Consider the following 96514-nt stretch of genomic DNA (forward strand, 5'->3'; position numbering starts at 1 on the left):
GCATAAGAAAAAAGAATTAAAGCGTTTCATAGAATACCTCCAAACAAAGATGATTTTAAATTTTATAATAATCAATTACAGGAGAACAGAGCGTTATGTGAAAATATTATTTTCACATAACGCTCTGTTCACTTATAAAAAAATAAATAAAATAAACATATAATCAGAAAAATAAGGAGGTGGCAAAAATGGAAGCTAAGAAAGAGAAAAAGACCTTGCTTTCAAATAGCATAAAAGCAAAACTAAACAAAGTTCGCATGATTAATATTTGCTATTATGAAGGTTGCGGTGCAGATGATGGATGGCCAGAATAAGGCAGAACTATAAGCCGCCTGTTTTGAGTAGTATGACAAAACAGGTGGCTTATTTTTGTTAGTAAAAGTGTAAAGAAGAGGAAAAAATGATGCATCATTGTTTTAAAGGAACAACAGATACTGTGTTATATCTTGGAGATTATAAACAGGCATATATAATTTCAGATGATGAATATAAGAAATTATTACAAGATAAGGAAAAAGAAGCAGAAATAGTATCTAAATATAAAGAACTTGCCGCAAGTGAAGCAGTAGAAGACTTAGCTACCGGCAATCAGCTCCGAAAGAAAAAATATGAATTGTATTTGTGTGTATCAAATTGCTGTAATGCTGCATGTACATATTGCTTTGCTAATAAAGGAGATTATGGAAAAAAGCAAGGAATAATGAAAAAAGAAATTGTAAGGGATGCAATAGATTTTTTTATGAAGCAAGTTCCCAAGGAGGATGCTGCTATCATAACTTTTTTTGGTGGTGAACCGCTTTTAGCTTATAATATTATTTTATATGCATGTGAGTATATAGAAGAAAAATATTCAAATAGAAAAGTAGAATATCATATAACAACGAATGCAACGCTATTAGATAAAGAAAAAATATGTTTTTTTTCACAAAAAAGATTTAAAGTAACCTTAAGTATAGACGGGGGAAAACATATACAAAATATTCAACGTCCTTTGAGAAATGGTCAAGATTCGTATGTGGAGGCGACAAAATATATATCTGAGTTAAAACGTTTAAAAGTAGAATTTGTCATACGAGGGACATATGCTACTTACGATTATCCACTAAGAAAGTGTTATGATGATTTGCTTAGTTTTAAGGCTAAAGAAATAAATATAATCCCAGATACTATAAATATTAAAGACAATGAACAAGAAATGCTTATTAAAGAAATGGATGATTTAAAAAAATATGTTTTGGAATATATAAAGATAAATAGTGATTTTCCTTTTGGGACGCTAAGACGTCGAATGAGAGAATTATTTGTTGATTCAACAGGAATTTCAACGAATTGCGGAGGTGGAAAAACAACATTTGCAATAGATATAAATGGAGATGTTTTTCCGTGTCATAGGTTTAGCGGAGAAGAATCATTTAAAATTGGAAATATAGCATATGAGAAGGATTTTAAAATAGAAAAAACTGTTTCCGAACGCAATCCTCAATACGAATATTATAAATGTAATGGATGTTGGAATAAGAATAGCTGTTTTAGGGGATGCTTTTATGAAAAATATCTCCATGTACAAAAAAGCAGTAATTATGAAAAAAGATCCGCCTTTTGTGAGTATTCAAAAAAGCTTACAGAAATCGCAATAGAAATATGTGGAGCACTTGATGAAGAGAGCTTGTTAAAAATTCTGCTTTAAAAGGAGACGGGGCTATGAAATTTTATAGCTTTATATGGAAAAGAATTTCTCGTAAAACAAAAGTTTTATTTGTATTTGCTTTTTTTAGTACATTATTGTTTAACATCATCACGATGGTAATACCATTGATTCAACGGCGATTGATAAGAAATATAGAGATGCAAAAAACGGGTATAACTGACACATTTATGTATGCAACTGTTTGTTTCATTGGTGTGCTACTGATGTTGATGGAATCTGTCATTATGCATCTTATAGAATTGCAAATACAAAGAGCTTTACAAGAGGAAATGTTTGAAAACTCATTAAAAATAAGAAATTCAATATGTGAAGCAAAAGGTTCAGGAGCACTACTAGTAAGCATTTTTGGCGATTCAGAGCAATTAGCGACTATTGTTCATAATAATATTTTTGAACTGATTATTAAATTGGTATCAATGATTGTAATAATTATTATTACTATGAGATGGACAATAGTATTTGCAACGATAGTAATTAGTACATATATTATTGCTATTTTTTTGCAGATAGGAGTGAATAAGTTATTTGCAAAGAACTTCAAGCTCGGAAGAGAAAAAGTATATGAATGTAATCCTGTAGTGCTGGAGTGCATTGAAAATAGAGAAAGTATATTAGGATATTCAAACTTTGAAGGTATTAAAGAAAAAATATATAGTTCATTTAATAAAAGAGATTACTATTTTTGTAAAGCAAGTATATATAATTCGTTTTCACAGGCAGTTATTACCAGTAGCAAAACTATAGCTATTGCAATTTATTTTGTGTGCTCACTTCAATTAATCAAGGTAGGACGATTGGATTTTGCAACATTCACGGCTTTATTTTCGTATTTTTCCATTATTTTTACGCCGTTAAGTATGATAAATGATTATATTTCAAATAAAGAAAAATTTGAAATGCTTATAAAGAAAATCGCCCCTTGTATAAAAACGACTTATTATAATAGTATTCCTGAAGAAGAAGAATTAGTATTGGATCATTGTAGCTATTCGCATGATGGAAAAGTTATGCAGTTAGATGATATATCGCTTTCTATAGATAAAAAGCTAGCTATAGTAGGACTTTCAGGAGAGGGAAAAACAACTATTATAAAGACCTTATTAGGAGAATTAGTTCCAACAGAGGGAAAATGCTTTTTAGGAAAAAGGGATATTTCAGAGATTTCTAAAAATTTGATTTATTCATCAATAAGATATTATCCGCAAAATCCAGAACTATATAACGAAAATCTTGAGTACAATATTACACTGGGAAAAGAGCCAGTATTAAAGAAGGATTACACAAAAAAGGAAGAACAAGCCTATAAAGAAATAAAACAATTGTTTATTAGATTAAAAGGGAATACTCGTTTATCTGATGAGGATATTGCTTTAATCGAAGAGTTATTTATGACTAACAAATGTTATTTCACGGATTATTCTTTTTTAAAAGATTTGAATGTTGATGAAAAAACAATCGAATATTTAGCAAAATTGCATACTGCCAAAAAGTTTTACATAGTGGAAAAATATGAAAATTTATTATCAGAGTTAAATATATATAAGTTAAATGGAAGAAAACTTGGACAAAGAGGAAATGAAATATCTGGTGGAGAAAAAAATAGAATTACATTGGCGCGCTTTTTACTACCAGAACAAGGTACTATTTTTATAATGGATGAACCATTTACTAGTCTTGATGCATTGTCAGAAAGTCTTTGTATAGATGTGTTGAATAAATATAGTAGGAACCTAAAGGGGGTTATTATTTCTCACAAAATTGATATGGTATCTAAATGTACCGATGAAATATGTGTTCTTAAGGAAGGAAAAATAGTTGATAAAGGTAGTCATGATCATTTGTTAGCGTCATGTGAACTATTTCGTGATTTATGGGAAGAATATAAAAAAACAGCGGTATGAATAGAGAGAGATACAGGCAAAGAACACTATGAAAAACTTGCTGAAGAACAAGAATTATAGACTTTTAGCAGAAGCAACAACAATATCCTCAATTGGTGATAGCTTATATTCTTTAGCTATCACCTTATCTATTTATCACATTACTGGTTCCATATTTGGAATAGCTCTTATGTGGCTTATCAGAGCTATTATCAGAATTCCATGCCAGGCAATCGCAGGATATATAGTAGATAAATACAACAGAAAAAATGTAAGCATCCTAGTATATCTAATAAGTGCAGTTCTTATGTTAGCTTTCTTTTTTATGGAAGGAAAGACGATAATTGCAGCGTATGTAGTAATCTTTTTACTGCAGGGTATTAGTGACGTAGACAACATGGCGCAGTATGGAATCATGCAGATAGTTGTTAATAGAGAGGAATTGGAACAAGCGAATAGCATCTTTTCTGTATTAGGAACCATAGTAATGCTCATTGGTCCTGGCGTTGGTGGCTTTATATATTTGAATGCTGGAAGAGAAATACTATATCTGCTTGATGCAATTACGTTTATAATAGCGGCGATAATCATTGCCCAGATAAATTTCCAAGAAGTAGAAAGAAAAGTAAGAGAGTTTACTTTATTTAGCTACGCTAAAAAGGGAATATGTGAGATTAAAAAAATGCCAGTAATAAAGAGCATTATCATTACAACTTCTTTTTGTGGAATATTGGGAAGAGTATTTGAGATCAATAAAGTATTCGTAGTTAATGACAAATTGAGTGTTGGAGATATAGGATTAGTTTATCTGTCTTATGCAATGACGATTGGAAGTATTCTTGCGCCATTAGTTGTTAAGCTTGTAAAGAAAAATAATGCTAGTGATAGTCTGAAATATACAGTGTTTAGTATGGCTCTTATATTAAGCTTTGCAATTTGGGGCTTTGCACCTAATATATTTGTGAGTTTGCTGGCATGCGCAATGATAGGATTTTTTGAGACCATAACAGCGATTATGAAAAATGTAATATTCCAAAAAGATGTAGATAGATCTGTGTTTGGTTTTGTTATGGCATTTAACAGAATTATCATGGTGCTGAGTGCTATAATTGGTATAGTATTAACACCTGTTCTTACAGAGAAGATAGGTGTTGGAATGACTTTGGCAATAGTATGTTTTTTAGCACTGATCAGTTTGGGGACATTTATTCTAAAGTCGAATCAGGAAGAAATAGTTGGGAATAGTCAGTTATGAGATAACAAGTTGGAGGAGTCTTTAGAGCAGTCAGCAGACTTCGTAGATAGAACTGTTCAAAAGATTTTAACCCAAAAGTATTTATGATATACTCTTCATGATACAAACAAATGGAGAGCATGAATGGGATTTAATTCATTTACATTTATACTGGTGTTCCTGCCAATATTACTTCTTGGCTGGTATGCACTAAATAGATTTGAAAAACATACAGTGGCAGACATATTTCTAATATTGATGTCACTGTATTTCTATTACTCTTTTGGCGCCATGTTCCTTGTGATCTTGCTGGTAAGCATTGCCGTGAACTATAGTCTTAGTATGTTACTTGAACATTGGCATCAGCCAAAGCTTATCAAGATAGTTGGCGTTCTCTTTAACCTAGCGCTACTTTTCTATTTTAAGTATCTTGGATTTTTCATTGATAACGTAAACGCCTTAACTGGTGCAGCTCTTACAGCAAAAGAGATACTGATGCCCATAGGAATCAGCTTTTTTACCTTTGGTCAGATCTCTTTTATTGTAGACAGGGCAAATGGCGAGGCTCCTCACTATCCATTCCTTAAATACGTTATGTACACAGTGTATTTCCCTAAGCTCATTCAGGGACCTATCGCATTTCACAAGGAAATGATCGATCAGTTTAATGACGCTTCTCTTCGCAAATATGATTCAGACAGGTTTGCCAAGGGTCTCATGTCCTTTATAATCGGTCTTTCCAAGAAGGTGATCCTTGCTGATACTTTAGCGGGAGCAGTTAACTATGGCTTCAAGTACACTTACTATCTCGATACATTAACTGTTATCGTGGTGATGCTTGCCTATACATTCCAGATCTACCTTGATTTCTCAGGTTACTGCGACATGGCAAACGGCGTCAGTATGATGCTTGGCTACGAGCTTCCTGTGAACTTTAACTCACCATACAAGGCTTCTTCAGCAAAAGAGCTGTGGCAGAGATGGCACATGACTCTTTCCCGTTTCTTTATAAAGTACGTTTACATTCCTCTTGGAGGCAGCAGAAAAGGGAAGCTTAGAACAGTGATCAACGTTCTCATTGTCTTTGTACTTAGCGGACTTTGGCACGGCGCAGGCTGGACCTATATTTGCTGGGGCCTTATGCAGGGACTTTTAGTAGTATGGGATGATATCGGAATCGTAGCAGTTAGAAGCGATGATGATGGCAAGAAAAAGAAATACCTTCTAAGAGAAAAGCCACTTATCACCATTCCAAGAGCCCTTGGAAATGCGCTTACATTCTTTATGTTTGTGGTATCCCTTGTATTCTTTAGATCTCAGGACCTTGCCTATGCAATGGGCATGTTTAGAAGGCTCTTTTTCTGGACCTATCCAGGGTTCCTCTATAGAACAGCGGCAAACCTCGAGATTGCAGAAAACTACGTATTTAGACAGCTCTTTTCACAGCTTGGAATGCAGTTTGATAACCAAATTTACCTAATTACCATCATCATTTATATAGCTATTTCAGCCTTTGTAATGACTAGGAAAAACACGCAGGAAATAGTTAAAAAAGCTGAGTTTAACAAAAAGACAGTGCTGGGACTTGCAGTATTATTCGTATGGTCCTTCATTTCTTTATCCAATGTCAGCACCTTTATCTACTTCCAGTTCTGAGAATAACGAATGAAAAAAGAAAACATGACATCAAAAAACTTCATAAAAAGGCTGCTTATAACAGTCCTTGCCCTTGTGGTATTTGTGGGCGGCGTGGTCTTTGTCTTTGACCCATTTTATCACTATCATGGGCCTTGTCTTGGCCTTAAGGCAATCCTCAATGACAAGGAATATCAGTGCATTGGAACCCTTAGGCACTTTGATTACGATACGCTCCTTGTTGGTTCTTCTGTTATGGAAAACAATGACAACGCTTGGTATGACGAGGCCTACGGAGTTAAGTCAATAAAGGCTATCCGCTCCTACGGCGCTACAGCGGACCTCTGTTATCTAATGGACGAAGCCTACAAGAATCATGACATCAAGTACGTCTTTTACAATATTGATCCATCGGCGCTAAACGCAGATGCAGTCACAACCTATGAATCTACGGGATGCCCTATGTATCTCTACGACCACAACCCGCTAAATGACGTGCAATACCTGTTTAATAAGGACGTTTTGCTTGAGAAGATCCCTTATCAGATAGCAAACTCCTACCTTGGAGATTATAACGAGGGTCTTTCCTATAACTGGGCTAAGTGGAAGAGCTTTAGTAGCGAAATGGCTCTTGGCCTTTACTACAGACCGATCGATGTAGTGGATATGATGGATGAGCACGTTTATGACGATGTTCTTGCGGATAACATAGCTCTTTTAACCAAAGAGGTTGAGGCCCATCCGGAGACACAGTTTATGTTCTTCTATCCAGCATACTCTATGCTGTGGTGGGACGGAGTATACAGAACTGGTCAGCGAGATGCCTATATCTACTGTGAAAAAGAGATGACAAAGGCTCTTTTACAGTATGATAACGTAAGGATTTTCTGCTTCCAGAACGAGCCAGATGTTACAACAAACCTTGAAAACTACATGGATGCAATTCATTTTAGTCCCGAGATCAATAGGCTCATGCTAGATCAGATGATAGCTGGCGAGTACGAGATGACTCTTGATAACTACGAAGAGATTCTTGATGGGGTAAAAGAGTTTTCGGATTCAGTTGTTAATGAGCTTATAATTCCTTATGAAGAGCAGGATAAGTTAACATACGAGATAAGATAAACTTGCATTGTGTGATATAATAAAGTGGCTAAAAATTCAGATATTTGAGTAAATAGGAGATTATTATGATTTACAAAACAAAGGGTACATGCTCAACTCAGATTGATATAGAAGTTGAGGGTGGAATAATAAAGGCAGTTAGCTTTACAAATGGATGTAATGGTAACCTTCAGGGTGTATCAAGACTTGTAGAAGGTATGAAGTGCGAGGACGCTATTGCTAAGCTTCGTGGTATCAAGTGCGGTGCCAAGAATACATCTTGCCCAGATCAGCTTTCATACGCTATTGAAGAGGCTATGAAGCAGGCACAGTAATAATATTGGAAGAAGGACAAAAAAGTGAGCGAGAATGCTACTAAGAAAATAGTATTAACAGGTGGAGGAAGTGCAGGTCACGTAACTCCTAATATAGCGCTTATTCCAGCACTTAAGAAAGCTGGATACGAGATCTACTACATCGGTTCATACACAGGAATCGAGAAAAAGCTTATTGAGGATTACAACATTCCATATTTTGGAATTGCTACTGGTAAGCTTCGTAGATATTTTGATCCAAAGAATTTCTCAGATCCATTTAGAGTATTAAAGGGATTTACTGAGGCAGTGAAGCTTCTTAAGAAGATCAAGCCTGATATCGTATTTTCTAAGGGCGGATTTGTAAGTGTTCCTGTTGTTAGAGCTGCAGGAGCTCTTAAGATTCCTTATATCGTACATGAGTCAGATATGACACCAGGTCTTGCCAACAAGCTTAGCATGAGCGGTGCTAGGAAGATCTGCTGTAACTTCCCAGAGACAATGCGTCTTTTACCAGCAGAGAAAGCTATTCTCACAGGTACACCTATTAGAGAAGAGCTTGGAATGGGTTCAGCTGAGGCAGGCAAGAAGCTCTGCGGCTTTACAGATGACAAGCCAGTTCTCATGGTAATTGGCGGAAGCCTTGGTGCACAGTCAGTTAATGAGACTGTTAGATATGCGCTTCCAAGACTCCTTCCAAATTTCAACATTGTTCACATCTGTGGCAAAGAGAAGATGGATAACTTAAAGCTCACAGTACCAGGCTACAAGCAGTTTGAGTACGTTAAGACTGAGCTCAAGGACATCTTTGCTATGGCAGATATCGTAGTTTCAAGAGCAGGAGCTAACTCAATCTGTGAGCTCCTTGCACTTAAAAAGCCAAATATCCTGATTCCTCTTTCTACTAAGTCAAGTAGAGGAGATCAGATGCTCAATGCCAGATCCTTTGAGCAGCAGGGATTTTCACTTGTTATCGACAATGATGATCTTGATGAGGATATCTTAGTAGAGACTATCGAAGATCTCTTCGAGAGACGCGAGATATTCATTGATAACATGAGTAAGAGTAATCTTCACAGTGCAACTAATACAATAGTTAAGCTTATTGAAGAAGAGATTCAGAAATAATTATTGATATAAAAAATAAGATCTGCCTTTAGATATCTAAGGGCAGATCTTTTAGTTTATAAATTATTCTGGATAAACAAGGTGTTTATCTGTGATGTTGTAAAGAGTGTTGTCTAAGTATCTCTTTGCAAGGAATTTAGCCATTCCAAGGTTCATATCAAGGTAGTTGCCGCAGTCTCTTGCGCTTGCTCCAGGAACCTCTCCCTCAAAGTCACGCATGAACTCGAACATTCTAGTGATAAGTGGAACGATTGTCTTTGAATCAAGGTCTCCAGCAAGAACTACATAAAATCCAGTTCTGCATCCCATTGGTCCAAAGTAGATTGTCTTGTCCTTGTACTCTGCATCATTTCTTAAAAATGTTGCTCCAAGGTGCTCCATTGTGTGAACTTCTGCTGTGTTCATAACAGGCTCTTTGTTTGGAGCTGTCATTCTAAGGTCGAAAGTTGTGATAGTCTCCTGTCCAACCTTATCTTTTCTTGATACGTAGATACCTGGCTCGAGATCCAGGTGATTAACTGTAAAGCTAGCAATTTTTTCCATTTTTATCCTTAGTCCTTTTGTGCTTCGTTGAATACTTCGTAGGAATCCTTCAAGTATTCTCTGATACTTTCGTAATCGCGGTTAGCGATTGCTGTATATAATGTGTCTACAAGGAAAAGGTGAGCAAATCTTGAACTTGTTACGCCGCTCTTTTTGTCTATCTCTGGAGATGTGGCAAACAAGATATAATCGCAGCTTGTAGTAAGTGGGTTATTACCCAGCTTGGTGATCGCAACTGTAGTTGCGCCTTTGCTCTTAGCAAGGTTATAAAGCTGCATTACTTCCCTATCCTTTGGATTATCACAGAAGAAGATAGCTACGTCATAAGGCTTGATCTGAGACAAGCTCATGAGATTCATGTGATAGTCCTGATTAAATATAACATTATAATGAATTCTTAGCAATTTACAATAAAGATCATATGCTGCAATGCCTGCAGCTCCGATTCCGAAGATCTGAATCTGCTTGGCAGATACGATCTTGGTGACAACATCCTTGAAGGTTCCGGCATCAAACAATCTATAAGTGGTTTGAATTGCCTGAACGCTGGTAGCACAGATGTTATCAGCAATTGACTGAAGTGATGTATATTCGTTTACATCCTTGAAGGCAACCTTGGGGCTACTGTCGTTCTGCCTTAAGGAATTGTTTGCTTCTGTATAATAGGCGCTCTTAAGGTCTTTTAACCCATCATAACCAATGGCCTGGGCAAATCTTGTCCAAGCTGCCTGAGTAGTGCCTGATTTAGCCGCAAGTTCTTTGATTGGGTACTGGAAAAGATCGTCCGTGTTCTCTAAGACATAATCTGCTACAAGGCGCTCAGATGCTGGAAGTGTATTGTAACAGCTTTTGATTCTTTCGCTAACAATATTCATAGACAAAACCTCCATATATATAAGTATAACTTACTTTATGTACCGGATAGAAATTAATTTTCATTTCTTTTGAAAAATTAATTCTAAAACTTTTATAAAGGTACTGTTTATCCCATTCGGATGTGCTATGTTTATTAGTAGGTAGGCATGAATATTTTTTTCACTTGAAAGGAGATGTGGAATTATGAAATGGGTATGTCAGGTTTGTGGATATGTACATGAGGGAGATCAGCCACCAGAGGCTTGTCCAGTATGTAAGGCTCCAGCTTCTAAGTTCCAGAAGCAGGAAGGCGAGAAGGTATGGGCATGTGAGCATGTTCTTGGTGTAGCTAGTGAAGCTCCTGAAGAGATAAAGAATGGTCTTCGTGAGATGTTCAACGGCGAGTGTTCAGAAGTTGGAATGTATCTTGCAATGTCCAGAGTAGCAATCAGAGAGGGCTATCCTGAGATTGGTGCTTTCTATGAGAAGGCTGCTTGGGAAGAGGCTGAGCATGCAGCTCATTTCGCAGAGATGCTTGGTGAAGTACTTACAAACTCAACCAAGAAGAATCTTGAGCTTCGTGCTGATGCTGAGTACGGCGCAACACAGGGTAGAGCTGATCTTGCCAAGAAGGCAAAAGAGCTTAATCTTGATGCTATTCATGACGCAGTTCATGAGATTGGTCGTGACGAGGCTAGACATGGCAAGGCATTTGAAGGTCTCTTAAAGAGATATTTTGGCTGATATTTTTATCACTAGAAAGGCGGCATATTGCCGCCTTTTTTATATTAATTTTATATTAGAAAATAGGACGATATTATATTATAGTATTAGAGGAATTTTATTTTATAGGAGATTTAAATATATGAAGATTGGAATAATTGGAGCGATGGAAGTAGAGGTCGAGACTCTAAAAGAGAAGATGGAGATCACAAATACCATCAAGAAGGCTTCTATGGAGTTTTTTGAGGGAACACTTGGCGGAGTTGACGTAGTTGTAGTTCGCAGTGGTATCTGTAAGGTTAATGCTGGTATCTGCGTTCAGATCCTTGTAGATGTATTTGGCGTGACTCACGTTATCAACACGGGAGCAGCAGGTTCTCTTGATGCTCAGATCAATATTGGAGACATTGTCCTTTCTACAGATGTTTGCTATCACGATGTTGATGCTACAATTTTCGGATATAAAAAGGGAGAAATTCCTCAGCTTGGAGTAGCAGCTTTTACAGCCGATGAGACTCTTCGTAACAAGGCAAAAGAAGCTATCAAGAAGGCAGCGCCTGATCTTGGAATCTTCGAAGGAAGAGTATGTAGCGGAGATCAGTTCATTAGTAGCAATGAAGTAAAGGATGCCATCAAGGCAGAATTTAACGGAAAGTGCACAGAAATGGAAGGCGCAGCAATTGCACAGGCAGCCTACCTTAACAATATTCCATTCCTTATCATCAGAGCTATCTCTGACAAGGCTGATGGAAGTGATATCGTTGATTATCCTGTTTTTGAGGCAAAAGCAGCTAAGGATTGCGCAGCAGCAACACTTGAACTGTTAAAGAGCTTATGAATACCAAAGGACTTAGTAGAAGAGATCTAAAGATCTTAGCCATCATAGCAATGGTCGTTGACCACACAGCGTGGGGATTTGTTGATTTCATGTCGCCGCTTGGTCAGATTATGCACATTTTTGGAAGGTTAACTATTCCGATCATGTGCTTTTTCGTTGCAGAGGGCTATCGTCATACAAGTGACTTAAAGAGTTATATTAACAGGATGGCATCTTTTGCTGTTGTTTCAATCTTTCCTTTTTATATTTTTTTTCATGAAGAGTATGACTTTAGGCAAAACATAATCTTTGACCTTTTGCTTGCTCTTTTAGCTCTTTCTATTGCAGATAACAAGGTACTTCCAAAGGGTACTAAGGCAGTACTTATCGCTGGTTTAATGGGTATATCTCTGGCAATTGGCGGATGGGTACTAATGCCTATCATCTATGTGCTCGTGTTCTACTACGGTAAAGATTTCAAGACTAAGGCTAAATGGTTCATTATATTTACCTTGATAATGGAAGCATCCCTTGTGGTGATGATACTTCTAAATCAGAAATATCATTTTTCAAAGTACGACTGGAATGTGCCGGAAAGACTTTATTTATTGGGTTTTGTTTTTGGCCTTATTCCACTATATTTTTATAATGGAAAGCTTGGTGAAGTAAAAAATACCTTCAATAGATATTTCTTTTACACATTTTATCCCGCACATTTCCTTGTTTTGTCAGCAATAAAATATCTGGTGAATGATCCAAATTATCAGATGATCTATATCACGGCTCATGTAATAGCCCTTGTAATTGCTATTATCATGCTGGGATATGTAATAAGCCTTAATCCATCTAGGGCGCAAAATGCGGTTACCTGCTTTATGATCTTTGCGATCATGTACATCTTCGGATTTTTGCAGGAGATCACTACAAGCGAAGTAGCTGGTGTTTATACAGCTACCAAATTGCAGTTTTTTGCTGAATGTATGCTCTTTATCGCTCTGACATACAGTATGCAGGAGCTGTGCCATACCCGAATCTCGGGACTTATCTATTCCGTAGAAGCGGTAGCCTCTTTCTTTGTAATGTATAGCCTGTTTACATATGAAGATAACGGCCTTATGTACAAGGCTATCACGATCAATTACGATGCAGGGAGCTTTCCTAGAATGCAGGTTGTAGGATATGGAATTGCATTCAAGATCTTTGTGGTATATAGTTTTGCAGTTTGTCTTATGTGCGTAATAATAGGTGTTAAGAGCGCAAGGCATGCCAATAGTCTTCACAAAAAGAGACTTAGATTTCTTTTGTACGCCATGATCGTTATGTGGCTCCCATATCTGATAAAGGTGTTAAATCTTACAAATGGCTATGAGATTCCGGTTCTTGGAATTCCATTTGCTGCTATATTTGTATCAATATCTCTTGGCAAGTACAGTTATCTCGACTCAATTAGTCTTGATTTTGGTAATGCTCTTAATAAGGGAAAAGAGGGAGTTGTCGTAGTAGATACTTCTCACAGGATCCTTTACCACAACAAGTGGGTGAACACCATATTTGGAGAGTTCTACAAGTATGATGATGCCTACTCTGTTCCTGGGTTAAAAGACATATTCGTGGAAAAGAAAAAGTCTATCGAGATAGGTGGTCATACCTATGAAACACGTATCGAACCACTTATTGAGCAGTCCCATGTCACAGGTCAGATCTTATGGGTGCTTGATCTTACTGAGCATTACAACTATCTGAATAAGGTAGAAGAAACTGCCAGCAAGGATTCACTTACAGGAGTTTACAACAGAGGATGGTTTGAAGAAAACATTAAACGAATCCTTTCTGAAAAGAAACATGGTGCATTTATCATGCTTGATCTTGATAATTTCAAGAACGTAAATGATAAATATGGTCACAAGACAGGAGATGCAGCCCTTGTTGCTCTTGCTTCAGTTATGTTGGCTGCAGAAAAGAGCACTATGAAATACAGCATATATTCTGGCCGTATAGGCGGCGATGAGTTCTGCATGTTCATAGAAGGCAATGCAGACAAAAAATGGCTTCAGGATTTTGCCAAGAAACAGATCAGCTCTTATGATGAGGAACTTGCTAAGATAGGCTGCGAAGGCGTAACATCCATATCCCTTGGAATCGTGCAGTTAACAGATGAAAGCTACAAGGATAAGGATATAACCTATGAAGAGCTCTATACAAGCGCAGACAAAGCGCTGTATATGGCAAAAGAGCATGGTAAAAAGACTTATGAATTTAAGGATATTTGATCATATAAAGTATCAATAAAAAGAGGCGTGAAAGAATGATTCTTTCACGCCTTAATTTTTTATGTTCTGAAAATTAGATGTTTAAAAGCTTGCTGTACTCTGCAAGAGCTCCGTCTGTCTCATGAGCAAGTACCTTCTTGGCAAGAACCTTACCAAGCTGAACACCTTCCTGGTCAAAGCTGTTGATATTCCAAACAAATCCCTGGAACATAACCTTATTCTCAAAGTGAGCAAGGAGAGCACCAAGTGACTTAGGATTAAGCTCTTCACCAATGATGATGCTGGAAGGACGTCCGCCCTTGAAATCCTTATTGAGGTTCTCATCTTTTTTACCACAAGCAAATGCAACGATCTGAGCTGCTACGTTAGCGCAGAGCTTCTGCTGGCTTGTGCTGCCCTGAATGTTAACGTCATTCTGGAGCTGGCTGTTCTTGAATCCAATGAACTGAAGAGGAATAATATCTGTTCCCTGGTGAAGGAGCTGATAGAATGAATGCTGTCCATTTGTACCAGGCTCACCAAAGATGATAGGACCAGTTACATAGTTGATTGGCTCGCCGAAACGGTTAACGCTCTTACCATTTGACTCCATGTCAAGCTGCTGTAAGTGAGCTGGGAAACGGCTAAGTCCCTGTGAGTAAGGAAGTACAGCTGTGCTGCCATAACCTAAGATATTTCTCTCATAAATACCAATCATAGCATCAAGCATTGCTGGGTTCTCAAGCATATTTGGATTAGCTGCGAGCTTGTCCTCTTCAGCAGCACCATCAAGGAACTGAGCAAATACGTCAGGACCAAATGCGAGTGAAAGAACTGCTCCGCCAACACCTGATGTTGATGAATAACGTCCACCAATGTAGTCATCCATGAAGAATGCTTCAAGGTAGTTGTCACTCTTTGCAAGAGGTGATGTCTCAGAAGTAACAGCGATCATGTGCTTGGATGAATCAAGACCAGCCTTCTTGAGTGCATCTATTACGAAAGACTCATTTGTTAAAGTCTCAAGTGTTGTTCCTGATTTTGAAACAAGGATAAAGATTGAATGAGCAACATCGATAGAATTAAGAACTGCTGAAGCATCATCTGGATCTACATTGCTGATGAACTTTGCTTCCATCTTGAAGTTGCCAGTTCTGTGAGCCCAGTTCTCAAGAGCAAGGTACATAGCTCTTGGACCAAGGTCTGAACCACCGATACCGATCTGAACAACAGTTGTGAACTTCTCGCCCTTAGCATTTGCAATCTCACCTGAGTGAACCTTGTTTGCAAATTCAGCGATTCTCTTCTGTTCATTTAAGTAAAAGTCTCTTTTATTTACGCCATCAGCCATAACGTTGTCACCAAGCTGGCCTCTGGTAAGCTGGTGAAGAACCATTCTCTTCTCACCAGTATTGATAACTTCTCCATTGTAAAGAGCTGCATATTTGTCAGAAAGCTGAGCCTCATCAGCAAGAGCCTTGAGAGCTGTAAGAACGTTATCATCAACTTCCTTTGCAGCGTAATTGTAAGAAAGACCAGCAGCCATTTTTACTGAGTAGTTCTGTACTCTCTTGGCGCCGCCTTCACCTGTCATAGCAGATACGAGATCTACATGCTTAACATTTTTAAGATCGTCGTAAGCCTTAAGTGTGTCAAGATTTTTCCAATCAACCATTATATAATCCTCCTATCAGGTAACAAGGAAAACGTATTCCTTTACCAAGTTAAAGTTTAGCAAAGAACTAGGTTCATATCAAGAAGTAGACTATAAAATATTGATAATGTTTTGTGAAAGGTATAATATTTTAGATAAAACTATTAAACCTAGCGGAGGGCAGTATGGGAGCGTATTTGTTTGCACATTTTAAAGAAAAAACAACACCAGATGGAGAACAGTTATATTTTGGTGTTTCTAAGGATGGTTTTAACTGGGAGAAAGTAAATAATGGAGACCCTATTCTTGAAAGTCACCTTGGAGAGCAGGGCGTAAGAGATTTCACCATCACAAGAAAAAAGGATGGCACATTTGTAATCCTTGCTACAGACCTTGCTATAGCACGTAACTTCAAAGATAAATACGAAAATAACTGGAACAAGGTAAATAGAGAAGGTAGTAAATATCTTTCAAAATGGGAGTCAAAGGACCTTGTAAACTGGTCTGAGCAGGAGATGATCAAAGTAGTTGATGACAACTACGGCTGCGCTTGGGCTCCTGACATTATTTATGATGAGGAAGCTGGAGATTACATGGTTCACTGGTCTTCTAGATTCCCTAAGGATTCAGATAATTTCATGGCTATCTATTATGCCAAGACCAAGGATTTCAAGACATACACAGAGCCAAAGCTGCTTTGCAATAAATGCGATACTGGTATCATTGATTCAAACATCGTTTATGAGAATGGCTACTACTACAGATTCTTAAAGAGTGATTTTAATCCAGAGCACATCATCCTTGAGAGAGGAACATCTCTTACAGGTAAGTATGAGAGAATGCCTGCATTTGATGAAGAGATGGACAAATTAGAGCAGGGACAGTATGAGGCTCCAACTTGCTACAAGCTTCCAGATGGCAGCTGGTGTGTAATGCTTGATTTCTACGGATGTGAAAAGGAAAAGCAGGGCTATGTGCCTTTTGTTGCTAAGGATATCTCTACAGGCCGCTTTGTGCGTTCAGACAAGGAATTTAGCTTCCCTTATGGATTTAAGCACGGAACAGTCATGGAAATCACTGACGAAGAGTACGATAGGATCAAAAAGCACTATCCAAATCGTTAAAAAATTTAGAAAGTAGTCGTTTATCTTTGCTATATATATTTTTTAGAATTTAGAATTATGGTATACTAAAAAGTGTATAGGGGGATTTATGCGTTTTCGTACTAAACTCTTAATAACCTCACTTGCAATAGTGATTATACCGATGATTCTAGCACTTGGTGCTTATCTCGCTGTTGGACGATATTTGGTGCATGAACAGAATATCGATAATGGCAGGGTTGTGGATTACGGAATGGTAGCCGATCCGGGTGGAACTTTTTCAGAGATGACTGATCAATTGGTAAAAGAGATTCTAGTAACTATGCTGGTTGATCCTTTCGTTTTGGAAAACGAAGCTTATCTAAGTGAGATAGACCAAAAGATAGCATCAAAGTATGCATATATTATCGTAAAGAAAGGCTACTCGATCTATTATGTAGCTGATCAGGAAAAAGCCCAGGAAGTTATATACGAGCTACCGGGTTTCGGAACAGATATCAAAGGTATATATTTTACATCGTCCAAACATCTTGTAAGGCAGATGGATTTTTACTTCTCAGATGGTGATCAAGGAAGTCTTTATATCATATCTGGTATTAGGACAGGACTGACAACATCGCTGGTGATATATATGGCAGTGGCCATAATTTTGATCCTTCTGGTTACCAGTATACTTTTAACAACCTGGATTGGACGAAGTTTCTTTAGACCTATAGATGAGCTGAACATAGCCATGCAGCATATCAAAGACGGAAACTTTGATTATATGCTTCCTACAGACGTCAAGGAAAAAGGCGAGATAGGAGCCATGTACCGCAACTATGAGGATATGAGACTGAGGCTAAAAGAGTCAGCAGATGAAAAGATAGACAGAGAGAAGCAAAATAAAGAGCTTATCAGTAATATCTCTCACGACCTGAAAACTCCTATTACTGCTATAAAAGGCTATTCACAAGGTCTTTTGGAAGGAGTTGCAGATAGCCCTGAAAAGCAGATGAAGTACATTAAGATCATTAATAATAAGGCTAACGATATGAACAACCTTATAAATGAGCTTACCTTGTACTCCAGTATTGATAACAACCGCATCCCTTACAATTTCGTTAAGATCAACGTCGCAGAATACTTTGGCGACTGCATCGAAGAGATAGGAGCGGATCTAGAGAGCAAATCAGTCAAGCTTAATTATTCTAATCTAACTACGCCGGATACGCAGATCGTTGCTGATCCAGAACAGATTAAACGAGTTATAAATAATGTTGTAAGTAACAGCGTTAAATATCTTGATAGAGACGATGGCAGCGGCCAGATCGACATCAGGATTTTGGATGAAGTAGATTCCATAAGGATCGAACTTGAAGATAATGGTAAGGGAATCGCCCAAAAAGATATTCCAAACATATTCGACAGGTTCTACCGCACAGATGCTTCGAGAAACTCCAAGCAGGGTGGAAGCGGAATCGGATTATCCATTGTTAAAAAGATCATTGAAGATCATGGCGGTTATATCTGGGCTACCAGCCATGAAGGAGAAGGAACATGCATGCACTTTGTGTTGAGAAAGTATATCGAATTCTCATCTGGTGCTGAAACCGTTACTGTTGACAACGAAACACTATAACACAAAGAAAGGCGAAAAGTGTATGAGCAGAATACTTATTGTTGAGGATGAAGAGGCTATTGCTGACCTTGAGAAGGACTATCTTGAACTGAGTGACTTTGAGGTCTCAATAGAAAACACAGGTGATGCAGGTCTTCAGACAGCGCTTGCAGAGGATTTTGACCTTATCATCTTGGATCTCATGCTTCCAGGAATGGACGGATTTGAGGTTTGTAAGCACATCAGAGAAAAGAAAGATGTGCCAATTCTCATGGTTTCAGCTAAGAAGGATGACATCGACAAGATAAGAGGTCTTGGACTTGGAGCAGATGATTATATTACCAAGCCATTTAGCCCATCTGAGCTTGTTGCCCGTGTTAAGGCACACATGGCAAGATACTCAAGACTTGTTGGATCAGGACATGAATCTAATGATTTCGTAGAGATCAGAGGACTCAAGATCGACAAGACTGCTAGAAGGGTATACGTAGACGGAGATGAAAAGAGCTTCACAACAAAGGAATTCGATCTTCTTACATTCCTTGCTGAGAATCCTAATCACGTATTTACAAAGGAAGAGCTCTTCCGCAAGATCTGGAACATGGATTCAATCGGCGATATCGCTACAGTAACAGTACATATCAAAAAGATCCGTGAAAAGATCGAATATGATACATCAAACCCACAGTACATTGAGACAATCTGGGGTGTTGGCTACAGATTTAAGGTTTGATTATTTAGCATTTTAAATTTATTATTATCGGCAGGAGGCATTATGGCTGGCTTTTGTCAGGCGTAATTATTCCTGCCGTAATTTTTTCTGATGTAGATTTGTAGGAGTATTGATTTGAAGCGTTTGGAGTACATTTTTGAAGACAAGGATATAATAGTTTGCCATAAGCCTGCAGGGATGGCCACAGAAGGTGCAAGAGCAGGGCAGATGGACCTTGTCAGCAGTGTGAGAAACTATCTTGCAAGAAAAGATGGGGCAAAAAGCCCAAAACCTCCCTATGTAGGGACTGTTTACAGACTAGATCAGCCTGTAGATGGCGTTGTAGTAGTATGTAAGACCAAGAGGGCAGCTTCAGATCTTGCGGGCCAGATAAAAGAGCATAAAACAGATAAGTATTACTACGCTGTTTGCTACGGCGATATTCCTGAGGATAAAGGGCATTTAACAGACTATCTGATCAGGAATTTAGATACCGGTCTTGCTGAAGTGACTGAGAATACCGCTGATGCCAAGAAGGCAGAGCTCGACTACGAAGTTGTATGGCGTAAAAAAGGATGCACTCTTCTTAGAATCAAGCTTTTAACAGGGCGATTCCACCAGATAAGAGTTCAGATGTCTCATATGGGCTTTCCTATAGTTGGAGATCAAAAGTACGGAAATGCAGAATCTATGGGATTAGCCAAGGAGCTTGGAATATCAAGTGTATGCCTTTGCTGCTACAAATTTGGCTTTAAACATCCGGCAACCCAAAAGAAAGTTTCTTATGAAGTTGAACCGGAATTCTTAAAATCTTTTGATAAATAATTGGAACTGACAATAAGATGAAAAACAAAAGTGCGAAAATACAGGAAATAGTTAAGATTTTATATCTGATCATCATGTGCAGCGTCCTTCCGCTCTATATGAAGCAAGGATATTACATGCTGGGCGAAGCAAAGGGGGTGTTATATCTTGGCATTTCTGCCTTCTTTTTTGCACTTCTTTTTATATTGAAGATCCTTGAAGAACCCAAAAAGCTTTTTAATGAGTCTAGAAATGCCATGCTCATAGGGGCTTTTATCTTTTCAAATGTTATTACCTTATTTTTTTCTTGTGATAAAAGAACTGCTTTTCTAGGGCAGGAAGGCTGGAGATGCGGCTTTTTAACAGTCTTTTTGATGATCTCATTTTGCGTATTGTTCATGCAGGGCTTAAAGCTTAATGCTCTGATCTTATCTCTCATATTGATCGTTCCATTTTCTACGTTTGTACTAGGCATATTAAATAGATTTGGAATCGATCCATTTTATGTATATGGCGCTAACCCTAGCTTTTTGGGGACGTTAGGTAATATCAACTGGTACGTGGGCTTTTTAGCTATCTTTGTACCACTTGGAATAGGCCTTTCTTACGGAAAAAAGCTCTTTTCTATAGCCGGGATATTAACTAATTTGTACGTAGTTACGGGGCTTGTAGCTCTTTTCATGCAGGGGTCAGATAGTGCAGCCCTTGTGCTCATGGGAACCTATGGAATAATGCTCTATATATCCCTTAGTAAAAGAAAAAGCTTTCAAAGAGTTATGGCACAGGCAGCAGTACTGGGCTTTTCAATGGAACTAACAAAGATACTGATGGAAGTATTTGGAAGAAGCTATAACTACGAAGAGGGAATTATCCTTAAGATATGCGACATGCACATTGGCCTTATTGTAATGGCGGCAGCGTTTTTTATTTACAGAGTATCAAGGCTTTTTGAAGAGATAAGCGTCTCTTTTATAGGAAAGATCTGCAGAAGAGTGCTGATAGTACTGGGAATAGCTGCAGTAGTTTCTTCTATAATAATGGTCATAATGTCAGATGGTTATTTTGGAAATGGAAGAGGTATCATCTGGCAGATATCCGTAGATATATTTAGGGGACTTACTCCTTGGCAAAAGCTCTTTGGCGTAGGGCAGGACTGCTTTTATGTCTATGCCTACAATCATCCAATGTGGACGGATTCGCTTCTTAATGTATTAAACGGTAACAGACTTACCAATGCACACTGCGAGTTTCTTACTATTTTGATAGAAAGAGGCATGATAGGTCTTTTAACCTATGTGGTGCTGATAATAACTGCTCTTCACGGTCTTATCAAAACTTTTGATACTAGCGAGGCATCAAAAAAGGAGCACGCAGCGATGATCTGCGCACTCCCTATAACTTCTTACTTATTCAATTGTAGTGTGTCTTTTTCGACTGTTACATCTACGCCTTACTTATTTATCCTGCTTGGCATAGCTCTTTTTGTCAGTCGAGCACAGGAACAGGAATAGAATCATCCAGCTCATGGAAAAATGTTCTGGTTTCTATGATCCCATAAAGAGCTTCATTGTATTCAAAGAGGAAATGCTCATTGATATTCTCTTTGCCATACATATTAACTCTTCCGCGATAAGCGTTAAGTACTGATACATAGCGCTTATCCTGGTCAAACATCTTGAGGATCTCATCTTTTCTTCTGCGAGGATGCTTGGAAGCGAACTTCCTGATATCCAGCTGAAGGTCAACCGGCAGCTCCTTTTCTCTTTCGAGAACTGCGTTTAGGATTTCGTTATAAGTCTTATCATCGATCTTCTCAAAATGATTAACAAATTCGAGACAACATGCATTATCTGGTAAATGCAGGCGTACTCTGTCTTCCCCATAAACCTCTTCGATCTCAGCAACTACCTTTGGTATCAGGGGCTTTCCGTTGTAATCAAGAATTATAACTTTATCACCCTTTTTGTACATAGACACCTCCCCAAATCATTGAGAATCAACTATAGATGCAATATGGTGGTACATACATATATTATAACATATAATCCTTGACGATTTTTTATTTTTTGACCGATTGTACAGGTAAATTTACAACAAAACTAATGGTGTCATTTCCCTCTTTGACGGCTTCAATTGAGCCTTTGTGAGAAGTGGCAATTGCTCTTGCAACTGAGAGTCCAATTCCGTAGCCACCAGTTTCGCGAGCTCTTGAAGAATCAGCCCTGTAGAACCTGTCAAAGAGTCTATCCAGATTACCAGATGGAATGTTGTCGCAGGTATTAGAAACCCTTAGTGTTATAGCCTTTTCTTTGGTCAGGCTGACAGTAATATCGCCATTATCAGAGGAATACTTCATGGCGTTGTCCAAAAGAAGTGATGTAAGCTGGGTTAAGGTGTTATTGTCTCCTAAGATATGGATGTCATCTTCAATGTTCACTCTATAGTTCTTGTTGTTTGAGGCAGCAACTGGTTCGAAGGAATTTGAAACATCTTTTACTATCTGGCTAAGGTCAACATCATTTAACACGATGTTTGGCTTTTCTTCATCCATTCTAGAAAGCGTCAGAAGGTTTTTTACAAGTTCAGTCATTCTCTTAACCTGATTTCTGATACTTTCTGACCATTCGCTTTTGCCAGATTCTATCTCTAAAACGTCTATGTTAGCAGAGATCACGGCAAGAGGAGTCTTGAGCTCGTGCCCTGCGTCGGTGATAAATCTCTTTTGCTTCTCAAGTGACTCTACAACAGGGGCAACAGCCTTTCCTGAGAAAAGAAATACTAGTATGAACATGGCAAGAAGTGCAAAAGCGCCAACTAAAACAGATTGTAAGAGCAGCGTAAGAGCATTTAAAACGTCTGAACTGATATTTAAAAACAGAACAATGTAGGTACCATCAGGATTTTGAACTACGCGGTATCTATATGTGTGGTAAAAGCCTCGTTGACTTGACTTGGATAGAGCGTTAGTAGCGTATTCCTTGGCAATGTCTTCTGTGACAGTGGCTGTGTGCTGGATATTGACTTCGTTAACTGTTTTGTCAGAAGAGAATTTAACCCAGAAATATCTAGCCTGATAAGGGACTTCGGCGTCTCTGTTATTATTTAGCATTTCAAATTGGAAATGAATGCTTGGGTCTTTGGGCCTTTCAGATGGGTCCATGTTTCCAGGCATAGGACCATTTGGATCATCCATCATTCCAGGAAAATAGCCATCATTGTCTGCAAGCATGAACAAAAGATTGTCTGCTTGCCTGATGGTCCTACTGATATTGATCGCATTGATCACGCCTATCATTACAAGGAGAATAGCTAGGAGTGACAGCATTGCCGTTATGACAAATTTTTTTCTAAGCTTATTAACCATATAAAGCCTCGTGTGTTAAACAACTTATCAATTGGTTTCAGTAATAGAATATCCAACGCCTCTTGAAGCCTTGATCTCACAGGTTGCATCCAGGGAAGAGAGTTTCTTACGAAGGTTTGAGATGTATACCCACACAATGTTAACGTCGGCTTCACCGTCAGGCCAGATCCTGTCCATAAATGTATCAACAGAGATGATTCTTCCTGGAGAAGTCATGAGTAGTTCCATCATCTGGAATTCTCTGCTGGCAAGATGGATCTTGTCGTGATCTGGAGTGCTGAGGTCATAACCGGAGCGGTCAAGAGTCAGATTACCGCAGCTTAGATTGGTTGGTGAAAAGTCAGCTTTTCTGCGGAGCATTGCCCTAACTCTTGCAAGGAGTTCTCCCATATCAAAGGGCTTTGGAAGATAGTCATCTGCTCCAAGATCAAGGCCTTTTATCCTGTCATCAATCTCGGTCTTGGCAGTCAGGAAAAGAACTGGTGTAGAAAGGCCTTTATCTCTGAGCTTTTTGAGGACCTCCATTCCATCAAGTCCTGGCATCATGATATCGAGGATAATGCCGTCGTAATCTCCTGTCAGAGCATAGTCCAGTGCATCTGTGCCGTTATAAACAGCATCTACTGTGTAATTATTGTGTTTTAGGATTGCAACAAGAGCGTTTGAAAGCTCTTTTTCATCATCAGCTAAAAGTAGTCGCATATGTTCTCTCCTATATTAGATAACAGCTACCTTAATTTTAACATAATGAAAGATTACAAAAGAAGAAATATGTGTACAAAATATGAACATAAAACCTGCGTTTAGTCATTTTGAGTACATATTTATCTTGTAGAATGTTTTTATAAACTTTCGGGGGAGCAATTAATGAAGAAAAAGAGCGACTCTTATTACCTGATCTTTTATTCCGTAATCGCTGTATGTATAGTATTTAATCTGGTCGCATGGAATAGTGCGGCTTTTTCTGACTTCTATGCAGCTAAAATTTTCCCAGTAATTTCAAGCACTTATGGAAGACTCACAAGTCTTGTTCCATTTTCTATTGGCGAAGTGATGCTTGTGTTAATAGTGTTGTTTGTGGTTTTCTCAGTTCTTTTCATTATTACTCACACATGTTTCATGATATATGGCAAAAGAGCTAATGCACTTGGATTGAGATATTTTAAGGCTGAGAAGACTTTTAATAAGATTTCTAACGCTCTTTATAGAGTATCTCCAGCTCTCATGGCAATTATCTGCACAGTAATGTCTCTTAACTGCTTTGCCCTTTATCATACATCCAAGATTGGGCTTTATGGTGAGAATACTGGATCTGAGTGTGACATTGCTCAGCTGGCTGAACTTAGAGATTTTGTGGTTAAAAAATGCAACGAGCTTTCTACAAAGGTTCCTCACGACGAGAAGGGCAATGTTATTTATGAAGGTGATATGAGGCAGACTGCTATCGAAGCCATGAAGAGACTTGAAGACCGCTATCCAAGGCTTGGCGGATATTATGTTACTCCAAAGGCTCTGTACTTTTCAGATTTTATGAGCCAGCAGTACATGCAGGGATATTACTTCCCATTTTCCATGGAAGCAAATTATAACGATACAATGTCTATCATGAACAAGCCATTTACTATGTGCCATGAGCTTGCTCATACTCACGGATATATTTATGAAGACGAAGCTAATTTCTTTGGCTTCCTTGCCTGCATCAATTCTGATGATGTAGTGTTTCAGTACAGCGGATATCTTGGAGTTCTTAACTACATTAATAATGACTACTACAGAGCTGTCAGCAAGGAAGAGTACAACTCACACGTCAAGATCTCAGCTAGAGTCAAGTATGACAACAAGTTCATGACTGATGAGGCATGGGTAAAAGTAGAAGAAAAAGCAGTGGTCAAAACAGAAACAGTTAAGAAAGCAGCTGAAACATTCATAGATACAAATCTTAAAGTAAATGGTGTTAGCTCAGGCAAATGTAGCTATACACATGTTGTCGCACTTATTATGGATTATTACTACAATTTCCCAGAAGGTGTGTGATACAATAGCCTTTAAAGGGAGATATTAATATGAAAAAGAAAATAACCGTATTTACACTAGTTCTTTCAATGATGCTTGCTCTGTGCGCTTGTAAGCCTTCAGATGAGAAACTAAGCGAGGCTGAGACTGCAAGAAGTCTTTTATTAGAAGCAAAAGAAAGCGCAGAAGCAACATATCTTGATATAACAGATTCTTCCAAGAAGAGTACGTTAGAAGACCTGTCCAAGGAAGTAGCTGAGATCGAAGCTTTGGATTTTACCAGAATGAGTGACAAGAAGATCGATGGCGTCCTTCCAAAGATCACTGAATTAACAGAAGAATATCAGAGCCTTAATTCTGAATTTGATGAAACTCTCGCCGTTGAGACCAAGAAAAAGGCTGAGAAAGATAAGTACAGCAACGTTGGAGCTTACCTTGTCAACAAAACAGGCATGAACCTGACTGAAGTTGTGCTTCATGATCTGTCTGAAGATACCTATACAGACAATCTTCTTGGGGACGGAGTAGTCCTTGAAGCAGGCTATACTTTAATGGGAGTTGTTCTTGATATCAACAAGAGCAGCACAGAATGGGAGTTTATTGTTAAAAATGACAACAACACATCCTATACTCTTGCATGTGATAGCTTAGCTGGTGCCGACGAAGCAGGTATTTCAATCACCTTGAAATACAGTGATAGCGACAAGACAGGCTCTGCAAGCCTTGGTAGTTATACCGTGTTAAAAGAGCCAGAAACAGCGGAAAATGGCGATGATGCAACAAATACCTCAAGCGAAGCATCAAATTGAGGAAAAAGTGGCATTCTTTGTTAGTTATGCACAAAATATTAAGGAAATCTTAAGATTTTATTCTCACATATGTCGGTGACATTCTGAAATTCACAGTATATAATCTTTCTTTGTACTGAAGCAATTGCTAGATAGCATTTCGCCAATGGCAAATGCAAAAATACATTATTAGTACAGAAGAGGAGAATATATATTATGAAGAAGAATATCGTTACATTACTTTCAGTTTTAACACTTTCAGCAGCAGTTCTTGCTGGTTGCGGTGAGGCAGCAGCAGAGGAGACAGCTGTAGAAGAGACATCAGTAGAGGCATCTGTAGAGGCATCTGTAGAGGCTGTTGAGGCTGCTTCAGAGGCATCATCAGAGGACGCAGCAGCTGAGGCATCATCAGAGGATGCAGCAGCTGAGGCATCATCAGAGGACGCTGCAGCAGACGCTTCATCAGAAGAGGCTGTTGAGGCTGCTTCAGAAGCTTCATCAAACAACTAATTCAATTAGATTAGTATAAGTTTTATATATAGTTAATCAATTGCTTTAGTCAGTACATATAAAAGACCTTCATATCCTAGTGATATGAAGGTCTTTTTTTACTTATTCTTACAGTCATTACATATGCCCAGAATCTCGAGCTGATGCCCTGTTATCTCAAAACCAGGAAGGGAATCCTTGACGGCAGCAGATATGTCGTGAAGAGGACAGGTCTTTATCGGTATCTTCTTGTGACATTTTGTGCATACAGCATAATGCTTGTGAGAGCTCTTTTTTAATTCGTATACTGCGTTATCTTCTGTAGATAAGGTTGTCTTAGTGACAATACCTACTTTTTCAAAAGCTAGCAGATTTCTATATACAGTAGAGAATGCATATTTTTCTTTTGGCGCTGTCATATTTAACTTATCAAATATATCAGCAGCAGATAGCGGCTCATCTGCGTGGTACAAGATCAGGAATATATCTATTCTCTGGTGTGTTTTCTTGACCCCGGCAGGCCAGCATCTTTCTATAATAGAATCACTGTTTTCAGCATGGATCTTACAACTCATTTTTTATCTCCAATTAAAGGCTTATACCAAGCATATCGATCAAAAGACCAGTTACAGTTCCAATGATGAATAAGATAAATGCTACGTTAATGTTTTCCTTCTTATTAGAATTAACTCTGAAAAGAACAAGAAGACCAATACCAGCACCAACTAAAAGACCTGACATCATAGTTCCAAGAGTGATCATCTGATCTAGGTAAAGCTCTGTGATGATAACAGATGGAGCACAGTTAGGAATAAGTCCTACGATTCCAGCAAGGATGTGGCTTATGACAGGGCTTGTCTTAAGTAGCATTGAAAGGTTATCTTCACCAACAATCTCAATAACAAAGTTAAGAACAAGAGTAAGTATAAGTACAAATACAAAAATATGAATGGTGTGAACAAGCGCTGATTTCACAATTCCGATAAAACCAGAGTTTTCTTCTTCCTCGCAGTGGCAATGCTCTTTTTCGCAGAGTTCTTCGATCTTTACAGGATCGTTAAGGCTCTTTCCATGGGTTCTGTGATGCCAATGAACTACTGCATCAATGATAAATCCATAGACAATACCGATCACTGCTTTGAGTACGAGAATCTTGACCATAAGCCCTACTGGAGCCTGATTTGAAATGAAAAGAGGTATCATCTCATCTGAAGTAGAAAGGTAGATCGCGATAAGAGTGCCTAATGTAATGACTCTTCCTGCATAGAGGTTAGAAGCGGCAGCGGAAAATCCACACTGTGGGAAGGCGCCGATAAGTCCCCCCCATAGAGGACCAAAGTGCTCAGTCTTTTGTACTATATTAGAAGTGTATTCTTCAGTCTTGTGTTCCAGATATTCCATAACTAAATAAGTAAAGAAAAGAAATGGAAGAATCTTAACGGAGTCCAAAAGAGCGTCCGCTACTATATCAATTATCATGTTCATAAAAACTCCTTTCAGAAATGCAAATGCAAATCATTAGCATTTGAAAAATGGGCAAAAAAAATATCAGTAAGCGGGTGATGGGAATCGAACCCACGTATCTAGCTTGGAAGGCTAGTGTTCTACCATTGAACTACACCCGCATGGTGCTGACAAGATTGTATTGTACTTAAGTTTATATGGTATGTCAAGTGGTTTTGTGATAAACTTTACCTTGTTTGTCATTTGACATGGCATTTTTGGAGTGTTAAGATGAATCCTACTAAGTTAGTAGGAATTAGAAAGGAAATATATCATTATGTCAGATCAGTCTTTATTACAAGTAAAGGATTTATCAGTATCAATAGATAATGAGCTTCCTATATTACATAAAATTAACTTGGATATTAAGCCAGGGGAGACTCATGTACTTATGGGACCTAACGGTGCTGGTAAGTCAACACTCGGTTATACACTTATGGGTAACCCACATTATCAGGTTACAGATGGAAGTATCGTATTTGAAGGAGAGGACATAACTCATGCTTCAGCTGATAAAAGAGCTAAGGCAGGAATGTTCCTTTCATTCCAGAACCCATTAGAGGTTCCAGGTATTTCACTTGGAAGCTTTATCAGAAATGCATACCATGCTCAGACAGGGGCACCAGTTAAGCTTTTAGCTTTCCAGAAGTCACTTAAGGCTGCTATGGAGCTTCTTTCTATGGATGAGTCATATGCAGACAGAGACCTTAATGTAGGATTCTCTGGTGGTGAGAAAAAGAAGGCTGAGATCCTTCAGCTTCTTATGCTTAACCCTAAGCTTGCAATCCTTGATGAGACAGACTCTGGTCTTGATGTAGATGCCGTTCGTACTGTATCAAAGGGAATTGAAGAGTATCAGAAAAAGAAGGATGGAGCACTTCTCATCATAACTCATAGCACAAAGATCTTGGAGTCACTTCATGTAGACTATACCCACGTATTAGTTAAGGGAAATATTGTTCATACAGGTGATGGAACTCTTGTTGATGAGATCAATGAACACGGATTTGAGAGATTTGTTTCAGAATTAGGTAACTGATTAAGAGGATAGATATGAGCGATAACAAGCAGGTTGTTGCGGATATTAACCGCAGCTTATATGACTTTAAAGATGTAGAAAATGAAAAAGATTTCTATCGTCTGGAAGAGGGTCTTACTGAGGAAACAGTATTAAAGGTTTCTGAGGAAAAGAACGATCCTGACTGGATGAGGGAATTTAGATTAAAATGTCTAAAGCTTTATAACGAGATCAAGTTCCCAGATTGGGGTCCAGATATTGATGGTCTTGATATGGACAAGATCTCTTCTTATGTAAGACACAAGTCAGATATGAAGGGCAAATGGGAAGATGTTCCTGAAGATATCAAGAACACTTTCGAAAAACTAGGAATCCCTCAGGCGGAAAGAGAGTCTCTGGCTGGTGTTGGTGCACAGTACGATTCAGAGCTTGTATATCACAATGTCAAAGATGAAGTTGCAGCCCAGGGCGTAATCTATACCGACTTAGAGTCAGCACTTCGCGGCGAATATGCTGATATGATCAAAGATCATTTTATGAAGCTGGTTCCACCTACAGACCACAAGTTTGCGGCTCTTCACGGAGCAGTATGGTCAGGTGGTTCATTTGTGTACGTTCCAAAGGGAGTAAAAGTAGATATCCCACTTCAGTCATACTTTAGATTAAATGCTGCTGGAGCAGGACAGTTTGAGCACACACTTATTATAGTAGACGAAGGCGCAGACCTTCATTTCATAGAGGGCTGTTCTGCACCTAAGTATAATGTAGCGAACCTTCACGCTGGTTGCGTAGAGCTTTATGTTGGCAAGGGTGCAAGACTTCGTTATTCAACGATTGAGAACTGGTCCAAGAATATGTATAACCTCAACACCAAGAGAGCTCTTGTTGAGGAGAACGGTATCATGGAATGGGTATCAGGTTCTTTTGGTTCACATACATCATACCTTTATCCTATGACGATCCTTAAGGGAGACCACTCCAAGACAGAGTTTACAGGTATCACTTTTGCTGGTCAGGGACAGAATCTTGATACAGGTGCCAAGATTGTACATCAGGGCAAATATACATCATCTTCTATTTCAACTAAGTCTATTTCCAAGGACGGCGGAATTGGAACCTATAGAAGTAGCGTAGTTATCCAGAACACAGCCAAGAAGGCAAAGGCATCTGTTTCTTGTGACTCACTTATGCTTGATAGCATTTCAAGAGCAGATACAATTCCTGGAATGGACATCAGAACAGATGATGCAGATGTAGGACACGAAGCAAAGATTGGAAGAATCAGCGATGAAGCGGTATTCTATCTCATGTCACGAGGCATTAGTGAAGAAGATGCCAAGACAATGATAGTAAGTGGATTTGCAAATCCTGTTTCTAAGGAACTTCCATTAGAATATGCCGTAGAGATGAATAACCTCATCAAGCTTGAGATGAGTGGACATTCAAATGCGTAAGAGAGGTCTACAATGAAAAAAGATTTAGACATGAGAGTAAATGTTCTCCCTGTCCTGACTTACAACTTTTTGCATGTCAACGACAGCAGGATCACAGGCTCAGATATAACAATTGATTCTTTGGAGTGCCCTGAGGCAGGAACAGTTCCAGATGGAGTATCATTAGATAGAGCAGTATCTTTTGACAAGGCAGGAGATATCTTTAGAGCAAACAAAGATAGAATATTGGTTACTACTGGTGTTCCAGGTGCGCCAAATGCAGATATGTCATACAGAGATAAGGACCAGGCCATCAGAACTGGTATGGGAATTGACGTAGATCAGCTCATGATCAGCACAGGGGCAACAGTAGACGTATACACTGTTGCAGAAGGAACTAAGGTAGCTGAACCGATCGTTATTAGATACGACATGAAGGACGGTCAGGGAAGTCTTTCGGGACAGGTAGTACACGCTGCCAAAAATTCAGAAGTTACAGTTATCATGACCTATATTTCTGATAAGGAAGCTTCTGGTTTCCACGGTGTTAGCACAAGACTTCTTGCAGAAGAGGGAGCCAAGATCAACGTAGTAAAGGTACAGCTTCTAGGTGATGGCTTCATGCATCTTGATGATATTGGTGGTGCTTGCTTTGCAAAGGGTCAGATTGATGTTATCTCATTAGAGCTTGGCGCCAAGAAATCCTGGGCTGGATGCTATATTAACCTTGTTGAAGGTGAAGCGGTATTTAACAGCAACATGGGATACCTTTGCAGACAGGATCATAACCTTGATATCAATTATGTTTCTGATCATAGAGGCAAGAAGACAAACGCGGATATGCAGTTTAAGGGTGTTTTGATGGATACAGCTCAAAAGACCTTTAGAGGAACTATAGATTTTAAGAACGGAAGTGCAGGTTCTGCTGGTGATGAGCAGGAAGATACACTCCTTCTTAGTCCTGATGTTGTAAACAAGACAATGCCTGTTATCTTGTGCCAGGAGGAAGATGTTGATGGTAGACATGGTGCTACTATCGGTCAGCTTGGCGAAGATCTTCTTTTCTATATGCAGGCTAGAGGTATAGATGAAGAAGAGGCAAAGAGGATCATGATAAAGGCTAGACTTGAAAGCGTAGCTAGAATGATTCCTAACCCAGAAATAATGCAGAAAGTTCAGTATTATATTCAGAACATAGTATAAACTGACGTTGAGGTGGCATAATGAGTAATTTAGGAGATTTCCGCAAGGATTTTGATCTATTAAATTCTGGCGACTATGTGTATTTTGATAATGCGGCTACTTCACAGAGACCTAGGCAGGTTTTAGAGGCAGTAAGCAACTTTTACAAGACAGCTAATGCTAATCCATTAAGAGGCTTATATGACTGGAGTATGGCAGCTACAGATGCATATGAGAATTCTAGAGCAATAGTGGCAGATTTTATCGGGGCATCCAGAGCTGAAGAGATCATCTTTACTAGAAATACGACAGAGTCATTAAACCTTGTGGCTTATAGCTATGGCCTTGAAAATGTTCATGAAGGAGATGAGATCGTCATCTCAGTTATGGAACATCATAGCAATATGCTTCCATGGCAGATGGTTGCCAAAAAGAACAATGCAAAGCTCGTATTTATGGAACCTTTGGAAGATGGCACTATCACAGAACAGGAGTATAAGTCCAAGATAACAGACAAGACCAAGATCGTGGCAATAGGCCATGTATCCAATGTTATGGGCGTTACTAATCCGGTAAAAGAGATTGCTGGGTACGCTCACTCAAAGGGAGCAATTGTAGTAGTAGATGGTGCCCAGTCAGCACCTCATATGAAGGTTGATGTTCGGGATCTTGGAGCAGACTTTTTTGCCCTTTCTGGACACAAGATGCTTGCTCCTATGGGAATTGGTGCTCTTTATGGCAGATATGAGCTTTTGGAGCAAATGCAGCCATTTTTAAGAGGCGGTGAGATGATCGAGTATGTAACTAGAGAAGATGCTACATACGCTGAGATTCCACACAAATTCGAAGCTGGTACAGTAAATGCAGGTGACGCTGTTGGCCTTGCAGAAGCTATCAAATATATCCAAAACGTTGGATTTGAGGCTATAGAGGCTCAGGAGCAGAAACTTACAACAATGTTAATGGAAGGACTTGCAAAGCTTCCATATATTAAAGTATATGGATCAAAGGATCCAAAAAAGCACTGCGGAATTGTTACGTTTACAATGGATGGCGTTCATCCTCATGATATGTCCTCAATCCTTAATGACGATCACATCTGTGTTAGAGCAGGACATCACTGCGCTCAGCCACTTATGCAGTTTATAGGGGCTGGTTCAACAGCAAGGGCTAGTGTATACTTTTATAATACAGAGAGTGAAGTTGAAAGATTTTTAGATAAGCTTTCAAAGGTAAGAGAGGTCATGGGCTATGGAGCTTAAACAGTTATATCGTGAGATAGTTAATGAACATAATCTTCATCCTGTTCACAAGGGCAAGATGGAGAATCCAGATCTTGTTTTAAGAGGTGTTAATCCTAGTTGTGGCGATGATATTACACTTCAGCTCAAGATCAAAGATGGTGTTATCGTAGAAGGATTGTACGATGGAAGTGGCTGTGCTATTTCACAGGCTTCTGTTGATATGATGGTAGATCAGATCGTTGGAAAGTCCAAAGAGGACGCTATTAAGCTTGCTGGAACATTTATGGGTATGATCAAGGGAGAAGTAACAGATGAGGAGAGTTTAGAGGCTCTTGATGAGGCTGTGGCACTCCAGGATGTGGCTCATATGCCAGCGAGAGTTAAATGCGCGGTCCTTGGATGGCATACAATGCAGGAAATGTTAGAACACCCTGAAAAAGCACAGGGATGAGAAAATGAGCTGCGCTGTGGCCATGCAATACTCGAAATCTGCAGAGCAGATTCCTCGTTTACGCGGTGTTCGCAGGTAGAGAGGTGAACCATGCCGACAGATTCGGAACCGCTTCGCTTGTTCCTCATTGTCGCGGCGTTCGCCGTATAAAAAAATAGACATAATTGTTCTTATGTGTGTAAACACCCACGAACAATATGTCTATTTTTTTGCATGTTTCACTTTACGCGCAAAAAAAGTACCATCCCCAAAGGATATACCTTCGAAAACAGTACTCGGCGTGCGCTGCCAGGGTCTCGAACCCTGGACAACCTGATTAAGAGTCAGGTGCTCTACCAACTGAGCTAGCAGCGCATTTGTTTTATTCGGTTGTCTCCGTGTCTTAACGACAAGTGATATATTACTACGGCTAAAACAGAAATGCAAGCACTTTTTTTAATTTTTTTTAAAAAAATTAAAATCTTCTGTATTTATGCGGTTTTCACTGCCCTTTTTTTATGGTAAATTAGATAAGTAATACAGTAATTAGGAGAAAAAAATGATTTTTGATACACATGCTCATTATGATGATGAGCAGTTTGATGAAGATAGAGAAGCGCTTCTTGCGTCAATGGAAAGCGCTGGAATCACTAATATAGTCAATGTTGGAGCAAGTTTGGAGACTACAAGGAAGACTTTGGAGCTTGCACATAAATATGATTTTATTCATGCTGCGGTTGGTGTTCACCCAAGCGAAGTGGCAGAGCTTGATGAAGACAAGTTTGAACTCCTTAGAGAATGGAGTCAGGATGGCAGATGTGTAGCCATTGGAGAGATAGGCCTTGATTATCATTGGCCAGAGCCCTCACCAGAGCTTCAAAAGAAATGGTTTGCAAGACAGCTTCAACTAGCAAGACAGCAGAGGCTTCCGGTTATCATTCATTCAAGAGATGCAGCGTCAGATACTCTAGAAGTCATGAAAGAGAATCATGCAGAAGAGATCGGAGGAGTAGTTCACTGTTTCTCTTATTCAAAAGAGATTGCTAAGATCTGCGTCGATATGGGATTTTATATTGGCATCGGCGGCGTAGTTACTTTTAAGAATGGCAAAAAGATGAAGGAAGTCGTGGAGCAGACTCCAATGGATAAGATTCTTTTGGAGACTGATTGTCCATATCTTGCGCCAGAGCCAAATAGAGGAAGACGTAATTCATCTCTTAATCTTCCACTTGTGGTAGATGCTATAGCGGCTATTAAGGGCATTAGCGCTGAAGAGGTGATCAGAATTACAGAAGACAATGCAAAGCGTATGTATGGTCTTTTGATGGAGGTTTAAATGGCATATCTTGGAAATAGTGCACGCACCAAGGAAGTGCTTGCTAAATACAATATGAGTGCCAAGAAGAAGTTCGGACAGAACTTTTTGATAGATAATGGCGTTTTAGAAGGAATAGTAGAAGCTTCAGGAGTGACCAAGGATACCTGCGTACTTGAGATTGGACCAGGCATTGGAACTCTTACACAGTATCTTGCTGAGTTAGCAAAAAGAGTCATTGCAGTTGAGATCGACAAGACTCTTATGCCGGTTCTTGCAGATACACTTTCAGAATATGACAATGTCACAGTAATAAACGAAGACGTCTTGAAGGTAGATATTGAATCTATCATCAAGGAATACAATGATAACAAGCCTATTAAGGTAGTTGCTAATCTTCCGTACTACATTACTACACCTATCATCATGAAGCTCTTTGAAAGCGGAGCTCCTATTGAGAGCGTCACAGTAATGGTTCAGAAGGAAGTTGCAGATAGAATGGTCATGGGACCTGGTAACAAGGATTATGGAGCTCTTTCTCTTGCGGTAGGCTTCTATGCTTCTGCTGAGAATGTAATGGATGTTCCGCCTAGTAGCTTCATACCACAGCCAGGAGTTGGATCAGCTGTAGTTCATCTTAAAAAGTATGAGAACAAGCCAGTACAGGCAAAGGATGAAAAATATCTTTTTGAGATCATAAGGACTGCGTTCAATCAGAGACGCAAAACCTTATCAAATTCACTTGCAAATAATCCAAATTTGAAGGTTTCCAGAGAGCAGGTTCAAGAAGCACTAGTTAAAATGGGGATTGATGAGAAAGCGAGAGGAGAAGTGCTAGCACTTTCACAGTTTGCAGAGCTTTCCGACATTTTACAAAGATAATGGGCTAGTGTTATACTAACACTAGATATTGTAGTTTTAGTATCAAAGAGGTAGATATTTTGGATAAAGTTGAGTACAAGATCAGAGCGGACGAGATAAAAGCTCTGGTGGGGGAAGGCAGTTTTGCCGAGGCGGTCAAGATCGCTGATACAATTGATTGGAAACGTGTTAAGAGCGTGCAGATGCTCTGTATGATAAGTGACCTATACAAGATCAACAGACGTTATGAGGAGAGTAGAGATATTCTTCTTATGGCTTATGACAGATTTCCTACAGGTAGGAAGATTGTCTATTCACTGTGTGAACTAGCTATTAAAATGGGGGAGTTCGTTCAGGCAGTAGAGTATTACAAAGAGTTTGTAAGGATCGCACCTCGTGACACAGCAAGATATATCCTTCAGTACAAGCTGTATGAAGCTCAGGAAGTTAGCCTTGAAGAGCGTATCGCAGTTTTGGAGGAGTTCAAAAAGCACGATTATAAAGAAAAATGGGTATATGAACTTGCCTATCTGTATCATCGCGTAGGTCTTACTACTGAGTGTATTGAGACTTGTGATGAGCTTTTCTTGTGGCTTGGAGATGGAAATTATGTTATGAAGGCCCTTGAACTCAAAGCTCTTCATGAACCACTTTCTCCAGAGCAGCAGGATAGATATATCAGATACAAGCAGAACCACGGCGGATTCATCGATAAGAGCATCATCGTAGACAAGGATGAAGTTGGAACCGATGAGCCTAGGACAGTAGAGATCAAGCAGCCTACCAAGGAGATGCCTCCTGTAACTGATGAGGTGATCCAGGAGTACAATAATGGCGCATATCAGCCACAGCAGGAGCCTGCTTATGATACTCTTCCTACTGATCAGCCTACCCGCGAGATGGATAGGATCGTTTATCCACATATCAGCGAGATAAAAGAGCCATCAGTAGACGTAAGTGATTACAACACAATGAACCTTCAGGAAGCCCTTGCAGAGAACTTGAAAGCTGTAATAGGCGACGACACAGAAGGCGACCTTAAATCATATGAGCCTGTTACAGGACAGGAGACAAGTCCTTCAAGCCCTGTACAGCCTATCACTGCAGAGATCTTTGAGGATGATCAGGATATTCCTGAAGAGGCAGACCAGGATGACTTCGAGCAGACATCAACTGGAATGCAGGAGCTGTTCTTTGACACACAGGCAAATGTATCAGCAGATCAGGAAGAAACTGATGAGACTGAAGAAACAGATACTGTAGAAGAGGTTGTAGCAGATGATACTGCAGAGGATCTTCCAGAAGCTGAGGAAGAGGAAGCTGAGCCAGAGCTTGGAATAGACATCAAGTATGGCGGCAACGGCCCTATCCTTGGCGAGGAAAAGAGATCCCTTCACCAGCCAGTTTACGAAGAAAAGCCATTAGAAGACGAGGTACCTGGAGCAGTTATTCATCCAAATGCTGCATATCAGATGCCTAGCCATTTTGATAATTATCTTTCTCAGGAATACGACGGCCAGATCAGTATGGCTGTGGAACCTGAGCCAGAAGTTGAAAAGCAGATAACAGGTCAGATCAGTATTTCTGAATACATGCAGAACTGGGAAGACTTCAAAAAGAACCAGCAGGAAAAACAGCTTCAGCGCGTAAAGATGCTTGTTGCTGAGGAGACTGGAGATCTTTTTGCTGATTACGATGAAAAGACAAAGGCTGGTCTTCAGGAGAAGCTTGAGAAGGCAATCTCAGAGGCGCTCAAGAAGGAAAGGCACGACAAGGCTTCAGGAAGAGGCGACTGGTCCAAGAATAACGAAGATGTTATTGATGAAGCAGTTGATGGAGTCATCAAGAACGAAGATATAGACACAACAGAAGTTCCAGAGACTTCAGAAGAAGAGCCAGAAGAAACCGATGTTGAAGAGACTAAGGAAGCAGTGGCTTCAACTGAGGAAGTAGCAGAAGCTTCTAGCGACGAGGCAGCAGAGTCTTCTGAGGAAGGAAAAGAATCAGAAGAGACAGCTGAAGAAAAAGAAGAGACTACAGAAGAGTCTGATGAAGAAGTTTCAGAAGATAAGGCTAAAGAAGGTTCTTCTAAGGCAGAGGAAAAGAAAGAGCCTGAAAAGAAAGAAGCTTCCGACAAGAAGGCAGACAAAAAATCCGATAGAAAGCCTGAGAAGAAACACGACAAGGGCAAGAGACATATTGGAAATAGAGAGATCGAAGAGCGCGTAAGAACTATGACTCCAGAGGAGAAGCAGCTCTTTGGACCATATATCCACCACAAGAAGTCCAGAAGACAGATCATCAACGCAATTGATAATCTCAGTATGGACGCATTTAGCGGAAATGCTATCGTAACCGGTGAGGAAGGCGCTGGAACAGTTAACCTTGCAAAGGGACTTATTAAGGCTGTTCAGGCATCTGATTCAAACTTCAGCGGTAAGGTAGCTAAGATCACAGCTAATACTCTTAACAAGAAGAGCGTTGCTACAATTTTTGATAAGCTTGCAAATGGTGCACTTATCATTCAGAGAGCAGCAGACCTTACTCCAGAGACTGTTGGAGAACTCCTTAAGATCCTTCAGGAGGAAAATAAGGGACTTATCATCGTTATGGAAGATACCAAGGAAGATATGAACAGATTCCTTGATAAGAATCCATCACTCAAGCAGAGCTTCAATGTAAGAGTAGATATCGAGGCTCTTGATGATGATTCACTTGTTGCTTACGCAAAGCAGTACGCATTAGAGAAAGAATATGCTATAGACAACTTAGGTATCTTGGCATTACATACCAGAATTTCAGAAAGACAGACACTAGATCATGAAGTGACTGTTTCAGAGGTCAAGGATATCATAGACGACGCTATCTACTATGCAGAGAAGCGCACATTAGCTCACTTTGTCGATGTTATCGTCAACAAGAGATACGACGAGAACGATATGGTTATCCTCAGAGAAAAAGATTTTATGCACTGATTACAGATTATAAGCGAGGGGGCTTTGTAGTATGGGGCAAAAAGTATTTATATCTGAAGCAGATGAGTACCTATTCGGACAAGGAACACATTACGAGATCTACGAAAAATTAGGAGCACACCCTTCTGAAGAGAACGGCAAAAAAGGCTATTTCTTCGCAGTATGGGCACCAAATGCTGCTGACGTTCATGTCATTGGCTCTTTTAACAACTGGGATGAGACTGCTCACCAGCTCAAAAGAACTAAGACAGGAAATATATGGACCGGTTTTATTCCGGGGGTTGGAATAGGTCAGCTATATAAATATCTCATTACTACGCCAGAGGGTAAAAAGCTCTATAAGGCTGACCCTTATGCGAACTATGCAGAACTAAGACCTGGAAATGCATCTAGGACAACTGATCTTTCAGGCTTTAAGTGGAGTGATTCCAAGTGGTACGAGAGCATCAAGGGAAAAGAGATCACTCGTCAGCCACTTGCTATCTACGAGTGTCACATTGGTTCCTGGATGAAACATCCAGATGGAACAGAGGATGGATTCTATACCTACAGGCAGTTTGCTGATAGGATAGTTGAGTACCTCAAGGAAATGAAGTACACACACGTTGAACTTATTGGAATCGCAGAGCATCCTTTCGATGGTTCTTGGGGCTATCAGGTTACAGGCTACTATGCTCCAACAGCAAGATATGGTGAGCCTTCTGATTTCATGTATCTTGTGAACAAGCTTCACAAGAACAATATCGGCGTTATCCTTGATTGGGTACCAGCCCACTTTGCAACAGACGAATTTGGCCTTGCATGTTTTGATGGCCAGTGCATATATGAACATCCAGACCCAAGGAAGGGAGAGCATCCTGACTGGGGCACCAAGATCTTCAATCTTGAAAAGCCTGAGGTCAAGAACTTCCTCATTGCAAATGCTCTTTTCTGGATCAGAAAATTCCATGTGGACGGACTTAGAGTAGATGCCGTGGCATCAATGCTCTATCTTGACTATGGCAAGAAGGACGGACAGTGGATACCTAATAAATACGGTGAGAATAAGAACCTCGAAGCAATCGAGTTCTTTAAGCATTTAAATTCAGTAGTCAGAGGAACATATCCAGAAGTACTGACTATTGCCGAAGAGTCCACAGCGTGGCCAAAGGTTACAGCGCCTCCAGAAGAGGATGGACTTGGATTTGCCTATAAGTGGAATATGGGCTGGATGCATGATTTTTGCGAGTACATGAAGCTGGATCCATATTTCAGACAGGGCGCACACTACATGATGACCTTTGCCATGAGCTACAACAGCTCAGAAAAATACATTCTGCCGCTGTCTCATGATGAAGTGGTTCATCTTAAATGCTCAATGGTTGAAAAGATGCCAGGTTATAAGGTTGATAAGTACGCAAACCTTAGAGCTGGTTATACCTACATGTTTGGTCATTCTGGCAAAAAGCTTTTGTTCATGGGACAGGACTTTGGCCAGGAGAGAGAATGGAGCGAAAAAAGAGAGCTTGACTGGTTCCTTTTGGAGAATGAACTAAACAGAGGAATGAAGGACTACGTAGGAGAGCTCCTAAAGATCTACAGAAAATACCCTGCCCTTTATGAAGTAGATGATGACTGGGGCGGATTTGAGTGGATAAACGCCGATGACAAGGACCGTAGCACCTACAGCTTCTATCGCAGGGCAATCGATGGAAGAGATAACATTCTCTTTGTGATCAATATGACTCCAGTTGAGAGAAAGGGCTTTATGGTTGGCGTTCCTTTTGCTGGAACATATACCAAGATCCTTGATAGCGCTGAAAAGAAATACGGCGGTTGCGGTAGTAACGTAGAGTCCAAGATAGAAGCAGCACCGGGGCTTTGTGATTACAAGGATTACAGCATTACTCTTGATCTTCCTCCTTATGGAGCAGAGGTATTTGTATTCCAAAATCCAGAACTGGAGCCTGCAAAAAAAGCACCAGCCAAGAAAGTAGTAAGGAAAACTACGACAAAGACTACCACAAAAGCTGCAAAGACAACTAAGAAAAAATAAGTCTTAAGAATTTATGACCATGTGCCGAAATAGAAGGTGACGGAATAAACCGTCACCTTTTTTCGTGTAGATTTCTTTAGCGAGGCGCAGATGAATATTACTTTTCAAAACATTACAGACCAGCGCGCTGAAAAGAAACCGTTCATAAACGGCATGGAAGCAGAAAATAGAACAGGTTTAAGTGCTGGAAGAACAGAAAAGACTGGTGGAAGCGCATATGCAGTACAGTTAGATTCAAGTCTTTTTAGTGACGACGCATATGCAAAAAATGCAAAGAGCATTGATGACATCAGCAACATGGCAGAAAACACGGATGTTTTGAATAGACATAATTTTATGGCTCTTTTATCAAATACCATGTCAGGGGAGGACTATGCAAAGGCCCTTGAGGATGGATTTGATCTTAAAAATCTAAATAGTGCAGAGACAGTCACCATAGTAGACAGGATCAAGAGCGCCCTTTTGCAGGCTGGCGTTGAAGTTGTTGGCTACAATGATGACATGAGTCTTGATAAGCTTACCAAGATCTTTGGAAACAAAGGTTTTGCTTCTGCGCTCAAAAGCAGTTTTTCTGAAAATGACATTCCATTAACAGAAGAAAACGTAACAGATGCCAAGGTTGCCTATGAGGAGGTTTCTCAGATGGAGAACCTTGACGATAGTGCGGTCAAATATCTGGTACTTAACAATAAGTCAGCGACAATTGGCAATGTATATCTGGCTCAGCATAGTACAAATGGACAGAACGCATCTGGAAGAGGCTTCTATGCTCAGGATATGGGCGGATACTATGCTCAGAAGTCTGATAGCTATGATTGGGAGCAGCTTCGCCCTCAGCTTGAAAAGGTAGCGCAGGAAGCTGGGCTTTCTGCAGAGGATGACCATGTTATTGATATGGCCAAATGGACAGTGATGCAGGGCATTCCACTTACAGCTGAGAATTTAGATCGTGTACTTGAGTTAAAAGATATTTCTTTTCCTATAGAGGATGAAAAACTTGCAAGCGTTATAACATCAGCAATAGCAGATGGAAAGAGCGCAGTGGAAGGTAATCTCGTAGATCCAACGAGCAACATGAACAAGGCTATTGAGATTGCAGATAAAACGGCAAGACTTTCAGATACGTCAGTAGACAAGGTTCTTTCACAGGGAAAAGAAGTTAATCTTAAGAATTTATTTGAAGCTGAGTATTCTTCAGTTTCTATAAACGCTGCGTACTATGATAGTGCTGCATCCCAGACAGCCCGCCTTCAGCTTGAAGAAGTAAGGCTTAAGATGACAGTAGAAGCAAATAAGCAGCTCTTAGACAGCGGCTTTTCTATAGACACAGCCCCTATGGAGCAGCTCATTGAAAGACTAAAAGGTCTTCTCGGGCAGCAGGCTGATGAGGCAGCAGGTCAGGCAGTTGATGAGCATACCCATGTTACGGGGGTTAGCTCAAAGGCAATCTTTGAGATGTCTCTTTCTAGGATCTCGATCATCAGGACAGCTCCAGCAGATCTTGTTGGCAAGATGTCTTCTGAGTTTGAGAAGGCAACGCTTGGAAAGATAAGTGAAGAAGCAGCTAAGCTTACAATGAAGTTCAAGGCAGCAAGCCAGGGATATGAAGAGCTCATGACAGCTCCACGATCAGACCTGGGAGACAGCATCAAAAAAGCCTTTAGAAATGTCGATGATATATTAGAGGACCTTGGCAAAGAGTTAAATGATGAGAACAGAAGAGCTGTCAGGATCCTTGGATATAACATCATGGAAATTAACGAAGAGAACTTCGAAAAGGTAAGATCTTGGGATCAGAAGCTTAAGTCCACAATAGATAGATTAAAACCAGGAGCAGTGCTTGATCTTATAAGAGAAGGCAAGAACCCTCTTGGAATGACCATAGAAGAACTTGGAAAGAGCCTTGATGAGAATCTCATGGGAGGAGACAAGGATTCTTCTAATGGAAATAGTAAATCTGATGAGAAGTACGCCAAGTTCCTTTATAAGCTTGAGAAAAAAGGCGATATAACAGAGGCAGAAAAACAGTCATTTATCGGTATCTATAGACTTTTCCATACCATCAAAGCCACTGATTATCAGGCTATCGGATCACTGCTTAAGACAGATCAGGATATGACTTTGGAAAATCTTTTGAAGGCAACAAGAACTCAGAAGACTTCAAAAAGAGGCTTGGACTTCACTGTTGATGACGATTTCGGTGGTTTATCAGCAGGACGATCTGGAATAAAAATTGATGAACAGATAAATTCAGCCTTCAGGTTTTATAGTGCACAAGCCGATATAGTATATGAGAACCTTGAACCTGAAAAGTTAGCCAAGGCAGCACCAAAGAATGAGACTCTTTTACCAGACCTTGCAAGTGCGCTTAGTCAGGCTGAGATTGATAAAGAGCTTGAAAGAAAGTTTAGCGATGAACAGCTAAAAGACATCAGAGAGACAGTAGCATCTAGGCTTACAGAAAGTACTCTTGATGAGATGGACTCTCTCGAAATGGAACTTACCTACAACAATCTTGAGGCCATGATCGCAAATAGGCGAGACAGAAAGAGCGGCAGTATCTGGGAAAAGACAGCTAGTTACCATGAAAAGGCTGATGAGATCCAGGATAAACTCACTTCACTTCTTGGAGAAGAAGGCTATGAAGAAGAGTATCAGAAGCAGGTACTTTCTTTGAAAGATCAGCTTTCCGAAGAAATACTTAATCCGAAAAACAGCTTCATTGATGTAAGAGCAATAAAGCTCATGCAGAAGCAGTTATCCGTTATGAGCGGAAATGCTGAAAGAGGAAGTTTTGAGATTCCAGTAGAAGTTGAAGGAACCAAGGTTTCAATGCATGTCACTTTGCGAAGTGACAGCAGTAATATCACAAGGATGGACGCAAGTATTCAGACCTATGAGTATGGACTTATTACAGCAAGTCTTTATGAAAAAGGCGGCGTGATAAATGGAATGCTCACTACAACGAGTGCAGAGAACGCCGAAGAAACTGAATATCTTGAAGGAATCAGGCAGAAAATGTGTGATAATCTTGCGAATATGATAAAGGACATGGGTGTAGACCAGAATATGATCAGTATCCTTTATCACGCACAGAGTAGACCTACAGGAGTAGGCACGGGAATTGCCAGAGCCATGGATGGCGGACAGAACAACAACACAGACACAACTACTTTGCTAAAAATGGCAAAAGCATTTATCGAAGCTCTTTAAGGGCAGCAGGTACGTGCAGAAACGAGGTTGAAATGAAAGTTAATTATAATGTATCAGCAATGATCGCTAACAATGCATTACAGAAGACTGATAAAAGACTATCTGAATCACTTGAGAGGTTATCAAGTGGTCTTAAGATTGCAAACGCCAAGGATAATCCATCTGGCCTTGCAATGTCACGTCGTATGAATTCTCAGATCGAAGGACTTGGAGTTGCTAACAACTCATCAAACGATGCTATTTCTATCGTGCAGATTGCAGACGGCACTCTGTCTGAGATTCATGCTGTCTTACAGAGAATGGGCCAGCTTGCTATTCAGGCTACTAATGGTACTCTTACAGATTCAGACAGAGAGATCATTCAGGAAGAGGTAACACTTCTCAAAGAAGAGATTGAGAGAATGGCTAATACTACAGAGTTCAATGGACAGAGTATCCTTGACGGATCCTTTGATCTTAAGGGTTATGTAACAGACAAGTACGGTCAGACCAATCCTAATGTTAAGCTCTGCAGCTATTCAGATTCAGTAGAGGCTGGAAAATACAGAATTGAAGGAATTGATGTTGAATTTGCAAACCTTATTGGTTCAACAGGTGTAGATAAAAAAGCTATTTTCATTGATGACGCTGTTGCAGCAAATATCAAGATCTACAAAGAAAATGGCGAGCAGTACATGACAAACCACATGACAGCAACTGTAGAAGAGGATGTACTGACACTTAAAGACAGCACAGGAAAGTCAATTAGCATTCAGATCGATCAGGCTTATAAGGGCGACATGTATGTTGAGCTTACTGCTCAGGGTTCAATGACCATGCAGGTTGGTGCCAACGAAGGCCAGACACTTGATATCAGAATTCCAGAAGTATCACTTAGAACACTTTCTCTTTATAACCTTGATATGGCAAATCTTCAGGGTGCAAAAGAAGCAATCGAGAGCACAAAGAATGCTATCACAACAATAAGCTCTATTCGAAGCAGACTTGGTGCTTATCAGAACAGACTTGAGCATACAGTCAGCGGACTTGATATTACTGTAGAAAACATGACAGCAGCTTACTCAAGAATCATGGATGTTGATATGGCGGAAGAAATGACAACATATTCAACACAGCAGGTTCTCTCTCAGGCTGGAACATCAATGATGGCACAGGCTAATCAGAGACCTTCACAGATACTGCAGTTGTTACAGTAATAGAAAGGGAGGCGTGCTATGACTCAGGAAAAGAAACAGGAATTTACTCTTAAGATTTCTCAGGCAAATCAGACACAGCTGACCACTATCACATATGAGATCATTATCGATTATCTTGATGAAGCCATGGATCAGCTCAGTGTTGGCAAGAAAGAAGAGGCTGAAAAGAACCTTTTATTTGCTCAGAATTGCATAGATCAGCTTATCACTTCTATTAATCTTAGCGTTGAACTAGGAAGAACACTGCATCAGATATATATCTTCTCCAAGAAAGAGCTGATGGCAGCTGGCGTTACACATAGCCTTCACCACATTTGGCGAGTAAAGAAGAACTTTAAGCTATTACATGAAGCTTACAAGGAGCTTGAGAAGGCAGATAACAGTCTTCCTATTATGGGAAACACCCAGAAAGTCTACGCTGGACTCACATATGGTAGACACAGCTTAAATGAAGACATTTCGTCGATTTCAATGAATCGAGGATTAATGGCATAATGCACTTTGTGCATTATGCTATTTTATTTTTGGGGGACTTTACAACAAAAAAATATTTTGGTAAATTCTTTAATCGCGAGCTCGAATAATTTCTAAGGAAGGAGTGAGCTTTATTCAAGCGGTTCTATTTACCTTCTTGTCGGGCGCAGTTTTTACTGACCTATATAAAGACAAGATCTACAATTTCTGGGTGATACCGGGACTACTAATTGGTATCATATCTGCCGCCTTCGGAGGCTTCCAATCATTTACAGCATCCATTTCAGCAGTAGGTATTACATTTATAATTTTACTTCCGGTTTATCTTTTAAAAGGAATTGCCGCAGGTGATGTTAAGCTATTTATGGCTACAGCGGCATTCATGTCATTGCAGGACACCTTTTCCTGCATCCTACTATCTTTCTTGATAGCAGGATTGATTTCACTAGTGATAATGATCATAAAACGTAATAAGAAAAAGACGATTCACTTTGCGGTACCAGTACTTATAAGTGCGTTGTTTGTAATAGGAGGTGCACTATGAATAGGCCTTTGCTTGCGCTGTGTGACACAGACGAGATTTATATAAGCAGGCTGGATGAGTATTTAAGGGAAAACTTAAAACTATCTTTTGACATTGTCTCTTTTACGGCAGTTGAGATACTAAGAGAGTTTATGAAGCATACACAGATTGCATTACTTGTCATATCTGAAAATGCATATGCTGCTCTTAAGGAAAAAGCTCCGGAAGGGAGTATCAGTAACATCTTGGTTCTTGATGAAGAGATACAGGGAGTGTGCGAAGAAGAGGAGAGCTACGGCCTTAGCAACGTTGAGCATACCAGTAAGTATCAGGCAGCAGGAGATGTTGTGGGTAACATAATAGACTTTTGTGTAAAAAAGTCAGAGGATTTTGTGGGTATCAATGTAAAAAATGTGAGCTCTTGTGGAAAAGTCCTTGGTTTTTATTCACCAATCTCCAAATGTGGACAAACAAGTCTTGCTCTTAAGGTTGGAGAAGAACTTTCTGAAAAGGGAAAGACAGTCTTTTTAAGCTTTGAAAGATATTCTACCCTTCCCAAGGTTCTTGGCCTAAAAGAAGATGGGGATATTTCGGACCTTTTGTATTATGCAGAGGGAGATAGTAATAAGTTTTGTCTGTATCTTGAAAAGGTTAAGAATGAAAAAGGCTCTTTGGATGTGATATCTCCGGTTAGAACAGCAATGCAGCTTAAAGAGATCGACAGTAATAATCTAAAGCATCTTCTGAATCTACTAATGACTGATGCAGGTTATGAGTATGTGATCCTTGATCTTACTGATTATCCAGATGGATTCTTTGATATCTTGAGGTTGTGCCATATGGTCTATACAGTTACTAAAGCTGGAAGCACAGATGCCTACAGAGTTGATATGTATGAAGATACCCTTAGAGAGAATGGCTATGAAGACGTGGTGGCGATGACAAGAAAGGTCAACATGATGGACGTTAAGGACACAACCGGTCTAACAAGAATAGCCAGGGAGCTTATAAATGAGCGAGAGATTTGAAGATATCAGACGGCGCGTCAGAGCAAAGGTGGTAACAAGCCTTGATCTTTCAAAAGATACTTCTGATGAAGAGCTTATGGAGATCATCGATGTGGTTCTTGCAGAAGAGATCAAGAAAATGGCTGTTCCAATAGAGGTCAGAAGAAAGATAAAGACAAATGTCTTTCATTCCTTGAGAAAACTAGATGTTTTGCAGGAGCTTGTAGACGACCCTACTATCACGGAGGTGATGATAAACGGGATGGACAATATCTTCATTGAAAGAGCGGGCTCCATCATAAAGAGCAAGACAAGCTTTGAGTCAAAAGAAAAGCTTGAGGATGTGGTCCAGCAGATAGTTGCTTCCTGTAACAGGGTAGTAAACGAGGCATCTCCAATAGTTGACGCAAGGCTTGATAACGGATCAAGAGTAAATGTGGTCTTGCCACCTATCGCACTAAATGGGCCTATTGTTACCATAAGGCGATTTCCTGAAAAGCCCTTTACTATGGAAAACTTAATACAGCTTGGAGCTCTTTCAGAGTACCTCAAAGATTATCTGTCAGTTTTAGTCAGGTCTGGCTATAACATCTTTATTTCGGGAGGTACAGGCTCCGGCAAAACAACATTCTTAAATGCTTTGTCTAATTATATTCCCAAAGATTCAAGAGTTATCACTATCGAAGACAATGCAGAGCTTCAGATACTTGAAGTTCCCAATCTGGTAAAGCTCGAAGCTAGAAATGCCAATGTTGAAGGCTGCGTGGAGATAACCATAAGAGATCTTATAAAGTCATCTCTACGAATGAGACCTGACTGGCTCATTGTCGGTGAAGTCAGAGGCGGCGAGTGCGTTGACATGTTGCAGGCTATGAACACAGGGCATATGGCCATGTCCACAGGCCACTCCAATAGTGCAAAGGACATGCTTTCAAGATTAGAGACCATGGTACTTATGGGTGTTGAGATTCCTTTGTCTGCTGTGAGAGGGCAGATAGCTTCAGGAATAGATATAGTGATCCATCTTGGAAGATTAAGAGATAGATCAAGAAAGCTTTTGGAAATCTGTGAGCTTGAAAAGAGTCTGGACGAAACTACAGGAAAGATAAACACCAATCCTTTATTTAGATTCGAGGAAACAGGTTCGGATAGTAAGGGCAAGATAATAGGTGAATGGAGGAGAGTCGGTGAACTTAAAAATACTGAAAAACTTTTATCGGCAGGTCTGCGATTACCCGCCGAGGGTTAATGATATTCCGCTTCTTCTTCAAGGAGCAGGTATAGCGGTTCTTTTTGGAAGGATCTTTTATGATTCGTGGATTGCAGTGGTAGCTCTTTTACCAATAATGATCCCGTGGATGATACATCAAAGGAAGCTGGCAAGACAGCGTGATTGCAGGCTTGTGGGAATACAGTTTAAAGATGCCATAGCGTCGGTTCTTACGAACCTCAAAGCGGGCTATTCCATAGAGAATGCCTTTAGAGAAGCCAGAAAAGACATGGAACTTTTGTATGGCAAGAAGAGTCTTATAGGTGGGCATTTGGATAAAATATGCAAAGGGCTTAAAAATAATATTCCCCTTGAGAAGCTTCTTTTTACCTTTGGAAATGAAAGCGAAAATCCAGATATTCAGGAATTTGCAGGGGTATTTGCTGTAGCTAAAAGAAGCGGCGGCAATATGACAGACATAATTGGAAGGACCATAGCGGTCATTTCTCAGAAGATAGAAGTTGAAAAAGAAATCGAAGTTTTGATAAGCGCAAAAAGAATGGAAGCTAGGATAATGAATTTCGTTCCTTTTTTCATCATCTTCTATATTGAATTAACTAGCAGGGGCTTTTTTGAGCCTCTCTATCACAATATTTTCGGAATAGTCTTAATGACGATTTGCATGGTTGTCTATGTGGCAGCCTATCTTCTATCTGAAAAGATAGTCAATATTTCAGTTTAGCCAGAGGGTTAATAAATGATTTTTTTGTATTTGATCATCTTGATCGCAGCATTTGTTATATGGATCATGGCTCGTAACCTAGAGTTACCGCCTGGAATCACAGAGGATGGGATAGGAAGGGAGCTTCTGAAGGTGTCTCTTTTCATCTATAACAAGCTCTTTAGAAAAAGAAATCCCCTAAAGCTTGAATCCGTCAGAGGTTATCTGTCGGTTTTGAGTAATAGAAAAGATATTGAACAAATGGAGACCGAGTACTTCATCAGAAAGATCTGTATCTTTTTGGTGATGACTTTGGCAGGAAGCTTACTTGCGCTTATGATGGCACTTTCTGGAATTCGAGGAACGCGGCTTGTAGATGGGGGCGCAGTAAGTAGAAAAAGCTATGGTGAGGGCTCTTTTGAAACTGAGCTTGTTGCTTCTAAGGAAGACGGCGAAGAGATCGGGGAATTTGATGTCCTTGTCAATGAGCGAAGCTATACCAAAGAGGAAGCAGACAAGCTTTTTGAAGAAGCCAGCACCGAGATGGAAAGTATCATCCTTGCTGAAAATTCTACGCTTGATGAAGTCAGGACTGACCTTGATCTCGTAGAGAGTGTTCCGGGCTATCCGTTTTCTGTGTATTGGAAGGTCGATGACTACGAGCTTATGCATTATGACGGTAGCCTTGAAACAGATAAGATTCCAAGTACAGGAGCGGTGGTCACTTTGACAGCGACTTACAAGTATGGAGATCTTAGCTGGCAGCAGGTGATTCCTGTTAATCTCATTCAAAAAAGCTTAAGTCCAAAGGAAAGGATGATAGCTGGGATACAAAAGCTTATCAAAAGTGCTGATGAAGAATCTGTCTATGATGAGCAGATAAATTTGCCTCAAACATATGAGGGACAGCCTATTGTCTGGAAGGTTAAGAATGAGGATAACAGTCTTCTCATACTGATCCTTACGATCATAGGTGGGGCAGCAGCCTATATTTTCAAAGATAAAGAGCTAAAAAGAACCATGGAAGAAAGGTCGGAGCAGATGCTCAGTGATTATCCGCAGCTGGTTTCAAAGCTTGTTTTGTATCTTGGAGCAGGTATGACGGTTCGAAATATCTTTGAAAAGCTTGGGCGAAGCTATTTAAAAAAGCTAGAGCAAGGCGGTCAAAAGCATTTTGTTTATGAAGAACTGGTAAGAGCCACTAGAGAATTATCAAGTGGAGCGTCGGAAGCAGACGTATATGAGCGTTTTGGTATGAGATGTGCAAGTCAGCAATATACCAGGTTATCAACTCTTCTTTCTCAGAATCTCAGGAAAGGGAATAGTAGTCTTTTGGATGTTTTGAATGAGGAAGCAACGAAAGCCTTCAATGAGAGGATGGATGCAGCAAGAAAGCTTGGAGAAGAGGCGGGAACGAAGCTTCTTTTACCAATGATACTGATGCTGGTGATAGTTATGGTCATCATAATGATTCCAGCATATATGGCATTTTGAGTAATCGCAGCAATGCTGCTTTTACATATATCAGGCGAAAGCCAAAAGGAGGAAAAATGAATTTAGTAACACAAAACATGAAAAAAATCGGAGGAAAGATTAGGAAAGGAGTAATGGATTTCTGGAATGATGAGTCCGGAATGGGTACAGTAGAAGTAATTCTCATCATCGTAGTTCTGATTGGATTAGTAATCGTCTTTAAAAAAGAAATTTCTGGAATCGTTGAAGATGTCTTTAAAACAATAAGGGCAGATACCCGTGCGATCACAAACTAAGGGTTATCTAACTGTCTTTTTATCCCTATCAATAATGATAATCATGTCTCTGATCTTGGCTCTCTATCAGGGAGCCAGGATTGGAGCAATAAAGATGAAGACGGAATGCGTGGCAGACATCTCCATGAATTCAATACTAGCAGAGTATAACAGGGAATTGTACGAACAGTACGGCTTGTTTATGGTCGACACATCTTATGGGACAGGAAGACATAGCATTACAAATACAGAAGAACATCTAAGAAGATATGTTCAAAAGAACTTTGAAAGAAGTACAGTTGGTAAGCTTACGGGAAAGACAACAATGCTTGGTGCGTACTGCAAAGATGCCAGGATAACAGGAACATCTTTTGCATCAGACAACAAGGGCACGGTGCTAAATAGGCAGATACTAGCATACATGGCTGGGGAACCAGTAGGGGCTCTCATGACAGATGTTGTGAGTAACACGCAGACACTTCAGGATGCTGGCTTTGATACGACAGATGTTGAAGCAATGGCTAGTGAAAACCAAGCGCAGATTGATGCTATAGAGCTTCCAACAATCATTAACGACAAGGGTGAAGAAGAGCAGATAACGCTTGGAAATCCAGCAGATATCGTCAATTCTCAAAAAGGTATAGGTGCATTAAACCTTGCTATCAAGGATAAATCTAGTATTTCAAAGGCTGCAGTAGATCTTTCGCAGTATGCTTCACACAGGGAACTTAATAAAGGCACAGGACTTAGGGATTATGAAGAGGTTTCAGCTTCTGAAAAGCTTCTTCTTGAGCAGTACTACTACGAAAAATGCAGTAGATACGGTGCAGAAATGGAAAAAGCTCTTTTGAAATATCAGCTTGAGTACCTGGCATTTGGTCAAAGTAGTGACTATGGGAATCTTGAAAAGATGGCAGAGACGCTGCTGTTTTGGAGAGAGGCTTCAAATATGCTCTATTTATTTAACTGTAGTGCAAAGGTTGAAGAGGCGGAGCTTATAGCTTTGGCGCTGACTGCAATAATGCTTGTTCCTGAGTTAAAAGATCTTGTGAAGTATTCCATTCTTTTTGCTTGGACCTTTGCTGAAAGTATCGCTGATCTACATGCGCTTTTTTCTGGGGGAAGGGTTCCTCTTTTTAAGAGCGATAGTACTTGGAAGCTTAGCCTGACAAATATGCTCTCTTTTAGAGATCATCTGGGTGAGGGAGGAGAAGATGAAGGGCTTCTTTATGAGGATTATCTTAGGATGCGTCTTTTAATGACTGATCTTGATAAAAAGACCTTAAGGCTCATGGACATAATGGAGATGGATATAAGGAGAACAAGTGGTAATTCACAGTTTAAGATCGATCACTGCCTGGATACATTCTGCGGAGAGATCGAGGTGGCATCAATGTTTGGCTATGACGTAAAAATTGAAAGGGTATATGGGTACGAGGAATGAAGTGCAGACAAATAGGAGTAGTTAAAGGCACTTCTTATAAAGAATATAAAAAAATAAAAAGAACGCTTCTCCAGGTGGCTCAAAAAGGAGTGTCTTTATCTGCTTCTATAACTGTAGAAGCATCTATAGTCCTGCCTCTTTTTATTTTCTTTTTTACTAACATAATGATGGCGTTTAACATCATCAAAATGCAGTGTGATATGGAAGCGGCTTTGCATCAGACGGGAAATGAACTGGCGCTTTTTGCTTTCGACGAAAGATGCGCAGAAGGAACTCTTGGCATTGAAGATGATGGCGTTAGCACAGTCTCAGGAGCGCTTTCAGTATTTTATGTGAAGGGAAAAGTGGAAAGTTATCTTGGCGAAGAGCTTGAAAAAGGCTGCGTAACAGATGGGAGGGCAGGCCTTAGCTATTTGCCATCTAAGATAATGCTTGGAAATGACATCATAGATATCGTAATCGATTATAAGGTCCATCCGCTTATCTCTCTTATATGCTTTGAAGAATTTCCTGTGGAAGCTAGATATTACGGGCATGCCTGGACTGGCTATGACATAAGCGAAGGCGCGGCGGCAGATGAGAACGAAGAAGAGATGGTCTATGTTACAGAGCACGGCGAAGTGTATCACAGAGACATTAACTGCAATCATCTAAAACTCAGTATTCGCAGCGTCAGTTTGGATGACATTGAAAAGGAAAGAAGCATGGATGGTTCTAAGTATTACCCTTGTGAATATTGCGGAGGTAGTATCAGTGGAGGGAATGTGTTTATTACTGATTACGGTATCAGATACCACAGCAGCGTTAACTGCGCTGGTCTGAAAAGAAAGATATACACAGTGCCTATATCAGAAGTCGGAGGCAGAAGGCCTTGCAGCGGATGTGGTTAATTTAGGAGGAAATATGATTCAGATTGTTTTGGTTTTAGCTTTACTTGTTATTGCGGCGGTTGAGGATGTCAGGAAAAGAGAAATCTCAGGAGCATTACTGCTTGGTTTAGCGGCAGTGTCATTAGTGTACAGCGCTTTCTCGATTTATAGAGGGCAAAATACTGGCCTTGATGTGGCTATGTCTCTTTTGCCGGGGGCATTTGTAATGTTGCTGGCATGGATCACCAGAGAAGGAATTGGTTATGGAGATGGGCTTTTGCTTCTTGCTATGGGGCCAGTGATTGGATTTGGAGGACTTGTGATGGGGCTTGTAATAGCGTTTTTTGCAAGCGGAGTTCTTTCTATTATATTGATGATCTTTAAAAAGGTTGGGAAAAGGTACAGTTTTCCATTTGTGCCTTTTATGACAGTTGGAATGGTGGTGAGTTGTTTTGCGAAAATTTAAGGGATATATGACATTGGAAGCATCTTTGATCGTTCCTATGGTAATCTGCGTATTTGCAGTGCTTATCTTTTTTACTTATTACCTATATGGAAGATGCGTGCTTTCTCAGGATAGCTACATTTTGGCTTTTAGAGCTAGCATAAATAAATCTACTGAGTTTAAAGAAGATCCAGAAGGATATGTTGCGGCGAAGACAGATCAAGTGCTGGGGAACAAGTACTTTGGAAGTGAAAAACCTATAGTACACACCAAGGTTAATGGCAAAGAAATAATAGTTACAGGTAGTAGCGCCGTAAGAACAAGGGCTATGGGCAGATATTTCTTGAAGCCAAAGACAGGATGGGATTATATAGCGGCGGGTAAAGCCAAAAAGCTAGATCAGATAAAGCATATGAGAAGAGTTAAACGACTAAAGGATATTGCGCAAAGGAGCGTAGGATAATGGAACAGAAATTTTATAGAGATCTAAAACATAGTTATGCTGTCTGCAGCTGCGACGCAGACATAATGGAAAAGAAGGATACCCGTTATCAGTTAAAGATAATGGAAAGCGGAAGGATACCTAAGCTTTTGAAGAGTTCTCTTCGAAAGATCAATCAGGAGAATTTTATTTATTATGATATTAGCTCCATGATGAGCATTGAAGATAGGTACTCTTCAAGAGGAATGGGGTACGACGAGCTTATGCAGCTCTTTTCCGATATGAAGATCATGATCGAAGGGCTTTCAGAGCACCTCCTTGGAAATGAAGGCATAGTCCTTGATTGTAAGAGTGTGTTCTGCAACTTGTCTTCAGGCGAATATCAATTCATGTACTATCCAAATTATGGTGAGAACGTGTCAGTTGAGGCGTTTTTTGAATCTGTTTTATGCATTACGGATCACGATGATGAGAAGGCGGTTGAGCTTATCTATGGCCTTTGTGACAAAGCGCAGTTATCAGATGTTCTTTTGATTGATATTCTTTCGGAGCTGTTAAAAGAGCCTGAAGAAGAAAAGATAGAACTGATAAAAGAGCCGGAAGTATATTTCGAAGAGGAAGAAGAGATAGAAGAACCCGAAGAAACCGGAATGGAAAGGGCAAAGAGACGACTTAGTGGCAAGGCAGAGCTCTTTTTCTCACTTTTATTTGTGGCGGTAATCATTGGACTTATGTACATCAGAGTAAATTACGTTCTTACAAAAGAAGAGAATCTCTTATCTATAGCGATCATGCTTGTATCTGGTGTAACTGGGGCAGTAGCTTTTTTATCAGGGTTAAAGACAATGAGTGGTCCTAAGAAAGAGAAAAAGGTAAAAGAATACGAAGAAGATATAGAAGAATATGATAATTACGATGATTTTGGTGATGAGGTGTCATACGACATTCCAATTCACGTAACTGCTTCTATAAAGGAGGCTAAGAAACTAGACCTTGGCCAGTGCGAAGAAACAGTGGTTTTGGATGCCGAAGAAACAGAGCATATGACTCTATATAGTAGAAACATGGATAAGACTATCCGAATCTGCCTAGACAAGCTTCCGATCACTATTGGGAAAATGGAAGGCTGTGTGGACAGAGTGCTGGCAGATGCTAGTGTATCACGCATTCATTGCAAGTTTCTTCGCGATGAGAAAGGCGTTGCTCTTGTGGATCTGGGGTCCACCAACGGAAGTTTTAGGAATGGTCTCAAACTCGTTCCCCAAGAAAAGAATTATATAGAAGAAGGAGATGAAGTAAAATTAGGCAGAATATGCTTTGATATCCGATAAATGTGATATACTATCTGTAACTGGTTGGAGGGGTATTCATGAAGATAAACATCTATTATGGAGGAAGAGGGATCATCGATGATCCTACCTTAAGCGTTATCTCGCAAATTACAGCAGTTTTACAGGAATTAAATGTTAAAGTTCAGCAGTACAATCTGTACGAGCAGAGGAATGGCATAACTGCGCTTCCTAACACACTCAAGGATGCAGATGGAATCATCTTGGCATCAACTGTTGAGTGGTTTGGAGTTGGCGGCTATATGATGCAGTTTCTTGATGCGTGCTGGCTTTATGGTGATAAAGAAAAGATCAAGCAGATCTACATGGCCCCTGTTGTAATGTCGACTACTCACGGCGAAAGAGAGGGTATGACTAATCTGGCAGCAGCTTGGGAGATGCTTGGAGGACTTCCTTGTGAAGGAATATGTGGATATATTGCTGATACAACTAAGCTTGAGAATAGCTCTGAGTATAGCAAGATCATAGATAAAAAGGCTGAGAACATCTATAGAACTATCAGCCAGAAGATGCCAGTATTCCCTGCAAGTAATCAGGCTGTCATCAATAAAGTGGCAGTAGCTAATAGTATTGATCTGACACCACAGGAATCAGAGCAGCTTTCTGAGTATGCGTCTGATGACAAATATGTACGCACTCAGAAGGAAGACCTTCAGGAGCTTGCAAGCATATTTAGAGACAAGATGGGACAGGAAGAGTCTGCTGCAGGCAGTTCTGATGAATATGCCAAGGTGCTCAAAAAGAAATTCACTCCTGTTGCAGGTGTTAGAGCTAAGTATAAGATAGTATTCCAAGACAACTCTAGGCTTAAGCCTATAGTGATCGATGTTGATAACAGCAAGTGCGATCTAAGATGTCAGGATGAAGATGGCTGTGATGTAGTGATCACAGCAGACCAGAAGGTCTTTGAAGAGATTCTTGATGGTCACATGACATTTCAGAGAGCTTTTATGGGCGGAAGCGTCAAGATGAAGGGCGACTTCAAGCTGCTAAGGAGCATGGATCAGCTTTTTGAACTAATGTCAGAATGATAGGTGTTGTTTATGGATAATATAGAGCATGAATCCTCTGAAGTGACAGATCAGTTCTGGGATAGACAGGAAAAGATCTACAAAAAAGCGTTCATAACAATAGGGCTTCTTACTATTAATATAGTAGTCTTTTTGATCAGCACATTTGTGGCATATCCTGCTGTATACAACGAGGGAGTTTTGGTTACGGAGAGAATCCTAAATGATGGTGAATTTTACCGTATTGCCACTGCAATCTTTTTGCATGCAGACATCAAGCACCTGTTTAACAACATGATAATCCTGTTTCTTGTGGGAGCTGTTGTAGAGAATTACACAGGACACATATATTATGTGCTTGTATACTTTTTCTCAGGTTTTTTTGGAAATATACTTTCAATGGCTTATGAGCTTAAAAAAGGCTTGAATTGGATTTCTCTTGGTGCAAGCGGCGCTGTGATGGGAATAGTAGGTTTTCTTATTTCCTGGCTGATTAAGAACAGGCGCGAGTTCTTTAAATCCAAGGGAACAGTGATCAGAGTGGTATTGTTACTGATCTTTGTTATTCAGTCTTGTTTTTTCCAAGAAGGAGCCAATACTGTAGCGCATCTAGGTGGTTTTATAACAGGCTTTGTGCTTGGAGTATTAAATATAGTAGTATTCAAGAATGATAAGATGATGGAGGGACTAGCATAATGAACGGATGTATTTTTTGTAAGATAGCAAATGGAGAGATACCTTCAAATACAATATATGAAGATGATGCATTTAGAGTAATTCTCGATAATGGCCCTGCTACAAAGGGACATGCCCTTGTATTGCCAAAGGCTCACTATAGCGATCTTTTTGAGATGCCAGAAGAGGCAGCAGCAGACGCTATGAAGGTTGCCAAGAAGGTTGCTGCTCTTTTAAAGACTAAGCTTAATTGTGACGGACTCAATCTTGTTCAGAACAATGGGGAGACTGCAGGACAGACAGTTATGCATTTCCATCTTCATGTTATTCCAAGATATGAGAACGATGGGCAAAAGATTCTTTGGAATCCTACCAGCCCTTCAGCAGAGGAGCTTGTAGACATCAAGAATAAGATAGTAGGAACAGTTTAAGGGGATTTACATGCGAGACATCGACGTTTCACTAGTTACTCAGACAGTAAGGGATATGTGCATTGACGTAAACCATGAACTGTCTCCAGATATGAAAGAAGCTTTTAATGCAGCGTGTGCCAAAGAAGAATCCGAGCTGGGCAAGCAGATCTTTAGACAACTGCAACAGAATCTTGATATAGCCAAGACAGATAAGATACCAATCTGTCAGGATACAGGAATGGCAGTATTCTTTGTTAAAGTGGGCCAGGAAGTGCATTTTGTTGGCGGCGATATTACAGAAGCTATCAATGAAGGTGTGCGCCGTGGCTATACAGAAGGCTACCTTAGAAAATCTGTAGTTGGGGATCCTCTTATTAGAAAGAACACAGGAGACAACACACCAGCAGTTATTCATTACGAGATAGTACCTGGAGATAAGGTTGTCATTACTTGCGCGCCAAAGGGTTTTGGTAGCGAGAATATGAGCAGAGTCTTTATGCTCAAACCTGCAGACGGTGAAGAAGGCGTCAAGGTAGCAGTTGTTCAGGCTGTAAAGGATGCTGGACCAAATGCTTGTCCACCTATGGTAGTGGGCGTAGGTATTGGCGGAACCTTTGAGAAGTGTGCAGAAATGGCAAAAGAGGCTCTTACAAGGCCTGTTGGACAGCATTCTGATATTGAATACGTTAAAGCTATGGAAGAAGAAATCCTTGAGCGTATAAATGATACAGGTATTGGACCTGCTGGTCTTGGAGGAAGAGTAACTGCTCTTGCTGTAAACATCAATACATATGCAACTCATATTGCGGGACTACCAGTGGCAGTTAATATATGCTGCCATGTTAATAGACATATTAAAGCTACTATATAATAAGGTGAATAAATGGATATTCAGTTAACTGCTCCCATAGATAAGAACAAGATAAAAGAACTGAAGATAGGCGATATGGTCTATATTTCTGGAACGATCTATACAGCCAGAGATGCAGCTCATAAGCGCATGGCAGAGGCACTTTCTAAAGGAGAAAAGCTCCCTATAGATCTTAATGATAATCTCATATATTATATGGGTCCTTCTCCAGCGAGGGAAGGAAGACCTATTGGTTCAGCAGGACCTACTACAGCTAGCAGAATGGACAAGTATGCTCCTGATCTACTAGATCTGGGTCTTGGTGGAATGATCGGTAAAGGAAAGCGCTCCAAAGAAGTATCAGAGGCTATTGTTAGAAATGGTGCTATTTACTTTGCAGCAATAGGCGGCGCTGGAGCTCTTTTATCCAAGGCAATAGTTGAATCAGAGGTAGTTGCCTACGATGATCTTGGAACAGAAGCAATAAGGAAGCTTAAAGTAGAGAACTTCCCTGTAATAGTAGTAATAGATTCAAAGGGTAACAACCTCTATGAAGAGGCGGGAACACTGTATAATAGAGAAAAGGGTAACTTTCTAAGGTAAATGCAACACCTTTAATAAATCAATAACGGAGTGGATTTTGGCATGGGTTCATGCTTAAATTCACTCCGTTTTTCTATGTTATAATTGCGATTTTGAAGTATTTTTGCCCTAGTTTTAACACGAAGAACAGACCCAGAAACTGGGCCTGTCAATGTAAGTGGTACAAAAATGGGTGTAGCAATTACTCTGAAGGATTTTTCTTGGAAAGAAGTTTTGGCTTAAGAATTATCTCGCTTGGAGTAATCTCCTCAAGTCCAAGAAGGGCAAAGAAGTCGTCCGGGTAAATTGCTTTAGCGATTTCATAAGGAGTTCTGCCGTGCAGTTCCTTGCGCTTATAGCTGTTTATGTGATCCATGAGAAGGCTGATATCTGCCTGAGAAAAGGCTTCAAAGGAAGTTCCCTTCTTTATCACATAGCGTATAAATTCGTGGTTCTTTTCACAACCGCCTTTCTGTTCCGGGTGATTGGGTTCACAGAAATAGATGTATGTACGTTCTCCTCCATTTATGGAACGCTGCATGCCGTCAATATCAGCAAATTCATGTCCGTTGTCTGTCAGTATGTATGGGAACATTTCTTTAAATAGTTCTGAACCAAGCGCTTCTTCAAGCATATCTAATGCAGCTATTACATTATCCGATGTATGCTCTGGAAGAATTATTGCAAGCTGAACTCTGGTCACGGGAAAGAACAGTGTAAGCAGAACTGTATTTGAGTCTTTGGCTCCTTCAACACAATCCATCTGCGGTACTTCAATAGGGTTGTCCTTGATGAAAGCCAGATAATCTTCATATTTATGACCATCTTTTATCACAAGCATTGTTTTATAATCTTTTGTACGTCTCTTTCTTTGGCGACGCTTAACTGCATTTCTGAGATCAATATCACGGGCCTCAAGCTCACAGTTTTTAATCATCCTGCGCAAGGTGGATTCACTCACAGGAAGTTCATTAGTCTGTACTATGTGATAGACAGACTGACCATTCATTATCAGCGGAGATACTGTTTCATCAATAGATGCAAGCTGTTCGGCTGTTAGATCATATCCATTGCGACTGTTCACAAGATTCTCACGGTATTCTGCATCCGCTTTTGAGGCTTTGTAGAAATATTTTCCATAATGACAGTTATAAGTCTTGGGGCAGCCGTTACATAGCTTCAGCTTGCTATTCTCAAGCCGAACACAATAAGCCCGTGAATAGTCATTACAGTATTTTCGTGCTTTGATGCAAGTCCTGCAATCCTTTTTACAGCCTTTGCTACCGCATACATTTTTGACTTTGCATTCGTAAAAGAAGATACAGTCGCACGGTCTTGTCTTATTCTCGGTTACATGAGTTTTTATCTCTCGGGAGATGGTTGACGGGGATTTGTCGAGACGGGCCGCTATGTATCTTAGAGACTTCTGCTCATTGAGAAGTGCCTCGATCCTGATGCGGTCGTCCTTAGTAAGATGTTTTTTTGAAATTGGTCTTTGCATAAATCATCCTTTCCACCACATAGAAAGACACTCACTATGAATGCCGAATAGGTGACTTTAACAAGACCATCAGATTTTCCTTGATTTTCGGATATAAAAGTGGTACTGTATACCTACAATCAAATGAAAAACATGGTGGTTATCACCAAGTGCAGGACATCAACTCAAACAGAGGGCGAAATCTATTGGAGTTGGTGTCTTTTTATGTGGTTATACAAAGTAATGATACAACAGAATGTTTTGTATGCGATTAATCACTCAGCACAATAGTTTTCGGTATGCCCGAAGTTTGTAGTGCAAAACGATGATTGACGGAGGATCGCATTTGTGAATAAGAATAGAAAAACTCTTATAGAAGTAAAATTTAAGAAAAACGTGGGCCTTTTGATCAGGCAAGCTAGAAAGAAGAAAGGGTGGTCGCAGGAAAACCTTGCATCTGAAATAGGTGTAAGTATAAGTGTTATATCTGATATTGAAAACGGAAAAGAGGACATGCCATTATCCCGACTGGCTGTGATAAGTAATGTTTTGGAGATGGATTCGTACCTCTTTAAAGATGACCTGCTTATCAGCGAGGTGCTTAAAGCTCTCGCTGAACAGGGGGCAGATTTAGCTTTGCGGTTGATATTTACTATCAGTGTATTATTCAGAACGATAAAAGATATAAGAAGTAATTCATATCAAAAACCATACTCTCGAAATGAGCAGTTGGCGATATTCTGCAACCCCATTGAAAACAAGGCTGATTTGTGCTACTCTATAATTGTATAAAGTAATAGTAAAACTCGTAAAAACAAGCCGTAGTAAGATAGACAACAGTGTATCTGACTATGGCTTTTCGTAACATTATTTTCAAAGAAGAGCAAATTTGCCAAGTCTGCTTGATCTGCTATAATACACATATATTTTCTTATTTTGTGTTATAGCTATACGGGATTACCGTAAGCAACTTCGTTTATGCGTGCAGCGACAGTAGATAGCCAAGTGGCGATGCTAGACTGGGCGAAGAATACGGGTTTCATCTTTTAGGTGTCAGATTGGCAGGTTTAAAAGAAAAGAACCGTTCCGTTTTTATCTTGGTACGTTTTAGTCATACTTATAATGTATACTTTTTATGTAAGATAGTAACGGAGAAACAAATGGATACAGGTTAATCGCCTGAAAGTAACTAATCAGTTATCAGTAGGGCGAGGCTTGGACTCCCCTATTTGATATAAAATCTTTTAGGAAGGGAGGAAAAGCCAGATGAGTGAGGTGATACAGATGGCAAAATCAAAGGAAGTAAGGTACTACAAACCTAACATGGGTGCTTTACGAGGCAGGATAGGCGAAAGCATTATCGAAACTATTCTGAATACGCCGCGCCCAGATCACAAAGAACTGGACCGTGAGGCTGACGAATATCTCAGAATACGTTTGGCTGGTAAGACAAAATGAGCCTAGATTTCTTTAAAGTGTTTGACTGTCGGCATATTTCTGGTGACGACATAGAAAAACTGAGATTATTTACAGTAAGAAAAGGTGGCGGATTTTTAGCTGATTATCTGAGCCACGATACAGCAGATGGGAAAGTTGTGTCTCCCGCGTTGTATGACGAAGAGATGCATAATGCAAGAGTCTACTTGGTAATTGACAAAGAGACAGATGAGCTTGCAGGCTATTTTGCTTTGAAGGCAGGATATATTGCTGTACATCCGTCACGCAGGCTGTTCACCAAGGAGTTTGATACAGTGCCCGGAGTGGAGTTGGCTAACTTTGCTGTAAATGACAGCTACATTCAAGCTCATGGCGAACAGAAAGGTCTGGGAGCCTCAATCTTTAAGTATTGTGTACTTCCTATTGCCCGAGACGCGCAGGATTATGTCGGAATCAGGTTTATCTATATTTTTGCACTACCTGATGAAGGTTTGATTAAACGGTATCAGAATTATGGTTTCACCAGACTGAATCGTTTACAGGAGAAAAGTACGCATAAACTGATTCGCCCACGCTATGATAGAGGATGCATCTTCATGTATCAGACCCTCTAAACCAATTATCCTAAACGAAAGCGTTCACATTAAAAATGTGAGCGCTTTTTTGATGCGTGTCATAAGCAAAAAACATCATCCATATGATACGACATTCTTTTCGTATCCACTTTTTAAAAGAATTTATTCTCCAGAATAAATGCAACACAGCACTACAGTCAGAGTAAATAGAACACTATGTTGCATTAAGCTTGAAAAATTACCTAATAGAGAAAAGAAATAAAAAGATTTGACAAAGCACTTAGGTCTTTGTATAATTACATTTGCGTCTTAGCTAATGGCTGAGACACAGGAATTCACAACCACATATTGGTAGAGGGATTAAGGCATGGAGAAATACTCAAGTGGCTGAAGAGGCGCCCCTGCTAAGGGTGTAGACCGTTCGCGCGGTGCGCGGGTTCAAATCCCGCTTTCTCCGTTATTTAGAAAATCCAGCAACTATGCGAAAAGAGATTCAAAATCGCATCAGTGCTGGATTTTTTAATTTTAAATATTATAAATGATTTTTAAAAAATAAAAGAAAATTATAAAAAATAAAACTGTTAGGGCACTTTTTAGGGCACTTTTTTCAAAACAATGTCCTGGTAATTCTCCTCAACGAAAGCATTGGCTATCTGAATATACTTCTTCCTGGAGGAAGAAAGAGCATTGTCATAAACCGAGGTCAGGACATGTGAATCTGAAGTCCATCCTCCGACTTCCTCAATATATTTCGAAGGAATATTGAGGTCACTTCTGAATGATGCTGCATAATGCCTCAGATCATGGAGCGAACAATCGACTGCGCATTTATCCCTAAGAGCTCCGAAATGCTTTGAAATGGTAAAGGGCACAAGTTTAAAGACAAATTCTTCAGGATCCTCGCTCGAAGCTTTCGGGAGAACGTCAAAGACAAAAGAAGGAAGCTGCACGCTACGAACGGAGCCGGAGGTTTTTGGCATCTCCTTATATACCCACTTCCCGGAAGGGCTTATGACCATGTCAGCATGAACATAGATCTTCTTCATATCAAAGGAGATATCTTTATATTTCAGGCCTGCAATTTCTCCCCGGCGCAGGGTACCAAAAGCAGCCAGGCAGATAATAGCCTTCATTGTGTCGTTGGCATTATCAAGAAGCCTCTTCACATCGTCTGTGTCAGGAGTGCGAAGCTCTCGCTTAGCCTTCTGAGGATATCTTATTTTAAATCTTCTATCATTCCCACAATAATCAAGAACGGATAAAAGAAAGCTTACCTTGTTCTTAATGGTCTTTGCATCAAGATCCATGGCCATGTCATTGATAAGGCGCTGGACATGAGTTGTATTGATATCTATAGCATCTATCCCTAAGATGGATGAAAAATCTTTTTTATAATTTCTATATGAGCGAAGCGTGGAAGGAGACAGGACCTTTGAGCGGTCATCAATATATTTATCAATGGCCTTTCCGACAGTGATCGTTGTCAGATCATCTTCTCTCGAGAGCTGCCATTCTTTAGCCAGCGCTTCGCACTTCTTCTTAGCCATCCTGGAGTCGTCTCCGCATTCCTTAGGATGGACGGTGAAAGACTTTCTTATAATTTGGCCATCAACAACTTTCTTGGCCTGCACTCTATAGGCGCCGGATTTCTGTTTGATCGCATTAGCCATAGCACAAAACCTCCTTTCTGTACATGCCATGAAATTGACACAAAATTGCCATGTTTTTTCAGACCGTCTTCAGGTCTACAAGCTTCTTGAACAATAATCCTGCAGCAAGAGCATCCGAGGCGGATCTATGAGCCGAGGAATTATCCCTTATATAAAAATGTTCGCACAATGTAGTGAGCTTATTATCACGGACGGACAGATCAAGAAGCTTGGCCAGATTCAAAGTATCATAGTATTTTCTTTTAACGCTAAAATAATCGCTTCCTGCATAGTCAAGGAATCCAAGATCAAAAGGAAGGTTATGGCCTACGAGATTATCGCTTCCAATGAATGAATCGAAGCCCCTGATTACTGAAGCAATGCTCGGAGCTTCTTCAACCATCTCGTCAGCTATTCCATGAATCTTATAAGCTTCATCCGGGATTGGATGACCGGGATTGATAAGAGTAGTAAATATCTCCACAGGCTCCCATTCTCTGAAGCGGATAGCAGTCAGCTCTACAATCTGATTATTAGAACAATGAAGGCCTGTTGTTTCTGTATCGATGGCCACGAAGTCGGAGAGCTTACTAAGGTTAGAGGATCTTGTGACATTGCTCATGTCAGGGCCAAACTTCTTACAATCTTTCAAAGGCTTCCTCTTGGCCTCCGGATCCACGACAACCTCATGAGCCGGAATGGAAGACAGGAGAGCATCAAACTTCTCGCCGGCTTCTTTTATCTTCCTGGCAGCAGCTTCCTCCTGCTCTTTGCGCCTCTTGTCAGCCTCTTCCTTTGCCTTCCGGCGCTCCAATTCTCTCTCATCCTCTTCCTTCTTTCGCTCCCATTCCTGCCTTGCTTTCTCATCAGCTTTCTTTTTCCTGACAATAAGGCCTGCAACAACTCCGATCACAAGAGCAGCCAGGGCGAAAGGTAAAGCTTTCGCAATAATTCCAATAATTAAAATGATAATGATTAAAATAATTACTCCTGCCATAAGTTACCTCCTTTTAAATACAATAATGTTATCCAAGTTCCTCAGTATCTTTATTCTGTTGATACCTTTCTTGAGAAGCGAAAAATTCTGCCTGCTCTAGTAAGCGGTCCCTGCCTTCTTGGTTTAGTCTTTCATAGCACATCAACAACCTGGTCTCATTAACATCGACTGACTCAGCCTGACTAATTTCTTCTGAAAGAAGCTCGTCGGCTGTGACACCTAAGGCATGAGCTATTTTTAGAATCAAATCAATGTCAATCCTCGTGCTATCCCTCTGAACGATTGAATAGAGAGTTGATGGTGTGACATCGATCTTGGATGCCAGCTCGTTAATATTCATTCCTTTTTCCTTGAGTAATGATGTAAGTCTATTTTTTATTCCCATTAAAAGTCCCTCCTAATAAGGAATTTAGCACACTTGCGTAAATAAGTAAATAAAAATATACGCAAGTGCATTAAAAAGTAATTGACAATATACGCATACGAGTATATATTTATGAATATCAGTTACGCAGTTGCGTAGAGGAAGGAGGAATATCATGTACCCGAACTTAAAAGCAGAGATGGCAAGAAACAACATCTTGATTGAGAAGCTTATGGAAGTGACAGGCAAATCAAGGTCAGGAGTATCAAACAACCTGAACGGAAAAGGAGCATTCACAGTTGATGAAGCTATAAAAATCCGTAATGGCATATTCCCGTCCATGACAATCGACTACCTGTTCTCACTTAGCGATAAGCAGTGAGCCGTTGCGACGTCGCAATAGGAAGGAGACTGCTTATGAATGGAGACGACTTCAGAGCATTGATTCGTAAATACATGGAGCTTCGTCACATAAGGACATTAGAGGACCTGAGGCAACACACAACAATCTCGGTCGCCACGTTTTCAAAGTATTGGAATAATCCTGAATTATTCCCATGGGGGCAGATCATATCGATGCTGGACGCCCTTAATGTTCCTTATGATGATCGGCTGAAGCTCCTGCAAAGGAGGAGATAGCAATGAGGGGATTGAAAGGAGCTTTATATTTAGCAGGTATTTTGTGCTTATTGGCAGCAGGGCTATACAGGGGGGCAGAGAATTATGAAGAAGAAAACACCTATATCAAAGAAGAGCGAGAGGAACAGGATCTTTCAATCTTTGAACCTATCGCGACAATCGAACAAGGCACAGTTGCAAAAGAACCTGAGGAGGCAGCAGGGCCGGTGAGCAGATTCACGCAGAAAGAGCAGAAGCTCCTCATGCAGATCGCGCAGGCCGAAGCTGGAAACCAAGGCGAAGATGGAATGCGGCTCGTCATGAGTGTTGTCATGAATCGGGTAGAGTCGAGGGACTTTCCGGACACTATCGAGGAAGTGATATTCCAAGAGAGTCAATTTTCATCGGTCTCTGATGGCAATTTCGATAATGCAGTGATTATATCAGCGGAAGCCCAAGAGGCTTTCAACAGGATAGAAAGCGGAGACATAGCTCCGTCGATAATCGGATTCGAGGTCAAAAGCTCTCAGGAGCTCGACAAGTATTTCATGGCAGCTTTTGAGTTCAGAGATCATCGATTCTACACACAAAAGTGATTTAAAAGGGATGAAAGGTGACGGAAAAGGGGATGGAAAAGACACCACAAGAGCAATTCTATGAAGTCTATGAACCACTCCGCAAGAAGCATCAGCTATTCTCTCATATTAAAGCAACGTCCCTTAAACCGGACGAAGATTTCATAGAGATATATAAAGGCTTCGGCAATGAAAGGAAGCTGCTCTATAGAGCTAAGGGAGAAATTGAAGATTGTTACAAGCAGATGGTTTTAAACCTGACGACTTTTAGAAATGAGCAAAAGAAAAGAGAGCCAGGGAAGCTCTCAAGTTCTTGTAGTACATAACATATTTGACACAAATTATTGTACTACATTGAACCCATAAAATCAAGAAAAAGCTAGGTTTTATCTAGTTTTTATAGCTTTATCAACATATTAAAGTTAGGGGAGAAGCTGGGGATCAATGGCATACAAAGAGGACTTATTCATCTCATCCAATTACATTGAGCATGAGATTAATTTCAAGGGAAACTATGGAGCAAAAGGGGAGAAGAGAGAGAAGAGAGAGAAGCCGACTCCCCTTCAGATCGAGAAGCAAAACCAATGGAACAGGATAAAGAGGTTAAGACGGACATTACAGCTCAACTTTTATCCGGGTGACTATTGGATAACAGTCAAGTATAAGGCCGGGACCCGAAAAGAGATCCAGGCAGTCAAGACAGACGTCAAAAAGTTCCTGGATGGACTGAGAAAAAAATATAAGGCAAGAGGACAGCCTCTCATGTTCGTCTATAGAATCGAGATCGGCAAAAGAGGAGGCCTACATTGTCACATGGTCATCAACAGGATTCCGGACGGAGATCTTCTCATCAGGGATTCATGGAAAGTTGCCACGAATGACGCAGGAGCAATTGATTATCAGACCATAGATGACAGCGGAGGATTCAACGGGCTTGCAGAGTATATATGCAAGAAGCCGGACGTGGAGCACCTGGGACAAATCGAGTTCACCTTCAGAGAAGAGGACCGGAAGAAGATCCTTGCAATATCAACCAGCAGGAACTTAAAGAGACCGGAACCGATCAGAAAGAAGTATAACCATTGGACTCTGCGGAGGATCCTCACAGGAGAGTCTGACATAAAGCCGACAGAAGGATTCTATATCGATCAGGACTCCATCAGAAAGGGAGTCAACAGATTCACAGGCTTATCATATCTCTACTACACAGAGGTTCGGATAAAGCAAAGGAGCAGAGATGGATAATATTGACCTTTACATTCACACGAGCATCAAGGGCGTCAATCCTACGACAGGAAAGCACATATACGTCCTTGAGTTCAAATCAGACAAAGGCCCGGTCACACTCACAGGAGGGCCAAAGGACATTGAAGAGGCCACGAGCTACCTTGCAGAGCTCAGAGCGATCAATGAGGCGCTGGGGAGACTTAAGAAGACATGCAGCATTAACATTCACATTCAGAACAGGATCCTTGCATCGGCCCTGCAAAACAAGTGGTTTGCTGCGTGGAAATCGTCAGGCTATAAGAACAGCAAGGGCGAGGATGTCGCCCACAAAGAAGAATGGGAGACCTTTAACGAGCTTTTGAAGGACAACACCATTAAGACAGTAGTATGTGACAGGCACTCATACTCATCCTGGATGGAGAACGAGTGCGGAGCATGAAAGGAGAGATAACATGTTTGACAAATTCGGAGAAATGGAAAGCGCAGCCCAGATCAATGAGCTTGCGAACAATCTAAAGAACGAGGGCGACAGGGATTCAATAAAGGTCCTCGCAGAAGAGAATGGAATTGACGAAGAAGTGGCCAATGCTTTTATTGATGGGATCATCCCTTTCCTCTGCGACGATATGTCGGCAGCCATCGGCAAGCTGGATGTTGAGTCGAAGGAAGTCAAGGCAGAGGAGCTTATAAGCGATTGGTGTGAATACATAAAGCAAAGATGCATGGAAGATGACTCTATGTCAAAGGCGGTTAGGGCCAAAGGAAAGACTTTCAACGGATGCATTGCTCATATCCTTAAGTGGTCCTTTGACCATCAGAGGCCTATCGACAAGGAAATCCTGAAGGCAGCAGGCGTCAGCGCCGGCAAGGTTACATTTGGTATTCCGGGTATGGCAACAGTCAAGAAGCTCATCACTGAGTATTACATGGGAGGCTGATATGAGAAAGCTAGGACTTATCAAAGCCATCCCTGACAAGTTCCCTGAAGATAATACGGCCCGGATCATCAAAGCGAGTGGAAAGAAGGTCTTAATGCTCATCCTCCCTGATTGGCAGGTCACAGGAAGAATGGAGAATGGAGTCATTCACTTCACTTGGGACGAAGGATGGCTCACATATTATCCAAAGGGCGACTATTGGACCAGGGACATGCTCTCAACGATATATTTCAATTCATACGTCTCAAAGACAGGCCTTGATGAGGAGAGCCTTGAAGCTATCGGAAGCTTCTGCAATAGGTCATACCGCAATTTTGACACGATAGAGATGTATGAATCAGAGGTCAAGTTCAGAAAGAACATAAGAGCCGAGAACAATAAGCAGAAGCGCATAGACGACTTCATGAAGAATGTCCCGGCTCTCCCAAAGGATTTTAAGAGATTTTGCATCAGAAAGCTCGAAGAATCCGATGAAAAGAAGGCCAACATCAAATTATGGCAGTCCTACACCTACACTCATAAGGTTAAGGGAATATTGTTCAATGAGGAGCGGTACATTGAGAGGATTTTCTCTGTGACGAACTTCAACGGAAGTATAACACGCATCACAGAACTGTGTAGGGCCTACATAAAGAAGCCCGGCGGAACGTGGCTCAGATGGTACTACGGCGAGATTTTCGGAAGGCATGGAAGAGCCCAGCACTTTTGGGACAAAAAGAGAGATTCCTGCGTGAATAACCTTCCTACAAGGCATTATGTGTATGACAACCTGGATTCACTAGGACTCCCCGAAGGCGAGAAGGACACATTAAGGCTCCTGGATGGAAGGTGCGATCCCTCATTCGTTCTCTACAAGCTCAGGAAGAATCCTCAGATTGAGTATATTGCTAAAAAGGGATGCCTTCGTATGGCAGCAGATCTCGTAGGCCGTTATAGTATAGCGCCTATCAAAGTCTCTAATGCGACCTATGAAAGGCTTAAAAAGTTCAACGGAGGCATGGAGGCAAGAGAGCTCTTAGAAGTAGCTCCCAAGATATCAGACAAAAACCTTAAGGACTTCTGCAAGATCAAGAACCTTGCTAAGGCATCGACCATCATAGGCCTTGCTAAAGAGTACAACATCAATCACATATACACGCTCATGGAGAAGAGCGGAGGAATGACACTTCCGAACATTGGCCTATATCAGGACTATTTGAAGATGGCCGTAAGGCTTGGCATGAATCCTCATGATGAGATTGTCTATCGTAACAAGCGCTGGAAGGAATATCACAATCGCTATGTTGAGGAGATTCACAAGGCAGAGCAGAAGAGCCAAAACAAATCAGACAACATCAAGTATAAGGGCATCAGCAAGGACTACAAACTCAACACGGCTATCTTCGCCTGGGAGGATGACAGCTATCAGATCATCGTCCCGAAGAATGCATCAGACATCAACACAGAAGGCCGGCTCCAGCATCATTGCGTAGGCGCTCAGCCTCGGTACAAGGAGAAGATGTGCGCAAGGAGCACATTCATTGTATTCCTGCGAAAGAAGGAGAATCCAAAAGAGCCATATTACACGATAGAATGTGACCTCTCAAAGGTGATTCAGTTCTATGCAGCATATGACCGTCAGCCGGATAAAGAGAAGGTGCAGAAGGTCTTGAATAAGTGGATGAAGCAGGTAAAGAAGAACGTTAAGGAACTAAGTAAAGCAGTGGGGTAATGTATGAAAAAAGTATTGGAATGGGTGTTCGGGATCCTGGCAGCAGGATTCATGTTATGGATAGCATATGTCGCCTACAAGATAGGCATGGTCAGATAAGGAGGGCCGTATGGAAGAATATCATCAGATCACATTGGACGAGTGGAGCTCCTGGGTAGAAGACATCAGGAAGAAGCTCTCCGAGACAGCTCAGAATTTCGTCTACATCGGATATCGCTTAAAGCAGATCCGAGACTCCGGCAACTTCGGAGGAGCTTCAGACGTCTTTGAGTTTGCTCAGAAAGAGTATGGAATTTCAAAGAGCGCAGTCTCAAGATTCATCGCAATCAATGAGAAGTATTCAGAGGGTGGAAACTCATTAGAGCTCAAGGAACAGTATAAAGGATTTTCAAGCTCAAAGCTGTCTGAGATGCTATCGCTCCCGGACTCTGAGTGCGAGCTCATCACAGAGGAGACGACGGTTAAGCAGATCAGGGAGCTTAAGAGCTTTGACAGGCAGCAGCCGGACAACGTCGTGAGCATGTACGGAGACGAAGAAGACGAGAACAAGCCTTCTCCATTGGAACTGTGCATTATCGACTACTTCAAGGATAAAAAGGACATGCTCAACAAAGTCATTGATCTTGAATATGTGCAACAGCACAAGGAAGCTGCAGAGGTTATGAACCCTTCAGGAAGCGCAAGCCACAGCAAAGGAATCTGTTTCATGTTCATGTATGACTACAACACAGGCATTAAGTACAGACTCCTTACAGAACCCCAGCCTTTGACAATGACCTGGGATAAGTTCCTTGAGACGACATATTGGATATACAGCAAGATCTATGAGGCAGGACAGGATGATGTTTGGTCAGAATATTATAAAGCTGTTGCGACGTCGCAACAGGAAACACCGGACATTCCGATGAATAAACCCGAAGAAAGCGAGAAGGCAGCAGGCGTTAAGGAAGAAGATAAACCTGAAGAGCCGATTATTCCCAAAGCTGAAGAGGAATCTGAAAAAGAAGAAAGTCCTGAAAGCACCGAGCTTCCTGAGGATGAAGAAGAGGGAAAACCCGAAAAGCCCGAAGAGCCTAAAGCTGATGACGCCCAGGAAGATGAAGAACCGGAGAAGGACGATAAAGACACCATTCATAATCAGGCAGCTTTCAGAAGCGCAAAGGATGCCCTTGTAAGAATCAATCAGGCTTTTGAAGAGGGCCAATATCATAGAGCAATGGACATGGCAGATGCTTTTAGTATGCATCTCGATATAGCACTAAGGAGGACAGTATGAAGAGAGAAGAAAACACGAACGAGACACCAACAACCACAGGGACATGCAAATTTTGCGGACAGTCAAGAACAATCAAGACCGTTGGGGAAGTCACCCAGCAGGAGGCCGACGAGATCGCTACAGACGAATGCGATTGCGAAGAGGCCAAGAAGCACCATAACAGAGAGTGCAAGATCAAGAAGGCGAATGAGTGGGCAAAGCTTCGCTTCGAGAACACTCCGAATGTCCTTCAGATCTTCTCAATAGCCTTTAGGGATGTCACAAATCATGACGTCGAGTCAGTGACCATCAAGGAGGGCGATTGGACTCATAAGGTATTCCTGAACAGTGACGGTTATTTGACAGTCAAATCCGGGAAGAAGGTAGACGAAGAGGTTGATTTCGCATGAGCAAAAGGTCGAGAGCGTGTGATATATCGGACAAAGTGAGAAAAGAGGTTCATGCAAGGGACGGAGGCTGCATCTTTTGCAGGCTTGGCTATATGCTGCCACCTGAGGATGAGTTCACAACTACAAGGAATACGCTTCAGATCATGCACTTTATCCCACGCTCTCAAGGTGGCCTTGGCATCCCGGAGAACTTAGCTCTTGGCTGTATATGGCATCACAACATGCTCGACAATGGAAATCTTGGACTTCACGATGACATGATGACCATATTCGAGGCTTACTTGAGAGCCAGGCATGAAGGATGGGACAAGAACAAGTTGAGGTATAGCAAATGGTAAAGCGCAACAGAAAAACCGAAAGGAACAAGGAGATAGTCGCATATCGCAAAGCCGGGATTCCATATAGGCTCATCGCAGAGCACTTTAAGATATCAATTATCAGAGTCCGGCAGATATGCGAAGTGTGGGAGGGACGAGAATGTTAATGGATAAAGAGACGATCATAAATCTGTACAAAGAGTCTATTGAAAAGGGAGATCCTGTCAAGCAGATCAAGAGCCTGGCCAAAGCGAACAACGTAAAAGCAACCTTCATCAAGAAAATATTATCGGATGCAGGACTTGAAGTGCCAGATCATATCCCAACAGGTCCCATGAAGAAAGATGCTTGTGAAATAGAAGCAGCAGATCCTGTTCCCGGGGAAATTGGTTACAAGGAGCGCAAGGCAGCAGTCATCAATGAAGACTTTGAAGAGGCGGTTCAGGACATGATCGCAAAAAGTGAAAGCGAGAACAAAGCAGCCGAAGAAAGACAGCTTCCTGTTCCTGATGCTGTCAGAGAATGTCTTATGGAAGGACTTGATAGGATAGACGCCGAGATTCAGGGGCATCAGAAGGCAATCACACAGCTTGAGAATAAATACCGGACTATTGCGTCATACATAGGGAATTAAGACCTTTTGGCAGGAATTTATCACAGAATGAAAGCCATTGTCATAGACTCAGCCCCGGGCCTCCGGGGCAGGAAGGAGGAGATAAGTTGGGGAGGAAGTTCAAGGATATAAAGCATGAGATAAATAATGAATTTGACAATCTCCTGAATGACCATCATTACGGACATCTTGATTCTCACATCAGCTTCGCAGCTGTTAGGCCTCCATACGCATATACTTCCATATGCCCGGATCCACATTGGAGGGAGCCAGCTACTCCCGAAAGACTAATTGTAAAGCAGAGGGAGACGAGATGAAAGAAGGACTTTTTATATTGTTGGGATTTCTGTTCGTTCTGAAGATGGCTATTGATTGGATTCAATTCAGAGACGAGCTGGAGGAGATGAGGGATGAAACAGAACAGGAGACGGAAGAATAAAGAGCGATGACCATTACCGAGCAGCTGAACAAAATCGCAGATGAAGTGTGCGAGGACTATTGCAAATATCACGATGAAGCCTATATGAAATTCAAGGATCCCGATAAAGCGATGGAATGGCTCAGAGATACCTATTGTTTACATTGTCCTATATTCAAAAATATCTAAAGGAGGCACAAGATGCAGCTTAACGGAAAAATGAAATACACAATTGAAGAGTTCAAGGTCCAGGCAAAGGCCAGCACATTAAAAGTGGGCGACAGACTCATCACAGAAGACATTGCCGGGAAGGCAGTCTTTGAGGTAGCGGAGATCAGAAAGAAATATATCTACATGGTCAGAAGATACTGTCTTCCTGATGACTACGATCAGACACATGATGACCTCATGGACTTCCTCAACAATGAATATCTCGACACACTTCCTCAGGACCTTAAGAACATTATGGGGAAGCGAGAAGGCAGCAGGATATTTGTTCCGTGGTTTAAAGAAGTCTTTGGCGAGCGTGAGGACTGCGGATGGGCCGATCAGAGCAAAGGAAAGCAATGGAAGCTATTCAAGAAGGGTTACGGAAGAATAAGGCTTAATGCGAGCAAGAGAGGATGTTCAAGGTTTGTTTGGTTGGCTTCTCCGTATGTCAGCAACAGCACCTATTTCTGCATTGTCGGCACATCCGGCGCTCCGGGCGGCAGCTACGCCAGCAACTCTTATGGCGTGCTCCCCTGCTTCAAGGTCAATCGCAAGGCGATAGCCGAGCAATCAGCATAATCGACTGCTCATACTTGAGCAGTCAGAAGGAGAAAATATGAGCGAGACACTAGGCGAGAAGCTAAGAGCACAAGGCTTCAAGAATATTTACGCAGAAGGATATCCGCAAACAGAAGGGATTTATGAATGGATAAATGCTCACAAAGATGAAAATAAGACCTACACTCTCAAAGGCGGTCCAAACGGAGTGCATGTGGGCGACTCAGGAGCGTGTGATTTATGTTGGTGGCGCACTCCGCCAAACTTCTGCCAGGAAGAATATTTAAGGAGAAGCGGATTAAAAAATGAGTTCGAAGTTCGAGTGTAAAGGCTGCTCCTCAAATCTGAGGAGCAAAGGAGGAGACATGGATATAACATTATTCAGCAGTAAAAGGTTCGAGATATATCTGAGCACGCTTCAGATCGGAGTAGGACTGCATTATGTCCCGGAGTATAAGACATTGCATCTCGACGTGATTGTCTTTGAGTTCACTTTGTATCTCGGGAAGTTAGGAGAATGAGAAATGTTTTGGATTGGTTTAGTTAGCGGTTTCATTGTAGGAGGAACAATAGGATATGTGCTGGCTGCCTTGATGGTGGCCAACGCCAAAAGAGATGGGAGACGGTCATGAGCAACGGATTTAGATGGGGCTGCATATACGGCTCATATTCAACCTCAGGAGACTCAATCCTGGGATTCGAGATCGGATTCATGAACATAGAGAATCTAAACGGAGGATCAGCAGACACATTCACAATAGCCATCATGATTGCGAACTTCAACTTTGCGATAGGAATAATACTCAGAGAACATTAAGGAGGAGATATCAGTGGGAACAATTATCATCACATGCTTTGCTATCGTCGGAGCAACCATTATCACAGTCGTAATCACTAAAGAGATTACACATTGCATTGGCGAAATCAAGAGGGAAGAAATAGAAAGCAATAGGCAGGTCGCTGATAAAGCGATGAGCAATGAAGTTGTAAGAGTGAAGATCCACGACATTGAGACTGAGCTTCCCTGGAGAACCGAAAAAGAAATAAAACAATCTGATGGAGAAGAAGCTCTCAAGTGGTATAAAAAGGGATTCCAAGATGGAAGTGAGAGAATAAAAGAAGAAGCCAAAAGGATATTATCAAGAGCATGAACAAAGGAGGGGAAGATGGGGAGCTTTAAAACTGTCTCAGATGTTAAGGACTTCTTCAGGGAGATCCGCAAGGAACAGTCAGAAATATATCACCTTGAGAAGATGATTCACGAGCTGGAGCTGTCACTACTCCCGAAAGGAATAGCTTATGATAGAGACAGAGTGCAGTCATCACCCAGGGACAATATGTCAGAGGTAGCTGCCAAGGCAGCAGGCTACAGCAAGGAACTTAATAAGACTCTCTCAAAGCTTATCGACAGAAAGAAGAAGGCCGAGAAGCTTCTCTCGAGGTTAGACAATCCGGATGAAAGAACAATCCTCAGGATCTACTACATGGAGACAAACAATGGATTTCTCTACAGATGGGACGATGTAGCTTATCACATGGGCTACGAGAAGAGACACATTCTAAGAATGCATGGCAATGCTCTCAACTCAATCTTAAAAAGTTGTCACTAAATGTCACTTGAGTTCATGATACTATGATATTGAGCAAAGCATGTGAAGATACAAAGCCATACAGACGTAACCTCGTAGAATGAAAAGGCAGGAGCCATCGACTAGAAGTCGGTGGCTTTTGTTGTGGGAGTATGAATGAGAGAGCAGCCATCTATCATGATACATACTGCACCAAGCAGGATGCATTATGTGTCAGAGTTCCTTGAGCCAAGGTTGAGAGATCAGGGATTCCAAAAGATAACAATATGGAATGACGCTAAAGGGATAGGATGCAGAGAATCCTATATAGAGTCATGGAGCACGCTATCCGATACGGGTCACACTTGGCACCTTCAGGACGATGTTCTTCCAGACCATCGCTTCTACGAATGGGCTACGAGCGAATGGGCTGAATATCCTGGAATAATATGCGGATTCGGAAATAGGGAGTTCTACAACATGAACCGGTTCGGACATGCGCATAATAGCGAGGATATGTTCTATTCATTCCCATGCTTGCGTATTCCTAACGCAGTATGCAAGGACTTCCTTGAGTGGTACAAGGACGCAAGTAAGACAGACGTCAACATCCTGGAGAAGCTGCCATCAGGAAAATATATTGATTACTTCTTCAAGCTTTACATTGGTGACAATGAGAAAGAGATTGCGATTTATAATTTCTTTCCGAACATTGTCGAGCATGTGGATGAGTACATCTCAGGATCGCTTGTCAATAAGCAGAGAACAAAACCAGCAAAAGCATTGCAGTTCGAAGATGTCAAAGCTTTAGCTGATTTAAAAGTTTGGAGTGAAACAAGCAGCAGCAAGGAATTGGGATAACACATGGCACAGGATTTCGCCAAGGCCTTTTATAAATCAAAACAATGGAAAAGACAAAGAGCATACATCCTCAAGCGTGACGGATACATATGCACCGAGGAGGGATGCTTTAACCCTGCGACAGAAGTTCATCACATCGTTGAGCTTACACCTGAGAACATTAAGGATCCATCGATTGCACTCGCAGAGTCTAACCTAAGATCGTTGTGTCATGATTGTCATGATCGAATTACAAAAGCGATGAAAGCGAATGAAAGATCAGGAAACATTCTTGAAGCAATTTCGTTCGATGCATCAGGTTATCCAATGCCAATAGCAAAAGCTTGATGATTAAATTATATTTTTGATTTCAAATGCACAATTTGACGCGAAACCGCCCCCGTTCTTGAAAATTTCAACCGCCTTTTTGGGGACCGGGAGGGGGTCCCTTTTCTAGCCGGCCAAGTCGTGTGTATGAAAGGGGGTCGCGTATTTATGGGAAAAACAAGTAATAATAATAAAAATAAGGGCGCGAAAAGCCCGAAAACGACTAAAGCGAAGCCGAAAGTCACAAATCCGAAGACCAGGAAGATCTACGAGGAGAAAAAGAAGCTCAAGGAGATCTTCGAGACCATCCCCGAGAATAAGAGAAAGCTGTGCGACGAGCTGATAAACAATGCAGCTTTCATGTCGGTCACATTAAAGGAGCTTCAGGCCATCATCAACAAGGAGGGAGCTGTTTATAGTTGCGTAAATGGTAACGGGTTCGAAGTCATTCAGGAGCATCCGGCTCAGAAGAGCTACAACACAATGATTGGACAGTATAAAACCGTTATCAATCAGCTTGTTTTGCTTCTTCCTGACACCAAAGAGACGGCAATCACCAAAGCAGGAGAAAACCTTGCGAGGTTAGTTGCTGGAGGAAAACCGGTTCAGGTACGATGAATTATGTCAAAGAATACAACAAAAGACTGCAAACAGGGAAGATTGAAGCCTGTGAAGAGATAAAAAGCGTATATAAAAGGCTTGTAAAGGAGATGGATGATGATTCGTCTCCTTTTTGGTTCTCAGAAGAGCAGGGAGAGTATGTCATTGGGTTCATCGAAGGCTTCTGCAAACACTACCAGGGAGAGCACGCTGGAGAGTATGTCAGACTCGAGCTCTTTCAGAAGGCATTCATACAAGCTCTCTTCGGATTCCTAGAGAAGGAGACAAACAGGCGCCGGTTTCGAGAATATTTCTTTGAAGTGCCAAGAAAACACGGAAAGAGCTTTCTTTCCGGTTGCATAGCGGTTTATATGATGGCAGCAGACGGTGAGCAGGGAGCTGAAGTCTATTCCGCTGCCACTAAGTTAGACCAGGCCAAGATCATTTATAACGTGGCCAAGAATATTGTTGACCAAAACGAGGACCTGAGGGCTCTTATCAAGAGCACAAGAGAAGGCCTTTCCTTTAAAATGACAAGATCCATTATGAAGCCTCTCCCTAACGAGAGCAAATCCCTCGATGGTCTCAACATACACTTTGCTGCGCTGGATGAGATCCACGAGCAAAAAGACAGAAATATGTACGACGTCCTTCGCCAAGGAATGAAGGCGAGGAAGCAGCCTCTCATTGGATGCATCACAACATCCGGATTCCGGAGAGAAGGTCTTTATGACAACCTCCATGACTACGCTTCAATGGTCGCAAGAGGAGTTATTCAGGATGACAGGCTCCTTCCCATCATCTACAAGCTGGATGAAGTGGACGAGTGGATGGATCCTACAAAATGGATAAAGGCGAATCCTGGGCTCGGTACCATTAAGAGCTATATCCAGCTCGCTGATGATGTTGAGAGAGCCAAGAGCGATAGCTCTTATCTTCCGACGCTTCTATGTAAAGACTTTGACATGAAGCAGAACGAAGTAACGTCCTGGCTCCCTATGACGGCGATCATAAATGAGGAAGTGGCTGATATGGAATATCTGAGCCACAGCTATGCAATTGGAGGCTGCGACTTATCGAGCACACTCGACCTTACATGCGCAACTCTCCTCATCAGAAAGCCCGGAGACGAGAAGATCTATGTGCTTCAGAGGTATTTTATCCCTGAAGCCAAGGCCGATTATGTCGAGCAGTCCAACGCTCAGGAAGCTCCGTATAAGCTATGGGCTCAAAATGATTGGCTGACAATATGCGAAGGAGCTTCAGTTGACTACCATCAGGTGACAGCATGGTTCACAGAAATGGTAATCAAGTACGACATCAGGCCCTTATGGATATGTTATGACCGAGCTCTGGCCGGATATTGGCAGGAAGAGATGACTGAATCCGGTTTCGAGATGGAGAAGATAGCACAAGGACCTTTCACATGGTCCTATCCCATGAAGAACCTTGAAGCAATGCTGATGGAACACAAGATTGTGTATCAGAACAATCCTATTCTCCGTTGGTGTCTATGCAACACGGCCAAGAAGAGCCTGAATGCAGATGGAATTGAGACAATTCAGCCGGTCAAAGTGCAGGCTGCTAGAAGAATTGACGGAATGGTGTCGCTCCTGAATGCTTACGTTGGTTATTGCAAGCATCAGGAAGAATATATCCCATATCTGAGGTGATAGCATGAGTTTTTTAGACATTTTTAGACCATTAAAGAAATCGAGCATCAAGAGATGGAAAGAGCTCGGGACCTACAAGGCAACCTTTTCCGTTTTCGGGGAAGATATCTATAACTCATCCCTTGTAAGAGCCTGTGTGAGACCGCTTGCGGAGCTTTCCTCAAAGGCCGAGGCCAAGTGCCGTGATCCGGAGCTTCAGAGGATCCTCAACAACCGGCCGAACATCTACATGAACGGAAAAGACTTCTTGCAGAAGGTAAGGACCAGACTCGAGATCCTTAATGTGGCTTTCATTTACATCGAGAGAGACACGAGAGGAAAGGTTTTAGGGTTCTATCCGGTTCCCTATTCCTTCTTTGAGGCTCTTGAATATAACAATGGCCTGTTCATCAAATTCTACTTCTCCGGGAATGTTGAGTCGCTCGTCCTTCCATGGGCCGACCTGGCAGCAGTCCGCAAAGATTATCTGAAGTCGGACATCTCTGGGGATGATAACCAATGCATCATTCAGACTCTTGAGCTGATGAGCACAGCCAGCCAGGGACTCGCTAACAGCATCCGGTCAACAGCTAACCTCAGAGGTATCTTGAAGAGTACAAAGGCGATGCTTGCACCGGAGGCCATAAAGCAGCAGAAGGATGATTTTGTGAACGACTACCTGAATCTTGAGAATGGAAGCGGAATCGCCTCTCTTGATTCAACTCAGGAGTTTACACCTATCACAATCAATCCTGCGACAGCTAACGCAGCACAGATGAAGGAGGTCAGAGAAGATATTTTCCGCTTCTTCGGAGTGAACGATGACATCGTAATGGCTAACATCAAGAAAAAGGAGCAGCTGGAAGGCTTCTTCACTATCAGGATCGAGCCCTTCCTTGTAGCCCTATCAAGGGAGCTGACAAGTAAGGTCTACGGAAAAAGGGCCGATGATGAGCACAACATCCTCTATCAGGTGGATCAGTTCACATTCGTCTCCCTGGATAAGAAGATCCAGCTCTTCAGCACCGTGGTTCTATACGGAGGCATGACTATAGACGAGTGGAGAGCATTGTTCAATATGCCACACATCGAAGGCGGAGATGTTCCTGTCAGAAGATTGGACGCAGCTCCGATAGACGCACCCAAAGACGAGGACGAAGACGAAGACAAGGAGGAAGATGAAGATGGTAAGGAGTGAGAGAGAGTATAGGACCTTCAAGATAGAGTTCAGAGATCAAGAGACCTTTGAGGACTACAAGGTAAGAGGCTACGCCTCAACTTATGAGCCTTACGTCCTCTACGAATGGGAAGGCATTAAGTACAGCGAGAAGATTGACAGAGAGGCCTTTGCTGGCGCCGACATGTCAGACGTTATCTTCTTGTATAACCACAAAGGAATGGTTTACGCAAGGACTAAGAACGGAACTCTGAAGGTGACTCCGGATGACCACGGTCTTTACATTGAGGCTGACTTATCCAGCACAACTCAGAGCAGAGAGCTGTTCGAATCCATCAAGACAGGGCTCGTAGATCAGATGTCCTTTGCTTTCACAGTAAGGACAGATGAGTATGACAGGAATACTCACACAAGGACCATCAAGAAATTCGATAAGATCTACGATGTATCAGCGGTATCAATCCCAGCTAATCCTGGGACAGATATATCAGCAGTTTCAGCTCGTGACTACTTCAACGGAGTGATTGAAGCAGAGAAAGCGGAGAGACTTGAAGAGCAGAGATTGCTTGAGCTTCAGAAGAAAAAATTTGAATTTTTGGAGGTATCGAGATGAAGTTAGAAGAGATGACACTCGAGGACGTTACGAAGAGATTAGCTGAGCTCGAAGAGGAAGTCAGAGATGCTCAGGACATCGAACTTGTAAACAAGGCCATCGAGGAGAAGAAAGCGCTCCTTGAGCGCAAAGCAGAGCTCGAAGAGCTCGAGAAGAGAAAGGCAGACGCCGAGGCTCTTTCCAACGGATCAGCGCAGCCTGACAAAGTAGTCGAAACCAGCAACGAAAAGAGAGGTAAAGAGATGGGAAAGAAAGAATACAGAACATTATGGCTCAAGAACCTTCAGGGCACACTCACAGAGGAGGAGAGATCTTCTTCTGAGTATTCTGTGCTTGTAAACGCCGGCGCAGTCGTTCCTGAAGAACTCCAGGCAGACATCATCACAAAGGCTAAGGAGTACGCTCCTATCCTTAACGAGGTTACGCTCCTCAATGTTCCTGGCGCTGTTAAGTTTGCTGTTGAGGGCGACAACAACGCAGCAAGCGTACACACAGAGCTGGCTACAATCACAGCTGCAAAGGACACTATGGTAGAAGTTGTTCTTTCAGCTTACGAGCTTACAAAGCTCATTCAGATTTCAGCAACAGTAAAGGCTATGTCTATCGATGCTTTCGAGGCTTGGCTTGTTGCTCAGCTCGCTGAGGCTATCGCTATGAAAGCTGAGAATCTTATCTTCAACGGTTCAGCTTCAGGTGAGGCTCAGGGTATTCTTACAGTTAAGAGCACACCTGACTACTCCACAATCACAGCTGCAAACATTCTTGGCCTTATCGGCTCTCTCAAGAGCGGATATGCAAGAAACGGCAAGATTGCTGTTAGCAGAAAGACTTTCTTCACAAAGATCCTTTCTCTCGAGCTTACAGTCAACAACGAGGTTGTTAAGATCGCAACCGGCGAGGCAACAGGCGAGTACAGAATCCTCGGCGCAGACGTGCTGTTCACCGATTCTGTAGGCGATGACACTGTTATCTACGGCGACTTCAGAAAGTATGTCGCTAACTTCGCAGCTCCTCAGAACGTTGTTTCTCAGTTCGACATCGACACAAACAGCTACAAGTATCTTGGAGCAGCTGTGTTTGATGGCAAGGTAGCTCTTGCAGAGGCATTCAAGACTATCCAGGTTGCAACAACCGCCTGAGTCTAAGGAGGGCAAAAGATGAAGGTTACAGTTATCAAGCAGTATATTGACAAGTACACAGGAGAGAAGCACTTCCCTGGAGAAGTTTTAAGTGTTAGCGCCGAAAGGATGGCTGAGCTTGGACGCAAGAACGTAATCGACAAGATTCCTGTTCCTGAAGAGCCTGCGCCTGAGGCTCCTGTTCCAAAGATACCGGAGCTCAAGGAAGAAGTTGTCGAGGAGTCCAAGAAGGAAAAGAAGCCTGTGACCAAAAAGCGCACGACAAGAAAGAAGGGATGACATGACCGATCTCGAGAAAAGATGTGTCAAAGCGTTAAGACTGTCTGAAGGTGCCGGAACCCTTTTGCTTGAAGAAATTCAGAATAATATAAGTGCAGCCAGGGCGGAGCTCATCCGCTCTGGCGTATCTGAGGCAAAGGTGGAAGATGAAGGTTCACTTGTTCAGCAGGCCATCATCGATTATGTGCTCATGCACATGAATGATGAGGACCAATATGACAGATACCTTAACGCCTTTCAGTATCAGATGGATAATTTGCGGAAATCATTCCCTAAGGAGCAGGCATGAAGAACGATGTTATTAAGCTATGCTCATCCGCTTATAGTAAGGACTCCAACGGCGTATTGCGTGAGACGGAGACCATAAGTGAGTTCATAATGGCCGAGATCAAGTCGGCCGGGGCTAATGAGTGGTTCGAAGGAGGGCGCAACGGCCTGAATCCGGAGTACACCTTTATTATCAACCGGATTGAGTACAACAATGAGGAGACGGTCATCTTCAACGATGTGAAGTACACGGTCTATAGGACCTACATCAAGGGAGACAGAATCGAGCTTCATTGCGAAAAGAGGAAGGGTGCATAATGTCTTTTAATCTATCCCAGGCCATGAAAGGAATATTGACGGAGTACACGGACGAAGTCACGAAGGTTGTCACGGATGTTATCAGCGAAGTCGCTGAAGAGGCAGCAGGCGAGCTTCATTCCGCCGGCACATTCCAGGGTACGAAGTATCGTGCCGGATGGACTGCGGAAACCGAAAAGAGGAGGCTGTTCAACAGCGCAGTTGTCTATAACAAGAAGCACTATAGACTCACCCATCTCCTCGAATACGGACACGCCACAAGGAACGGCGGGCGCACTAGAGCTTTTGAACACATTGCGCCAATCAATGAGAAGGCCCAGGAAGAGGCAGTCAAGAAATTAAAGGAGGCTATTGAAGCATTATGACATACGCTGAAATCGCAAGCATGATCGAGAGCACAGGCCTTGAGAATGCTTATTACCAATATCCTGAAGGTGAAGCTCCTGAGCTGCCTTATATCCTCTTCTACTATCCTGGAAGAAACGACTTTCAGGCCGACAATAAGAATTATGCGAGGATCCCTCAGCTGAACATCGAGCTCTACACCAAAGAGAAGGACTTCGACAAGGAGAAGCTTATCGAGGATCTTCTTGACGAGAATGAAATACCGTATGACAAGGAAGAGCAGTATATCGAGAAAGAAAAGATGTACGAAGTATTATACATTACGGAGGTAATCATCAATGAAAGTTAAGTACGGTTTGAAAAATTGTTACTACGCATTGGCAACAATCGCAGCCGACGGAACAGCTACCTACGGAGCTCCTAAGAGACTCCCTGGAGCAGTTGCTTTGACAATGGATCCGGCCGGTGAGAAGACGAACTTCTACGCCGACGACTCCATCTACTTTAGCGTAGGCGGAGCAAACGGCTACACAGGTTCGCTTGAGATCGCAATGATTCCCGACTCCTTCAGAGAGGAATGCCTGGGAGAGATCAAGCAGGATGGCGTGTACATCGAGACCGGCGTAGGCTCATCACAGGCCTTCGCTCTTCTGTTTGAGTTCCAGAGCGATGAGAACGAGATCAAGCACGTTCTCTACAACGTAACCGCTTCACGTCCTTCAATCGCAGGCAACACAAAGGGCGAGACTGTCGAAGTAAAGACAGACACACTCAACCTTACAGCTGCAACAATCCACAACGCAGCACTCGATAAGGACATCACCAAGGCTCGTGTAGCTGATAAGACAGCAGCTGCATTCTCGACTTGGTATACAAGCGTATATCAGCCTCTCGTTTCAGCCTGAGGCAAGAAAGGACAGATATGGAGAGAGTTTTTGAAGTAGAGCATAAGAAAGTAGGCGTTAAATGTAGTGCCGGCACAGTCAGGACTTATAGAAATCTTTACGCAAGAGATCTCATCCTGGATATGGCAGCACTTGAAAAAGAGCTCGTCGAAACAAAGACACTAACGCAGGCTTCTGAGGAGATAGCTGAGAATGTCAGCTACATTATGGCCAAAGAGTACGACGAGACACTCCCGGACATAAACGAATGGCTCTCGAGCTTCTCTCCATACTTTGTCTATACCATAGTTGCACAATGCATCTATATGTGGAGAGAGAATCTTGTCTCCATAAACTCATCAAAAAAAAACTGAAAAAAACTGAGCGCGAATGGACAGCTGCACTATTCTTATTGCGAGCTGTCCAGCTCGGGCTTACTATGAGAGACCTCAATGAGGTCACGGTCGGAATGGTCTTCGACATGTACGCTGAAATGTCGAACGATCATGTGGAATACGCAGAAATAGCCACACAAGAAGATATGGATAACTTCTAAGGAGACAATATGGCTAAAGGTAGCAGCGCAAAGATTAGGGGAATTACAATTGAACTTAATGCCGATACCGCCGGGATTCTTGATGGTTTAAAGGACATCAATAAGAGTCTCGGAGAAACGGACAGGGCTTTAAAAGATACAAATAAGCTTCTCAAATTCGATGGAAACAACACAACTCTGCTCACTCAGCAGCAGGAATACTTAACAAAAGCCATTGAACAGACTGAAGAAAAGCTCCGCAAGGAGAAGGAAGTTCTTGAGCAGTTAAAGAACGGCCCGGACAGCGATAAGACCATTGAGCAGCAAAAGGCCATGGAAAGAGAAATCGAGGCCACAACTCAGAAGCTCAATGGGTATCAGTCAGAGCTCTCTCAGACCAATGAGAAGCTCAAAGACGTCGAGGAAGAGACGGATCAGGCCAAGGAAGCAACCAACATCTTCGGAGATGTCCTGAAGGCTAACCTGGCCAGCGAGGCTATTATCGAAGGCGTAACCAAATTAGCCGAAGGAATCGCTAAGATTTCAAAGTCAGCCTTTGATACCGGTTCTCAGTTCGAGTCTTCCATGTCTCAGGTAGCTGCGACAATGGGAATGACAACGGACGAGATCGCCAAGGGAAGTGACAAGTTCACCTTGCTTTCAAATGCTGCAAAGAAGTGTGGAGAAGAGACAATGTTCTCTGCATCCCAGGCAGGAGATGCGCTGAATTACCTTGCACTCGCAGGATATGACGCCGAGAAGGCAGCAGCCACACTCCCTAAGGTGCTCACATTGGCAGCAGCCGGAGGCCTGGATCTCGCCTATGCATCGGACCTCGTTACGGATTCGATGGCTGCTCTTAGCATGGAAACAGATGAGCTCGACAACTACATCGACGAGATGGCGAAGACGGCTCAGAAGTCCAATACTTCAGTAGCACAGCTCGGCGAGGCTACGCTTGTATGCGCCGGCGCCGTATCACTCACAGGACAGGATCTCGAGACAATGAACGCAGAGCTCGGCGTCTTGGCTAACAACGGAATCAAAGGAGCTGAAGGCGGAACACACTTAAGAAACGTGCTCCTCTCTTTATCAGCGCCAACAGATAAAGCAGAGATCGCTCTTCATGATCTGGGAGTCGAAGTTAAAGACTCCGACAGAAACATGAGAAATCTCAACGATATCATGATCGACCTTAACGCATCTCTCGCAGATATGGGAAGCGCTGATAAGGCAGCCATGATTAAAACCATCTTCAACAAGACCGACATTGCAGCCGTAAACGCACTCATGAAGGCAACCTCAGGAGAGTTTCAGAATCTCAAGGGCGAGATAAGTGATTGTGCCGGCGCAGCTGAAGAGATGCAGCGGACCATGACAGACAACCTTCAGGGAAAGCTTACGATCTTGCAGTCAGCCCTGGAAGGTTTAGGGATTGCTTTCTATGAAGTATTTGACGACAATGCCAAGAACGCAGTAGACGGAGCAACGAGCGCGGTAGGAACACTCACAGAGGCAATTAAGGACGGGGATCTCGGAGTTTCGCTTGAAGGTCTTTCGGAACAGTTTGAAGTTCTGATGGACGACATGGTGAATTTTGCGACAGACGCTCTTCCGGGAGTAATCAATGGCGCTACATGGTTCCTTGAAAATCTCGGAACAATAACAAGCCTTCTCGAAGCTCTTGGAGCAGGATATGTTGCTTATGAATTGGCAACAGTGGCAGCAACAATCGCAACAGAAGGATTCACAGTCGCTCTTTCACTTAATCCTATCGGCCTTGCGGCGGCTGCAGTTGCAGGGCTTACAACAGCATTCGTCGCCCTCAGCGATGAGGCAAACAAGCTCGACCCCAAGCTCGAGACTTTTATAAGAAGCTGCGATAATGTGGCCAGCAAAGCAACAAAGCTTGCTGATTCCACCAATGAAATGACGAGCAGCTTTGACGGTCAATATGAAATAGCTCATAGACTCGCTCAGAGGATTGATGAATTATCGGATCCTGTGACCGGTCTCGTCACTGATCAGAGAGAAGCTTCTAAGGTAGTGGGAGAGCTCAACGCTCTTATGCCTGAGCTCAACCTATACATTGACGAGCAGGGGAATGTTCTGTCAGCCACTACAGAAGGCTGGAGAAACTACATCGACGAAGCTCTTAATCAGGCACAGCTTGAGTCAATGACCGAGAGGCTGACAGAGCTTGAGAAGGAAAAACTCGAAGTCGAAGAGCAGATGATTGAGATAAACAATCAGCTGTCAGATTCGGCCAAGATGCTCATTGAGGCCAATGATGAATACGCTTATCTGCAGGAACATGTAAGCGAGCTCACAGAGGAGCAATGCAGAAGATACACAGAGCTCTCTGATGCAGACATGCTTCTTGAGAAGGGCCAGCGTGAACTCATTCAGTCCTATTTTGATACTCAGGACGCAATGACAGAGCTTAACAACTCTGAAGATATTCTCCTGGATAAAATGGAGGAATCCCGGGCAAAGACAGAGGAAGCTACGCAGGCCACAGACGAATATTCAGAAGGATTGGATGGCGCCGGAGAATCTGTAACAACTCTTCAGGGGCTCCTTGCAGAGCTGGATGAGGACTACGAGAAGAATAAAGAGAAAGCCATTGAATCACTGAACGGGCAGAGAGAAGCCTTCGAAACTCTCAACGAGGGAGCTTCCGAAAGCGTGGATGAGATAGCAGAACACCTTCAGAAACAGGCTGAAGGAATGAAAGAGTATGCTGAACTCATCGCCGAGGCTAAGGCCATCATGGATGAGCAGCCGGATAGCGAAGGACTGTTGAATTACTACATCAGCGCAGGGCCAGAGGCAGCAGGCGAACTTGAGAATCTTGTCAACGCCTTTAATGAAGGTGGAGAAGCTGCAGAAGCTTTCAAGGAAGCATGTGCAGCCTTTGAGGAGACGCAGGACCTTATCGATGGCCTTGCAGATCTCAACGAAGCTCTCTCAACAGGATCGTCAGAAGCAATCGACATGGCGCTTGAAGCGCTGGATGTAAGCCTTCCTGAAATGGAAGCAGCCTTTCAGGCATCTTGGGAGCAGCAGGAAGCAGACGCCAACACTCATAAAGAGCAAATGACGACTGCAACCACGCAGACCATAACCGATATGACGACGGCGGTTACAACAAACGAGCCTAAGCTCACGACAGCTGTTCAGACTATGGGTGACAATGCAGTCAAGAAGCTTAAAGAAGCTTGGAAATGGTCTGACGACACGGCGCGCTTCCAGGTATGGTACGACATGGGAATGTCAGTTGATGAATCCCTCGCTCAGGGAATCACCGACGGAACATCCCTAGTTACCTCTGCGATTCAGGCAATGTGCGAAGAGGCTGTCGCCTCAGTAGATATCAGTGGCCTTGTTGCTAAAGTAGATCAGGCGCTCGGCGAAGCTTTTGGATAATGGAGGCATAGATGAGACGGTTTTATTTAAGAAACGGGAACGGAGCTGAATATTCCCTTATGGACGTTGAGCATTGGCTCAACTCTCCAAAGGGACTCGGCCTTAAATTCAAGAATAAGTATTCTCAGGTTGGCCCCAGCTTTATAAGGACCAAAGTAGTGAGCAATCCTCAGAATCCTACCGGTACAGTTATTTTCACAGGAAACAAATTATATGACAAGTATCAGGAGTTCGTGCTCTTCACCCAGGTTGAGCCTCTGATACTTGTTTATAATCCGAATGGGACTGAGTACATTGCGAATGTCAGCCTGGAGGAGATCAAGAAGGAGGAGATCGACGCGAAGACTTCAACTCTTCAGGTCGATGTCTCTTTCAAGAGGCTTACCCGTTGGCGCCGGATTATCCTTCAGAGGAACGATGCAGTTGTGCGCCGTGGTAAGGTTTATCCTTTCTCATATCCGTACACCTACGGAAGAGACGCTGCGAACAACGTCACTATAGAATCAGATACCACAGAGGAGAGCCCTTGCAAGATAACCATTATAGGCAGTTGCGAGAATCCTGTATGGAGGCAGTATGTGAATGGAGTCTTAAAGCACGAAGGCTCAGTCAATGTCTCAATGACCGGCGGACAGAGAATCGTTATCGATACAACAAAAACTCCCTACTCTATCAAGAAATATGATTCTTCAAATAATCTGATAGCAGACCTTTACCAGCTGTCAGACTTCTCGACAGACAGATTCTTTTTCCTAGAGAAGGGAACGAACAGATTCTCTATCGGTCACGATGGAACAAACACGTTAGAGCTTGCGGTAGAGGCGCATTTAGAGTATGAAACAGTTTAATGTAGAGTTATTTGACAGCAACTTCAACTTTCTCTTTAATACTTGCGCCGACAAGATCAAGTATAAAGAGGACTACTTAGATCCTGAGAAGGCCAAGATCGTTGTCACATCAGACGCAAGGATAAACGCTAATTCCATCATAAGGCTATACAGAGACGGCGAAGAATATGCCGGAATCATCTCTGATGTAAAAGCGAAGGACGACGGAACAACAGAAGTCACCTTCTTATCGGTAGAGGCTCTTTTCGACTCAGAAATCATTATCGATGTTGCTGAGATCACGGGGACAATGGAACAGTATATGAAGGCCCGGATGGATGAGCTTTATGTGACAAATAGTGATATCTGTCAAAGGCTGCCTATTGAAATCGAGGCAGTATCGCAGACGAGCAATTGGACCTTTGATTATGAGATAGAGAATGAGCCGAAAGAGAACGAAGAGCCACCTGTTAGAGAGGTGGCTTTTATTAATATCCTGGATGACCTTATCATCCCAGCCTTCACACAGTACGGAATCATTCTCGAATGGAGCTTCGACTTCAACAATAAAAAGATCCTTGTCCAGATCACAAAGAACGAAGCGGACCCTATAACAATCGAGACTGCGCTTCCCAACATTATCGATGAGACGGTAACGATCCGAAAGGTCAAGAAAAGGATCAACAAGGTCAACATATGGAACACTCAGGACTATGAGCGGAGCACAGTCTATTATCTTCATTCTGACGATACCTTCGATCACACGAACGAGGACAGGGTTATTCCGGTCAACTATAAGAATCTCACAGTATCGGCCAACAATAACGCAAAGTGCATTGATGGAAAGACCAAGGAGCTAAAAGACGACTATTCAAAGATAAAGTCATACAACAGGATAGATCCTGAAGAGAGAACGCAGGAGGATATCGACGCAGCTCTTGAGAAGCTGGCCGACATCAACTCCTTCATGAGTTTTGGATGGTCCTACAATTCCGGGGATTCTCTCATATACGACGCCGATAATATTGTTGTCGGAGATGAGACTTGGGGAGATGACGGAGATGAGTTTGAGCTTGCTATTGAGGCATGGGCTGAGACTTCGGACGCAGAAACTTATGGAGAGACAACAGCAGCTGCTCTCTTTGAAGATAAGGCCTACACAAAGGCGCTTCAGACATTCTCCAAGAATAAATACGACAACCTCATCGAGCTGGAAGTGGCAGCAGATGATGAGATGATAAAGCCGACAGCCTTGAAAATTGGCCAGGTAGTAAATGTCATAAGCGAAGGCAATAGTTACACTTCCATTCTCTCAGGAAGAGAGATAGAAGACACTATCGTCCTTATATTTGGAACGATAAGACTTGAGCTTACAAAATCATTAAAAGGGAGGGCTTAAATGAGCGACTACATTTCAATCAAACAATATGATGAGATGAATGTCACGGCCAAGGATGACAGGATCATGTATGACGTATCTCATACAAGCGGAATCATCAAAGGCTGTGAGGTTACATACTCAGGAGGAAACACAATTCACATCGGCGCCGGCTACGGAATTGTAAAGGGGGCTCTGTTCGAGATCTTCGAGCATGACGAGACAATCCCTCTGACAGAATCCGGGACCAAGCTCGGCCAGATCTATGTTCATTTTGACTTATCGAGCGGAACTCCTATCGATATCGTAGTGAACACAGGAGCAACCCTGGACGTCTTAACTCAGGACGAGGACGCAAACTTCTCCAATGGTCAGTATGACATCCAGCTCTGCACTTTCACAGTCGGAACAACGACAATCACAAATCTTGTTACTACATTTCCGCTTGTGACAGGAGCAGCGGATTTTGCTCTTGATTTCGTCGGGAAGAGGGTTCACTTCAATGCCGATGGATCCATAAGGACAACCTATCAGAACGGGCAGTATGTTATAACCTCATTCCCGTCAAATGCCATATGTGTAGACAGGCTCTATTCAAACAACGGAACACTCCTGTCAACCAAAACGACGAGCATAGACTCCAATAATGGAGATATTTTAGAGACAGTAGTAGGAAACTAAGGAGGGAAACATGAGTCAGATGTATGGAAAACTTATTGTGCTGACAGAAGAGTCCAGCATGGTAGGCGACACAGTAACAGTCAGGAACCTTATAACAAACGCAGTTATGACAGGAACCATCGGGAGCAATGGGTATTGCGAGATATTCCTTCCTGCTTTTGCAAGGTACAAAGCAAGCCTCAACGGAATAGAGGACACTTTCGAGATGGATTGCGGAGAAACACACTTTCTCGATCTTGGATTCAGGACAGACACATGGGCCGGAATCAAGAAGATTATCGATGCCGGAAAAGCTGCAGAGTACATTAGCAACGGCGACCGCTTCACCGTTGAGCTCTCAACAAACGAGACACTTATCTATGAGGCCAATGTCAATACTTATGGCCAGGGAGAAGTTGATTTCATCCCTACATACTGCATGGCCGTAACTAAACAGCATCACACTTCAAACACGAATGCTGGAGGATGGAATAACTCTGATATCAGAAACTTCCTCAACAATACATTCATATTGACACTTCCTGAGGACCTTCAGGCAGTCATCTCTGCAAAGCCTGTCAAGGCAACTATAGGATCTCAGTCAAACACTCTTCAGACGGCTGAAGACAAGATATGGATCCCTACAGAAAAGGAAGTCTTCGGACAGATAACTTATTCAGGCAGCGCTGAGAACGCCGTCAACAATATGTACCCGATCTTTACAGACAACGCCTCAAGAGTAAGAACACAGGGAGCCAATGGAGCCGCCGTGAACGTGTGGTTGGCTTCTCCGAATGTCGGCAGCGGCAACTATTTCTGCTATGTCACCGCATCCGGCGCTCCGAACTACAACGGCGCCAGCTACTCTTATGGCGTGCTCCCCTGCTTCAGAATTGCTCCTGAAGCGTGAGCAAAGGAGTAAATCAGGTCAATCGGGGCTGCACACTTGCAGCCCCATAAGGAGAAAACATGTCAGTTCTTGCAAGATTCAGAACAGAGTCGCCCTTCGAAGTAAGGGACAGAGCGAGGAACTTGGAGGTTCAGATTATAAAGCTCTGCATGAACGAGAAATATTTTCCGAAGAGATACAGATTCATTCTCACGACGAGCATCATCGAAGATGCGCATAAGCTCGTAGACCACATCGAGACAGCGAACGCACTTCCACTCAATGAGAATTTCTATAAAAGGAGACTCACCTATCAGAAGGAAGCACTCTCGAAAGTGGATTCCCTCTTTAGAAAGTTCATGCTCGCAGAGGAGCTCGGCTTCTCAATCCCGGAAGGAACACTGAAGGACCTGGGAGAATCCCTCTCAAAAGAGGAGGCTCTTATAAAGAAATGGATAGAATCGGACAAAGCGAGGATTAAGAAAGAATAAAGGCTATGGGCTATTACCGCCGTGAACGTGTGGTTGGCTTCTCCGAATGTCAGCAACAGCAACAATTTCTGCAATGTCAACACATCCGGCGCTCCGAACAACAACAACGCCAGCAACTCTAATGGCGTGCTCCCCTGATTCATTACAAAGGCATCGACAAAGTAGCTCGTATGAGTGAAATCATTGGCAAAGGAAGTAATGAAGGAGCCTATAACCTTCCCGAAAGGGTAAATACTACATCATGACGTCTCACAGACGGACGCTTCTTGCATGGCAGGATTGGCACCCTGTTTCATGTCTGTGAGCTATGCAGCTATTGGCCAAAGAAAGGAAGCTGTGCAGGATGAACTCTAAAGAAAGACATGAGTTGAGATATCAGAGGAGGAAAGCCAAAAGGCTTAAGAGAAGACATGAGCTCAATAAGCTCTACGGAGATTATGATAAAGCGATATCGGTCAAAGAACTTGCTAAGGCTTATCTGATATGCAGAAAGAATGTGAGATGGAAGTCCTCTGTTCAGAGATATGGATTTAATCTCTATCGGAATACGCTTAAGATCCACAGAAAGCTTACGGCCAGAGAGGACACCTTCAAAGGCTTCTTTCAGTTCGACATATTCGAAAGAGGAAAGAAGCGCCGGATCCGAAGCATCCACATCTCAGAAAGATGCATCGAGAAGAGCCTGGCCTTTAATTCTTTCGTGCCAATGATGAAGAACAGCCTCATCTATGACAACAGCGCAAGCCTTAAAGGTAGAGGAACAGACTACGCAAGACTAAGGACCTTGAAACACTTGCGCAGCTGGTACCACGCTCACGGATGGAATGGATATGTAATAGTCGGAGACTTCTCATCATTCTTCGACAGCATAGATCATGATGTCCTCTCAGGGATCATCGATAAGCTCTTTGATGATAAGCGCTACTACGAATTTGTCAGAAAGAGCATATCTCATTATGGGCCAAGAGGCCTCGGCCTTGGTAGCGAGCTTAATCAGATCTTCGCAATATCAGTCCCGAATGCACTAGACCATTATATCAAGACGGTCCTGAGGATAAGGCACTATCACAGATATAATGATGACTTCTATCTGTTGGTGGAGACGAAGGAAGAAGCTGAGAAGGTCTTAAATGACATTCGGATCATCACAAAGAAGTTAGGGATAACGCTATCTGAAAGGAAGACCTATATTACAAAGATCACAAAGGGCTTCACCTTCCTCAAGAAAAGATATATCCCTTTACCTTCGGGAAAGGTGATAACAAGGCACAATCGCCGGAACATCACCCATGAGCGAAGGATGCTTAAGAAGTTCAGAAAGATGCTGGACGAAGGAGAAATCCCTTATAGCATAGTAAGGCAGCAATACTCCTCCTGGAGAGGCTACCTGAAGCACACTCCAGCAACCTCTAAGAACTATTCAAAGAAGTATAAGAATGAGTATAGGACAATCAAACAGATGGATGAGCTTTACAATGAGCTATTCATAGAACAGGAGGAGAGGAATGTTTATTCATGTCAATGTGGCTCGTATTGTGATAGACGTCACGGACGAGTGTAAGTTTGTTGGTCGGAATGAGAAGACCGGCAAGAAGATAATTGTTCCCAGGAAGCGAGATGCCCTGGGAGTAATTGGTTCTGATGGCAACGTGAAGCAGCTTGTAAGCTCTGCCATCGTAGATGATTTCTATAACGTTTCAGACGTGATCTCTTGCGACGTCGTTCCATCAGATTATGAGCCTGGAAAGTACATCTATAATGCAGGCAAGTTCGAGAAATACGAAGGGACAATCCCTAAGAACACCAAGCAGCTCACAGAAGAGAATGAGATGCTGAGCAATCTCGTAACGGAGACGTCTCAGACTCTCGACAGTCTTCTCACAGAAGTAATTCCCGAGCTTATGGGCTAATAGCCTATAAAAATATTAAAAAAGAAAGGAGTAAAATCATGATCGCATTTATCACAAGAATGATCGAGGAAGCAGCTGACAAATCGGAGGAACAGGGAAAGGCCAAGTACAAAGCCTATTTCGTAAATCCCAAGAGAAGGCCTTATGAGAGATACCGTGCAGATGTTGACACAAATCTCATGGTAGATGGCTATGAGTATGTCATCTCTGAAGAGTAAGGCAATTCCCGAGCTGGTAGACAGGCAGAATACAATCATAAAGGAACAGGCCGACATTATCGATAGCCTGTTCCTTTTGCTTCTGCAATATGTACCGGCCGAGGAGTTGGATAAAAGCAAAGAAGTTGAACAGATAAACCATATCGCCTTACTGAAGGAGGAAATAAATGTTTGATTTTAAAGATGCAGCTACAGTCCTCTCTCTTCTGATCGCAGCGCTGGCACTGTGGCGGAACGTAAAGGGCGATCAAAAAGGCGAGGGGGCTCAGATTCAGGCCATTCTCACAAAGATGGAATTAATGCAGTCAGATCTTAAGGAGATTAAGGCGGATTTCAAAACCGAGCTCAAGGGGCTTAAGGCAGACTTCGATCAGATGAAGGAGAGACTGATTAAAGTTGAGCAGAAGGCCTCATCAGCGCACAAGAGGATAGACGAACTTCATGAAGAACATTTTTCGGAAGAAAACTGAATCCGGGATAGAAAGGCTTCAGAAAAAGAGAATGCTCCCAGATCTCGACAAGTATCTGATATTCTCTTTTTCTGTCCTTATCCTCTATACTTTGGCGGAGTTTATCTGCTCCACCATAACAGGGATAACCCACGACACATTAACGACATGCCTCTATGCAGCATTCGGAGGCGAGACGCTTTTATGCGCCTTGATAAAGAAACATAAACTCAAAAGGAGTGATTAAACATGAATGATTTTCTATACACCATAATACAGATCATAGTGGCAGGCTCAACACTTCTTCTCATGAGATATGTCCTGCCATACCTGAAGATCAGGCTTGCAAAGATGGTTAGCGACAACCTCTTTGATGAGATACTTAAAGCTGTTAAATCAGTCCAGCAGGATCCGAATTTCATATTCGGAAAGGATAAGAAAGAAGAGGTCCTGGTCAGGATAACGGCATGGGCCAACAATAACGGAATAAGGATCACACAGAAGCAGTTATCTGAACTCATTGAAACTGCAGTCTTTATTATGAAGAGCGAGGACAAAAATGGGAACAACAGCAGTGCAGAGAGCGACATTTCTTAATATGATCGTACCGATTGCCATTGAGCAGGCCAAGAAGCACAAGGGGCAGATCTACGCATCTGTATGTATAGCTCAGGCAATCCATGAGAGCGGATGGGGCACATCGGCGAAGATGGTGAGGGCAAATGCCCTATTTGGAATCAAGGTCGGAAAGAGCGCTTACCATTTCGGAACAGCCTGGAAGGGTAAAGCTTATAAGACCGGTACCACAGAATATTATGATGGCAAGAACCCCACAAAGATAACAGACTTCTTCAGAGCTTACGATAGTGTAGCTGATGCAACAGAGGACTATTTCGATATGCTCTGCCATTGTAAGAGGTACAAGGGAGCCTTAAATCAGCCAACACCGAAGAAGTGTATTGAGGGGATCATAGCAGGAGGCTATGCAACAGGCCCGGACTATGTTAAGGCCATTATGGACATTCTTAACAGTAAGACCTACAATCTCACTCAGTACGATTCCGGGGAAGTAAAGCTCGTCAATCCATACACGCTCACGACATTCCCTTTAAGAGAAGGATCAAGGGGAAGCTCCGTCAAGTGGCTTCAGTGGGAACTCAATCAGCATGGAGCCAGCCTTAAGACAGATGGCATCTTTGGAAAGCAGACGAAGCTCTCAGTTCTCTTATATCAGAAGGAGAACGGCCTTGTTCAGGACGGAATCGTCGGCAAGAAGACAATTGAATCATTAAAGAAGTAATCAGGAGCCGGGGACATGCGACTATGTCCTTGGCTCTTTTTTATTGGGAATCTTCCATATAATAATGCAGAAAGGCAGTTAGGGCACTATTTAGGGCACTTTTAAAAATATAGACGGCTTATACAAGCCTTTAGAGGGTTCTGATATATCGGGTTCAAATCCCGCTTTCTCCGTTATTTAGAA

General features: G+C 41.8%; 109 protein-coding genes and 3 tRNA genes. 98 read left to right on the top strand and 14 right to left on the bottom strand.

Annotated elements, in window-relative coordinates; genetic code table 11:
* Positions 1–188 precede the first annotated feature (188 nt).
* The 8 genes from BLS24_RS15490 to BLS24_RS11260 all read left to right on the top strand — a co-directional run bounded on the left by BLS24_RS15490 (position 189) and on the right by BLS24_RS11260 (position 9003).
* Positions 189–314 carry a hypothetical protein gene (locus BLS24_RS15490; protein WP_278289830.1) on the top strand — a complete coding sequence of 42 codons (126 nt, stop codon included), beginning with the start codon at positions 189–191 and terminating at the stop codon, positions 312–314.
* 86 nt (positions 315–400) lie between these two features.
* Complete coding sequence (locus BLS24_RS11230; RefSeq protein WP_091759100.1) at positions 401–1687, top strand: radical SAM/SPASM domain-containing protein; 1287 nt, start codon at positions 401–403, stop codon at positions 1685–1687.
* Between the two features lie 14 nt (positions 1688–1701).
* Positions 1702–3609 (top strand): ATP-binding cassette domain-containing protein, encoded by a 1908-nt coding sequence (locus BLS24_RS11235; RefSeq protein WP_091759102.1) that lies wholly within the window; start codon positions 1702–1704, stop codon positions 3607–3609.
* A 28-nt stretch (positions 3610–3637) separates the two neighbouring features.
* Positions 3638–4843 carry an MFS transporter gene (locus BLS24_RS11240; protein ID WP_091759104.1) on the top strand — a complete coding sequence of 402 codons (1206 nt, stop codon included), beginning with the start codon at positions 3638–3640 and terminating at the stop codon, positions 4841–4843.
* A 123-nt stretch (positions 4844–4966) separates the two neighbouring features.
* Positions 4967–6478, top strand: coding sequence for an MBOAT family O-acyltransferase (locus tag BLS24_RS11245; protein WP_091759106.1), 1512 nt, complete (start codon positions 4967–4969; stop codon positions 6476–6478).
* 9 nt (positions 6479–6487) lie between these two features.
* Entirely contained in the window at positions 6488–7582 is a 1095-nt protein-coding gene (locus BLS24_RS11250; RefSeq protein WP_242872283.1) for an SGNH/GDSL hydrolase family protein, read from the top strand.
* Between the two features lie 65 nt (positions 7583–7647).
* On the top strand, positions 7648–7896 hold the full coding sequence (locus BLS24_RS11255) for a TIGR03905 family TSCPD domain-containing protein (RefSeq protein WP_071174884.1): 249 nt from the start codon (positions 7648–7650) through the stop codon (positions 7894–7896).
* A 24-nt stretch (positions 7897–7920) separates the two neighbouring features.
* Positions 7921–9003, top strand: coding sequence for an undecaprenyldiphospho-muramoylpentapeptide beta-N-acetylglucosaminyltransferase (locus tag BLS24_RS11260; RefSeq protein ID WP_091759108.1), 1083 nt, complete (start codon positions 7921–7923; stop codon positions 9001–9003).
* A gap of 63 nt (positions 9004–9066) precedes the next feature.
* Here the strand turns inward: BLS24_RS11260 and BLS24_RS11265 are convergent, their stop codons facing one another.
* Together BLS24_RS11265 and BLS24_RS11270 are read right to left on the bottom strand one after the other, a co-directional pair.
* Positions 9067–9546 (bottom strand): S-ribosylhomocysteine lyase, encoded by a 480-nt coding sequence (locus tag BLS24_RS11265; protein WP_071174886.1) that lies wholly within the window; start codon positions 9544–9546, stop codon positions 9067–9069.
* A gap of 8 nt (positions 9547–9554) precedes the next feature.
* The gene (locus BLS24_RS11270) at positions 9555–10421 is read right to left on the bottom strand and encodes a MurR/RpiR family transcriptional regulator (RefSeq protein WP_176764425.1); all 867 of its coding nucleotides are present in this window, start codon (positions 10419–10421) and stop codon (positions 9555–9557) included.
* Between the two features lie 181 nt (positions 10422–10602).
* On the opposite strand from BLS24_RS11270, the gene BLS24_RS11275 reads away from it, so the two are divergent.
* From BLS24_RS11275 to BLS24_RS11285, 3 genes are all read left to right on the top strand, one after another.
* Positions 10603–11145, top strand: coding sequence for an NADH peroxidase (locus BLS24_RS11275; RefSeq protein ID WP_091759112.1), 543 nt, complete (start codon positions 10603–10605; stop codon positions 11143–11145).
* 121 nt (positions 11146–11266) lie between these two features.
* Positions 11267–11962, top strand: a complete 696-nt coding sequence (locus BLS24_RS11280) for a 5'-methylthioadenosine/adenosylhomocysteine nucleosidase (protein ID WP_091759114.1) — start codon at positions 11267–11269, stop codon at positions 11960–11962.
* Positions 11959–14211: a TraX family protein gene (locus BLS24_RS11285; RefSeq protein ID WP_091759116.1), complete on the top strand. Its 2253-nt coding sequence runs from the start codon at positions 11959–11961 to the stop codon at positions 14209–14211. Before BLS24_RS11280 ends, BLS24_RS11285 begins: the two co-directional genes overlap by 4 nt.
* A gap of 73 nt (positions 14212–14284) precedes the next feature.
* On the opposite strand, the gene BLS24_RS11290 is transcribed toward BLS24_RS11285, so the two are convergent.
* The gene (locus BLS24_RS11290) at positions 14285–15865 is read right to left on the bottom strand and encodes a glucose-6-phosphate isomerase (protein ID WP_091759118.1); all 1581 of its coding nucleotides are present in this window, start codon (positions 15863–15865) and stop codon (positions 14285–14287) included.
* Between the two features lie 164 nt (positions 15866–16029).
* Here BLS24_RS11290 and BLS24_RS11295 point away from each other — a divergent pair, with 164 nt between their 5' ends.
* From BLS24_RS11295 to BLS24_RS11315, 5 genes are all read left to right on the top strand, one after another.
* A complete protein-coding gene (locus tag BLS24_RS11295) occupies positions 16030–16968 on the top strand; it encodes a glycoside hydrolase family 43 protein (RefSeq protein WP_091759120.1) in 939 nt (312 codons plus the stop codon).
* Positions 16969–17056: 88 nt separating this feature from the next.
* The gene (locus tag BLS24_RS11300) at positions 17057–18568 is read left to right on the top strand and encodes a sensor histidine kinase (protein ID WP_091759123.1); all 1512 of its coding nucleotides are present in this window, start codon (positions 17057–17059) and stop codon (positions 18566–18568) included.
* A 22-nt stretch (positions 18569–18590) separates the two neighbouring features.
* Positions 18591–19280: a response regulator transcription factor gene (locus tag BLS24_RS11305; RefSeq protein WP_071174894.1), complete on the top strand. Its 690-nt coding sequence runs from the start codon at positions 18591–18593 to the stop codon at positions 19278–19280.
* Positions 19281–19394: 114 nt separating this feature from the next.
* Complete coding sequence (locus tag BLS24_RS11310; protein WP_242872284.1) at positions 19395–20084, top strand: RluA family pseudouridine synthase; 690 nt, start codon at positions 19395–19397, stop codon at positions 20082–20084.
* 17 nt (positions 20085–20101) lie between these two features.
* Positions 20102–21574, top strand: coding sequence for a hypothetical protein (locus BLS24_RS11315; RefSeq protein WP_091759125.1), 1473 nt, complete (start codon positions 20102–20104; stop codon positions 21572–21574).
* Here BLS24_RS11315 and BLS24_RS11320 read toward each other — a convergent pair.
* The 3 genes from BLS24_RS11320 to BLS24_RS11330 all read right to left on the bottom strand — a co-directional run bounded on the left by BLS24_RS11320 (position 21549) and on the right by BLS24_RS11330 (position 24129).
* On the bottom strand, positions 21549–22034 hold the full coding sequence (locus BLS24_RS11320) for a hypothetical protein (RefSeq protein WP_091759127.1): 486 nt from the start codon (positions 22032–22034) through the stop codon (positions 21549–21551). The two genes, BLS24_RS11315 and BLS24_RS11320, sit on opposite strands and share 26 nt — an antisense overlap.
* A gap of 88 nt (positions 22035–22122) precedes the next feature.
* A complete protein-coding gene (locus tag BLS24_RS11325; protein ID WP_091759129.1) occupies positions 22123–23427 on the bottom strand; it encodes a sensor histidine kinase in 1305 nt (434 codons plus the stop codon).
* Positions 23428–23454: 27 nt separating this feature from the next.
* Positions 23455–24129 carry a response regulator transcription factor gene (locus BLS24_RS11330; protein ID WP_091759132.1) on the bottom strand — a complete coding sequence of 225 codons (675 nt, stop codon included), beginning with the start codon at positions 24127–24129 and terminating at the stop codon, positions 23455–23457.
* Positions 24130–24294: 165 nt separating this feature from the next.
* On the opposite strand from BLS24_RS11330, the gene BLS24_RS11335 reads away from it, so the two are divergent.
* The 3 genes from BLS24_RS11335 (at position 24295) to BLS24_RS11345 (ending at position 26738) form a co-directional block, all read left to right on the top strand.
* Entirely contained in the window at positions 24295–25461 is a 1167-nt protein-coding gene (locus tag BLS24_RS11335) for a DUF3810 domain-containing protein (RefSeq protein ID WP_091759134.1), read from the top strand.
* Between the two features lie 29 nt (positions 25462–25490).
* The gene (locus BLS24_RS11340) at positions 25491–26249 is read left to right on the top strand and encodes a hypothetical protein (protein ID WP_091759136.1); all 759 of its coding nucleotides are present in this window, start codon (positions 25491–25493) and stop codon (positions 26247–26249) included.
* 195 nt (positions 26250–26444) lie between these two features.
* On the top strand, positions 26445–26738 hold the full coding sequence (locus BLS24_RS11345; RefSeq protein ID WP_091759138.1) for a hypothetical protein: 294 nt from the start codon (positions 26445–26447) through the stop codon (positions 26736–26738).
* 98 nt (positions 26739–26836) lie between these two features.
* On the opposite strand, the gene BLS24_RS11350 is transcribed toward BLS24_RS11345, so the two are convergent.
* From BLS24_RS11350 to BLS24_RS11360, 3 genes are all read right to left on the bottom strand, one after another.
* Positions 26837–27292 (bottom strand): Fur family transcriptional regulator, encoded by a 456-nt coding sequence (locus BLS24_RS11350; protein WP_091759141.1) that lies wholly within the window; start codon positions 27290–27292, stop codon positions 26837–26839.
* 13 nt (positions 27293–27305) lie between these two features.
* Complete coding sequence (locus BLS24_RS11355) at positions 27306–28202, bottom strand: putative manganese transporter (protein WP_242872285.1); 897 nt, start codon at positions 28200–28202, stop codon at positions 27306–27308.
* 69 nt (positions 28203–28271) lie between these two features.
* Positions 28272–28342, bottom strand: a tRNA-Gly gene (locus BLS24_RS11360).
* Positions 28343–28497: 155 nt separating this feature from the next.
* On the opposite strand from BLS24_RS11360, the gene sufC reads away from it, so the two are divergent.
* From sufC to sufU, 5 genes are read left to right on the top strand one after another with little or no spacing between them, the layout of a single operon-like run.
* A complete protein-coding gene (gene sufC, locus BLS24_RS11365) occupies positions 28498–29259 on the top strand; it encodes a Fe-S cluster assembly ATPase SufC (protein ID WP_071174904.1) in 762 nt (253 codons plus the stop codon).
* A gap of 14 nt (positions 29260–29273) precedes the next feature.
* Positions 29274–30692 (top strand): Fe-S cluster assembly protein SufB, encoded by a 1419-nt coding sequence (gene sufB / locus BLS24_RS11370; protein ID WP_091759142.1) that lies wholly within the window; start codon positions 29274–29276, stop codon positions 30690–30692.
* A 12-nt stretch (positions 30693–30704) separates the two neighbouring features.
* Positions 30705–31874, top strand: a complete 1170-nt coding sequence (locus BLS24_RS11375; RefSeq protein ID WP_091759143.1) for a SufB/SufD family protein — start codon at positions 30705–30707, stop codon at positions 31872–31874.
* A 20-nt stretch (positions 31875–31894) separates the two neighbouring features.
* The gene (locus BLS24_RS11380; RefSeq protein WP_091759145.1) at positions 31895–33115 is read left to right on the top strand and encodes an aminotransferase class V-fold PLP-dependent enzyme; all 1221 of its coding nucleotides are present in this window, start codon (positions 31895–31897) and stop codon (positions 33113–33115) included.
* The gene (gene sufU / locus BLS24_RS11385) at positions 33105–33548 is read left to right on the top strand and encodes a Fe-S cluster assembly sulfur transfer protein SufU (RefSeq protein ID WP_071174908.1); all 444 of its coding nucleotides are present in this window, start codon (positions 33105–33107) and stop codon (positions 33546–33548) included. The genes BLS24_RS11380 and sufU overlap by 11 nt, the downstream gene beginning before the upstream one ends.
* 281 nt (positions 33549–33829) lie before the next feature.
* On the opposite strand, the gene BLS24_RS11390 is transcribed toward sufU, so the two are convergent.
* Positions 33830–33902 (bottom strand) — tRNA-Lys (locus BLS24_RS11390).
* A gap of 184 nt (positions 33903–34086) precedes the next feature.
* Between BLS24_RS11390 and BLS24_RS11395 the strand changes: the two genes are divergently transcribed.
* From BLS24_RS11395 to BLS24_RS11505, 23 genes are all read left to right on the top strand, one after another.
* A complete protein-coding gene (locus BLS24_RS11395) occupies positions 34087–34863 on the top strand; it encodes a TatD family hydrolase (RefSeq protein WP_091759148.1) in 777 nt (258 codons plus the stop codon).
* Positions 34864–35724: a 16S rRNA (adenine(1518)-N(6)/adenine(1519)-N(6))-dimethyltransferase RsmA gene (gene rsmA, locus BLS24_RS11400; protein WP_091759151.1), complete on the top strand. Its 861-nt coding sequence runs from the start codon at positions 34864–34866 to the stop codon at positions 35722–35724.
* 59 nt (positions 35725–35783) lie between these two features.
* Entirely contained in the window at positions 35784–38678 is a 2895-nt protein-coding gene (locus tag BLS24_RS11405) for a tetratricopeptide repeat protein (RefSeq protein WP_091759153.1), read from the top strand.
* Positions 38679–38709: 31 nt separating this feature from the next.
* Positions 38710–40713: a 1,4-alpha-glucan branching protein GlgB gene (glgB, locus tag BLS24_RS11410; protein ID WP_091759155.1), complete on the top strand. Its 2004-nt coding sequence runs from the start codon at positions 38710–38712 to the stop codon at positions 40711–40713.
* Positions 40714–40803: 90 nt separating this feature from the next.
* Positions 40804–43926: a DUF6240 domain-containing protein gene (locus BLS24_RS11415; protein WP_091759157.1), complete on the top strand. Its 3123-nt coding sequence runs from the start codon at positions 40804–40806 to the stop codon at positions 43924–43926.
* 32 nt (positions 43927–43958) lie between these two features.
* Positions 43959–45122, top strand: a complete 1164-nt coding sequence (locus tag BLS24_RS11420; RefSeq protein WP_091759159.1) for a flagellin N-terminal helical domain-containing protein — start codon at positions 43959–43961, stop codon at positions 45120–45122.
* A gap of 18 nt (positions 45123–45140) precedes the next feature.
* Positions 45141–45617 carry a flagellar protein FliS gene (locus tag BLS24_RS11425; RefSeq protein ID WP_091759161.1) on the top strand — a complete coding sequence of 159 codons (477 nt, stop codon included), beginning with the start codon at positions 45141–45143 and terminating at the stop codon, positions 45615–45617.
* 103 nt (positions 45618–45720) lie between these two features.
* On the top strand, positions 45721–46140 hold the full coding sequence (locus BLS24_RS15625; protein WP_176764426.1) for an A24 family peptidase: 420 nt from the start codon (positions 45721–45723) through the stop codon (positions 46138–46140).
* Positions 46137–47147, top strand: coding sequence for a P-loop NTPase family protein (locus tag BLS24_RS11435; protein WP_091759165.1), 1011 nt, complete (start codon positions 46137–46139; stop codon positions 47145–47147). The genes BLS24_RS15625 and BLS24_RS11435 overlap by 4 nt, the downstream gene beginning before the upstream one ends.
* On the top strand, positions 47131–48375 hold the full coding sequence (locus BLS24_RS11440) for a CpaF family protein (RefSeq protein ID WP_091759167.1): 1245 nt from the start codon (positions 47131–47133) through the stop codon (positions 48373–48375). Before BLS24_RS11435 ends, BLS24_RS11440 begins: the two co-directional genes overlap by 17 nt.
* Positions 48314–49078, top strand: a complete 765-nt coding sequence (locus BLS24_RS11445) for a type II secretion system F family protein (RefSeq protein ID WP_091759169.1) — start codon at positions 48314–48316, stop codon at positions 49076–49078. Before BLS24_RS11440 ends, BLS24_RS11445 begins: the two co-directional genes overlap by 62 nt.
* A 15-nt stretch (positions 49079–49093) precedes the next feature.
* Positions 49094–50551 carry a type II secretion system F family protein gene (locus tag BLS24_RS11450; RefSeq protein ID WP_091759171.1) on the top strand — a complete coding sequence of 486 codons (1458 nt, stop codon included), beginning with the start codon at positions 49094–49096 and terminating at the stop codon, positions 50549–50551.
* Between the two features lie 56 nt (positions 50552–50607).
* Positions 50608–50826, top strand: coding sequence for a Flp1 family type IVb pilin (locus BLS24_RS11455; RefSeq protein ID WP_236845941.1), 219 nt, complete (start codon positions 50608–50610; stop codon positions 50824–50826).
* A 94-nt stretch (positions 50827–50920) separates the two neighbouring features.
* A complete protein-coding gene (locus tag BLS24_RS11460; protein WP_143015179.1) occupies positions 50921–52249 on the top strand; it encodes a DUF5702 domain-containing protein in 1329 nt (442 codons plus the stop codon).
* A gap of 74 nt (positions 52250–52323) precedes the next feature.
* On the top strand, positions 52324–53139 hold the full coding sequence (locus BLS24_RS11465; RefSeq protein ID WP_143015180.1) for a hypothetical protein: 816 nt from the start codon (positions 52324–52326) through the stop codon (positions 53137–53139).
* Between the two features lie 13 nt (positions 53140–53152).
* The gene (locus tag BLS24_RS11470) at positions 53153–53584 is read left to right on the top strand and encodes a prepilin peptidase (protein ID WP_091759177.1); all 432 of its coding nucleotides are present in this window, start codon (positions 53153–53155) and stop codon (positions 53582–53584) included.
* Positions 53571–54026: a hypothetical protein gene (locus BLS24_RS11475; RefSeq protein WP_091759179.1), complete on the top strand. Its 456-nt coding sequence runs from the start codon at positions 53571–53573 to the stop codon at positions 54024–54026. Before BLS24_RS11470 ends, BLS24_RS11475 begins: the two co-directional genes overlap by 14 nt.
* Positions 54026–55336 (top strand): DUF6382 domain-containing protein, encoded by a 1311-nt coding sequence (locus BLS24_RS11480; RefSeq protein ID WP_091759181.1) that lies wholly within the window; start codon positions 54026–54028, stop codon positions 55334–55336. The genes BLS24_RS11475 and BLS24_RS11480 overlap by 1 nt, the downstream gene beginning before the upstream one ends.
* A gap of 38 nt (positions 55337–55374) precedes the next feature.
* Positions 55375–56385 (top strand): SCP2 sterol-binding domain-containing protein, encoded by a 1011-nt coding sequence (locus BLS24_RS11485; protein ID WP_091759183.1) that lies wholly within the window; start codon positions 55375–55377, stop codon positions 56383–56385.
* Between the two features lie 12 nt (positions 56386–56397).
* Positions 56398–57060, top strand: a complete 663-nt coding sequence (locus BLS24_RS11490; protein WP_091759185.1) for a rhomboid family intramembrane serine protease — start codon at positions 56398–56400, stop codon at positions 57058–57060.
* Positions 57060–57470 (top strand): HIT family protein, encoded by a 411-nt coding sequence (locus tag BLS24_RS11495; RefSeq protein WP_091759187.1) that lies wholly within the window; start codon positions 57060–57062, stop codon positions 57468–57470. Before BLS24_RS11490 ends, BLS24_RS11495 begins: the two co-directional genes overlap by 1 nt.
* A 10-nt stretch (positions 57471–57480) precedes the next feature.
* Positions 57481–58323, top strand: a complete 843-nt coding sequence (locus BLS24_RS11500; RefSeq protein ID WP_091759189.1) for a fumarate hydratase — start codon at positions 57481–57483, stop codon at positions 58321–58323.
* 12 nt (positions 58324–58335) lie between these two features.
* Positions 58336–58905 (top strand): Fe-S-containing hydro-lyase, encoded by a 570-nt coding sequence (locus BLS24_RS11505; RefSeq protein ID WP_091759192.1) that lies wholly within the window; start codon positions 58336–58338, stop codon positions 58903–58905.
* Positions 58906–59086: 181 nt separating this feature from the next.
* On the opposite strand, the gene BLS24_RS11510 is transcribed toward BLS24_RS11505, so the two are convergent.
* The gene (locus tag BLS24_RS11510; RefSeq protein WP_091759194.1) at positions 59087–60385 is read right to left on the bottom strand and encodes an IS30 family transposase; all 1299 of its coding nucleotides are present in this window, start codon (positions 60383–60385) and stop codon (positions 59087–59089) included.
* Positions 60386–60712: 327 nt separating this feature from the next.
* On the opposite strand from BLS24_RS11510, the gene BLS24_RS11515 reads away from it, so the two are divergent.
* From BLS24_RS11515 to BLS24_RS11530, 4 genes are all read left to right on the top strand, one after another.
* The gene (locus BLS24_RS11515) at positions 60713–61156 is read left to right on the top strand and encodes a helix-turn-helix domain-containing protein (RefSeq protein ID WP_176764427.1); all 444 of its coding nucleotides are present in this window, start codon (positions 60713–60715) and stop codon (positions 61154–61156) included.
* A gap of 474 nt (positions 61157–61630) precedes the next feature.
* Positions 61631–61822 carry a hypothetical protein gene (locus tag BLS24_RS11520; protein ID WP_091759198.1) on the top strand — a complete coding sequence of 64 codons (192 nt, stop codon included), beginning with the start codon at positions 61631–61633 and terminating at the stop codon, positions 61820–61822.
* On the top strand, positions 61819–62415 hold the full coding sequence (locus BLS24_RS11525) for a hypothetical protein (protein ID WP_091759201.1): 597 nt from the start codon (positions 61819–61821) through the stop codon (positions 62413–62415). Before BLS24_RS11520 ends, BLS24_RS11525 begins: the two co-directional genes overlap by 4 nt.
* Positions 62416–62745: 330 nt before the next feature.
* Positions 62746–62833 (top strand) — tRNA-Ser (locus BLS24_RS11530).
* 136 nt (positions 62834–62969) lie between these two features.
* Here the strand turns inward: BLS24_RS11530 and BLS24_RS11535 are convergent.
* From BLS24_RS11535 to BLS24_RS11545, 3 genes are read right to left on the bottom strand one after another with little or no spacing between them, the layout of a single operon-like run.
* Positions 62970–64046, bottom strand: coding sequence for a tyrosine-type recombinase/integrase (locus BLS24_RS11535; protein ID WP_176764428.1), 1077 nt, complete (start codon positions 64044–64046; stop codon positions 62970–62972).
* A gap of 58 nt (positions 64047–64104) precedes the next feature.
* Positions 64105–65022, bottom strand: a complete 918-nt coding sequence (locus tag BLS24_RS11540) for a 3'-5' exonuclease (protein WP_091759206.1) — start codon at positions 65020–65022, stop codon at positions 64105–64107.
* A 28-nt stretch (positions 65023–65050) separates the two neighbouring features.
* Positions 65051–65407 (bottom strand): helix-turn-helix domain-containing protein, encoded by a 357-nt coding sequence (locus BLS24_RS11545; RefSeq protein ID WP_091759208.1) that lies wholly within the window; start codon positions 65405–65407, stop codon positions 65051–65053.
* 154 nt (positions 65408–65561) lie between these two features.
* On the opposite strand from BLS24_RS11545, the gene BLS24_RS11550 reads away from it, so the two are divergent.
* The 47 genes from BLS24_RS11550 to BLS24_RS11775 all read left to right on the top strand — a co-directional run bounded on the left by BLS24_RS11550 (position 65562) and on the right by BLS24_RS11775 (position 96331).
* A complete protein-coding gene (locus BLS24_RS11550; protein WP_091759209.1) occupies positions 65562–65768 on the top strand; it encodes a hypothetical protein in 207 nt (68 codons plus the stop codon).
* A gap of 35 nt (positions 65769–65803) precedes the next feature.
* A complete protein-coding gene (locus BLS24_RS11555) occupies positions 65804–66025 on the top strand; it encodes a helix-turn-helix domain-containing protein (protein WP_091759210.1) in 222 nt (73 codons plus the stop codon).
* Positions 66026–66027: 2 nt separating this feature from the next.
* Positions 66028–66600, top strand: coding sequence for a cell wall hydrolase (locus tag BLS24_RS11560; protein ID WP_091759212.1), 573 nt, complete (start codon positions 66028–66030; stop codon positions 66598–66600).
* Between the two features lie 32 nt (positions 66601–66632).
* Positions 66633–66905 (top strand): hypothetical protein, encoded by a 273-nt coding sequence (locus BLS24_RS11565; RefSeq protein ID WP_143015181.1) that lies wholly within the window; start codon positions 66633–66635, stop codon positions 66903–66905.
* Positions 66906–67023: 118 nt separating this feature from the next.
* Positions 67024–67824, top strand: a complete 801-nt coding sequence (locus BLS24_RS11570; RefSeq protein WP_091759216.1) for a rolling circle replication-associated protein — start codon at positions 67024–67026, stop codon at positions 67822–67824.
* Positions 67817–68245: an RNase H family protein gene (locus tag BLS24_RS11575; protein WP_091759218.1), complete on the top strand. Its 429-nt coding sequence runs from the start codon at positions 67817–67819 to the stop codon at positions 68243–68245. Before BLS24_RS11570 ends, BLS24_RS11575 begins: the two co-directional genes overlap by 8 nt.
* Positions 68246–68258: 13 nt before the next feature.
* Positions 68259–68744 carry a hypothetical protein gene (locus BLS24_RS11580; protein ID WP_091759220.1) on the top strand — a complete coding sequence of 162 codons (486 nt, stop codon included), beginning with the start codon at positions 68259–68261 and terminating at the stop codon, positions 68742–68744.
* A 1-nt stretch (position 68745) separates the two neighbouring features.
* A complete protein-coding gene (locus tag BLS24_RS11585; RefSeq protein WP_091759221.1) occupies positions 68746–70455 on the top strand; it encodes a PcfJ domain-containing protein in 1710 nt (569 codons plus the stop codon).
* 109 nt (positions 70456–70564) lie between these two features.
* Complete coding sequence (locus tag BLS24_RS11590; protein ID WP_091759223.1) at positions 70565–71731, top strand: hypothetical protein; 1167 nt, start codon at positions 70565–70567, stop codon at positions 71729–71731.
* Complete coding sequence (locus BLS24_RS11595) at positions 71728–72120, top strand: hypothetical protein (RefSeq protein WP_091759225.1); 393 nt, start codon at positions 71728–71730, stop codon at positions 72118–72120. Before BLS24_RS11590 ends, BLS24_RS11595 begins: the two co-directional genes overlap by 4 nt.
* On the top strand, positions 72117–72458 hold the full coding sequence (locus BLS24_RS11600; RefSeq protein WP_091759227.1) for an HNH endonuclease: 342 nt from the start codon (positions 72117–72119) through the stop codon (positions 72456–72458). Before BLS24_RS11595 ends, BLS24_RS11600 begins: the two co-directional genes overlap by 4 nt.
* 139 nt (positions 72459–72597) lie before the next feature.
* Positions 72598–73071, top strand: a complete 474-nt coding sequence (locus BLS24_RS11605) for a hypothetical protein (RefSeq protein ID WP_091759229.1) — start codon at positions 72598–72600, stop codon at positions 73069–73071.
* An 86-nt stretch (positions 73072–73157) separates the two neighbouring features.
* Positions 73158–73367: a hypothetical protein gene (locus tag BLS24_RS11610; protein WP_091759231.1), complete on the top strand. Its 210-nt coding sequence runs from the start codon at positions 73158–73160 to the stop codon at positions 73365–73367.
* Positions 73364–73489: a hypothetical protein gene (locus BLS24_RS15495; RefSeq protein WP_278289831.1), complete on the top strand. Its 126-nt coding sequence runs from the start codon at positions 73364–73366 to the stop codon at positions 73487–73489. Before BLS24_RS11610 ends, BLS24_RS15495 begins: the two co-directional genes overlap by 4 nt.
* Positions 73490–73669: 180 nt before the next feature.
* Positions 73670–74257: a DUF6273 domain-containing protein gene (locus BLS24_RS11615; protein ID WP_091759233.1), complete on the top strand. Its 588-nt coding sequence runs from the start codon at positions 73670–73672 to the stop codon at positions 74255–74257.
* Between the two features lie 37 nt (positions 74258–74294).
* Positions 74295–74564: a hypothetical protein gene (locus BLS24_RS11620; RefSeq protein WP_091759235.1), complete on the top strand. Its 270-nt coding sequence runs from the start codon at positions 74295–74297 to the stop codon at positions 74562–74564.
* 300 nt (positions 74565–74864) lie between these two features.
* Positions 74865–75053 (top strand): hypothetical protein, encoded by a 189-nt coding sequence (locus tag BLS24_RS11625; protein WP_091759237.1) that lies wholly within the window; start codon positions 74865–74867, stop codon positions 75051–75053.
* A 13-nt stretch (positions 75054–75066) separates the two neighbouring features.
* Positions 75067–75387, top strand: coding sequence for a hypothetical protein (locus BLS24_RS11630; RefSeq protein ID WP_091759239.1), 321 nt, complete (start codon positions 75067–75069; stop codon positions 75385–75387).
* Between the two features lie 15 nt (positions 75388–75402).
* The gene (locus BLS24_RS11635) at positions 75403–75846 is read left to right on the top strand and encodes a DUF1492 domain-containing protein (RefSeq protein WP_091759241.1); all 444 of its coding nucleotides are present in this window, start codon (positions 75403–75405) and stop codon (positions 75844–75846) included.
* Between the two features lie 135 nt (positions 75847–75981).
* Positions 75982–76665: a hypothetical protein gene (locus BLS24_RS11640; protein ID WP_091759243.1), complete on the top strand. Its 684-nt coding sequence runs from the start codon at positions 75982–75984 to the stop codon at positions 76663–76665.
* Positions 76666–76668: 3 nt separating this feature from the next.
* Positions 76669–76992 carry an HNH endonuclease gene (locus tag BLS24_RS11645; RefSeq protein ID WP_091759245.1) on the top strand — a complete coding sequence of 108 codons (324 nt, stop codon included), beginning with the start codon at positions 76669–76671 and terminating at the stop codon, positions 76990–76992.
* A gap of 147 nt (positions 76993–77139) precedes the next feature.
* Positions 77140–77589, top strand: coding sequence for a hypothetical protein (locus BLS24_RS11650; protein WP_143015182.1), 450 nt, complete (start codon positions 77140–77142; stop codon positions 77587–77589).
* Positions 77586–79244, top strand: coding sequence for a terminase large subunit (locus BLS24_RS11655; protein ID WP_091759249.1), 1659 nt, complete (start codon positions 77586–77588; stop codon positions 79242–79244). The genes BLS24_RS11650 and BLS24_RS11655 overlap by 4 nt, the downstream gene beginning before the upstream one ends.
* 4 nt (positions 79245–79248) lie before the next feature.
* Positions 79249–80421 (top strand): phage portal protein, encoded by a 1173-nt coding sequence (locus BLS24_RS11660; protein ID WP_091759251.1) that lies wholly within the window; start codon positions 79249–79251, stop codon positions 80419–80421.
* Complete coding sequence (locus BLS24_RS11665) at positions 80408–81013, top strand: HK97 family phage prohead protease (protein WP_176764429.1); 606 nt, start codon at positions 80408–80410, stop codon at positions 81011–81013. The genes BLS24_RS11660 and BLS24_RS11665 overlap by 14 nt, the downstream gene beginning before the upstream one ends.
* Positions 81010–82152 carry a phage major capsid protein gene (locus BLS24_RS11670; RefSeq protein WP_091759255.1) on the top strand — a complete coding sequence of 381 codons (1143 nt, stop codon included), beginning with the start codon at positions 81010–81012 and terminating at the stop codon, positions 82150–82152. The genes BLS24_RS11665 and BLS24_RS11670 overlap by 4 nt, the downstream gene beginning before the upstream one ends.
* 18 nt (positions 82153–82170) lie before the next feature.
* A complete protein-coding gene (locus tag BLS24_RS11675) occupies positions 82171–82431 on the top strand; it encodes a hypothetical protein (protein WP_091759257.1) in 261 nt (86 codons plus the stop codon).
* A gap of 1 nt (position 82432) precedes the next feature.
* Complete coding sequence (locus tag BLS24_RS11680; RefSeq protein ID WP_091759259.1) at positions 82433–82720, top strand: hypothetical protein; 288 nt, start codon at positions 82433–82435, stop codon at positions 82718–82720.
* Complete coding sequence (locus tag BLS24_RS11685; protein WP_091759261.1) at positions 82717–83016, top strand: phage head closure protein; 300 nt, start codon at positions 82717–82719, stop codon at positions 83014–83016. The genes BLS24_RS11680 and BLS24_RS11685 overlap by 4 nt, the downstream gene beginning before the upstream one ends.
* Positions 83016–83381, top strand: a complete 366-nt coding sequence (locus tag BLS24_RS11690; protein WP_091759263.1) for a hypothetical protein — start codon at positions 83016–83018, stop codon at positions 83379–83381. Before BLS24_RS11685 ends, BLS24_RS11690 begins: the two co-directional genes overlap by 1 nt.
* Complete coding sequence (locus tag BLS24_RS11695) at positions 83378–83710, top strand: hypothetical protein (protein WP_091759265.1); 333 nt, start codon at positions 83378–83380, stop codon at positions 83708–83710. Before BLS24_RS11690 ends, BLS24_RS11695 begins: the two co-directional genes overlap by 4 nt.
* Entirely contained in the window at positions 83700–84266 is a 567-nt protein-coding gene (locus BLS24_RS11700) for a major tail protein (RefSeq protein ID WP_091759268.1), read from the top strand. The genes BLS24_RS11695 and BLS24_RS11700 overlap by 11 nt, the downstream gene beginning before the upstream one ends.
* A 17-nt stretch (positions 84267–84283) precedes the next feature.
* Positions 84284–84619, top strand: coding sequence for a hypothetical protein (locus tag BLS24_RS11705; RefSeq protein ID WP_091759271.1), 336 nt, complete (start codon positions 84284–84286; stop codon positions 84617–84619).
* Entirely contained in the window at positions 84616–84801 is a 186-nt protein-coding gene (locus BLS24_RS15605) for a hypothetical protein (RefSeq protein WP_334292956.1), read from the top strand. The genes BLS24_RS11705 and BLS24_RS15605 overlap by 4 nt, the downstream gene beginning before the upstream one ends.
* A gap of 9 nt (positions 84802–84810) precedes the next feature.
* Complete coding sequence (locus tag BLS24_RS11710) at positions 84811–88209, top strand: phage tail tape measure protein (RefSeq protein ID WP_091759274.1); 3399 nt, start codon at positions 84811–84813, stop codon at positions 88207–88209.
* Positions 88210–88220: 11 nt separating this feature from the next.
* On the top strand, positions 88221–89057 hold the full coding sequence (locus BLS24_RS11715) for a phage distal tail protein domain-containing protein (protein ID WP_091759277.1): 837 nt from the start codon (positions 88221–88223) through the stop codon (positions 89055–89057).
* A complete protein-coding gene (locus BLS24_RS11720; RefSeq protein WP_091759279.1) occupies positions 89044–90435 on the top strand; it encodes a hypothetical protein in 1392 nt (463 codons plus the stop codon). Before BLS24_RS11715 ends, BLS24_RS11720 begins: the two co-directional genes overlap by 14 nt.
* A complete protein-coding gene (locus tag BLS24_RS11725) occupies positions 90436–91095 on the top strand; it encodes a hypothetical protein (RefSeq protein ID WP_091759282.1) in 660 nt (219 codons plus the stop codon).
* 10 nt (positions 91096–91105) lie between these two features.
* Positions 91106–91984 (top strand): DUF6273 domain-containing protein, encoded by an 879-nt coding sequence (locus BLS24_RS11730; protein WP_091759285.1) that lies wholly within the window; start codon positions 91106–91108, stop codon positions 91982–91984.
* Positions 91985–92043: 59 nt separating this feature from the next.
* Positions 92044–92454 (top strand): four helix bundle protein, encoded by a 411-nt coding sequence (locus tag BLS24_RS11735; RefSeq protein WP_091759288.1) that lies wholly within the window; start codon positions 92044–92046, stop codon positions 92452–92454.
* A 343-nt stretch (positions 92455–92797) separates the two neighbouring features.
* Entirely contained in the window at positions 92798–94015 is a 1218-nt protein-coding gene (locus BLS24_RS11740) for a reverse transcriptase domain-containing protein (RefSeq protein ID WP_176764430.1), read from the top strand.
* Positions 93960–94364, top strand: coding sequence for a hypothetical protein (locus BLS24_RS11745; RefSeq protein WP_091759294.1), 405 nt, complete (start codon positions 93960–93962; stop codon positions 94362–94364). Before BLS24_RS11740 ends, BLS24_RS11745 begins: the two co-directional genes overlap by 56 nt.
* Before the next feature lie 38 nt (positions 94365–94402).
* A complete protein-coding gene (locus tag BLS24_RS11750) occupies positions 94403–94582 on the top strand; it encodes a hypothetical protein (protein WP_091759297.1) in 180 nt (59 codons plus the stop codon).
* Complete coding sequence (locus tag BLS24_RS11755) at positions 94563–94757, top strand: hypothetical protein (RefSeq protein ID WP_091759301.1); 195 nt, start codon at positions 94563–94565, stop codon at positions 94755–94757. Before BLS24_RS11750 ends, BLS24_RS11755 begins: the two co-directional genes overlap by 20 nt.
* Positions 94750–95052, top strand: a complete 303-nt coding sequence (locus BLS24_RS11760; RefSeq protein ID WP_091759304.1) for a hypothetical protein — start codon at positions 94750–94752, stop codon at positions 95050–95052. The genes BLS24_RS11755 and BLS24_RS11760 overlap by 8 nt, the downstream gene beginning before the upstream one ends.
* A 228-nt stretch (positions 95053–95280) precedes the next feature.
* Positions 95281–95628 carry a phage holin gene (locus tag BLS24_RS11770; RefSeq protein WP_091759310.1) on the top strand — a complete coding sequence of 116 codons (348 nt, stop codon included), beginning with the start codon at positions 95281–95283 and terminating at the stop codon, positions 95626–95628.
* Entirely contained in the window at positions 95591–96331 is a 741-nt protein-coding gene (locus tag BLS24_RS11775) for a glucosaminidase domain-containing protein (RefSeq protein WP_091759313.1), read from the top strand. The genes BLS24_RS11770 and BLS24_RS11775 overlap by 38 nt, the downstream gene beginning before the upstream one ends.
* The last annotated feature ends 183 nt before the right edge of the window (positions 96332–96514 follow it).

Origin of the sequence: Butyrivibrio sp. INlla18, from assembly GCF_900103635.1 — a bacterium.
In the GTDB taxonomy this organism is placed as follows: domain Bacteria; phylum Bacillota; class Clostridia; order Lachnospirales; family Lachnospiraceae; genus Butyrivibrio.

Excerpts from the sequence above, each read along its gene's own strand:
- BLS24_RS15490 (WP_278289830.1), top strand. The coding sequence starts at position 189 with ATGGAAGCTAAGAAAGAGAAAAAGACCTTGCTTTCAAATAGCATAAAA.
- BLS24_RS11230 (WP_091759100.1), top strand. The coding sequence starts at position 401 with ATGATGCATCATTGTTTTAAAGGAACAACAGATACTGTGTTATATCTT.
- BLS24_RS11235 (WP_091759102.1), top strand. The coding sequence starts at position 1,702 with ATGAAATTTTATAGCTTTATATGGAAAAGAATTTCTCGTAAAACAAAA.
- BLS24_RS11240 (WP_091759104.1), top strand. The coding sequence starts at position 3,638 with ATGAAAAACTTGCTGAAGAACAAGAATTATAGACTTTTAGCAGAAGCA.
- BLS24_RS11245 (WP_091759106.1), top strand. The coding sequence starts at position 4,967 with ATGGGATTTAATTCATTTACATTTATACTGGTGTTCCTGCCAATATTA.
- BLS24_RS11250 (WP_242872283.1), top strand. The coding sequence starts at position 6,488 with ATGAAAAAAGAAAACATGACATCAAAAAACTTCATAAAAAGGCTGCTT.
- BLS24_RS11255 (WP_071174884.1), top strand. The coding sequence starts at position 7,648 with ATGATTTACAAAACAAAGGGTACATGCTCAACTCAGATTGATATAGAA.
- BLS24_RS11265 (WP_071174886.1), bottom strand. The coding sequence starts at position 9,546 with ATGGAAAAAATTGCTAGCTTTACAGTTAATCACCTGGATCTCGAGCCA.
- BLS24_RS11270 (WP_176764425.1), bottom strand. The coding sequence starts at position 10,421 with ATGAATATTGTTAGCGAAAGAATCAAAAGCTGTTACAATACACTTCCA.
- BLS24_RS11280 (WP_091759114.1), top strand. The coding sequence starts at position 11,267 with ATGAAGATTGGAATAATTGGAGCGATGGAAGTAGAGGTCGAGACTCTA.
- BLS24_RS11285 (WP_091759116.1), top strand. The coding sequence starts at position 11,959 with ATGAATACCAAAGGACTTAGTAGAAGAGATCTAAAGATCTTAGCCATC.
- BLS24_RS11290 (WP_091759118.1), bottom strand. The coding sequence starts at position 15,865 with ATGGTTGATTGGAAAAATCTTGACACACTTAAGGCTTACGACGATCTT.
- BLS24_RS11295 (WP_091759120.1), top strand. The coding sequence starts at position 16,030 with ATGGGAGCGTATTTGTTTGCACATTTTAAAGAAAAAACAACACCAGAT.
- BLS24_RS11300 (WP_091759123.1), top strand. The coding sequence starts at position 17,057 with ATGCGTTTTCGTACTAAACTCTTAATAACCTCACTTGCAATAGTGATT.
- BLS24_RS11305 (WP_071174894.1), top strand. The coding sequence starts at position 18,591 with ATGAGCAGAATACTTATTGTTGAGGATGAAGAGGCTATTGCTGACCTT.
- BLS24_RS11315 (WP_091759125.1), top strand. The coding sequence starts at position 20,102 with ATGAAAAACAAAAGTGCGAAAATACAGGAAATAGTTAAGATTTTATAT.
- BLS24_RS11320 (WP_091759127.1), bottom strand. The coding sequence starts at position 22,034 with ATGTACAAAAAGGGTGATAAAGTTATAATTCTTGATTACAACGGAAAG.
- BLS24_RS11325 (WP_091759129.1), bottom strand. The coding sequence starts at position 23,427 with ATGGTTAATAAGCTTAGAAAAAAATTTGTCATAACGGCAATGCTGTCA.
- BLS24_RS11330 (WP_091759132.1), bottom strand. The coding sequence starts at position 24,129 with ATGCGACTACTTTTAGCTGATGATGAAAAAGAGCTTTCAAACGCTCTT.
- BLS24_RS11335 (WP_091759134.1), top strand. The coding sequence starts at position 24,295 with ATGAAGAAAAAGAGCGACTCTTATTACCTGATCTTTTATTCCGTAATC.
- BLS24_RS11340 (WP_091759136.1), top strand. The coding sequence starts at position 25,491 with ATGAAAAAGAAAATAACCGTATTTACACTAGTTCTTTCAATGATGCTT.
- BLS24_RS11345 (WP_091759138.1), top strand. The coding sequence starts at position 26,445 with ATGAAGAAGAATATCGTTACATTACTTTCAGTTTTAACACTTTCAGCA.
- BLS24_RS11350 (WP_091759141.1), bottom strand. The coding sequence starts at position 27,292 with ATGAGTTGTAAGATCCATGCTGAAAACAGTGATTCTATTATAGAAAGA.
- BLS24_RS11355 (WP_242872285.1), bottom strand. The coding sequence starts at position 28,202 with ATGAACATGATAATTGATATAGTAGCGGACGCTCTTTTGGACTCCGTT.
- sufC (WP_071174904.1), top strand. The coding sequence starts at position 28,498 with ATGTCAGATCAGTCTTTATTACAAGTAAAGGATTTATCAGTATCAATA.
- sufB (WP_091759142.1), top strand. The coding sequence starts at position 29,274 with ATGAGCGATAACAAGCAGGTTGTTGCGGATATTAACCGCAGCTTATAT.
- BLS24_RS11375 (WP_091759143.1), top strand. The coding sequence starts at position 30,705 with ATGAAAAAAGATTTAGACATGAGAGTAAATGTTCTCCCTGTCCTGACT.
- BLS24_RS11380 (WP_091759145.1), top strand. The coding sequence starts at position 31,895 with ATGAGTAATTTAGGAGATTTCCGCAAGGATTTTGATCTATTAAATTCT.
- sufU (WP_071174908.1), top strand. The coding sequence starts at position 33,105 with ATGGAGCTTAAACAGTTATATCGTGAGATAGTTAATGAACATAATCTT.
- BLS24_RS11395 (WP_091759148.1), top strand. The coding sequence starts at position 34,087 with ATGATTTTTGATACACATGCTCATTATGATGATGAGCAGTTTGATGAA.
- rsmA (WP_091759151.1), top strand. The coding sequence starts at position 34,864 with ATGGCATATCTTGGAAATAGTGCACGCACCAAGGAAGTGCTTGCTAAA.
- glgB (WP_091759155.1), top strand. The coding sequence starts at position 38,710 with ATGGGGCAAAAAGTATTTATATCTGAAGCAGATGAGTACCTATTCGGA.
- BLS24_RS11415 (WP_091759157.1), top strand. The coding sequence starts at position 40,804 with ATGAATATTACTTTTCAAAACATTACAGACCAGCGCGCTGAAAAGAAA.
- BLS24_RS11420 (WP_091759159.1), top strand. The coding sequence starts at position 43,959 with ATGAAAGTTAATTATAATGTATCAGCAATGATCGCTAACAATGCATTA.
- BLS24_RS11425 (WP_091759161.1), top strand. The coding sequence starts at position 45,141 with ATGACTCAGGAAAAGAAACAGGAATTTACTCTTAAGATTTCTCAGGCA.
- BLS24_RS11435 (WP_091759165.1), top strand. The coding sequence starts at position 46,137 with ATGAATAGGCCTTTGCTTGCGCTGTGTGACACAGACGAGATTTATATA.
- BLS24_RS11440 (WP_091759167.1), top strand. The coding sequence starts at position 47,131 with ATGAGCGAGAGATTTGAAGATATCAGACGGCGCGTCAGAGCAAAGGTG.
- BLS24_RS11450 (WP_091759171.1), top strand. The coding sequence starts at position 49,094 with ATGATTTTTTTGTATTTGATCATCTTGATCGCAGCATTTGTTATATGG.
- BLS24_RS11455 (WP_236845941.1), top strand. The coding sequence starts at position 50,608 with ATGAATTTAGTAACACAAAACATGAAAAAAATCGGAGGAAAGATTAGG.
- BLS24_RS11460 (WP_143015179.1), top strand. The coding sequence starts at position 50,921 with ATGAAGACGGAATGCGTGGCAGACATCTCCATGAATTCAATACTAGCA.
- BLS24_RS11470 (WP_091759177.1), top strand. The coding sequence starts at position 53,153 with ATGATTCAGATTGTTTTGGTTTTAGCTTTACTTGTTATTGCGGCGGTT.
- BLS24_RS11480 (WP_091759181.1), top strand. The coding sequence starts at position 54,026 with ATGGAACAGAAATTTTATAGAGATCTAAAACATAGTTATGCTGTCTGC.
- BLS24_RS11485 (WP_091759183.1), top strand. The coding sequence starts at position 55,375 with ATGAAGATAAACATCTATTATGGAGGAAGAGGGATCATCGATGATCCT.
- BLS24_RS11490 (WP_091759185.1), top strand. The coding sequence starts at position 56,398 with ATGGATAATATAGAGCATGAATCCTCTGAAGTGACAGATCAGTTCTGG.
- BLS24_RS11495 (WP_091759187.1), top strand. The coding sequence starts at position 57,060 with ATGAACGGATGTATTTTTTGTAAGATAGCAAATGGAGAGATACCTTCA.
- BLS24_RS11500 (WP_091759189.1), top strand. The coding sequence starts at position 57,481 with ATGCGAGACATCGACGTTTCACTAGTTACTCAGACAGTAAGGGATATG.
- BLS24_RS11505 (WP_091759192.1), top strand. The coding sequence starts at position 58,336 with ATGGATATTCAGTTAACTGCTCCCATAGATAAGAACAAGATAAAAGAA.
- BLS24_RS11510 (WP_091759194.1), bottom strand. The coding sequence starts at position 60,385 with ATGCAAAGACCAATTTCAAAAAAACATCTTACTAAGGACGACCGCATC.
- BLS24_RS11520 (WP_091759198.1), top strand. The coding sequence starts at position 61,631 with ATGAGTGAGGTGATACAGATGGCAAAATCAAAGGAAGTAAGGTACTAC.
- BLS24_RS11525 (WP_091759201.1), top strand. The coding sequence starts at position 61,819 with ATGAGCCTAGATTTCTTTAAAGTGTTTGACTGTCGGCATATTTCTGGT.
- BLS24_RS11535 (WP_176764428.1), bottom strand. The coding sequence starts at position 64,046 with ATGGCTAATGCGATCAAACAGAAATCCGGCGCCTATAGAGTGCAGGCC.
- BLS24_RS11540 (WP_091759206.1), bottom strand. The coding sequence starts at position 65,022 with ATGGCAGGAGTAATTATTTTAATCATTATCATTTTAATTATTGGAATT.
- BLS24_RS11545 (WP_091759208.1), bottom strand. The coding sequence starts at position 65,407 with ATGGGAATAAAAAATAGACTTACATCATTACTCAAGGAAAAAGGAATG.
- BLS24_RS11550 (WP_091759209.1), top strand. The coding sequence starts at position 65,562 with ATGTACCCGAACTTAAAAGCAGAGATGGCAAGAAACAACATCTTGATT.
- BLS24_RS11555 (WP_091759210.1), top strand. The coding sequence starts at position 65,804 with ATGAATGGAGACGACTTCAGAGCATTGATTCGTAAATACATGGAGCTT.
- BLS24_RS11560 (WP_091759212.1), top strand. The coding sequence starts at position 66,028 with ATGAGGGGATTGAAAGGAGCTTTATATTTAGCAGGTATTTTGTGCTTA.
- BLS24_RS11565 (WP_143015181.1), top strand. The coding sequence starts at position 66,633 with ATGGAAAAGACACCACAAGAGCAATTCTATGAAGTCTATGAACCACTC.
- BLS24_RS11570 (WP_091759216.1), top strand. The coding sequence starts at position 67,024 with ATGGCATACAAAGAGGACTTATTCATCTCATCCAATTACATTGAGCAT.
- BLS24_RS11575 (WP_091759218.1), top strand. The coding sequence starts at position 67,817 with ATGGATAATATTGACCTTTACATTCACACGAGCATCAAGGGCGTCAAT.
- BLS24_RS11580 (WP_091759220.1), top strand. The coding sequence starts at position 68,259 with ATGTTTGACAAATTCGGAGAAATGGAAAGCGCAGCCCAGATCAATGAG.
- BLS24_RS11585 (WP_091759221.1), top strand. The coding sequence starts at position 68,746 with ATGAGAAAGCTAGGACTTATCAAAGCCATCCCTGACAAGTTCCCTGAA.
- BLS24_RS11590 (WP_091759223.1), top strand. The coding sequence starts at position 70,565 with ATGGAAGAATATCATCAGATCACATTGGACGAGTGGAGCTCCTGGGTA.
- BLS24_RS11595 (WP_091759225.1), top strand. The coding sequence starts at position 71,728 with ATGAAGAGAGAAGAAAACACGAACGAGACACCAACAACCACAGGGACA.
- BLS24_RS11600 (WP_091759227.1), top strand. The coding sequence starts at position 72,117 with ATGAGCAAAAGGTCGAGAGCGTGTGATATATCGGACAAAGTGAGAAAA.
- BLS24_RS11605 (WP_091759229.1), top strand. The coding sequence starts at position 72,598 with ATGTTAATGGATAAAGAGACGATCATAAATCTGTACAAAGAGTCTATT.
- BLS24_RS15495 (WP_278289831.1), top strand. The coding sequence starts at position 73,364 with ATGAAAGAAGGACTTTTTATATTGTTGGGATTTCTGTTCGTTCTGAAG.
- BLS24_RS11615 (WP_091759233.1), top strand. The coding sequence starts at position 73,670 with ATGCAGCTTAACGGAAAAATGAAATACACAATTGAAGAGTTCAAGGTC.
- BLS24_RS11620 (WP_091759235.1), top strand. The coding sequence starts at position 74,295 with ATGAGCGAGACACTAGGCGAGAAGCTAAGAGCACAAGGCTTCAAGAAT.
- BLS24_RS11625 (WP_091759237.1), top strand. The coding sequence starts at position 74,865 with ATGAGCAACGGATTTAGATGGGGCTGCATATACGGCTCATATTCAACC.
- BLS24_RS11635 (WP_091759241.1), top strand. The coding sequence starts at position 75,403 with ATGGGGAGCTTTAAAACTGTCTCAGATGTTAAGGACTTCTTCAGGGAG.
- BLS24_RS11640 (WP_091759243.1), top strand. The coding sequence starts at position 75,982 with ATGAGAGAGCAGCCATCTATCATGATACATACTGCACCAAGCAGGATG.
- BLS24_RS11645 (WP_091759245.1), top strand. The coding sequence starts at position 76,669 with ATGGCACAGGATTTCGCCAAGGCCTTTTATAAATCAAAACAATGGAAA.
- BLS24_RS11650 (WP_143015182.1), top strand. The coding sequence starts at position 77,140 with ATGGGAAAAACAAGTAATAATAATAAAAATAAGGGCGCGAAAAGCCCG.
- BLS24_RS11655 (WP_091759249.1), top strand. The coding sequence starts at position 77,586 with ATGAATTATGTCAAAGAATACAACAAAAGACTGCAAACAGGGAAGATT.
- BLS24_RS11660 (WP_091759251.1), top strand. The coding sequence starts at position 79,249 with ATGAGTTTTTTAGACATTTTTAGACCATTAAAGAAATCGAGCATCAAG.
- BLS24_RS11665 (WP_176764429.1), top strand. The coding sequence starts at position 80,408 with ATGGTAAGGAGTGAGAGAGAGTATAGGACCTTCAAGATAGAGTTCAGA.
- BLS24_RS11670 (WP_091759255.1), top strand. The coding sequence starts at position 81,010 with ATGAAGTTAGAAGAGATGACACTCGAGGACGTTACGAAGAGATTAGCT.
- BLS24_RS11675 (WP_091759257.1), top strand. The coding sequence starts at position 82,171 with ATGAAGGTTACAGTTATCAAGCAGTATATTGACAAGTACACAGGAGAG.
- BLS24_RS11680 (WP_091759259.1), top strand. The coding sequence starts at position 82,433 with ATGACCGATCTCGAGAAAAGATGTGTCAAAGCGTTAAGACTGTCTGAA.
- BLS24_RS11685 (WP_091759261.1), top strand. The coding sequence starts at position 82,717 with ATGAAGAACGATGTTATTAAGCTATGCTCATCCGCTTATAGTAAGGAC.
- BLS24_RS11690 (WP_091759263.1), top strand. The coding sequence starts at position 83,016 with ATGTCTTTTAATCTATCCCAGGCCATGAAAGGAATATTGACGGAGTAC.
- BLS24_RS11695 (WP_091759265.1), top strand. The coding sequence starts at position 83,378 with ATGACATACGCTGAAATCGCAAGCATGATCGAGAGCACAGGCCTTGAG.
- BLS24_RS11700 (WP_091759268.1), top strand. The coding sequence starts at position 83,700 with ATGAAAGTTAAGTACGGTTTGAAAAATTGTTACTACGCATTGGCAACA.
- BLS24_RS11705 (WP_091759271.1), top strand. The coding sequence starts at position 84,284 with ATGGAGAGAGTTTTTGAAGTAGAGCATAAGAAAGTAGGCGTTAAATGT.
- BLS24_RS11710 (WP_091759274.1), top strand. The coding sequence starts at position 84,811 with ATGGCTAAAGGTAGCAGCGCAAAGATTAGGGGAATTACAATTGAACTT.
- BLS24_RS11715 (WP_091759277.1), top strand. The coding sequence starts at position 88,221 with ATGAGACGGTTTTATTTAAGAAACGGGAACGGAGCTGAATATTCCCTT.
- BLS24_RS11720 (WP_091759279.1), top strand. The coding sequence starts at position 89,044 with ATGAAACAGTTTAATGTAGAGTTATTTGACAGCAACTTCAACTTTCTC.
- BLS24_RS11725 (WP_091759282.1), top strand. The coding sequence starts at position 90,436 with ATGAGCGACTACATTTCAATCAAACAATATGATGAGATGAATGTCACG.
- BLS24_RS11730 (WP_091759285.1), top strand. The coding sequence starts at position 91,106 with ATGAGTCAGATGTATGGAAAACTTATTGTGCTGACAGAAGAGTCCAGC.
- BLS24_RS11735 (WP_091759288.1), top strand. The coding sequence starts at position 92,044 with ATGTCAGTTCTTGCAAGATTCAGAACAGAGTCGCCCTTCGAAGTAAGG.
- BLS24_RS11740 (WP_176764430.1), top strand. The coding sequence starts at position 92,798 with ATGAACTCTAAAGAAAGACATGAGTTGAGATATCAGAGGAGGAAAGCC.
- BLS24_RS11745 (WP_091759294.1), top strand. The coding sequence starts at position 93,960 with ATGTTTATTCATGTCAATGTGGCTCGTATTGTGATAGACGTCACGGAC.
- BLS24_RS11750 (WP_091759297.1), top strand. The coding sequence starts at position 94,403 with ATGATCGCATTTATCACAAGAATGATCGAGGAAGCAGCTGACAAATCG.
- BLS24_RS11755 (WP_091759301.1), top strand. The coding sequence starts at position 94,563 with ATGTCATCTCTGAAGAGTAAGGCAATTCCCGAGCTGGTAGACAGGCAG.
- BLS24_RS11760 (WP_091759304.1), top strand. The coding sequence starts at position 94,750 with ATGTTTGATTTTAAAGATGCAGCTACAGTCCTCTCTCTTCTGATCGCA.
- BLS24_RS11770 (WP_091759310.1), top strand. The coding sequence starts at position 95,281 with ATGAATGATTTTCTATACACCATAATACAGATCATAGTGGCAGGCTCA.
- BLS24_RS11775 (WP_091759313.1), top strand. The coding sequence starts at position 95,591 with ATGGGAACAACAGCAGTGCAGAGAGCGACATTTCTTAATATGATCGTA.